The organism is Acinetobacter seohaensis, from assembly GCF_056431365.1.
The window spans coordinates 55,261-170,603 of record NZ_JBWKMK010000029.1; the positions used below are offsets into that span (position 1 = coordinate 55,261).

At 40.3% G+C, this 115,343-nt stretch carries 114 protein-coding genes and 1 pseudogene (2 of these 115 only partly in view); 52 read left to right on the top strand and 63 right to left on the bottom strand.

What is annotated here, in order from left to right:
• Together AC07E5_RS04725 and AC07E5_RS04730 are read left to right on the top strand one after the other, a co-directional pair.
• Positions 1 to 108, top strand: partial view of a putative periplasmic lipoprotein gene (locus AC07E5_RS04725; protein WP_096901594.1) — the 3' end only. It extends 246 nt beyond the left edge of the window; only the last 108 of its 354 coding nucleotides appear in the window; its start codon lies off the left edge, out of view; the stop codon is at positions 106 to 108.
• A 205-nt stretch (positions 109 to 313) separates the two neighbouring features.
• The gene (locus AC07E5_RS04730; protein WP_498624781.1) at positions 314 to 1,213 is read left to right on the top strand and encodes an IS5 family transposase; all 900 of its coding nucleotides are present in this window, start codon (positions 314 to 316) and stop codon (positions 1,211 to 1,213) included.
• Positions 1,214 to 1,467: 254 nt separating this feature from the next.
• On the opposite strand, the gene AC07E5_RS04735 is transcribed toward AC07E5_RS04730, so the two are convergent.
• Together AC07E5_RS04735 and AC07E5_RS04740 are read right to left on the bottom strand one after the other, a co-directional pair.
• Positions 1,468 to 1,629 carry a hypothetical protein gene (locus AC07E5_RS04735; protein ID WP_004973471.1) on the bottom strand — a complete coding sequence of 54 codons (162 nt, stop codon included), beginning with the start codon at positions 1,627 to 1,629 and terminating at the stop codon, positions 1,468 to 1,470.
• Positions 1,630 to 2,161: 532 nt separating this feature from the next.
• Positions 2,162 to 2,392 carry a hypothetical protein gene (locus tag AC07E5_RS04740; RefSeq protein ID WP_026438431.1) on the bottom strand — a complete coding sequence of 77 codons (231 nt, stop codon included), beginning with the start codon at positions 2,390 to 2,392 and terminating at the stop codon, positions 2,162 to 2,164.
• Between the two features lie 212 nt (positions 2,393 to 2,604).
• Here AC07E5_RS04740 and AC07E5_RS04745 point away from each other — a divergent pair, with 212 nt between their 5' ends.
• Positions 2,605 to 3,099: a CinA family protein gene (locus AC07E5_RS04745; protein WP_179991042.1), complete on the top strand. Its 495-nt coding sequence runs from the start codon at positions 2,605 to 2,607 to the stop codon at positions 3,097 to 3,099.
• Positions 3,100 to 3,106: 7 nt separating this feature from the next.
• Here the strand turns inward: AC07E5_RS04745 and AC07E5_RS04750 are convergent, their stop codons facing one another.
• The 4 genes from AC07E5_RS04750 to prpB form a co-directional block, all read right to left on the bottom strand.
• The gene (locus AC07E5_RS04750) at positions 3,107 to 3,382 is read right to left on the bottom strand and encodes a type II toxin-antitoxin system RelE/ParE family toxin (RefSeq protein ID WP_004973465.1); all 276 of its coding nucleotides are present in this window, start codon (positions 3,380 to 3,382) and stop codon (positions 3,107 to 3,109) included.
• Positions 3,383 to 3,387: 5 nt separating this feature from the next.
• Positions 3,388 to 3,609: a TA system antitoxin ParD family protein gene (locus AC07E5_RS04755; protein WP_004973462.1), complete on the bottom strand. Its 222-nt coding sequence runs from the start codon at positions 3,607 to 3,609 to the stop codon at positions 3,388 to 3,390.
• A 298-nt stretch (positions 3,610 to 3,907) separates the two neighbouring features.
• Positions 3,908 to 5,044: a bifunctional 2-methylcitrate synthase/citrate synthase gene (gene prpC, locus AC07E5_RS04760; RefSeq protein WP_004973461.1), complete on the bottom strand. Its 1,137-nt coding sequence runs from the start codon at positions 5,042 to 5,044 to the stop codon at positions 3,908 to 3,910.
• Positions 5,045 to 5,048: 4 nt separating this feature from the next.
• On the bottom strand, positions 5,049 to 5,933 hold the full coding sequence (gene prpB / locus AC07E5_RS04765; protein WP_004973459.1) for a methylisocitrate lyase: 885 nt from the start codon (positions 5,931 to 5,933) through the stop codon (positions 5,049 to 5,051).
• 337 nt (positions 5,934 to 6,270) lie between these two features.
• Here prpB and AC07E5_RS04770 point away from each other — a divergent pair, with 337 nt between their 5' ends.
• From AC07E5_RS04770 to AC07E5_RS04780, 3 genes are all read left to right on the top strand, one after another.
• The gene (locus AC07E5_RS04770) at positions 6,271 to 6,921 is read left to right on the top strand and encodes a TetR/AcrR family transcriptional regulator (RefSeq protein WP_498624784.1); all 651 of its coding nucleotides are present in this window, start codon (positions 6,271 to 6,273) and stop codon (positions 6,919 to 6,921) included.
• 111 nt (positions 6,922 to 7,032) lie between these two features.
• Complete coding sequence (gene argF / locus AC07E5_RS04775; RefSeq protein WP_168525416.1) at positions 7,033 to 7,953, top strand: ornithine carbamoyltransferase; 921 nt, start codon at positions 7,033 to 7,035, stop codon at positions 7,951 to 7,953.
• A 148-nt stretch (positions 7,954 to 8,101) separates the two neighbouring features.
• Complete coding sequence (locus tag AC07E5_RS04780) at positions 8,102 to 8,590, top strand: hypothetical protein (RefSeq protein WP_004973445.1); 489 nt, start codon at positions 8,102 to 8,104, stop codon at positions 8,588 to 8,590.
• A gap of 75 nt (positions 8,591 to 8,665) precedes the next feature.
• On the opposite strand, the gene AC07E5_RS04785 is transcribed toward AC07E5_RS04780, so the two are convergent.
• The 7 genes from AC07E5_RS04785 to rpiA all read right to left on the bottom strand — a co-directional run bounded on the left by AC07E5_RS04785 (position 8,666) and on the right by rpiA (position 15,395).
• Positions 8,666 to 9,019, bottom strand: a complete 354-nt coding sequence (locus AC07E5_RS04785; RefSeq protein WP_004973443.1) for a YnfA family protein — start codon at positions 9,017 to 9,019, stop codon at positions 8,666 to 8,668.
• A gap of 115 nt (positions 9,020 to 9,134) precedes the next feature.
• Positions 9,135 to 11,411: an ATP-dependent Clp protease ATP-binding subunit ClpA gene (gene clpA / locus AC07E5_RS04790; protein ID WP_498624787.1), complete on the bottom strand. Its 2,277-nt coding sequence runs from the start codon at positions 11,409 to 11,411 to the stop codon at positions 9,135 to 9,137.
• Positions 11,412 to 11,420: 9 nt separating this feature from the next.
• The gene (gene clpS / locus AC07E5_RS04795; RefSeq protein WP_168417363.1) at positions 11,421 to 11,837 is read right to left on the bottom strand and encodes an ATP-dependent Clp protease adapter ClpS; all 417 of its coding nucleotides are present in this window, start codon (positions 11,835 to 11,837) and stop codon (positions 11,421 to 11,423) included.
• Positions 11,838 to 11,856: 19 nt separating this feature from the next.
• Positions 11,857 to 12,630 carry a DUF6776 family protein gene (locus AC07E5_RS04800; RefSeq protein ID WP_498624789.1) on the bottom strand — a complete coding sequence of 258 codons (774 nt, stop codon included), beginning with the start codon at positions 12,628 to 12,630 and terminating at the stop codon, positions 11,857 to 11,859.
• A 78-nt stretch (positions 12,631 to 12,708) separates the two neighbouring features.
• Complete coding sequence (gene argC / locus AC07E5_RS04805; RefSeq protein WP_498624790.1) at positions 12,709 to 13,764, bottom strand: N-acetyl-gamma-glutamyl-phosphate reductase; 1,056 nt, start codon at positions 13,762 to 13,764, stop codon at positions 12,709 to 12,711.
• A gap of 187 nt (positions 13,765 to 13,951) precedes the next feature.
• Complete coding sequence (locus AC07E5_RS04810; protein WP_180079393.1) at positions 13,952 to 14,632, bottom strand: M48 family metallopeptidase; 681 nt, start codon at positions 14,630 to 14,632, stop codon at positions 13,952 to 13,954.
• Between the two features lie 91 nt (positions 14,633 to 14,723).
• Positions 14,724 to 15,395 carry a ribose-5-phosphate isomerase RpiA gene (gene rpiA / locus AC07E5_RS04815; RefSeq protein WP_498624793.1) on the bottom strand — a complete coding sequence of 224 codons (672 nt, stop codon included), beginning with the start codon at positions 15,393 to 15,395 and terminating at the stop codon, positions 14,724 to 14,726.
• A gap of 106 nt (positions 15,396 to 15,501) precedes the next feature.
• On the opposite strand from rpiA, the gene ilvA reads away from it, so the two are divergent.
• From ilvA to AC07E5_RS04830, 3 genes are all read left to right on the top strand, one after another.
• A complete protein-coding gene (gene ilvA, locus AC07E5_RS04820; protein WP_019837302.1) occupies positions 15,502 to 17,040 on the top strand; it encodes a threonine ammonia-lyase, biosynthetic in 1,539 nt (512 codons plus the stop codon).
• 129 nt (positions 17,041 to 17,169) lie between these two features.
• On the top strand, positions 17,170 to 17,826 hold the full coding sequence (locus tag AC07E5_RS04825; RefSeq protein ID WP_004973425.1) for a potassium channel family protein: 657 nt from the start codon (positions 17,170 to 17,172) through the stop codon (positions 17,824 to 17,826).
• A complete protein-coding gene (locus AC07E5_RS04830; RefSeq protein ID WP_498624795.1) occupies positions 17,823 to 19,163 on the top strand; it encodes a TrkH family potassium uptake protein in 1,341 nt (446 codons plus the stop codon). Before AC07E5_RS04825 ends, AC07E5_RS04830 begins: the two co-directional genes overlap by 4 nt.
• 92 nt (positions 19,164 to 19,255) lie before the next feature.
• Here the strand turns inward: AC07E5_RS04830 and AC07E5_RS04835 are convergent, their stop codons facing one another.
• From AC07E5_RS04835 to AC07E5_RS04845, 3 genes are all read right to left on the bottom strand, one after another.
• Positions 19,256 to 20,404, bottom strand: a complete 1,149-nt coding sequence (locus AC07E5_RS04835) for a phospholipase A (protein WP_096900844.1) — start codon at positions 20,402 to 20,404, stop codon at positions 19,256 to 19,258.
• A gap of 34 nt (positions 20,405 to 20,438) precedes the next feature.
• Positions 20,439 to 23,378, bottom strand: coding sequence for an insulinase family protein (locus AC07E5_RS04840; RefSeq protein ID WP_498624797.1), 2,940 nt, complete (start codon positions 23,376 to 23,378; stop codon positions 20,439 to 20,441).
• Positions 23,379 to 23,527: 149 nt separating this feature from the next.
• Entirely contained in the window at positions 23,528 to 23,977 is a 450-nt protein-coding gene (locus AC07E5_RS04845; RefSeq protein ID WP_498624799.1) for a GNAT family N-acetyltransferase, read from the bottom strand.
• A gap of 139 nt (positions 23,978 to 24,116) precedes the next feature.
• Here AC07E5_RS04845 and AC07E5_RS04850 point away from each other — a divergent pair, with 139 nt between their 5' ends.
• The 8 genes from AC07E5_RS04850 to AC07E5_RS04885 all read left to right on the top strand — a co-directional run bounded on the left by AC07E5_RS04850 (position 24,117) and on the right by AC07E5_RS04885 (position 30,112).
• On the top strand, positions 24,117 to 25,121 hold the full coding sequence (locus AC07E5_RS04850; RefSeq protein WP_004973415.1) for an adenosine kinase: 1,005 nt from the start codon (positions 24,117 to 24,119) through the stop codon (positions 25,119 to 25,121).
• Positions 25,122 to 25,135: 14 nt separating this feature from the next.
• A complete protein-coding gene (locus AC07E5_RS04855; RefSeq protein ID WP_180005707.1) occupies positions 25,136 to 25,447 on the top strand; it encodes a Rieske (2Fe-2S) protein in 312 nt (103 codons plus the stop codon).
• A 152-nt stretch (positions 25,448 to 25,599) separates the two neighbouring features.
• Positions 25,600 to 26,208: an OB-fold-containig protein gene (locus AC07E5_RS04860; protein ID WP_096900848.1), complete on the top strand. Its 609-nt coding sequence runs from the start codon at positions 25,600 to 25,602 to the stop codon at positions 26,206 to 26,208.
• A 554-nt stretch (positions 26,209 to 26,762) separates the two neighbouring features.
• The gene (cydP, locus tag AC07E5_RS04865) at positions 26,763 to 26,954 is read left to right on the top strand and encodes a cytochrome oxidase putative small subunit CydP (RefSeq protein ID WP_070155611.1); all 192 of its coding nucleotides are present in this window, start codon (positions 26,763 to 26,765) and stop codon (positions 26,952 to 26,954) included.
• On the top strand, positions 26,954 to 28,534 hold the full coding sequence (locus AC07E5_RS04870) for a cytochrome ubiquinol oxidase subunit I (RefSeq protein WP_178867410.1): 1,581 nt from the start codon (positions 26,954 to 26,956) through the stop codon (positions 28,532 to 28,534). Before cydP ends, AC07E5_RS04870 begins: the two co-directional genes overlap by 1 nt.
• A 2-nt stretch (positions 28,535 to 28,536) precedes the next feature.
• Positions 28,537 to 29,682, top strand: a complete 1,146-nt coding sequence (gene cydB / locus AC07E5_RS04875) for a cytochrome d ubiquinol oxidase subunit II (protein ID WP_004973405.1) — start codon at positions 28,537 to 28,539, stop codon at positions 29,680 to 29,682.
• Positions 29,683 to 29,706: 24 nt separating this feature from the next.
• Positions 29,707 to 29,808, top strand: a complete 102-nt coding sequence (gene cydX / locus AC07E5_RS04880; RefSeq protein WP_004860610.1) for a cytochrome bd-I oxidase subunit CydX — start codon at positions 29,707 to 29,709, stop codon at positions 29,806 to 29,808.
• A gap of 4 nt (positions 29,809 to 29,812) precedes the next feature.
• Positions 29,813 to 30,112 carry a cyd operon YbgE family protein gene (locus tag AC07E5_RS04885; RefSeq protein WP_004973403.1) on the top strand — a complete coding sequence of 100 codons (300 nt, stop codon included), beginning with the start codon at positions 29,813 to 29,815 and terminating at the stop codon, positions 30,110 to 30,112.
• A gap of 251 nt (positions 30,113 to 30,363) precedes the next feature.
• Here the strand turns inward: AC07E5_RS04885 and aroC are convergent, their stop codons facing one another.
• The 3 genes from aroC to AC07E5_RS04900 form a co-directional block, all read right to left on the bottom strand.
• On the bottom strand, positions 30,364 to 31,458 hold the full coding sequence (gene aroC / locus AC07E5_RS04890) for a chorismate synthase (protein WP_004973401.1): 1,095 nt from the start codon (positions 31,456 to 31,458) through the stop codon (positions 30,364 to 30,366).
• Between the two features lie 13 nt (positions 31,459 to 31,471).
• A complete protein-coding gene (prmB, locus tag AC07E5_RS04895) occupies positions 31,472 to 32,482 on the bottom strand; it encodes a 50S ribosomal protein L3 N(5)-glutamine methyltransferase (RefSeq protein WP_178318690.1) in 1,011 nt (336 codons plus the stop codon).
• 106 nt (positions 32,483 to 32,588) lie between these two features.
• Complete coding sequence (locus tag AC07E5_RS04900; protein WP_004973395.1) at positions 32,589 to 32,969, bottom strand: lysozyme inhibitor LprI family protein; 381 nt, start codon at positions 32,967 to 32,969, stop codon at positions 32,589 to 32,591.
• 230 nt (positions 32,970 to 33,199) lie between these two features.
• On the opposite strand from AC07E5_RS04900, the gene AC07E5_RS04905 reads away from it, so the two are divergent.
• From AC07E5_RS04905 to AC07E5_RS04920, 4 genes are all read left to right on the top strand, one after another.
• Positions 33,200 to 33,505 carry a hypothetical protein gene (locus AC07E5_RS04905; RefSeq protein ID WP_154320717.1) on the top strand — a complete coding sequence of 102 codons (306 nt, stop codon included), beginning with the start codon at positions 33,200 to 33,202 and terminating at the stop codon, positions 33,503 to 33,505.
• Between the two features lie 143 nt (positions 33,506 to 33,648).
• Positions 33,649 to 35,022, top strand: a complete 1,374-nt coding sequence (locus AC07E5_RS04910; RefSeq protein ID WP_004973390.1) for an ABC1 kinase family protein — start codon at positions 33,649 to 33,651, stop codon at positions 35,020 to 35,022.
• A 269-nt stretch (positions 35,023 to 35,291) separates the two neighbouring features.
• Positions 35,292 to 36,602: an acyl-CoA dehydrogenase family protein gene (locus tag AC07E5_RS04915; RefSeq protein WP_498624801.1), complete on the top strand. Its 1,311-nt coding sequence runs from the start codon at positions 35,292 to 35,294 to the stop codon at positions 36,600 to 36,602.
• A gap of 51 nt (positions 36,603 to 36,653) precedes the next feature.
• A complete protein-coding gene (locus AC07E5_RS04920; RefSeq protein ID WP_498624802.1) occupies positions 36,654 to 37,853 on the top strand; it encodes an acyl-CoA dehydrogenase family protein in 1,200 nt (399 codons plus the stop codon).
• An 89-nt stretch (positions 37,854 to 37,942) separates the two neighbouring features.
• On the opposite strand, the gene AC07E5_RS04925 is transcribed toward AC07E5_RS04920, so the two are convergent.
• From AC07E5_RS04925 to AC07E5_RS04935, 3 genes are all read right to left on the bottom strand, one after another.
• Positions 37,943 to 38,278: a type II toxin-antitoxin system PemK/MazF family toxin gene (locus AC07E5_RS04925; RefSeq protein WP_004973384.1), complete on the bottom strand. Its 336-nt coding sequence runs from the start codon at positions 38,276 to 38,278 to the stop codon at positions 37,943 to 37,945.
• Positions 38,278 to 38,526: an AbrB/MazE/SpoVT family DNA-binding domain-containing protein gene (locus AC07E5_RS04930; RefSeq protein ID WP_498624804.1), complete on the bottom strand. Its 249-nt coding sequence runs from the start codon at positions 38,524 to 38,526 to the stop codon at positions 38,278 to 38,280. Before AC07E5_RS04930 ends, AC07E5_RS04925 begins: the two co-directional genes overlap by 1 nt.
• 176 nt (positions 38,527 to 38,702) lie before the next feature.
• Entirely contained in the window at positions 38,703 to 39,908 is a 1,206-nt protein-coding gene (locus AC07E5_RS04935) for an alkane 1-monooxygenase (protein WP_096900854.1), read from the bottom strand.
• A 166-nt stretch (positions 39,909 to 40,074) separates the two neighbouring features.
• On the opposite strand from AC07E5_RS04935, the pseudogene AC07E5_RS04940 reads away from it, so the two are divergent.
• Positions 40,075 to 40,947: pseudogene (locus AC07E5_RS04940) on the top strand (AraC family transcriptional regulator); the annotation flags it as partial.
• Positions 40,948 to 41,033: 86 nt separating this feature from the next.
• Here the strand turns inward: AC07E5_RS04940 and lpxB are convergent.
• Positions 41,034 to 42,209: a lipid-A-disaccharide synthase gene (gene lpxB, locus AC07E5_RS04945; RefSeq protein WP_498624806.1), complete on the bottom strand. Its 1,176-nt coding sequence runs from the start codon at positions 42,207 to 42,209 to the stop codon at positions 41,034 to 41,036.
• A gap of 226 nt (positions 42,210 to 42,435) precedes the next feature.
• On the opposite strand from lpxB, the gene AC07E5_RS04950 reads away from it, so the two are divergent.
• The 3 genes from AC07E5_RS04950 to AC07E5_RS04960 all read left to right on the top strand — a co-directional run bounded on the left by AC07E5_RS04950 (position 42,436) and on the right by AC07E5_RS04960 (position 45,168).
• A complete protein-coding gene (locus AC07E5_RS04950) occupies positions 42,436 to 43,323 on the top strand; it encodes a sulfite exporter TauE/SafE family protein (protein ID WP_104852074.1) in 888 nt (295 codons plus the stop codon).
• 170 nt (positions 43,324 to 43,493) lie between these two features.
• Positions 43,494 to 44,585 (top strand): 3-deoxy-7-phosphoheptulonate synthase, encoded by a 1,092-nt coding sequence (locus tag AC07E5_RS04955; RefSeq protein WP_042068745.1) that lies wholly within the window; start codon positions 43,494 to 43,496, stop codon positions 44,583 to 44,585.
• 61 nt (positions 44,586 to 44,646) lie between these two features.
• Complete coding sequence (locus AC07E5_RS04960; RefSeq protein ID WP_004973370.1) at positions 44,647 to 45,168, top strand: protein tyrosine phosphatase family protein; 522 nt, start codon at positions 44,647 to 44,649, stop codon at positions 45,166 to 45,168.
• A gap of 34 nt (positions 45,169 to 45,202) precedes the next feature.
• Here AC07E5_RS04960 and ispF read toward each other — a convergent pair whose 3' ends face one another.
• On the bottom strand, positions 45,203 to 45,691 hold the full coding sequence (ispF, locus tag AC07E5_RS04965) for a 2-C-methyl-D-erythritol 2,4-cyclodiphosphate synthase (RefSeq protein ID WP_004973369.1): 489 nt from the start codon (positions 45,689 to 45,691) through the stop codon (positions 45,203 to 45,205).
• A 98-nt stretch (positions 45,692 to 45,789) separates the two neighbouring features.
• Between ispF and AC07E5_RS04970 the strand changes: the two genes are divergently transcribed.
• A complete protein-coding gene (locus tag AC07E5_RS04970) occupies positions 45,790 to 46,440 on the top strand; it encodes an A1S_1983 family putative colistin resistance protein (protein ID WP_004973366.1) in 651 nt (216 codons plus the stop codon).
• 28 nt (positions 46,441 to 46,468) lie between these two features.
• On the opposite strand, the gene AC07E5_RS04975 is transcribed toward AC07E5_RS04970, so the two are convergent.
• The 7 genes from AC07E5_RS04975 to pyrG all read right to left on the bottom strand — a co-directional run bounded on the left by AC07E5_RS04975 (position 46,469) and on the right by pyrG (position 53,833).
• Positions 46,469 to 47,377 (bottom strand): AEC family transporter, encoded by a 909-nt coding sequence (locus AC07E5_RS04975; protein ID WP_104852077.1) that lies wholly within the window; start codon positions 47,375 to 47,377, stop codon positions 46,469 to 46,471.
• A 193-nt stretch (positions 47,378 to 47,570) separates the two neighbouring features.
• Positions 47,571 to 48,707: a rod shape-determining protein RodA gene (gene rodA, locus AC07E5_RS04980; RefSeq protein ID WP_096900860.1), complete on the bottom strand. Its 1,137-nt coding sequence runs from the start codon at positions 48,705 to 48,707 to the stop codon at positions 47,571 to 47,573.
• A 127-nt stretch (positions 48,708 to 48,834) separates the two neighbouring features.
• The gene (gene ispD / locus AC07E5_RS04985; RefSeq protein WP_004973351.1) at positions 48,835 to 49,566 is read right to left on the bottom strand and encodes a 2-C-methyl-D-erythritol 4-phosphate cytidylyltransferase; all 732 of its coding nucleotides are present in this window, start codon (positions 49,564 to 49,566) and stop codon (positions 48,835 to 48,837) included.
• Positions 49,523 to 49,927: a septum formation initiator family protein gene (locus AC07E5_RS04990; RefSeq protein ID WP_004973349.1), complete on the bottom strand. Its 405-nt coding sequence runs from the start codon at positions 49,925 to 49,927 to the stop codon at positions 49,523 to 49,525. The genes ispD and AC07E5_RS04990 overlap by 44 nt, the downstream gene beginning before the upstream one ends.
• Positions 49,928 to 49,940: 13 nt before the next feature.
• On the bottom strand, positions 49,941 to 51,230 hold the full coding sequence (gene eno / locus AC07E5_RS04995) for a phosphopyruvate hydratase (RefSeq protein WP_004973347.1): 1,290 nt from the start codon (positions 51,228 to 51,230) through the stop codon (positions 49,941 to 49,943).
• A 73-nt stretch (positions 51,231 to 51,303) separates the two neighbouring features.
• Positions 51,304 to 52,161: a 3-deoxy-8-phosphooctulonate synthase gene (kdsA, locus tag AC07E5_RS05000; RefSeq protein WP_498624810.1), complete on the bottom strand. Its 858-nt coding sequence runs from the start codon at positions 52,159 to 52,161 to the stop codon at positions 51,304 to 51,306.
• 31 nt (positions 52,162 to 52,192) lie between these two features.
• Positions 52,193 to 53,833, bottom strand: coding sequence for a CTP synthase (pyrG, locus tag AC07E5_RS05005; RefSeq protein ID WP_179994180.1), 1,641 nt, complete (start codon positions 53,831 to 53,833; stop codon positions 52,193 to 52,195).
• A 226-nt stretch (positions 53,834 to 54,059) separates the two neighbouring features.
• Here pyrG and AC07E5_RS05010 point away from each other — a divergent pair, with 226 nt between their 5' ends.
• Entirely contained in the window at positions 54,060 to 54,479 is a 420-nt protein-coding gene (locus tag AC07E5_RS05010; protein ID WP_004973341.1) for a hypothetical protein, read from the top strand.
• 197 nt (positions 54,480 to 54,676) lie between these two features.
• On the opposite strand, the gene AC07E5_RS05015 is transcribed toward AC07E5_RS05010, so the two are convergent.
• The 3 genes from AC07E5_RS05015 to AC07E5_RS05025 form a co-directional block, all read right to left on the bottom strand.
• A complete protein-coding gene (locus tag AC07E5_RS05015) occupies positions 54,677 to 55,783 on the bottom strand; it encodes a YheT family hydrolase (RefSeq protein ID WP_026438425.1) in 1,107 nt (368 codons plus the stop codon).
• A gap of 90 nt (positions 55,784 to 55,873) precedes the next feature.
• Positions 55,874 to 56,287 (bottom strand): nuclear transport factor 2 family protein, encoded by a 414-nt coding sequence (locus AC07E5_RS05020; protein WP_004973337.1) that lies wholly within the window; start codon positions 56,285 to 56,287, stop codon positions 55,874 to 55,876.
• Positions 56,288 to 56,427: 140 nt separating this feature from the next.
• A complete protein-coding gene (locus tag AC07E5_RS05025) occupies positions 56,428 to 58,452 on the bottom strand; it encodes an NADPH-dependent 2,4-dienoyl-CoA reductase (RefSeq protein ID WP_004973335.1) in 2,025 nt (674 codons plus the stop codon).
• Between the two features lie 134 nt (positions 58,453 to 58,586).
• On the opposite strand from AC07E5_RS05025, the gene AC07E5_RS05030 reads away from it, so the two are divergent.
• Positions 58,587 to 59,138 carry a PadR family transcriptional regulator gene (locus AC07E5_RS05030; RefSeq protein ID WP_498624813.1) on the top strand — a complete coding sequence of 184 codons (552 nt, stop codon included), beginning with the start codon at positions 58,587 to 58,589 and terminating at the stop codon, positions 59,136 to 59,138.
• Between the two features lie 128 nt (positions 59,139 to 59,266).
• A complete protein-coding gene (locus AC07E5_RS05035) occupies positions 59,267 to 60,175 on the top strand; it encodes an alpha/beta fold hydrolase (protein ID WP_096900864.1) in 909 nt (302 codons plus the stop codon).
• A gap of 78 nt (positions 60,176 to 60,253) precedes the next feature.
• Here the strand turns inward: AC07E5_RS05035 and AC07E5_RS05040 are convergent, their stop codons facing one another.
• The gene (locus AC07E5_RS05040; protein WP_498624815.1) at positions 60,254 to 61,495 is read right to left on the bottom strand and encodes an acyl-CoA dehydrogenase; all 1,242 of its coding nucleotides are present in this window, start codon (positions 61,493 to 61,495) and stop codon (positions 60,254 to 60,256) included.
• Between the two features lie 264 nt (positions 61,496 to 61,759).
• Here AC07E5_RS05040 and AC07E5_RS05045 point away from each other — a divergent pair, with 264 nt between their 5' ends.
• The 4 genes from AC07E5_RS05045 (at position 61,760) to AC07E5_RS05060 (ending at position 64,645) form a co-directional block, all read left to right on the top strand.
• Complete coding sequence (locus tag AC07E5_RS05045; protein WP_498624817.1) at positions 61,760 to 62,461, top strand: SIR2 family NAD-dependent protein deacylase; 702 nt, start codon at positions 61,760 to 61,762, stop codon at positions 62,459 to 62,461.
• Positions 62,462 to 62,623: 162 nt separating this feature from the next.
• On the top strand, positions 62,624 to 63,706 hold the full coding sequence (gene trmA / locus AC07E5_RS05050) for a tRNA (uridine(54)-C5)-methyltransferase TrmA (protein WP_498624819.1): 1,083 nt from the start codon (positions 62,624 to 62,626) through the stop codon (positions 63,704 to 63,706).
• Positions 63,707 to 63,947: 241 nt separating this feature from the next.
• Positions 63,948 to 64,172, top strand: a complete 225-nt coding sequence (locus AC07E5_RS05055) for a hypothetical protein (protein ID WP_004973321.1) — start codon at positions 63,948 to 63,950, stop codon at positions 64,170 to 64,172.
• Positions 64,173 to 64,396: 224 nt separating this feature from the next.
• Positions 64,397 to 64,645 carry a hypothetical protein gene (locus AC07E5_RS05060; RefSeq protein WP_004973320.1) on the top strand — a complete coding sequence of 83 codons (249 nt, stop codon included), beginning with the start codon at positions 64,397 to 64,399 and terminating at the stop codon, positions 64,643 to 64,645.
• A 30-nt stretch (positions 64,646 to 64,675) separates the two neighbouring features.
• On the opposite strand, the gene AC07E5_RS05065 is transcribed toward AC07E5_RS05060, so the two are convergent.
• Positions 64,676 to 65,428 carry a phosphodiester glycosidase family protein gene (locus tag AC07E5_RS05065; RefSeq protein WP_498624821.1) on the bottom strand — a complete coding sequence of 251 codons (753 nt, stop codon included), beginning with the start codon at positions 65,426 to 65,428 and terminating at the stop codon, positions 64,676 to 64,678.
• Between the two features lie 135 nt (positions 65,429 to 65,563).
• On the opposite strand from AC07E5_RS05065, the gene AC07E5_RS05070 reads away from it, so the two are divergent.
• Positions 65,564 to 66,097: a lecithin retinol acyltransferase family protein gene (locus AC07E5_RS05070; RefSeq protein ID WP_096900868.1), complete on the top strand. Its 534-nt coding sequence runs from the start codon at positions 65,564 to 65,566 to the stop codon at positions 66,095 to 66,097.
• A 130-nt stretch (positions 66,098 to 66,227) separates the two neighbouring features.
• On the opposite strand, the gene AC07E5_RS05075 is transcribed toward AC07E5_RS05070, so the two are convergent.
• Positions 66,228 to 67,952, bottom strand: coding sequence for a glutamine--tRNA ligase/YqeY domain fusion protein (locus AC07E5_RS05075; protein WP_498624823.1), 1,725 nt, complete (start codon positions 67,950 to 67,952; stop codon positions 66,228 to 66,230).
• Between the two features lie 206 nt (positions 67,953 to 68,158).
• Here AC07E5_RS05075 and AC07E5_RS05080 point away from each other — a divergent pair, with 206 nt between their 5' ends.
• Both AC07E5_RS05080 and AC07E5_RS05085 read left to right on the top strand, forming a co-directional pair.
• Positions 68,159 to 68,668 carry a peptidylprolyl isomerase gene (locus AC07E5_RS05080; RefSeq protein ID WP_004973310.1) on the top strand — a complete coding sequence of 170 codons (510 nt, stop codon included), beginning with the start codon at positions 68,159 to 68,161 and terminating at the stop codon, positions 68,666 to 68,668.
• A 117-nt stretch (positions 68,669 to 68,785) separates the two neighbouring features.
• Entirely contained in the window at positions 68,786 to 69,505 is a 720-nt protein-coding gene (locus AC07E5_RS05085) for a UDP-2,3-diacylglucosamine diphosphatase (RefSeq protein WP_180158980.1), read from the top strand.
• Between the two features lie 102 nt (positions 69,506 to 69,607).
• Here the strand turns inward: AC07E5_RS05085 and hpaI are convergent, their stop codons facing one another.
• Positions 69,608 to 70,402 (bottom strand): 4-hydroxy-2-oxoheptanedioate aldolase, encoded by a 795-nt coding sequence (gene hpaI / locus AC07E5_RS05090; RefSeq protein WP_096900940.1) that lies wholly within the window; start codon positions 70,400 to 70,402, stop codon positions 69,608 to 69,610.
• A gap of 241 nt (positions 70,403 to 70,643) precedes the next feature.
• Here hpaI and nfsB point away from each other — a divergent pair, with 241 nt between their 5' ends.
• Together nfsB and AC07E5_RS05100 are read left to right on the top strand one after the other, a co-directional pair.
• Entirely contained in the window at positions 70,644 to 71,297 is a 654-nt protein-coding gene (gene nfsB / locus AC07E5_RS05095) for an oxygen-insensitive NAD(P)H nitroreductase (RefSeq protein ID WP_498624826.1), read from the top strand.
• Positions 71,298 to 71,412: 115 nt separating this feature from the next.
• Positions 71,413 to 71,634, top strand: coding sequence for a hypothetical protein (locus AC07E5_RS05100; protein ID WP_498624828.1), 222 nt, complete (start codon positions 71,413 to 71,415; stop codon positions 71,632 to 71,634).
• On the opposite strand, the gene AC07E5_RS05105 is transcribed toward AC07E5_RS05100, so the two are convergent.
• The 4 genes from AC07E5_RS05105 to AC07E5_RS05120 form a co-directional block, all read right to left on the bottom strand.
• Positions 71,597 to 72,457 carry an EamA family transporter gene (locus AC07E5_RS05105; protein WP_004973300.1) on the bottom strand — a complete coding sequence of 287 codons (861 nt, stop codon included), beginning with the start codon at positions 72,455 to 72,457 and terminating at the stop codon, positions 71,597 to 71,599. The genes AC07E5_RS05100 and AC07E5_RS05105 overlap by 38 nt on opposite strands.
• Positions 72,458 to 72,560: 103 nt before the next feature.
• Positions 72,561 to 73,598, bottom strand: coding sequence for a class II fructose-bisphosphate aldolase (gene fba / locus AC07E5_RS05110; protein WP_004973298.1), 1,038 nt, complete (start codon positions 73,596 to 73,598; stop codon positions 72,561 to 72,563).
• Positions 73,599 to 73,736: 138 nt separating this feature from the next.
• Positions 73,737 to 74,009 (bottom strand): hypothetical protein, encoded by a 273-nt coding sequence (locus AC07E5_RS05115; RefSeq protein ID WP_131260911.1) that lies wholly within the window; start codon positions 74,007 to 74,009, stop codon positions 73,737 to 73,739.
• Between the two features lie 140 nt (positions 74,010 to 74,149).
• Positions 74,150 to 75,337: a phosphoglycerate kinase gene (locus tag AC07E5_RS05120; protein ID WP_004973295.1), complete on the bottom strand. Its 1,188-nt coding sequence runs from the start codon at positions 75,335 to 75,337 to the stop codon at positions 74,150 to 74,152.
• Between the two features lie 139 nt (positions 75,338 to 75,476).
• On the opposite strand from AC07E5_RS05120, the gene AC07E5_RS05125 reads away from it, so the two are divergent.
• The 3 genes from AC07E5_RS05125 (at position 75,477) to AC07E5_RS05135 (ending at position 77,748) form a co-directional block, all read left to right on the top strand.
• Positions 75,477 to 75,860 (top strand): DUF2237 family protein, encoded by a 384-nt coding sequence (locus AC07E5_RS05125; protein WP_136144481.1) that lies wholly within the window; start codon positions 75,477 to 75,479, stop codon positions 75,858 to 75,860.
• A 7-nt stretch (positions 75,861 to 75,867) separates the two neighbouring features.
• A complete protein-coding gene (locus tag AC07E5_RS05130; RefSeq protein ID WP_498624966.1) occupies positions 75,868 to 76,461 on the top strand; it encodes a Maf family protein in 594 nt (197 codons plus the stop codon).
• A gap of 120 nt (positions 76,462 to 76,581) precedes the next feature.
• Complete coding sequence (locus AC07E5_RS05135) at positions 76,582 to 77,748, top strand: ribosomal protein uL16 3-hydroxylase (RefSeq protein WP_498624831.1); 1,167 nt, start codon at positions 76,582 to 76,584, stop codon at positions 77,746 to 77,748.
• A gap of 33 nt (positions 77,749 to 77,781) precedes the next feature.
• Here the strand turns inward: AC07E5_RS05135 and AC07E5_RS05140 are convergent, their stop codons facing one another.
• The 6 genes from AC07E5_RS05140 to AC07E5_RS05165 form a co-directional block, all read right to left on the bottom strand.
• Positions 77,782 to 79,692, bottom strand: coding sequence for a sensor histidine kinase (locus AC07E5_RS05140; protein ID WP_178318678.1), 1,911 nt, complete (start codon positions 79,690 to 79,692; stop codon positions 77,782 to 77,784).
• Entirely contained in the window at positions 79,689 to 80,393 is a 705-nt protein-coding gene (locus AC07E5_RS05145; RefSeq protein WP_004973283.1) for a LuxR C-terminal-related transcriptional regulator, read from the bottom strand. Before AC07E5_RS05145 ends, AC07E5_RS05140 begins: the two co-directional genes overlap by 4 nt.
• 276 nt (positions 80,394 to 80,669) lie before the next feature.
• The gene (locus AC07E5_RS05150) at positions 80,670 to 81,713 is read right to left on the bottom strand and encodes an alpha/beta hydrolase (protein ID WP_096900878.1); all 1,044 of its coding nucleotides are present in this window, start codon (positions 81,711 to 81,713) and stop codon (positions 80,670 to 80,672) included.
• A complete protein-coding gene (locus tag AC07E5_RS05155) occupies positions 81,713 to 82,840 on the bottom strand; it encodes a YdcF family protein (RefSeq protein WP_498624834.1) in 1,128 nt (375 codons plus the stop codon). Before AC07E5_RS05155 ends, AC07E5_RS05150 begins: the two co-directional genes overlap by 1 nt.
• Before the next feature lie 6 nt (positions 82,841 to 82,846).
• Positions 82,847 to 83,887, bottom strand: coding sequence for a UDP-N-acetylmuramate dehydrogenase (gene murB / locus AC07E5_RS05160; protein WP_498624835.1), 1,041 nt, complete (start codon positions 83,885 to 83,887; stop codon positions 82,847 to 82,849).
• 3 nt (positions 83,888 to 83,890) lie between these two features.
• Positions 83,891 to 84,400 carry a low molecular weight protein-tyrosine-phosphatase gene (locus AC07E5_RS05165; RefSeq protein ID WP_004973278.1) on the bottom strand — a complete coding sequence of 170 codons (510 nt, stop codon included), beginning with the start codon at positions 84,398 to 84,400 and terminating at the stop codon, positions 83,891 to 83,893.
• Positions 84,401 to 84,519: 119 nt separating this feature from the next.
• On the opposite strand from AC07E5_RS05165, the gene AC07E5_RS05170 reads away from it, so the two are divergent.
• Positions 84,520 to 85,680, top strand: a complete 1,161-nt coding sequence (locus AC07E5_RS05170) for an iron-containing alcohol dehydrogenase (protein ID WP_498624836.1) — start codon at positions 84,520 to 84,522, stop codon at positions 85,678 to 85,680.
• Positions 85,681 to 85,781: 101 nt separating this feature from the next.
• Positions 85,782 to 86,231 (top strand): acyl-CoA thioesterase, encoded by a 450-nt coding sequence (locus AC07E5_RS05175; RefSeq protein WP_498624838.1) that lies wholly within the window; start codon positions 85,782 to 85,784, stop codon positions 86,229 to 86,231.
• 60 nt (positions 86,232 to 86,291) lie between these two features.
• Here the strand turns inward: AC07E5_RS05175 and dnaX are convergent, their stop codons facing one another.
• The 4 genes from dnaX to AC07E5_RS05195 form a co-directional block, all read right to left on the bottom strand.
• Positions 86,292 to 88,547, bottom strand: a complete 2,256-nt coding sequence (dnaX, locus tag AC07E5_RS05180; RefSeq protein ID WP_004973273.1) for a DNA polymerase III subunit gamma/tau — start codon at positions 88,545 to 88,547, stop codon at positions 86,292 to 86,294.
• Positions 88,548 to 88,612: 65 nt separating this feature from the next.
• Positions 88,613 to 89,899 (bottom strand): serine hydrolase domain-containing protein, encoded by a 1,287-nt coding sequence (locus tag AC07E5_RS05185; RefSeq protein ID WP_498624839.1) that lies wholly within the window; start codon positions 89,897 to 89,899, stop codon positions 88,613 to 88,615.
• A gap of 89 nt (positions 89,900 to 89,988) precedes the next feature.
• Entirely contained in the window at positions 89,989 to 90,843 is an 855-nt protein-coding gene (locus AC07E5_RS05190) for a MaoC family dehydratase (protein WP_253115460.1), read from the bottom strand.
• A 133-nt stretch (positions 90,844 to 90,976) separates the two neighbouring features.
• Positions 90,977 to 92,368 carry a 3-oxoacyl-ACP reductase gene (locus tag AC07E5_RS05195; RefSeq protein WP_498624841.1) on the bottom strand — a complete coding sequence of 464 codons (1,392 nt, stop codon included), beginning with the start codon at positions 92,366 to 92,368 and terminating at the stop codon, positions 90,977 to 90,979.
• 239 nt (positions 92,369 to 92,607) lie between these two features.
• Here AC07E5_RS05195 and AC07E5_RS05200 point away from each other — a divergent pair, with 239 nt between their 5' ends.
• Positions 92,608 to 94,119: an acetyl-CoA C-acetyltransferase gene (locus tag AC07E5_RS05200; protein WP_096900885.1), complete on the top strand. Its 1,512-nt coding sequence runs from the start codon at positions 92,608 to 92,610 to the stop codon at positions 94,117 to 94,119.
• Between the two features lie 109 nt (positions 94,120 to 94,228).
• Here AC07E5_RS05200 and aceI read toward each other — a convergent pair whose 3' ends face one another.
• The gene (gene aceI / locus AC07E5_RS05205; protein ID WP_004973261.1) at positions 94,229 to 94,660 is read right to left on the bottom strand and encodes a chlorhexidine efflux PACE transporter AceI; all 432 of its coding nucleotides are present in this window, start codon (positions 94,658 to 94,660) and stop codon (positions 94,229 to 94,231) included.
• Between the two features lie 107 nt (positions 94,661 to 94,767).
• On the opposite strand from aceI, the gene aceR reads away from it, so the two are divergent.
• The 4 genes from aceR (at position 94,768) to AC07E5_RS05225 (ending at position 98,752) form a co-directional block, all read left to right on the top strand.
• A complete protein-coding gene (gene aceR, locus AC07E5_RS05210) occupies positions 94,768 to 95,658 on the top strand; it encodes an HTH-type transcriptional regulator AceR (protein WP_004973259.1) in 891 nt (296 codons plus the stop codon).
• A gap of 89 nt (positions 95,659 to 95,747) precedes the next feature.
• Entirely contained in the window at positions 95,748 to 96,734 is a 987-nt protein-coding gene (tal, locus tag AC07E5_RS05215) for a transaldolase (RefSeq protein ID WP_136144603.1), read from the top strand.
• A 96-nt stretch (positions 96,735 to 96,830) separates the two neighbouring features.
• Positions 96,831 to 97,493, top strand: coding sequence for a leucine efflux protein LeuE (gene leuE / locus AC07E5_RS05220; RefSeq protein ID WP_004973255.1), 663 nt, complete (start codon positions 96,831 to 96,833; stop codon positions 97,491 to 97,493).
• An 83-nt stretch (positions 97,494 to 97,576) separates the two neighbouring features.
• On the top strand, positions 97,577 to 98,752 hold the full coding sequence (locus AC07E5_RS05225; protein ID WP_498624844.1) for a benzoate/H(+) symporter BenE family transporter: 1,176 nt from the start codon (positions 97,577 to 97,579) through the stop codon (positions 98,750 to 98,752).
• A 47-nt stretch (positions 98,753 to 98,799) separates the two neighbouring features.
• Here the strand turns inward: AC07E5_RS05225 and AC07E5_RS05230 are convergent, their stop codons facing one another.
• Entirely contained in the window at positions 98,800 to 99,786 is a 987-nt protein-coding gene (locus tag AC07E5_RS05230) for an alpha/beta hydrolase (protein ID WP_498624968.1), read from the bottom strand.
• Positions 99,787 to 100,079: 293 nt separating this feature from the next.
• Here AC07E5_RS05230 and AC07E5_RS05235 point away from each other — a divergent pair, with 293 nt between their 5' ends.
• Together AC07E5_RS05235 and AC07E5_RS05240 are read left to right on the top strand one after the other, a co-directional pair.
• The gene (locus AC07E5_RS05235; protein ID WP_178318668.1) at positions 100,080 to 100,529 is read left to right on the top strand and encodes a universal stress protein; all 450 of its coding nucleotides are present in this window, start codon (positions 100,080 to 100,082) and stop codon (positions 100,527 to 100,529) included.
• Between the two features lie 50 nt (positions 100,530 to 100,579).
• Positions 100,580 to 101,026 carry a universal stress protein gene (locus AC07E5_RS05240; RefSeq protein ID WP_004973247.1) on the top strand — a complete coding sequence of 149 codons (447 nt, stop codon included), beginning with the start codon at positions 100,580 to 100,582 and terminating at the stop codon, positions 101,024 to 101,026.
• Positions 101,027 to 101,180: 154 nt separating this feature from the next.
• On the opposite strand, the gene AC07E5_RS05245 is transcribed toward AC07E5_RS05240, so the two are convergent.
• Both AC07E5_RS05245 and gorA read right to left on the bottom strand, forming a co-directional pair.
• The gene (locus tag AC07E5_RS05245; protein ID WP_004973244.1) at positions 101,181 to 101,399 is read right to left on the bottom strand and encodes a hypothetical protein; all 219 of its coding nucleotides are present in this window, start codon (positions 101,397 to 101,399) and stop codon (positions 101,181 to 101,183) included.
• Between the two features lie 489 nt (positions 101,400 to 101,888).
• Positions 101,889 to 103,241 (bottom strand): glutathione-disulfide reductase, encoded by a 1,353-nt coding sequence (gorA, locus tag AC07E5_RS05250; protein ID WP_498624846.1) that lies wholly within the window; start codon positions 103,239 to 103,241, stop codon positions 101,889 to 101,891.
• A gap of 245 nt (positions 103,242 to 103,486) precedes the next feature.
• On the opposite strand from gorA, the gene AC07E5_RS05255 reads away from it, so the two are divergent.
• Positions 103,487 to 103,825, top strand: coding sequence for a hypothetical protein (locus AC07E5_RS05255; RefSeq protein WP_498624848.1), 339 nt, complete (start codon positions 103,487 to 103,489; stop codon positions 103,823 to 103,825).
• Between the two features lie 78 nt (positions 103,826 to 103,903).
• Here the strand turns inward: AC07E5_RS05255 and pepN are convergent, their stop codons facing one another.
• Positions 103,904 to 106,513, bottom strand: a complete 2,610-nt coding sequence (gene pepN, locus AC07E5_RS05260) for an aminopeptidase N (RefSeq protein ID WP_498624850.1) — start codon at positions 106,511 to 106,513, stop codon at positions 103,904 to 103,906.
• 371 nt (positions 106,514 to 106,884) lie between these two features.
• Here pepN and AC07E5_RS05265 point away from each other — a divergent pair, with 371 nt between their 5' ends.
• On the top strand, positions 106,885 to 108,042 hold the full coding sequence (locus tag AC07E5_RS05265) for a hypothetical protein (protein ID WP_498624852.1): 1,158 nt from the start codon (positions 106,885 to 106,887) through the stop codon (positions 108,040 to 108,042).
• Between the two features lie 114 nt (positions 108,043 to 108,156).
• Here AC07E5_RS05265 and AC07E5_RS05270 read toward each other — a convergent pair whose 3' ends face one another.
• The 6 genes from AC07E5_RS05270 to AC07E5_RS05295 all read right to left on the bottom strand — a co-directional run.
• Entirely contained in the window at positions 108,157 to 108,888 is a 732-nt protein-coding gene (locus tag AC07E5_RS05270; protein WP_004973230.1) for a hypothetical protein, read from the bottom strand.
• 506 nt (positions 108,889 to 109,394) lie between these two features.
• Complete coding sequence (locus AC07E5_RS05275; RefSeq protein ID WP_096900892.1) at positions 109,395 to 112,034, bottom strand: bifunctional aconitate hydratase 2/2-methylisocitrate dehydratase; 2,640 nt, start codon at positions 112,032 to 112,034, stop codon at positions 109,395 to 109,397.
• Positions 112,035 to 112,348: 314 nt separating this feature from the next.
• Positions 112,349 to 112,600 carry a hypothetical protein gene (locus AC07E5_RS05280; protein ID WP_225543336.1) on the bottom strand — a complete coding sequence of 84 codons (252 nt, stop codon included), beginning with the start codon at positions 112,598 to 112,600 and terminating at the stop codon, positions 112,349 to 112,351.
• Between the two features lie 202 nt (positions 112,601 to 112,802).
• The gene (locus AC07E5_RS05285) at positions 112,803 to 113,162 is read right to left on the bottom strand and encodes a hypothetical protein (protein ID WP_178318665.1); all 360 of its coding nucleotides are present in this window, start codon (positions 113,160 to 113,162) and stop codon (positions 112,803 to 112,805) included.
• 197 nt (positions 113,163 to 113,359) lie between these two features.
• Positions 113,360 to 114,352 carry an IS5 family transposase gene (locus tag AC07E5_RS05290; protein ID WP_180036307.1) on the bottom strand — a complete coding sequence of 331 codons (993 nt, stop codon included), beginning with the start codon at positions 114,350 to 114,352 and terminating at the stop codon, positions 113,360 to 113,362.
• Between the two features lie 423 nt (positions 114,353 to 114,775).
• A protein-coding gene (locus AC07E5_RS05295) for a translocation/assembly module TamB domain-containing protein (RefSeq protein WP_498624854.1) crosses the window boundary here: on the bottom strand, positions 114,776 to 115,343 show its 3' end. Its footprint extends 3,944 nt past the window's final position; the window shows 568 of its 4,512 coding nt (coding positions 3,945–4,512); its start codon lies off the right edge, out of view — the gene reads right to left on this strand; its stop codon occupies positions 114,776 to 114,778.

Below are 115,343 nucleotides of genomic sequence, written 5' to 3' on the forward strand. Positions count from 1 at the left end.
ATTTTACTGAGCAATGATGATGGTGTATCTATTCATTTTAAAGGTGGTGAAGGTGTACTTGAGTTAGTCAAAGATCAGCCTATTAATATTACTGAATTTAAAAAATAGATTTTTTGCTGATTTTAGGCATACATAAGGACGAAAGTAATAATACTATTGGTAATTACATAGTCGAAGGCACCAAGCCATCAACTAAAGATAAAGTTATTAATGTTGAAACACAATATTATGAAAATCCAGGACATCATGACTTGAAAGAGGCTTTGTTGTACAAACCTATCTGTAAAGGCTTTTTCAGCGATATAATTTTCAAATGAAGAAGCCTACACACAAAATCTACCGCACAACCAATTGGCCCGCATATAACCGAGCACTCATGAGTCGCGGAAATATTGTCATTTGGTTTGATCCTGCTACGCAATGGTATGCGCCATCAAAAGGCAAACAAGGGCGAAATCAAACCTACTCCGACGCAGCTATCCAATGCTGCTTAATGATTAAATCCTTATTCCGTCTATCTTTACGTATGGTCACTGGCTTTGTGCAAAGTCTGATTGAACTTTGCGGATTAAATTGGACCGCACCAGATTACAGTACGCTTTGTAGAAGACAAAAGCATATTGATATTGCAATCAGCTACCAAAAAAGTAGCGATGGGCTGCATCTACTCATGGACTCTACAGGCATGAAGTTTCTAGGTGAGGGCGAATGGAAACGCAAGAAACATGGACCTGAATATCGTCGCCAATGGCGTAAACTTCATATTGGTATAGATGCTAAAACCCTACAAATACGAGCAGTTCAGCTTACAACCAATAATGTCAGTGATTCACAGGTGCTTGGTGANAACTCTGTTTATACTGATGGAGCTTATGACACCAAGCAATGCCGTCAGGTCATTGCAGATCGGCAAGCGCATGCGGTGATTCCACCTAGAAAAAATGCGAAACCATGGAAAGATACAAAGAGTAGCTCGCTAGAGCGAAATGAATTACTTCGAACAATTAAACGTTTAGGCAGGACACTATGGAAAAAATGGTCAGGCTATCATCGTCGAAGTTTGGTTGAAACTAAGATGCATTGCATCAAATTATTAGGAGATAAACTCAGTGCAAGGAGTTTTGATAGCCAAGTGAATGAGATCCATGCACGTGTAGCAGTCCTTAACAGATTTACGGAATTAGGTCGACCACTTACCCAAGTTACGCCTTAAATTTGGCTCAATTAGGGGCGCTTTGCATTTCAAATCTTTGTGCAACAAAGCCCTGCGCTAGTCTAAATTTTAGACAAAAAAAATCCCACATGGGAATGTGGGAAAACTAAGAAACTACAGCTATGTTTCGTTCATTTATTTTATCGTCATCTGACCGACAAACAGTGGCATAAAATTACTTTTTTAAGTCTATTTTTCACCTTTAACATATCCCATTGGATCCGCATCGAAGTATACGATTTACACCTAGATTATTATTTCCGATCTAACTCTACTAGACCCTGTCTTGCTTCTGTAATGATCAGCTGAATTTCTTCATTTTGCTTTCTCTTTTGTTCAAAATACACATAAATGCCTAGAGAAAATCCCACAGCTAAAATGATCAGCGTCATCATGATAATTGCATTATGATTCATTATATTTAGCCCCTTTAAACTTCCTCACTATTGTGAGATGCAAGGACTATACACAGCAATAACAAAAATGCTCAATTCCAATAAAGAAAATACACTGTTTTTTTTAATTTTATCTAAGAAAAACACTTTATTATTTAACAATATAATAAAAACCAAAATGTAACACGCATTCAAAAAATACGTTAAAATTCAATTATATTTTGTTCTATCTGTCATGATTATATTTTTAAGATATTTTAATTAATTTTCTCTCTATCTCAATTATCAGTCTGTTAAAATAAAAATTGATCTAAAAAACATAAGCTTATTTAAGCCATTACAGCCCGTTTGAAAAATGCTAATCTACAAAAATACCAACACAAATATGTGACGTAGTTAGCATTTTTAATCAATTCTTCAATTTTTTCTTGTGATGTGAAATACAATTTTTTGCATCCAGTGACTAAAAAAACACCAACTTCGATACGCTTCACTGATGCTCAATCATTCTGCTGTTATATTGAAGCTCTGACTAATCTAGATTGAAATGACTTTAAATCACCAAAACTCTGACAATGATGGTTTGATGTTCTTCATTTTCCTCAATCAACTGTAAACGCTTTTGTTCTTTACTCACCACTTTAAAGCGCAAGTTTTGATATTCAATAATGCTTGGAATTTGGTCAAAATATTGTGCATCAGCATCAATTTCATCCTCAAATAATGATGTACCAAGTTGATAGTCCAAACTTTTTAAAACGATATATTTCACCGTTGTTTTCATCACAGCATCCTTTTTATTACTTTTTGCTTTACTTTTATTTGTATCACCGTTCATGCCACGATTAAACCTATAATTGTAAATTTTGCTGTATTTATAGGCAGTTAAATCGTGAACATTCTTATTTTAGCATTTCACTTTTTGATGTTTTTTCGCACAAGTCGACAAAATTCAGTACACTTGAGCAACTTATTCTATTCACTTGCAGATTTATCATGCTCAAACAATGCTGTGCCATACTTGAACAACGCCAACAGACTGTGGCTTTTATTGAAAGTGCCAGCTCAGGTTACTTATGTAGTCAGTTTTCTATTTATAAAAATAGCGGTGCCAATATTTTACTTGGTGGATTAGTCAGTTACGACCCAAGCATTAAACGTGAGATTTTGCATGTGAATAGTGACTTAATTGCCACCTATACCGCTGAATCCGCAGAAGTCACACAAGCCATGGCAGTTCAAGGCAAAAAACTATTTCAACATGCAGATTTTATTGTGGCATGCACAGGGTTACTGAAACCAGGCGGCAGTGCCACACCAGAAAAACCTGTAGGGACATTTTTTATCGCCATTCATTATCAGCAGCAAACTTTTCAGTACAAATATTTTTTAGATGGCAATCCATTACAACGACTAGAACAGCTCACTCTGTTAGTCGCTCAAGACCTGATTGATCTAATGCAAGATACAAGCACTTGTACTGCACCCTGAAGTAAACCTATCTTTTTAAGTCTCTATAAAAATTCTCATGACTGCCCAATTTTAAAAGATAGAGTGTCATGATTTCGTCATCACTCACAGAGTAAGCCAGTAGCACAAGCTGTTTGTCCATTTTAAATTTATAAACAAATACTCCTGCTAAATCCCCCACTTTAGCTTCTCCGATATCAGGATTATTCCAAACGGTTATTACGGCATTATCAACATCTTTTTTCTGCTGCTTGGTTAGTTTTTTCACTGTCCGTTCAAATAAGGGAGTTTGTTGTATATTCATTGAACTCAACCAAAGCTATATGGTGTTGTATTCCCTGCTTTGACATGCGCCATACTAAGCAACAAATCTGCTATATCTTGAAAAGTTAAATCGGGATTGTCTTGTGCGATTTTTCCAATTTTAGCCCAGTACTCAATTTGTTTAGTTGCACTTCTACTTTCAGCCATCCCGTAAATCTTTGCTGATTCAACAATATCGCTGTCGATTTTAACTGCTACATGTGACATTGCTTTTTCCTCATATTAATTATGGAATAAATTTTAGCCAATCATGCAACCATTTACAACCTTAAGAAACAAAATACAACAACCTTCTTTTATGATCAAATATTTAAAAATGCGCTATCGTACGTCCGATCTTTTTTAATTCTCTAACGCTTCAATAATTACTCATTGTATTTTTGACTACCCTCATCCAAACCTCAAAAAAAATAAGGTTCCATTGCTTAACAATGAAACCTTATCTTCAGCCTAAACTGCTGCATCACATGATGTTCATGCACGGTACAGCTTTTTAGACAACCAATTAAGCAGCCGAACGCTCTGCAATTGGTACAACTTTACGCAATTCTGGGCCTGTATAATCTGCACTTGGGCGGATAATACGGTTATCTGCACGCTGTTCCATCACGTGTGCTGCCCAACCTGTTACACGGCTCATCACAAAGATTGGTGTAAATAGTTTGGTCGCAATACCCATAAAGTGATACGCAGACGCATGGAAGAAGTCAGCATTACAGAATAATTTCTTCTCACGCCACATCACTTCTTCACAACGCACCGATACAGGATAAAGTACTGTATCACCTACATCTTGCGCTAAACGCTCAGACCAGATTTTGATGATGCCGTTACGTGGATCATTGTCTTTATAAATCGCATGACCAAAGCCCATGATCTTTTCTTTACGTTCCAACTTGCCTAGCATTTCACGTTCAGCTTCTTCTGGCGATGTCCAATTTTCAATCATTTCCATCGCTGCTTCATTCGCGCCACCGTGTAATGGGCCACGTAATGAACCAATCGCGCCTGTAATACATGAATGCATGTCAGACAAAGTTGATGCGCAAACACGTGCTGTAAATGTTGATGCGTTGAACTCATGCTCTGCATACAAAATTAATGACACATTCATGACTTGTTCATGCAATTCATTTGGTTTTTCACCACGTAATAAATGCAGGAATTGTGCGCCAATTGAATCATCATCCGTATTTTCTTCAATACGCACGCCATCGTGGCTATAACGATACCAGTAGCAAATAATAGCTGGCAAAGTCGCCAAGATGCGGTCTGCTACATCTTGTTGCTGTTCAAATGACTGTTCGGTTTCTAAGTTACCTAGCATTGAAACACCTGTACGCATCACATCCATTGGGTGTGAATCTGCAGGAATACGCTCAAGCACTTCTTTGAGTGCTTGAGGCAATGCACGTAAAGATTTCAATTTTGCTTTATAGGCAGCCAATTGCTCTGAAGTCGGCAATTCACCAAAGAAAATCAAGTATGCAACTTCTTCAAACTGACAGTTTTCTGCCAAGTCTTGCACATCATAACCACGGTAAGTTAAGCCTGCGCCACTTTTACCAACAGTTGAGAGTGAGGTTTTACCTGCCACTTGTCCACGCAATCCTGCGCCTGTGAGTACTTTTCCTTCAGCCATTTTTTTAATTCTCCTGTTTGAACAGCTTGTCTAATGTATTTTCAAAAGTATGATAATCAAGGAATTCGTATAATTCTTTACGTTGTTGCATTTTGTCTAAGACATTCACTTGCGTGCCATCTTTACGAATGGATTGCATCACTTCAAGTGCTGCTTTTTGCATAGCACGAGTTGGTGAAAGTGGATACAACACCATGCGAATGCCCTGCTCAGCCAATTCTTCAGTGGTGTAATAAGGGGTATCACCAAACTCGGTAATGTTTGCCAATACAGGTACACCTACGGCATCACATACAGTTTTATACATGGTAATATCAGTCATAGCTTCTGCAAAAATTGCATCTGCACCCGCTTCCACACATGCGCAAGCACGGTCAATAACCGCCTGTAAACCTTCTTTTTGCAAGGCATCAGTACGTGCCATGACTACAAAGTTTGAATCGGTTTTCGCATCAACAGCCGCTTTAATACGATCAACCATTTCTTGCTGGGTTACAATTTCTTTGTTTGGACGATGTCCACAACGCTTTTGTGCAACCTGATCTTCAATATGAACTGCAGCAGCACCCGCAGCAATCATTTGTTTAATACTGCGGGCAATATTGAATGCACCGCCCCAACCTGTGTCAATATCCACCAATAATGGTGTATCAACACGCTCAGTAATACGACGTACATCTTCCAAGACGTTGTCTAAACTGGTCATGCCCAAGTCAGGTAAACCGTAAGAATAGTTGGCAACACCTGCACCAGATAAATAAATGGCTTTATAGCCCACTTGTTTTGCCATCATGGCAGCATAAGCATTTACCGTGCCGATAATTTGTAATGGCTTTTCGACTTCCAAGGCTTGTCTGAATCTTAAGCCCGCAGATGTTTGTTCTGTCATCTTCCTTTCCGCTTTTCTTACTATATTTTTCGAGATTCGAGTATATCGAGAATGCGAGATCACGCCATGGCTTTTTAGAATCTATACTCTAAAACTTTAGTCAAATAATTTTCAAATTTATTGCACAATAAATTTTCGTGATGTTGGTTATTCTTTATTTTTGATAAACACAGCTTTTTAGTACACTAAATAAGCAAAATTTAAACTATTTTCTAAAAATATGGCTTTTTCAGCTCAAATCATGCCATGTGCAAGTACACTTCGACACAGCACGCTGTACATATATTTGTTATAATGACAATCTCCCTTCTATTTAATTGATGATTTTTTACTCAATATGCACGAACTCGCCCATTTCGCTCCTTTAGGTAAAGATATACCACCAACCAAGCGTGGTCATGAGCGATGTGTAGCGTTATTAGTCAGTGCAACTGAGCTATTTTTAGAGCGTGGTTACGATGCCGTATCCTTAGATGATATTGTGCAACACGCAGGCGGTTCTAAAGCGTCGATCTATAAATACTTTGGCAATAAAGAAGGGTTATTCAAAGCTATTTGTGATTATCGCCGTGATAAATTTTTTCAGGATATTCACATTCCCTTTGAACAAATTGATTCAAATTTACGTGGTTATTTGATTCAAACCTTATTGAATTTTTATCATCATATTTTGGAACCAGAAAATGCAGCCTTTATGCGTCTGGTATTAGAGCAAAGTCAGCGCAATCCTGATATTGCCTTACACATACATGAGCGCGGCCCTTTGCATGTGCAACTTTGTATTGCCAAAGTATTGGAACATGCCAGTCAGCAAGGTTTAATTTGCTGTGAACAGCCTATTTATTCTGCACAATTGTATTTTGGAATTTTAAGAAATTTAGAATGGCGCATTATTATGGGCATTCCAAAACAAGAAACTGAACAAGAAACAATCAATTATGTAAGTTATTGTGTAGATCGCTTTCTAGACGCCCATCAAAAAGTCTAGTTTTTTTGCAATTTCTTCATCCTATAGTATATTAGCCGATTCCCTTTTTCATTTAACCAACCAACAACTAATTGTTGTTTTTCTCATTCAGCAATTATTGTGGAGTAACGAATGGCTCTACGTCACTTTCTAACATTACGCGATTTATCGACTTTAGAACTGAATCAAATTTTGCAACGCGCCATTGAGCTCAAGCGTAAACAGCATAACAATGAAGTTTTCCAACCCTTTGTGGGCAAAGTCTTGGGAATGATTTTTGAAAAATCTAGTACCCGAACTCGTGTATCGTTTGAAGCAGGTATGAGTCAGTTTGGTGGCAGCGCAATTTTCCTATCATCACGTGACACACAGTTAGGTCGTGGTGAACCGATTGAAGATTCAGCACGAGTCATTTCAAGTATGCTTGACATTGTGATGATTCGTACTTTCGGACATGACATTGTAGAACGTTTTGCATCTTATTCAAAAGTTCCAGTGATCAATGCTTTAACTGACGATCACCACCCTTGCCAGTTACTTGCAGACATGCAAACTTACTTAGAGCATCGCGGTTCAATTGAAGGTAAAACCGTGGCTTGGATTGGTGATGGCAACAACATGTGTAACTCTTATATTGAAGCTGCGCACATGTGGGGCTTTAATTTAAAAATTGCAACGCCTAAAGGCTATGAACCTGAACAACGTTTCCTGTCTGAATTTGCACACTGTGTAGAATTAGTAGATTCTGCTGAAGATGCCGCAGTCAATGCTGACCTGATTGTGACCGATGTTTGGGCAAGTATGGGACAGGAAGAAGAACAAAAAATTCGTGAAAAAGCGTTTGCAGACTATCAAGTGAATGAACGCCTGATGGATTTAGCACATCCTGATTGTTTATTTATGCACTGCTTACCTGCGCACCGTGGTGAAGAAATTTCTGAAAATATGCTCGATCACAAAAATGCTGTAGTGTGGGATGAAGCAGAAAATCGCTTACATGCTCAAAAAGCATTGGTTGAGTTTTTATTGAATGAAAATCTTAAAAAAGACTAAGCTTTAAAACCCGTCTTAAATATTCGCAAAACTTTGATGAGTTTTGTTACAAACAGCACCAAAAGGTGCTGTTTTTTTATTTGGCTCGCTATAATCTTGAGTTATGGTCTATTTTTCTAAAATTTCTAAAAGAGCCTAGATAAACAATATGATTGATAAAACACTTGCCACAATTACGCTGTGCACTACTACACTGATCGCGAGTGCTTCACTCTATGCCAAAGCCAGTGAATTAGATCAATATTTAGTCCAACAAAAGATTCTAAGTGCAGATTATAAAATTCAAAATATCGTCGCTTTAAATGAAATTTTAGATGTCATTAGTGATGAAGATTCTCGTACTATGCCTTATCAGGTCGATCAAAATACAGTGATTGAACAAAGTACGGCGACAGACAAACAAATCAATATTCGTGGCATGATTATTTCACCTGACTTCACGCAGTTTGTAGAAAGTACGGGTTATAACAATGTCAAAAATATGATTAAACAAAACTTAATTCATAATTGTGAATCTATTTTTGAGCATCAGTTCCAACGGGTAAATCCCTATGTATTGAACTTAAAACTCAGTGCAGAAAAAACCCAGTTTAATGTGCAATTGGCAAATAGCGAGTGCCAATTTAAAGCAGACTGAACTGTATTTAAAACTAAAACAACCTCAGCTTTAAGATTTAATGCCTAAGGTTTAATGCGTAAACCCAAATATAACCTAACGTATTAAACCTTGCGGTTGTAAAATAATGATCAATGCGCCTAAAACTACTATCATTCCACCGAACATATCCCAACGTGTTAAATTGACTTGATCTACATACTTTAACCAAATCAAGGCTGTACAAATATAAATACCACCATAAGCCGCATAAATTCGCCCCGATGCCGCAGGATGTAGAGTCAATAACCACACAAAAGCCGCTAAGGCTAAAATTGTTGGCAGCCATAACCACTGTGATTTCCCCTGATTTAAAATCAAATAAGGAAAATAACAGCCTAATATTTCCATAACTGCCGTAACAAAAAACAAGAACGTTGTGCTGGCAATTTTAGTGATCTGAAAATCCATAAATCCTGTGTGGTCTCTCTTTTAGCAGTAACGATTCAAGTTCACGCATCTGCGAATTCATAAAAAATAACCCATGTTCAACATGGGTTATTTTCAAAATTCAAATAAGGATTGATTAGGCTGGTTCAGCCGTTTGATCTTCAAAGACTTCAAGTTTCAAACCGACTGCCTTACCGTTCTCTTTCTTCACAGAAACAGCCACATTACCGCCCTGTTCTGCAAGTTCACCAAACAGAATCATTTCTGCCAATGGCTTTTTCAAGTGTTCCTGAATCAGACGTTGCATTGGACGTGCGCCCATTAAGCGATCATATCCATGCTCAGCCATCCATTCACGCGCATCTTGATCAACCTCAAGAATGACTTTTTTATCATCCAACTGCGCTTGTAATTCAGTCAAGAATTTATCCACTACATTTTCAATTACTGTAGTAGGTAAAGCTTTAAATTGAATGACCCCATCCAAACGGTTACGGAACTCAGGTGAGAAGGCTTTTTTCATCGCTTCTTGGTTGTCATTACTGTTGTCTTGATCCATGAAACCAATGCTCACGCGGGAAATACTTTCCGCACCAATATTAGTGGTCAGAACCAAAATCACATTACGGAAGTCTGATTTACGACCATTATTATCGGTCAATGAACCATGATCCATAATTTGCAGCAATAGGTTAAATACATCAGGATGCGCTTTTTCAATTTCATCCAACAACAACACACAATGCGGATTTTTATGAATCGCATCGGTGAGTAAGCCACCCTGATCAAAACCGACATAGCCTGGAGGTGCACCAATTAAACGTGAAACGGCATGGCGCTCCATGTACTCAGACATATCAAAGCGAACCAATTCCACACCCAACAGTTTTGCCAACTGCTTGGTAACTTCGGTTTTACCAACGCCTGTCGGGCCAGCAAATACAAAACTACCCACTGGTTTGTCTGGTGTTTTTAAACCAGCACGTGACAGTTTAATTGCTGATGCTAACGCTTCAATAGCTTCATCTTGACCAAAGACCACACGTTTTAAATCACGCTCAAGATGTTCAAGTACAGTCTTGTCATCTTTCGATACGGTTTTAGGTGGAATACGTGAAATTTTAGAGACGATATCTTCAATGTTTTCTACTGTGATTAAAGTATCATCTTGCTCAGCTCTTAAACGGCGCTGCGCACCTGCTTCATCAATCACATCAATGGCTTTGTCTGGCAAGAAACGGTCATTAATAAATTTGGCCGATAACTCTACCGCAGACACCAATGCTTTATCATCATATTTAACATGGTGAAATTCTTCAAATTTCGATTTTAAACCACGTAAAATATCAATCGTTTCTGAAATAGAAGGCTCATTCACATCAATTTTTTGGAAACGGCGTGAAAGTGCATGGTCTTTTTCAAATACCTGACGATATTCTTGGAATGTCGTCGAGCCAATGCAACGCAAAGTACCATTTGCCAACGCAGGTTTAATTAAATTTGATGCATCCATAGTGCTACCCATGCTTGAGCCTGCACCAATAATCATGTGGATTTCGTCAATAAATAAAATGGCATCAGGTTTCTTTTTCAAGGCATTTAACAGTTGTTTTAAACGCTTTTCAAAGTCACCACGGTATTTTGTACCCGCTACCAACGCACCGATATCCAAACTATATACTTCGGCATTTTCGAGTGGTTTTGGCGCTTTACCATTCACAATCAGCCACGCCAGACCTTCGGCAATAGAGGTTTTACCCACGCCTGGATCACCCACCAACAATGGGTTGTTCTTACGACGACGGCATAGAATTTGTGCAGCACGCTCAATTTCTTTTTCACGCCCAATTAACGGATCGGTTTTACCCTTTTGCGCTTCAGTATTCAAATTTAGCGTGTAAAGCTCTAACGGGCCAGCATTGGCAGAGCTTGAACTTTCGCTATCTAATTCTTCAACCTCTTCTTCCGCTTGCGTTTCGTCTTTACGTGTACCGTGCGATAAGTATTGCGTTAAGGTCAAACGGTTAATTTGATGACGCTTGAGTAGATACACGGCAAATGAATCACGTTCAGAGTACATTGCCACTAAAATATCTGCGCCTTCAACCGTACGGTCACCACCGCTAGATTGCACATGGAAAATACCACGCTGCAAAATGCGGTCAAAACTTTCGGTCGGGTGCGGCGCCTGATCGTTATTTTCAGCAAGTTTAGGGGTATGTTGTTCTACATATTCTTCGAGTTCTTTACGCAGCACAATAACATCTGCACCACACGCCTTGAGTGCATTGACTGCCGAATCATTGTCTAATAAAGCCAATAATAAATGTTCAACCGTTAGAAACTCGTGTCTCTTTTGACGAGCCATGCTAACAGCCAAACGTAGTGATACTTCTAATTGACGACTGAGCATGTAACCCCCTTAATCTTTAGGCTCAATCTGACAAAGTAATGGATGACCTTGTGATCGAGCGTAATTATTGACTTGGTTCGCTTTCGTTTCCGCAATATCCCGCGGATAGACCCCTGCGACACCTTTTCCTTCATAGTGTACAGTTAGCATTACTTGAGTCGCTTGGTCAAGATTCATTGCAAAGTATTGTTGTAAAATTTCAATTACAAAGTCCATTGGGGTGTAATCATCGTTCATTAAAACGACAGCATACAAAGGTGGACGCTTTAATTGTGGTGGTGCGGTCTGTACTGCAATGTCACCATCATCTTCATGCCCTTCATCATCCACCGCCAAACGTGGGCTTAAATGCCAATCGACATAGCCAGATTGATGAAAATTATTTTTAATTTCGTTTAAACAAATAGATCGTTTCTGGGTTCGCATAAGTTTTACATATCACACATTATTGAGCACTGGCTTCTGCTTGTGGAATTTCAGCAATAAATGCTGAATCGGCTTCCACAGCTTTGCCCTTACTCCAACTGAAACGCTTGATGACAGGCGTTGAGCCATTGACACGGACTTCAATAAAATCTGGATTAAAGCCTTTTGGCATTGTCCAGCGTCCCGTTAAACGCTCATAATTATCAAAATTAAAATTACTGTCTTCCATTGGAATAACCAGTACTTCTGTGCCCTGAATTAAACGCAACTCGACTGTACCGCTTGCACGGCGTTTATTTGGGCTGACTTGTACTAAATCGACCTGATATTCATAGGCATTTTCAGGTAAAGGTTTTACCCCTAAATTCTGTACAGTCAGACTCAAACCTCCACGCTGACGCAACACTTCACGATAGATCGCACTCATTCCCTCAGTACGTTGCTTATCTTCAGTCGCTTGCGTAAATGCTTCGTATAAGTCATTCGAGTTACTCACCGCAACATCACGCTCTTGCACTGCAGCATTTAAACTTTTATTTAGGCTTTCTAAACGGGTTTTCTGTTCCTGAACCACTTCAACCAGTTGTTCAGCATCGGCATCATAACCCACCACTGTTAAGCCTTGACGATGTCCAACTGAATATCCTAAAAAACCACTGCCTAAAATTAAAATTGCAGCACCAATCGCTAAAGGCGCATTTGTTTCAAAAAATGGCTTTTTTTCTGGTGGTGTTGTAGATGGTGTCGTGGTTGAATTCGACTGTGACGTGGTTTCAGTATCAGTGTTATGCATCGTCATCTCTTGTTTTGATTCATTCAAAACACACATTTAAATCGAAATCTAAATGTGTGTGAAGTTGAAAAACGTGTTTTATGGTAATAAACCAATCACCTCAAGTCCTGCGTTTTCAGCAAAACCAAACATCAGGTTCATATTTTGTACGGCTTGCCCTGCTGCACCTTTCACCAAGTTGTCTTGTGCAACCAAAAGTACCATTTTTTTTGGTTGAGGTTTATACAACGCAATACGCAACTGGTTGGCGCCACGTACTGAACGTGTTTCTGGTGAACTGTTGGCTGGCATTACATCTACAAATTGCTCATTGGCATAAAACTGCTCATACAAGCTTTGTAAATCTGCTGCATCGCCAGCATCAGTCAAATCTACATAAATAGTGCTGAGCATACCGCGAATCATCGGCACTAAATGCGGTACAAATAATATGTGATTGAACACATTTTTTTGACCCGAAATATTTTCTAGTGCTTCTACAATTTCAGGATGATGGCGATGCCCCGCAACACCATAGGCTTTAAAGTTATCTGCATTTTCAGAGTAAATCATGCCCAGACTGGCTTTACGGCCTGCACCAGATACACCTGATTTTGCATCAATAATAATGCTTTCAGGTTTCACTAAAGCTTCAGCTTGTTTAAACAATGGTGCTAAACCAAGTTGCACTGTGGTTGGATAACAACCTGGGTTACCAATCACCTGTGCGTGTTTAATTTGCTCACGGTTGAGTTCAGACAAGCCATAAACTGAATCTTTTAAAATGTCTGGGCAAGCATGTTGCATGCCATACCATTTTTCAAACTGTGCTAAATCTTGCAAACGGAAGTCTGCTGCTAAATCGACCACTTTGGTGTTGGCTGCAACAAGCTCCGCAGCATGTTGCATTGCAACGCCGTGCGGTGTAGCAAAGAACACCACATCACACTGTTTTAATTCTTCGATGTTTAAATCGGAGTAGCACAGGTCTGTGTGTCCACGCAGGCTTGGGAACATATCATCTACACGGCGACCCGCTTCTGTACGTGAAGTCAGTACATTTACTTTCACATTTGGGTGTCGTAGCAAAAGACGCAATAATTCAACGCCTGTATAACCTGTACCACCGACAATACCAACTGAAATCACGTGCATTACCTCAATTCAAAAGCATGTTTAAGCTAACGCTATAGTATGACAGGAAGTTTTGGTTTTCTGAACTGTTTTACTAGGGTTTTGGGGCTTTTCTTTATTCTGTTGATTTTATAAAAGATGATTTGGATTGTAGTCAATACGTGCAACACCTTTGCATTGTAGTCTTATCATGTGGGTGTTGGCTTTTTTATTGATACCACCACCAAGGCAAAGGCGTTGTTTTTAACTGTTTGCGATGCTGCAAATAGTGCACATCATGCCGCAGCACTTCAGCCCAAAACGCAGGACTATGATCAAAATGTCGGGTATGTGCCAACTCATGCACAGCCACATATCGCACAATTTGTTCAGGAAACAACACCAAAGCGCTATTGAGCATAATATGCTGTTGTGCACTGCAACTGCCCCAACGGGTTTTCGGTTGACGAATTGCACACTGTTTAAATGGCAAAGCAATTTCACGGCTGACTGTTTGTAAATACATCGGCAACATTTGTTTGGCATAAGCAATAACAAAGGCTTTTAAATATGCTGCAGGTTGACGGTCACTGACCCAAAGACAATGCTGTTTTAAATCTAAAATAAAACTATGTTTTTGTGTTTGATAATGAATATTTAAAGGCTCAGGCAAATTAAAAAGTGATAACTGATTTGGCAATTCACGCTGCACAAGTCCTTGCTGTGCTTGCTGTTTATGCCAAGTTTCAATCATCCACTGTTCAGATTGTTGCAAAAAATCCTGAATTTGTCGCTGAGTGCAATATTTCGGCACAGTTAAGCGAATTTGATTCGGCTCGACACGTAACCGTAAACGTGTTGCTTTTGCATGTGGTGTAATTTGAATTTCAGGTAAGTCGGATAATGTCATTGTTGTTCTTTTATTAAATCCTCCCCGACCCCTCCTTTAATAAAGGAGGAAGAAAAGCCCCCCATTAAAAACAAGGGACTTGGGAGACGAATTAAACCGCAGTACGTTCTTCAATGCCGTTATTGGTCGCTACAATTGCAATATCTGCTTTATTGATGGCAAAAATACCATTGGTCACAACACCCGGAATATCATTCAAGGTTTTTTCTAATTCCAACGCATTTAAAATATTTAAATTATAAATATCTAAAATCACGTTACCGTTATCAGTTACCACACCTTCACGGTAAGCAGGATCGCCACCTAAAGCCACAATTTTACGTGCTACCGCAGAACGAGCCATTGGAATGACCTCGATTGGCAATGGAAACTCACGTCCTAACTGCTCTACACATTTTGAATCATCGACAATACAGATAAACTTACGTGCAATAGAAGCCACAATTTTTTCACGGGTCAACGCTGCGCCGCCGCCTTTAATCATGTGCATGTGACGGTCAATTTCATCTGCACCATCAACATAAGCATCTAAACTGCCCACAGAGTTCATATCGACCACTTCAATACCAAGTTTCTTTAAGCGCTCCGCAGTCGCTTCAGAACTTGCCACAGCTGCTTCTAATTGTAATTCAGGCAATAAATCAATCAGGAAATTCACTGTACTGCCTGTACCTACCCCCAAAATCCCGCCTTTAGGCAAATGTTTTAATGCTGCTTTGGCAGCCGCTTGCTTCTTTTCATCTTGGGTAGCATACAGACTCATGACTTCACTCAACTATTTTTGACATTTATTGCCGATTTTACAGCGCAAATGTGCAGGGGTTTGTTACAATAACCCCCTATTTTAAACTGTTAGATGGAAGATTAACATGCTGTCTCGTTTGGTTCGACAAATTTTACAAGCAACGGTCTACGATGTTGCAATCGAAACCCCACTCGACGCAGCGCCACGAATTAGTGAAAAACTGAACAATAACATTCGCTTTAAACGTGAAGACTTACAACCTGTATTCTCTTTTAAATTGCGTGGTGCGTATAACCGTATTAGCCAATTACCCAAAGACCAACTTGAACGTGGTGTAATTACTGCCTCTGCAGGCAACCATGCGCAAGGTGTAGCATTGTCTGGGCAAAAACTGGGCATTCGCGCCATTATCGTTATGCCTAAAACCACGCCAGATATTAAAGTACAAGCGGTAAAACGCTTGGGTGGCGAAGTGGTATTACATGGTGACTCATTTGATGTTGCCAACAAATATGCAATTCAACGTGCCCAAGATGAAGGCATGACTTTTATTCCACCGTATGACGATGAATTGGTCATGGCAGGTCAAGGTACGATTGCCAACGAAATTTTGCGTCAATGGCGCGATGTCGAATATGTTTTCGTTGCTGTTGGTGGTGGCGGTTTAATTGCAGGTGTTGCAGCCTACTTGGGCGATGTCGCACCGCATGTCAAAGTCATTCCTGTAGAATATGATGAATCGGCTTGCTTAAAAGCGGCTTTTGAAGCCAATGAACGGGTTATTTTGCCGCAAGTGGGTTTATTTGCCGATGGTACTGCTGTCGCACAAATTGGTGAGAAACCGTTTGAAGTTTTACAACTACAAAAATCAGATCAATCAGGCCCAATTGTTGAGCGCGATGTAGTTTTGGTGAATACCGATGAAATCTGTGCGGCAATTAAAGACACCTTTGATGAAAACCGCAGCATTGTAGAACCTTCAGGTGCAATGGCTTTGGCAGGCATCAAAAAATATGTCGAGCAACACCAATTGCAAAATAAAAATATTGTGTCAATTGTCTGTGGCGCAAACATGAACTTTGACCGTTTACGCTATATTGCGGAACGTACTGAACTCGGTGAACATAAAGAAGCAATTTTTGCCGTGACCATTCCAGAAGAAAAAGGTGCGTTCCTTAACTTCTGCCGTGCGCTGCAAGGTCGTAATATCACCGAGTTTAACTACCGCGCCAGCGATGCTACTGCTGCACAAGTCTTTGTCGGCATCAGCTTAAAATCTGGTGAAAAAGAACGCCACGACATTTATGAGTTACTCAAAACCCAGTACGATGTTGATGATTTGTCGGATGATGAAGTAGCAAAACTACACATTCGTTATTTGGTCGGTGGTCATGCCGATATTGAAAATGAACGTCTATTCCGTGTGGAATTTCCAGAGCGTCCGGGTGCATTACTGACTTTCTTGGAGCGCTTAGGCCCAACCCATAACATCACCCTGTTCCATTACCGTAACCACGGTGCAGCGGAAGGCCGTGTATTGGTCGGTTTAGAAGCTTCGGATGCCAAACAGAACCCAGATGGTTTAATTGAAACTTTGGAAAAGATCACTTATCCATACCAAGAGATTACTAATAACTTGGGTTATCAGCGTTTCTTAAAATAACCGATCACACATCTCAATAAGTGCAAAAAACCGCTGATTTCAGCGGTTTTTTAGTCATATTGCTACAGTATAGAGCCCTAAAATATTTTAGAATATTGGAAGAATAATATAATTTTTCAGGATGATGTTATGGCACAATTTGCTGTCATTGGTTTAGGTAGCTTTGGTGCAACTGTGGCGACACAATTGGTCAAACTCAACCATGATGTCATTGGGATTGATAGCAATAAAAAGTTTGTAGAAAACATTGCCGATCAAATTACCCATGCGGTGATTGCCGATGCAACCGATGAACACGTTTTGGAAGAACTGAATATTCAAAATTGTGATGCAGTGGTGGTCGCCATTGGTGAAGATATTGAAGCCAGTATTTTGTGTGTCTTAAATTTAAAGAATTTGGGTATTTCTAAAATTTACGTTAAAGCCAAAAGTAAAGCGCACACCATGATTTTGACCCATTTGGGCGTAAGTAAAATTATTCACCCTGAAGAAGATATGGGCGTTCGCATCGCGCAATCACTGAGTTATCCGATGGTGAGTCGTTATATGAGCCTAAACGACAACCACTATATTGTAAAAGTAAAAATTAAAGACAACTTGCATGGCACGCGCATTCATAGTCTGATGTCACATGCACCCGAGGTTAAACTTTTACTGTTTAAACGTGCCGAAACGATTTTCTATACGCTTGAATCCAATTTAATGCTACAAACAGATGATATTTTGGTGGTTGAAGGACAACTTGAACCATTAAAACGCTTATCTAAACAATTTAAGTCAGAATGAAAAAAACAGCGAAACAACCAATCAAAACTGTCAATTTAAGCCCACCCAGTCTTTTGGCACTGGGCTTTTTAAGCTTTATTAGCATTGGCACAATCTTGCTGAAACTGCCCATTTCCCATCATGGCGAGATGAGTTGGATTAATGCCTTATTTACTGCTACATCTGCAGTGACGATCACTGGATTGTCTGTAGTGAATATTGGCGATGCTTATACCGTATTTGGGCAAATGGTCATTATGTTGTTGTTACAATGTGGTGGCTTAGGTTTTATGACTTTTGCGATTTTAGCGGTTTTAAGTTTGTCATCCAAAATTGGTTTAAAACAACAAATCATGGCGCAAGACACCATTGGGCAAACCAACCTGTCTAAAGTGTCGATGACCATTAAAAGCGTGTTGCTCTACTCATTGTTTTTTGAAGGCATTGGCACACTAATTCTAACGATCGCTTGGATGCAGGATTACCCTTTTCAAGATGCCTTTTTCTATGCTGCTTTTTATAGTGTGTCTGCATTTAATAATGGCGGCTTTTCATTATTTCCCAATAGCTTAATGAGCTTTGCAGATCAGTATTTGATTACACTTACCATTAGTATGCTCTATATTATTGGCGGTGTAGGCTTTGTGGTACTCATGGATATTAAACGAGCCAAACGCTGGAAAACACTTTCACCCAATAGCAAACTCATTCTTTCTACTATTGCAGGATTAAACCTCGTTGCATTTTTGCTGATTTGGGCCATTGAAGCCAGCAATCCGCATACCCTTGCTGCGATGAGTATTGGCGACCAAGCACTCAATGCATGGTTTCACGCTACCGTTCCTCGCTCATCAGGCTTTAATAGTCTAGATGTCGCAAGTATGCAAAATAGCTCGACCTTGCTCACCATGCTTCTGATGTTTATTGGTGGTGGTTCGCTCAGTACCGCAGGTGGCATTAAAGTGGGTACATTTATTATTGTCGTTTTAAGTGTGATCAGCTTTTTAAGACGCTCAGATGAAGTTCGTGTATTTAATCATGCCATACCTGAACGGACGACTTTTAAAGCATTGGCTGTGGTCAGCATTACAGGAATGTTGATTACAATCGGTATCTTCAGCCTACTTCTATTTGAACCTAAGCAAAATTTTTTGGATTTACTTTTTGAAGTGGTTTCTGCTGCCTGCACGGTAGGTTTATCTCGTGGTGTCACAGGCGAATTACAACCTGCTAGTTTAATTGTATTAATGCTGCTGATGTTTGCAGGACGTCTAGGGCCTCTGACCTTGGCCTATTTAATTGCCACACCACAAAAAAGCCGTCTTAAACACCCTAATGCAGATATTCAGGTTGGATAAAACAAATTACATGCGATAGAAAAATAAACGCCAATCTTCAAGATTGGCGTTTTAAATTCAGTTAAAAACGTTTTTAAATCAATGCTAGGTCATTAAAACCAATTCATTAAAGACACACCCAAACCAACATAGGTGGCGCGGTGGTTATAATCAATCAGGCTTTCACCATAACCATCAAACAATTGGAAATGACCGCGTAATTTTCCACTGATTGGGAAAACCCAGTCAAACTGTGCTGCACCGTGCGCGTCATCACCGCCTTTTAAGCTATGACGAAGCATCAAAGAAAAGTCATGCTCTTTCCAGCGATAAAATGCCAACATATCGCCACGCCCGATATAATTTTTAATTTCAGGGTTATTGTCATCGCTGCGGTCTTCTTCAATGCGATACCACGGACGTAACATCAAGGCAAAATTGTCTTTTTCAAAACCAAGATTGAAAATTACTCGATTCCAACTGCGTGATAATGGATCAGAACGACCATTGGATTGATGGTTCAACGTCACACCCAATAAACGACCATGCAGCCCCATAAGTGTATAGTTGGTGCGGAACATCAAACTGGCTTCAGGCTCATAATTGGTTTCACGAAATGGACGTGACTCATCACCATTATAAACCTGCCAACGTGATGACTGGGTATAACCTAGCCACACATCACCGTTATCACCCAACAGATTTTCTACCGCTTTGGTTTTTAAAGACAGCTGAAATTTGGTTTCCATTGAGGTCAGGTTTTGCTCCTTACCCACGGGAACGGTATTTTGCTCATTCAAGCTTTGTGGACGTTCATTTTTATCGGACGTCCAAAAAGTAGGCATCAAATACACAGGTTGATAAGCACGTAAATTCCATGTGCCTAATTTGCTATCGGGTGAAAGCTCCCAGCGCTTATCCAGTAAAGATACATTCGGATCAAGCTTTGGTACATCAAATGAAAATAAATTACTCACACCCACTGCAATTTTTTCTTTCACAGTTTCAGGTGCAGGAGCAAGTGCCTGAGCGGCTTGACGTTCGCTAATCAGCGCTGTTTTTTCTGCTTCAGGAATTTTAAACAGAGCATCGTAACACACCAAACGATCAGCATTTGACTCTAAAGCCACACAGGCTTCAGGTGTTGCAGGTGCAACTAAGCTAGCTGGGTCTTGTGCATAGGTTTTCGCCACAAACACAGTGCTGAGTGCGGCAACACTCAGCGACAGTCCTGTGCGTTCAAACAGTTTGAACGCGCTCATAAATCCCCCTAAGTTTTCGTTGTTATTTCACGTATCAGTTCACTTGTTTAATTTCAAAACCAAGTTCGAGCAATGCTTCACGTTTTGACACAGGTGCGACTACGGCTTTAGATGCTTGCTGCTGACGCAAATATTGCTCCGCAACACGTTTTAAATCGTCTAAAGTCACCGCCAATAAACGCTCACGTAATACTGTGCGGAATGCGGGTGTACGCGCGTGCAATAATGCATAACATGCAGTAATCGCTTCACCTGCAGGCGAACCTGGTTTATCCATACTAGCAATTAAACCTAAAATCGCTTCTTCTAGTTGATGCGGCAATTGCTCTGCATTAAATAACCAATCAATACTCGCTTCAAAGTCTGCGAAAGTTTCTGCCAAGCGTGGATCACGATAACTGTAAAAACGGAATGAACATGCATTGCCATCGTAGCTTGCACCGCCACCGTAAGCACCGCCTTTTTCACGGATTGCGCTGTGTAAGAAACCATTGCGCAAATATGCAGCCAATACCATCAAAGGTGCAGCATCAGGATGCGACACTTCCACCGCAGGATACGCAGCCGCACAGAATTGCACATTGGCTTGAATCAACCATGCCTGATCTTGCGTTGAATGATCTACAGGAACTTGAGTTAAAGCAGCAGGATTTTCTGCAACAATAAGTTTATCCCAAACTTCTTGAACTTCTTCGACCAAACGGTCAGATTGATGTTCTTCACATACTAACAAAAATTGCTTAGGTGCTTGCAGTAATTTATGGTGAATCAATTGCAATTCAGCAATCAATTTCTCGTACTCCGCTGCATCTTTTTCAATTTTAGCAACCAAGTCTGCCAACCAATTTAATGCGCCCAAACCTGTGTTGTTGTAATCACGCTGCGCCAAAGCACTGTGATGACGCCCTGCAATTTGCATGGCATAACTGTGCCCCGAACCCGACAAACGTGACTGCCAACGGGTTTTTCGTTGTTGTAACAGCTCGATAATGCGGTCTTTTTCATCAAAACGTAATTGCTCAAATGCTAATTTCAGCAAGCGGATGGCTTCAAGATTATTCACCAAAGACTTAGTGGTTAATGTGAGCCATGCACTGATCTGATTTTTGTCATCGACTTTAGAACGTAAAGATGCACCCATGCCCAAACCACCGCTAACTGCGGTTTGTAGCTGTTGCAATTCTAAATAGCCGTATTCACCTGCACCCACTTCGCCCATCAAAATAGACAGCAAATTAAAATATGGCGATTGTACAATTTCATCAGGAATTTGAATCAATACTTGCTGATAGTAAATTCCATTGGTTCCTGCATGATATAAATTTAAAGGATAATCAATGCGGTTACTGATAATTTCACGCAACTCACCCTGCACAATATGCAAAGCTGCAGGCACATCTTCCAAACCAACTTTTGGCAATAAATTCAAATCATCTGGCGTATCTTGACGGACTTTTAAAGCTTCCGTTTGCGCGACGATTTCTGCTTTTTGCTCATCTGTGAGTTGTGCGCCTATCTCAGCCAGACGTGCTTTTTCAAGTGCAGCATCTTTGGCCGATTTTTCTGCATCTGGAACCAAAGTCATTTGAACACGGTGCGGGTTATCAATTAAATGCGTCTGAATTAGCCGTGATAACCACATTGGATCTTTAAGTTCTTCTTTGACTTGCTCAATCGCAGTATCTACATCCCACACCTGAATTGGGTCATTGTGGTGAATTGCACTGCTTAAACCATTTAAAATCAAGCTCAACCCGTATGGCATACCATCGCCATTAATTTCACGCTGATGCAATTCAATTTGATGCAAAATTGCATCGACCAATGCCGTATCCACAGGCTGTGCAGCCACGTCTTGTAAAACTTTTAAAACGCCCGCCTGAAATTCTGCTGCATGTTCAGGGTTAGAACCTTGCACACCACAGAAGAAGGTCATTTCAAAGTTGGAATCATCCACGCCCATCAATGGCCCTGTAGATTGTGCATGCGCCCAAGTTTCCAAATAATGACGCAGTGGTGATGCAGAATTTTCAAGTAAAACACCTTCAACCAAACGCATACCTAAGCGTAATTTAATATCGCTTGCTTCAGGCAATAACCACGCCAAAACATGATAAGTTTTATCTTTCAGTTCTTCTGCATCGACTGCATAACTTTCAGTCACTGACACTGGTGCTGCTAAACGACGTTCAGGTTTCGAATATAGCGTTTCGCCCTGCTCAAATTTCGCCAAAGCCAACTGTTCAAACTGTTCTTGTAAATCGTATGCAGGCGTATTGCCAAAAGTCATAAATACCGCATTACTTGGGTGATAATGTGACTTATAAAAATCTACCAATTCTTGATAGGTTAAATCTGGAATATCTTTCGGGTCACCGCCTGAATTGTAGTGGTAAGTCGTTTCAGGGAATAAATGATAAGCCAATTGATGATAAAGCTGATCGGATGGCGAACTCATCGCACCTTTCATTTCATTAAATACCACGCCTTTATAAACAGGCTCGCCATTTTCCAGCTCAATACGAATACCTTCCTGAGCAAAATCGAGAGGATTTAAATTGGCTGCAAAAGCCGCATCCATATACACCGCAAGCAGGTTTTGGAAATCTTTTTTGTTTTGTGTTGCAAATGGATAAGCCGTCCAATCTGCCGCGGTAAATGCGTTCATAAAAGTATTCAATGAACGACGAATCATTAAAAAAAACGGGTCACGGACAGGGAATTTTTCAGAACCACACAACGCAGTATGTTCTAAAATATGTGCCTCACCTTTGGAGTCCATCGGCTGAGTGCGAAATGCGACTAAAAAAACATTTTCATCATGTTCTGTCGCTAAGTGATAATACACCGCACCTGTAACTTTATGTTTAAATTCAGACACTAAAATGTCTAAGGCTTCAACATGGTGTTGACGTACCAACTGAAACGCAGGATGTACAGTCTGGGAAATGGTTTCAGTGACATCTACAGTCATGTGATCTCCTAAAAATAAGCAAATAAAAAACTAAAGCCATTATAGCTTTAGTTCTTTAGATAATTCACGTTGAAAACCCGACTAAATTGATTGAAATTTGCAAAGTATCACCAAAATGCTGCGCTGCACTGGCTGTAGCATGAGCAAAACTAGATCAGGTATTTAAAATAACTATAGTTTGGATGATTTTCGACATACACATAATTCTGTTTTTGATAAAAATGCGCTGCCGATTTGGTATCAGTGTTTAAACACAACGCCGAAAAATTAGCACGTGCTTTTTTCTCTAAATGTTGCAAGAGCTGTTTACCTACGCCATGTTTACGATAATTTGGCAAAACATAAAAACGACGTACACGTCCAATACGACTTTCAATATCTTGCTCATTCCATTGCTGGTTTAAGCCACCACATGCAACCAATTGATCACCATCGTAAACATACAATAAAAACTCACCAGGCTGATCAAAGCGGTTTTTGCCACTTTCCCATTCTTCAATTAAACGATGGACAAAATCAAAGCCTTCCTGAGCAGCATGTTTTGCCAAAGTCTGTATTTGCGCTGGTAATTCCTGTGCTTCTTTAATTTCGATGTTCATCTAACCTTCCTGATAACTCTGCTAAACCCCTATTTTCCATCAATATCATTCATTCAACTGAATTTTATTCATGAAACTACAGCAATCCTGAGCATTGGTGTAAACTTAGCGTTTTTAATTTTGACTGTGATTTAAAGACATGGCAACTGTTGACCTTTTTGCAATTGGTAATGCATTAATTGACCAAGAATTTCAAGTCTCGGATGACTTCCTCATTCAACATAGCTTGCAAAAAGGTACTATGCAATTAACCGATGGTGAAACACAAGCAAATTTATACAACAACTTAATTAAAACACAAAGACATAAAGGCCAAGCTTCGGGTGGTTCTGCCGCAAATACCACCGTTGCATTTAGTGCTTTAGGTGGTCAAGCCTTCTATGCCTGCCGTGTTGGTAACGATGAATTGGGTGATATTTACCTCAAAGGCTTAAATGAAGCAGGTATTCACACCACAACCAAATCGGTCAGTGAAGGCGTTACAGGGACTTGTATGGTACTTGTGAGTGATGACTCTGAACGTACCATGCACACTTACTTGGGCATTACCGCAGAACTTTCTGCTACACAAATTGATTTTGAGCCACTTAAAACAGCAAAATGGCTTTATATCGAAGGTTATTTATCTACTAGTGATACTGCACGTGCTGCGGTAAAACAAGCGCGTGAAATTGCCAAAGCCAATCAGGTTAAAATTGCACTGACTTTATCTGATCCTGCCATGGTGCAATATGCGCGTGAAGGTTTGGATGAGTTACTAGATGATGGTGTGGATTTGATCTTCTGTAACCAGCAAGAAGCCATGATGTACACAGGAACGGAAACGGCTGAAGCGGCATTAGAACAACTAAAACAAAAAAGCAAATACATTGTCATTACATTGAGCGCACAAGGTGCCCTAATTTATGATGGCAACAACGCTTTTTCTGTACCAGGTCGTCAAGTCACTGCTGTTGATGCCAACGGTGCGGGTGATGCCTTTGCAGGTTCATTCCTGTATGCACTCAATGCAGGCTTAGGTTTCCAAACTGCAGCTCAACTTGCCATTCTGATTTCAAGTGAAGTGGTTTCTCAATTCGGCCCTCGTCTTGCGGTAGAAGATTACGCTAAACTTTTGCATAGCATTCAAAAGGAATCTGCATAATGAATAAAATTTGTATGATGGAAGACATTCCTGAGCGTGAAGCACGTGCCTACGAAACGCAAAATGGTGACACAATTTTTATCACCCAACGTGATGGCATGTATTACGCTTACCAAAACGTCTGCCCACACCTACAAGTGGAATTAGAATTTTTAGAAAACCAGTTCTTAGACCGTGACCAAGAATATATCGAATGCTCAACGCATGGTGCTTTATTTTTAGTTGAAACAGGTGAATGTATTTCTGGCCCATGTTTAGGTCAATCACTTGAGAAAGTTGAGATCAGCGTTCATTCAGATGGTGGGATTTACTTGATCAACGACTAACTTTTTTGCAACTTTCAGAAAGAAGCGAAAAGTTCCAAATCTTAGCTCTATACAAAACCAGATCATTTATCTATGCTCTCTAAGCAGAGTTAGATCAATGATCTGCATCTAATAACATCACCTATAAATATTTCAACACGTGAGTTTAGCGCATGCATGAGTTTTTATCTGATTTGAACTTAATGCCCTTTCATCTCAGCCTAGTTGTTTTATTGCTACTCAGCACTGTCGAAACGATTGGTTATTACTTTAATTTTCGCCCAAGTCAGTTGCTCAAACGTGCATTTTCACAACGAATTACAGAATCGCCACTTTTAGATGTTAAATTTTCTAAAGTACTGATTTTTGTTTTTTTACTGATGAATTTCAGTGTTGCAGGATATTTTTTACAGTTTTTGATTTACTCACAACAACAACATTTCGTTCCTGCTTATTACATTATTATTCCAGCGTTTATTATTGCCATCTTTTTTACAGTCTTCATGATTCACTGTTTAGACCAAGTGATTAAGCCCAAATATAGCGTGCGCCAAGTCGATTTACTCGGACGTTTAGCCACAATTTCCAGTGGTAATGCCCGTCCTGGTTTTTCTGCACAAGCACGTGTACGTGATGAGTTTGGGCAACTGCATTATGTGCAGGTTGAACCTGAATTTGGTGAACTTGAATTTCAAGCTCAAATTATTATTGTGCGCAAAAAAAGATCACACTATCTAGCTAAAAAAATTTCAGCATCAAATAACTTGTTTAGCAATCAATAAGTCATTTTTTAAGATTTAAAACCAATCACACTGACCTAAGAACGTTAAAATTTTTCACTCTATCTCAACGCAATCTGTTTATTTATAAATGATACACTTCATGTGATCTGAACAATATTTAAACAAACTTATTATGAAAAAATGCTATTTACGTTAGACTAAGCCAAAGACAAAGTACCACTACATTGTAGGGAAATAAAAAAAATGTGCGGAATCGTCATTAAACTTTAACAAATGAATGAGAATAATTATTAGCTGATAATATCTCTAATTTATTGTGGTTTTTAGATTGATTTTTATTCATAGCAATTTAGTCAGATTTGCTTTTTTAAAATATAAGTATTTTAGTCAGATTTGGAATTATTAATTACAAGTGTTCCTGTCAAGTTTAAAAAATACTAATTTCTCCCGTTTATTATCAGCAAAACACAAAAACAAACCACTGATTTATAATAAGTTAACAATATATTTTCATTTTAACTGTGCCAGCTATTTTTTTTTGTATGTTTTTGTTTAATAATATAAAACACAGTTTAAAAAATAGGCTTATAAAAGTGAGCTTAGTTCCTAAAGATTTAAATAGAAAAGTAGTTCGTGAACTCACGATCATTTTAATAATTAAGGTCGTGCTGTTAATGGTCATCAAAAATATTTGGTTTGATGCCCCAACTATTCCTCAAAATTTTGATTCACAAGTTGCTGAGCGTATTGCTGGCAGTCCTTCCTCAATCAAGGAGACACGTTGATGATTTCTGAAAGCGTGGTCGATCTCTCGCGGTTCCAATTCGCAATGACCGCGATGTATCACTTTATTTTTGTTCCACTGACTTTAGGTCTGGCTTTTATTCTTGCCATTATGGAAACCACGTATGTGATTTCTGGTAAAGAAATTTATAAAGACATGACCAAATTCTGGGGAAAACTCTTCGGTATTAACTTTGCCTTAGGGGTAACCACTGGTTTAACCATGGAGTTCCAGTTTGGTACAAACTGGGCGTATTACTCACACTACGTGGGTGATATCTTTGGTGCACCACTCGCAATTGAAGGTTTAATGGCCTTCTTCTTAGAATCGACCTTCATTGGTTTATTCTTCTTTGGATGGGATCGCCTCTCCAAAGTGCAGCACTTATGTGTAACGTGGCTGGTTGCGCTTGGTTCTAATATGTCCGCTCTCTGGATTTTAGTTGCCAACGGCTGGATGCAAAACCCAGTGGGTTCTACCTTTAACTACGAAACCATGCGTATGGAATTGGTTGACTTCGGGGCGTTAATTTTTAACCCTGTTGCGCAAGTTAAATTCGTACACACTGTTTCTGCAGGTTATGTAACGGGTGCTATTTTCGTTTTAGCGATTTCAAGTTATTACTTATTGAAAAAGCAAGACTTGCCATTTGCGCGTCGTTCATTCGCTATTGCAGCAATTTTCGGTTTAGCTTCTACTTTATCTGTAATTCTACTTGGTGATGAATCAGGTTATGAATTAGGTGATGTTCAAAAAACCAAACTCGCAGCAATTGAAGCAGAATGGGATACTCACCCTGCTCCTGCAGCGTTCACTTTATTTGGTATTCCAAACAAAGAAACGCAAACGACAGATTACGCAGTTAAAATTCCTTATGTCATGGGGATTATTGCAACGCGTTCTATCACCGAAGAAGTGACTGGTATTAAAGACCTGATCGCAAACCACGAAGTTCGTATTCGTAACGGTATGGTTGCTTATCAACAACTTGAGCAATTACGTGCGGGCGACCAATCTCCTGAACTTAAAGCTGCATTTGAGCAAACTCAAACCGATTTGGGTTATGGTTTATTGTTGAAAAAATACACGCCAAACGTAGTAGATGCGACTGACGAACAAATTAAAATGGCTGCTGCGGATACTATTCCACACGTACCAAGTTTGTTCTGGGCATTCCGTGCCATGGTAGCTTCTGGTTTCTTAATGCTGTTGTTATTCGCACTTGCAACTTTTGCAGTGGCTAAACGCAACGCAGAAAGTAAACCTTGGTTATTAAAATTTGCGTTATTCTCATTACCATTACCTTGGATTGCAGCGCAAACAGGTTGGTATGTCGCAGAAGTTGGTCGTCAACCATGGACAATTGGTGAAGTACTTCCAACACACTTGTCTGCATCTTCACTCAGCACTGGCGACGTATGGGGCTCAATCATTGCATTGGCAGCGTTCTATACCGTTTTGCTGATTATTGAAATGTACTTGATGATCAAATTCTCACGTCTAGGCCCAAGCTCGCTTCATACTGGTAAATACCACTTCGAGAAAATTGAAGCTGCGAAAAAAGCCAATGAGGAGGCTTAAGCATGATCGAATATGAATTACTCAAAATCATTTGGTGGGTGTTAGTGGGTGTATTACTCATTGGCTTTGCCCTCACCGATGGCTTCGACATGGGCTCAATGGCGATCATGCCATTTGTAGGTAAAAATGACGAAGAACGCCGTGCTGCAATCAACACGATTGCACCGCACTGGGATGGTAACCAGGTTTGGTTCATTACAGCGGGTGGCGCGTTATTTGCTGCTTGGCCAATGGTATATGCAACAGCATTCTCAGGCATGTATTGGGCACTGCTCTTAGTTCTGTTTGCCCTATTCCTGCGCCCAGTTGGTTTTGACTACCGTTCAAAACTTGAAAACACCAAATGGCGTACATCTTGGGACTGGGGTTTGGCTGTAGGTGGTGCAGTTCCTGCATTAGTATTCGGTGTTGCGTTTGGTAATATGTTCCTTGGCGTACCATTTACCCTAGACGAAACTGTACGTTCAACATATACAGGCAGCTTCTTTGCATTATTAAACCCATTTGCTTTAGTTTGTGGTTTAGTCAGCTTGTCTATGCTTTGTGCGCATGGTGGTGCATGGTTAATGCTGCGTACCGATGGTGACTTACGTGCACGCTCTGCAAAAGCAACGCAAATCATGGGTATTGTGTTCCTTGTGTGTTTCTTAGGTGCAGGCGCATGGTTATACTTCGGTGGTATCGAAGGTTATACCCTAGTCACTCCATACGACACGAATGGCGTAGCAAACCCATTGGCTAAAGAAGTTTTAACCAATGCAAACCCAGGCTGGATGAATAACTACTCAGCGTACCCTATTACCATGATTGCACCAATTATGGGCATCTTGGGCGGTATTTTGATTATTCTTGCAGCAGGTAAAAACAAAGCTGGTTTAAGTTTCACAGGTTCATCTTTAGCGGTGATCGGTGCGATTTTAACTGCAGGTTTTGCATTGTTCCCATTCTTAATGCCATCAAGCCTCAACCCAGTTGCAAGCTTGACCATGTGGGATGCGGTATCAAGTAAAAACACATTAACTGTAATGACTGTTGCAGCATGTATCTTCGTACCAATTATTTTGCTATACACCACTTGGTGTTACTACAAAATGTGGGGCGTTATCACCAACAAGCACATTAAAGAGAATTCACACAGCCTTTACTAAGGCTGTGTCTAAGGAGAATAAATTATGTGGTACTTTGCATGGATTCTCGGTATTCTGATGGCATGCTTTGCAGGTGTCTTGAGTGCCCTGTATATTGAATCTCATCAAGACCTTGACGAGGAATAATTAGATGACAGACACTGCAGTGAACGCTGAAACAACAGTTCAAAAACCGAACAAGATTGCGATGGTTATTTCATGTTTATTGGCATTCCCACTCGCAGCCGTTCTGCTTCTTCATCCAGCAGCAATGCTGGATGCCAACGGTGAATATAGCCACCGTGCCATGATGTTTATTATGATTGGTATTTCAGGTGGCTTTGTACACGGTGTTGGTTTTATTCCACGCTTCTGGTTTTGGAAATGGTTATTTAGCCCATTTGTGGCTTGGCCATTGATGATTTGGGGTTATTACACTTGGTTCCTTTAATGAAGTGTAAATAAGTTCCTTAAAAAGAGCGCGATATGCGCTCTTTTTTATTGGCCTAATTTTAGGAGCCGCAGATCATTCCTTGCATCTTCATTATAAAAAACAGCGTACAAAATTTTAAAACGCACAATCTAAAAGATGAACTAATCTCAAAATTCAGGTATTAAAAAGCCAAACGCTGTGGTTTGGCTTCTTTCTCAACAATATTTTTATAACTATCGATGACAATACGTCTTGCTTAAAGCATATTGTTATTTTGGCTCAATGGGTGCAAACGGTGCAACCACATCGGCATTTTGCGCACGATGACGCATGAAATGATCCATCAATACAATCGCAAGCATAGCTTCTGCAATTGGCGTTGCACGCACACCTACGCAAGGATCATGGCGTCCTTTGGTCAGTACGTCTGTATCTTCACGGTTTAAATTAATGGTTTTGCCTGGCGTGGTAATACTGGCTGTTGGTTTTAAAGCAATCGCAACACGAATATCTTGACCACTAGAAATACCGCCTAAAATACCGCCTGCATGGTTCGCCAAAAAGCCGTCAGTGGTCAGTTCGTCACGGGTTTCATGCCCAAACTGCGCTGCCACTGCAAAACCATCTCCAATTTCAACGCCTTTCACAGCATTGATAGACATCATGGCATGGGCAATATCGGCATCTAAACGATCAAAAACAGGTTCGCCCCAACCCACAGGAACTTTTTCAGCCACAATTTCCAGTTTTGCACCACAGCTTGTACCCTGTTCACGCAAAGACGTTACCAAAGCTTCAAAACGTGGTACAGCATCGGCATCGCCACAGAAAAATGGATTGTTTGGTACTTCGTTCCAATCTAGCTTTTCAGCTTTTTCTGTACCAATTTGAGTGACGTGACCACGAATCACAATTCCAAATTTTTCGAACAGGTATTTTTTTGCAATTGCACCTGCTGCAACGCGCATTGCTGTTTCACGTGCGCTTGAACGTCCACCACCACGATAATCGCGGAAACCATACTTTTGCGTATAGGTATAATCTGCATGCCCAGGGCGGAAAGTCTGTGCAATATTACCGTAGTCTTTCGATTTTTGGTCAGTATTACGAATCAGTAAACCAATTGAAGTTCCAGTGGTTTTACCTTCAAAAACACCTGAAATAATTTCAACTTCATCGGGTTCTTTGCGCTGTGTCGCGAACTTAGACGTACCCGGTTTACGGCGATCTAAATCTTTTTGTAAATCTTCTGCGGACAGTTCAATCCCCGGTGGCACGCCATCGACAATCGCCATCAGACCTACCCCATGAGATTCACCACAAGTCGTTACACGGAAAAGTTGCCCTATACTATTACCTGCCACGTCCAACGACTCCTTATGCTTGAACAGATTGAATAAATAAATCGCGATATTCACGGCATTGTGCTGCAGTCAATGCAAAAATACCTGAACCACCTTTTTGGAATTTTAACCAGTGCAAATCAACCGTGTTGAAATTCTGTTTCATCGCCCATTCAGAATTACCTACTTCAATCACAATCAGACCATCTTCAGTTAAGTAATCTGCCGCCTGCGCCAACATTTTACGGACTAAATCTAAGCCGTCTTGCCCTGCTGCCAATGCCAATTCTGGCTCATGATGGAATTCTTCAGGTAAATCTGCCATATCTTCCGCATCAACATACGGCGGGTTAGATACGATTAAATCATACTGATTTTCGGCTGGGATTTTGGCGAATAAATCAGACTCAAGCAACGCCACTTGGTATTGTTTGTTGTGATGTTCACAGTTAATTTGTGCGACTTCCAAAGCATCTTTTGAAATGTCAGTTGCATCGACTTCAGCATCTGGAAAAGCATAAGCCAAAGCAATCGCAATACAACCTGAACCCGTGCACATATCCAAAATACGTTGTGGGGTTTTAGGCGCAGCATTGGCTGGTAAATTGTTATCTGCTTCGCGCATTTGACCTTCTTCATCTAGGCAATATGGCGCAAAACGATTTTCAATTAGCTCGGCAATAGGTGAACGTGGAATTAGAACACGCTCATCTACATAAAATGGTTTTCCGAAGAAATACGCCAAGTTTAATAAGTAAGAAGTTGGTACTTTTTCATTGATACGGCGTTCGAGCAAGCTTAAAAATTCAGCTGCTTCGCTCGGCAATAATTTTGCATCTAAAATTTCAGCGTCTGCATTCCAGTCTAAAGACAAAGTTTGTAACACCAATGCAGAACTTTCTGCAAAATAATCTTCTGTACCTTGACCTAAATGTGCATCGTATTGACGTAGTGCTGTAACCCCAAAGCGAATAAAATCACGAATTGTTGATAGGTTTTCAGCAGCTTCCTGCAAATGTTCAGGGCTAATTGTCGGTCGATCCACTTAAGGCGCTCCAAGGTCAAATTTTAAAACGCCTTATGATACCTTGTTTTGCTCGGTTTTATAATGTTTAAGCAGTTTCCAAGTAATTTATTTACTATGGTTTTACTTATTTGATTCCCACAAACTGACCTTGATAATAATCAGCGCGCTCTGCTGTTTGCAGCAAAACACATTGTGCACGTTGTAATGCGGCAAAATCGCTTTGAGTCGATAAATAACAGCGTTGTTTTACACGGTTTTCCCAAAGTTGATGCTGTTGTTGAATATTACTGGCATTGCCTGCGCTGCGTTTTACATAGGCTTTATAGTGTTTTTTGAGTCGTTTGGTTTGTGCTTTTTGCTCAGTTTTAATACATTTTTGCGATTGGGAAATTTTGCCATAACTATTGTTCATACATTGCGTATAGCCTTGTGAAACGCCATTCGCCCAAACTTGAGCTGTACCCAAAGTCAGCATCCCCAATAGTGTAAATATCCAAACTTTCATATTTTCCCCTGAGCGCAGTCTGTTTTTAAAGCGCGGTAAATTTTCAATATTTTATAATTTTACAAAACCCAAATTGCTGCATTGATGCTACAAGATTCAGGTTAAAAAGCATATAGTCAATCCCCTGCTTTTTATGATTCAGTCTATGATAAATGCACAACAATCATTGAAAAATGTGACAATATCCCAATAATTGAATTACTCATTTTATAGATGAAACTTTCAGCCTTATGAGCTACAAACACAATAATTTGATGGCCATGCGCCAAAGCTATTGGAACGACAACCACTCCGAAGCAGTCTTGATTGAAAAACAATTTTTTCAGCAAATTTTGATTGAAAACGGCATTTTTGAAAATTCGTCATTAGATGATGCCAAATATCTATTTTTTAGTTTGCCCAGCGTGATTATTGTTAAGGGATATGCGCATGGTTTTTTACACGATTCTGTAAAATTGATGATTCTCAAATTTATCCAAGACAACAAAGCGCAATTGATGAAAAAAGCCGAAACCAAAGTGCAATATCGGATGTAAAAGTACTTTTAAGCCGTTTTTCATACTTTTTTCACGAGGAAACTCGTCGTTCAGCAAGTTGAACTTTTTTAATACGTTAAGACGCGCTAATATCCGTTACAATCTAATTTTCCTGCGTATTGCTGATTTAAGGATTGATTTTAATGTCAGATCAGAACGATAAGCTTAAACAACTCAAGACTTCCTCTATGGATCGACGCTTATCCATCGCAAAGGCATCTTTACTTGCAGGAACACGATGGGCAGCCTCGAATGCCACCTCTATGTTTTCAAGCGAAGAAGAAAAAGAACGTAAACGAAAAAAAGCCATGAAAGAACAAGCCGATTACTTGGTGGCTGAAATTGGCAAACTCAAAGGCTCTATCGTGAAGATTGGGCAAATGATGGCGCTGTACGGCGAACATTTTTTACCTGAAGAAATTACGCAAGCACTCAACACGCTGAATAACCAGACTGTCGCATTGGCATGGCCTGCAATTAAACAGCAATTACAGGCACAGTTAGGTGCCAAACTTGATGATCTCACCATTGATCATGAGCCATTAGGTACAGCCTCTTTGGCTCAAGTTCACCGCGCGACCCGCAAGTCGGATGGTTTGGAGTTGGTATTAAAAATCCAATATCCAGGCGTAGCAGATGCGATTGACTCAGACATGAGCCTATTTAGAAATATGCTCAAATTGACACGCATGGTGCCGCAAACCCGTGAATTTGATCAGTGGTTTGATGAAGTGCGTGAAATGATGCATCGTGAAGTCAACTATCAAATTGAAGCGGAAACGACACGTCGTTTTGCTGCCCGTTTAAAAGATGATCCGCGCTACATTGTGCCGCAAATTGTGGATGAATACTGTAGCGACCAAGTGCTGTGTATGACCTTTGAACGTGGCGTACCGATTAACAGCCCTGTCATGCTCTCATTACCTCAAGAACGCCGTAACCAATTAGGCGAAGCCTCTTTAGAAATTGCTGTGCGTGAAGTATTTGAATGGGGCGAAATGCAGACTGACCCGAACTTTGGCAACTACTTAGTTCGCTTAGGTAATGGTGAAGATATTCACGATAAAATTGTACTGCTCGACTTTGGTGCTATTCGTCAATTTGATCAACACTTGCTGACTGTGGCGCGTAATTTGATCAAGGCGGGTTATTACCACGACCCACAAATGATGGTGAATGCCATGACGGGTTATGAGTTTTTTGACAGCATCCCTGAAAGCATTAAACCTGACATGGCAAAAGTGTTTCTATTGGCAACCGAAGCCTTTAGTCACTTAGACAATAACCGCGATTTACCTGCAGGCGTGATGGATGAACAATCGCGCTATGACTGGAAAAAAAGTCAGCTGCATAGCCGTGTCATGCAACAAGCATCTAAATCGATGGCTTCGCGTTACTTTAGTGTGCCGCCTAAAGAATTTATGTTTATTAGCCGTAAATTTATTGGTGCCTACACCTTTATGACCGTGATTGATGCGAAAACCAATGTCCGCAAAATGATTCAAAAGTTTATTTAAGTCCCAACTTTTATTTCTTTGATCAAAGCTGTTATATAGACCTAAATGATTGTTGCCCACTCGATGCAATTGTCATTTAGGTCAATTTATTTTAAAAGCGTAGATTTCTATAAAATTAATAATCTATAAAAATCCACAGATTAGTCCAGTTATAAGAAAATTTTTACCGTTTATCTTTGACAATTCTGCATGTCAGCAATGACATAGTTTTTTTATAGTCTGCATGTCAGCATAAAAAACAAGCATTCTCTGTGTAGGACAACACAATCATGAGTCAAATGATAAACAAAGCCCAAGGATTCGGCTTAGCGCTACTCACTAAAATGGCATCGAGTGATCTGCTCGATCAATTCAAATTACGCAAATGGGTTGAACAATCTCTATATCACTCAGCCAAAGCAGGTTTTAAAACCTTTGAAACCACTCAAAAAAATTTTAAAAGCACACAAAAATTACCGCAACAACGACTGACACGTCAATCCAAAGATTTATTTGATTTGTCATTGAGTGAAGAACAGCAAATGCTGGTCGATGCCATGCAGCAATTTGCTACAGAAGTGATCTATCCATTGGCACATCAGGCAGATCATGATGCGAAATTCCCACAAGTATTATGGCAATACAGCACAGATTTAGGTTTGAACACCTATGCTCTGCCCGAAGCTTTAGGCGGTGTTGCCACTGAACAAAATATTGTCAGCCATATTTTAATTGCCGAACAATTGGCACGTGGTGACTTTGGCTTAACCGCAGGATTACTTTCCACATTTGGCGTAATGAATGCCATAACTCGCTGGGATTCAGAACAGGTTCAAAATCAGTATTTATCTGCGTTTTCCGAAACAGACGCGAACCATCCAACGCCACTTCAAGCCACTTTTGCGATTCAGGAAAATACTGCTGCGTTTAATCCGTATCAGCTAAAAACCAAAGCGACTTTGCAAAATGGACAGTACCTAATTACAGGTGAAAAAACGCTGGTGATTTTGGCCGAAACAGCAGATTTATTTTTGGTTAGTGCAGAGCTAAATGGTCAAGCCGATGTGTTCATTGTGCAACGTGATGCTTCTATTCAATTTAAAGCAGCGCCTGCAATGGGCTTAAAAGCCTGCGAAACGGCGACTTTAAAGTTTAATCAAACCCCTGCGGAGCGTTTAGGCACAGATGATTTCGATTACAGCGCATTTTTAGATTTAGGCAATCTCATGTGGTGCGCCATGGCAGTTGGTTGCTGTGAAGCAGTGAAAAGTTATTGTATTCGCTATGCCAATGAGCGCACTGCATTTGGCGAACCAATTTCACATCGTCAAAGTGTGGCTTTTATGATTGCAGATATGGCCATTGAAATTGAAGCCATGCGCATGCTGTTGCTGAATGCAGCGAGTCTTGCCGAATCGGGTAAAAACTTTCATCGAGAAGCATATTTAGCACGTCTGCTCTGTGCAGAAAAATCTATGCAAATTGCCACCAATGGCGTGCAAATTTTAGGTGGTCATGGCTTTACCAAAGAACATCCTGTAGAGCGTTGGTATCGTGATTTACGTGCGACTGCAATTATGCATTCAGGCTTGCATGCTTAATCTCACACCATCAATAAACGATAGCCAGCTAGAAAAATAAGGAATACATCCATGAATTTACAAAATCCAAAAAAATTCAAAATGTTGGTCGATCAGGCACATGAAGTTGCTTTAAATGTATTACGTCCCATTTCAAGGAAATATGATAAAGCCGAACACGCCTACCCGAAAGAATTAGACATGCTTGCCGCCTTAGTTGATGGTATGAACCAAGCGGGCGATGGCATGAATGCAGGTGCAGCAGTCAACAAACATGGTGACACATCTACAGGTAACAAAAATGGCGTAAATATGTCTACCGCACTGAGTATTGTCGAAATGTGTTATGGCGATACAGGTTTATTACTCAGTATGCCACGCCAAGGTTTAGGTAATTCTGCGATTGCTGCGGTGGCCAATGAAGAACAATTACAACGCTTTAATGGTGTTTGGGCAGCCATGGCAATTACCGAACCCAACTGTGGTTCTGACTCTGCGGCTATTCGTACCACTGCCACCAAAGTAGACAATGAATATATTTTAAATGGTGAAAAGATTTTTGTGACCTCTGGTGACCGCGCCGATGCCGTTGTTGTGTGGGCAACCTTAGACAAAAAACTGGGACGTGCTGCGATCAAATCCTTTGTTGTGACTAAGGGCACACCTGGCATGACCGTGGAACGCTTAGAACATAAACTAGGGATTAAAGCCTCGGACACAGCAACAATTCGATTTGAAAATTGCCGTGTTCCTGCGAGCAACCTTTTAGGCAATGCAGAAATTGATGTTGCCAAAGGGTTTGCAGGTGTGATGGAAACCTTTGATAACACTCGCCCTTTGGTGGCAGCTATGGCCGTTGGTTGTGCCAAAGCCGCTTTAGAGCGGATTAAGGAAATTTTTAAAGACCAATTAGATGCAAATTATGCCACGCCCTATTTACAGTGTTCACATATCGCAGCACAGACTTATCGGATGGAAGCAGAATGGGAAGCCGCACGTTTATTGATGCTCAAAGCAGCATGGATGGCAGACAATAAACAGCCTAACTCACGCGAAGCTTCTATTTCCAAAGCCAAAGCTGGTCGCGTGTGTAATGAAATCACGCTCAGGTGTGTCGAGTTAGCTGCATCGGTGGGTTATAACGAAGATGAGTTATTGGAAAAATGGGCACGTGATTCGAAAATTTTAGATATTTTTGAAGGTACGCAACAGATTCAGCTATTGATTATTGCCCGTCGTGAATTAGGTAAAAGTTCGAGTGAGCTCAAGTGATTTTATGATTTAAGGCATATAGTAAAGTAAGATAAAAGACAGATTTTCATAGAAATATTGCTATAAATTTCTGTCTTTTTCTATATAAATTAATCTTCAGGTGAAAAAATTGCGATATATCTTGCTAAAACCTCATCCAAAACATCTGCGTGCGAGGATTCTAAAAACCGCGCGTGTCTAGCTTCAAAATCTAAAGCTCTAGGTTGATCACAACGCACAATACCTGTAGTTTTCCCACCAATAAGCTCTACAGCGAAACCCATATTTCGTGCAAAGTTTCCACCAGAAGTAATAGGCAAAACAATCGGCATTTTAGTAATAAGATTAAATGACTTAGGTGAAATAACAAATACAGGTCGCTTACCTTGTTGTTCATGTCCAAGTGTTGGATCTAATGAAATCAAATAAATATCGCCTTGATTCATTAGATTTCTTCTCGCCCAACTGCTTTTACATCATGCCACGCATCTTGCTCTAATGCTAAAGCTTGATGCTCTTGCAGCAAGTCAGCCAATTTATAAGATAGCTTCGCTTTAGGTTCGACCACTAACTTACCATTCACAATGCTCAGAGAAACTTCCTTTCCCGCATCTAAACCTAAACTTTTTAATAATGTAGGCGGTACGGCAAGCATGACCGAACCACCTACTTTTCTCAAGTTTGTATGAATCATACCCACCTCAATATTATATAAATATATAACTTTATTATGCGCCAAAATGAGATGAAGTCAATTCATAGTAAGATGAGTGAAAATAGACATCTGGTATACATCTCAATCTTTCCTTTGAAAGATATATACAAAAGAAATATCAAAATGAATATTAAAAAATAATTTTAATAATTCAATCAATTATCCACCACACCAAATTTCTTAAAAATTCGTGCACGGCGTTTAGGCTGAATATTGGCTTTGTTTAAATTGCCTTGATAATGTTCAAATACACGTTTATCCATAATTTTAAACCACAAAGGTGGAATCATGGCAGGCAGCAACATGCTGGCATAACCGCTTGGTAATTCAGGCGCTTCATCAAAATGTCGCAAAGCCTGAAATGGTCGGGTTGGATAAGCATGATGATCGGAATGACGTTGTAATTGATACAAAAACAAATTGGTCACAATATTGTTATTATTCCAGCTGTGTTCAGGCATAGTGCGCTCATATTTGCCATGCGCATCTTTTTGTCTAAGCAAGCCATAATGTTCTATATAATTAATTATTTCAAACAGGCTAATGCCATAAAAAGCCTGTGTCGCCAAATACGGAATGATCCCAGTACCAAAACGCGCCAACAATGCAGCATGAAATGCCGCACTCATGCCCCAGCCTTGTAATAATTCATTGTCTTTCGACCAAAAACTTTTGCCTTTACGTTTTAAACGCTGAGTTTCAATTTGCAGTGCAGACTTAAACGAACCTTTTACCGTGCGGGGCCAAAACTCATAAAATGTTTCTCCCATACGTGAAGATGCAGGGTCTTCAGGTGTCGCAGCACGTTTATGATGCCCATACGGATGCTCAACCCGAAAATGGTTATATCCTGTTGGTGCTAAAGCCAAATGTGACAGTAAGTGATCTATTTTTGAAGATTTATGGCTGAGTTCATGCGCAGTATTGACAGCAATACCATTCACCATCCCCATGGAAATACCCAGAAAAATTTTATCGACTAACGAGGTTTGTGGCCGTCCAACCAAATAAGCTGCATAAATATTGGCGGCATATTGCAAAGGAATAAAACTTTTCACCAAACGCGAATAATACCGATCTTCCTCAAGTCGTTTCACATCTTCATTGCTTGGGTTATTGGCATCTTGACCAATTAAAGTATCAATTGTTGGAATAATCACATGCAATAATAAAGGGCCACCTAGAGCAAAAACTTTTTTCACAGGCTTCGGAGCGAATTGATAACCCGCCAAAATCCCCATCCCCAATACAGGTAAAAATGGGCTGATCAACCATAAATAACGCTTTTTATCGAGTTGAGCCGCGCTTTTATAAGGAACATCCTGTTCCATCTCTTTAAGCAAATGAAGTGGTGCGTTCATCTTATTTTCTTCCTTCTACGCTGTTCTACCTATATATTTGAGGAAAGACACGAGAATGAACAGTTGCAGACGTCCAAAAAAGCTATGCAAAAGTCTTTGGCGCAAAAATGCGCTATATTGTCCTGAAATCACAGGTTTATTTTTTATAATGATTTATGCTTAAAATATGGATGCTTTAAGTAAAATTTTTGATGATATACATCTGCACCAATCAGAATATATCTATTTAAATCCTCAAGGAGATTGGTCATTTCAATATCGTGACCAAGGGGCAATGCTGGCTTATGTAGTACTACAAGGCTCGCTGCATATCCATTTATCTGCACAGACACACCTTCACATTGATGCAGGTGATATTGTCCTGATTCCATCGGGTTGCAGTCATTACGCAAGTGCAACTGCAGACACTCACTGGACAGAACACTTTGATATTTCGGATTTATTTCAAATTCAGTCACAGCAGTCAATAAATTTTGGCACGATAAATCACACACAAGCTGAAGACGCATTTATTTTGGTGATTCAATGCCACATGGACACCACCATGGCAAAACCGCTTTTAAGTGCCCTACCCGAATATCTGCATATTCCGCATATCATGTGCAGCACAGCGCCCGAGTGGTTACAAATTGGCTTGCAATTTTTAGCGGTGGAAAGTCATCAAATCCGACCGGGACGGGATAAAATATTAGATCACTTGGTCAGTATTTTACTGATTGAATGTGTGCGTGATTATATTTTTCAGCTTGATGACTCAAATAACTGGCTCGGCGCTTTGGCACATCCTGAACTTTCCAATGCGCTCGCAGCTATTCATGGTCAACCCGAAAAAGCATGGACGGTAGAAAGTTTGGCAGAACAATGTTGCATGTCACGTTCTAAATTTGCCAATTTGTTTAATCAGGTGATTGGTGAGCCGCCTTTGGCATACTTACAACAACATCGGCTACGCTTGGCATCGCATTATTTACAGCAAGGACAATTGTCGATTCAACAAATTGCCCATCGTGTCGGTTATTCTTCCGAAACCGCCTTTAGCTAAACTTTTAAAAAGCAATTCGAGCTAACACCTAGCCAGTATCGGCAGCAGTTTCAAAACAACAATGCAATCACGAAATGAACAGTTTAACGATCTAAAATCGCCAAAATTGCTTGTGCAGGGTCTTCGCTGTTATCGGACAATAATTGCTTATGCATAGTGATATGTTGCATCACTTGAATTTGTGCAGTTTCGATATAAATTAACTTTTCAATTTCTGCTGCCAAACGCTCTGGTGTTGCATCATCCTGAATTAATTCCTGAATCACCTTTTTACCTGCAATAATATTTGGCAATGAATAATAAGGAATTTTCACCAACAGTTTCGCAATCCAGTACGTAATGCGATTGAGCTTATAAAACGTAACCATTGGACGATGTAATAGCATCGCTTCTAACGTCGCCGTGCCTGAAGCCAGTGCAATCATATCGGACGCATTCATTACCTGACGACCAATTTTGGATTCTGTGCCACGATTTTCCATCAATTGCACTTTGTCTTGTAATGCACTCGGATAAGACTGCAGTAACGCTTCAATTTGTTGTTTACGTGCATCATTAATTGCAGGAATTAGAAACTTAAACTGCGGATATTTTTGCGTCAAAATATAAGCCGCATCTAAAACTAACGGCCCTAAACGCTCAATTTCACCACGTCGACTACCGGGTAATAACGCAATATATTGTTGCTGTTGGTCTAAACCCAATTCTTGTTTTGCTGCAGCAATTGGATTTTCCAACGGCAACTGACTCGCCAAAGGATGTCCGACAAAGGCTGCAGGCACATCCCATTTTTTAAAAAAGGCTTTTTCAAACGGAAATAAACACAGTACCAAATCTATACTGGCTTTAATGCCATGTACCCGACCTTGTCGCCATGCCCATACCGAAGGACTGACATATTGCACGGTTTTAATCGGCAAGTTTTTCTGTTTTAAACTTTTGGCAAGACGTAAATTAAAATCGGGTGCATCAACCCCAACAAAGACATCAACAGGATGTTGGCTCCACTTTTCGACCAAACCATCCCGTACTGCAAAGAGTTTTTTCAAATCTTTCAGCACTTCAACAATGCCCATTACCGATAAAATATCCATCGGATAATAACTTTTAAACCCTTCCGCAATCATTTGCGGACCACCAATGCCTTCAAACTCAGCATCAATGCCTTGCTCACGAAAACGTCGCATGAGTTGTGCCCCCAAAGTATCACCCGATACTTCTCCCACAACGATACCTATTTTAAGTTTCCGATTTTGCAAGCGTTTTGTCCTCTAAATTTTAATGGATATGAATTTTCGCATTTTAGCATAGCCACTGTATTTTGTAAGAAACAGAAAGTAAGCCGTGGCTTGAATCTGCGATCTTTTGCACTGATTTTCCACATTGACTATATCTGTTTTAAGAATAAGTAAATCATTAATCAAGACAACAGCTTATTGCTAAAAGTCATAATATATTCACGATTTTCGACTTCGGCATATCTTCATGGTTGGTCCTTTAGAGTTTATTTTGGCAGGTGTATTGGTCGGCTTCTGCGTGGGTGTGACTGGCGTAGGTGGCGGTTCACTGATGACTCCCATTCTGATCAGCTTGTTTAAAATTGAACCGCATATCGCAATTGGAACAGACCTACTTTATGCCGCCATTTCAAAATTCTGCGGCTCATTGGTTCATGCCAAAAAAATGAATATTGTATGGCCCATTGTCATTTGGCTTGCGGTGGGCAGTATCCCTGCTTCATTTGCGACCCACTGGGTTTTAGAGAATTATTTAAGCCAATCTACCCATTACAAAATGGTACTGACCGTGGTACTGGGCTTTATGTTGACCTTAACTGGCATCTCAATTGTGTTTCGCAGTCAAATTGAAACGTTTTTTAATAAATACCGTAAACAAGAATTGCCCGATATGACCCAAGACCTTGAAAAGGTCAAACTACAGGCTGCAGATAAGCGTGCCCTCATTGTAATTATGGGAGTTGTACTGGGTGTATTTGTCACACTTTCTTCAGTGGGTGCAGGTGCTTTTGGCATCATGGCATTGGTGCTGATGTTCCCGAATCTACCGATGATTCGTATTATCGGTTCAGATGTCGTGCATGCCGTCTTACTTACCCTAGTTGCAGGCTTAGGTCACATGAGTTCAGGCAATGTCGACTTTCACCTATTGGTTTGGTTGTTGGTTGGCTCGATTCCTGCAATTGTGGTGGGAACTTTAGTCAGTTCACGTTTACCTGAAAAAGTGATTCGTAAAGTTTTAGGTATTACCTTATTTATTATCGGGATTAACTTTATGGTCAATCCTGTGAAATCAAAACCTATCAGCACACCAGAAACTGCAACAGCAGTTTCTGAGGCACAAGCCAGCCAATAATGAATGCTTTATCTGACAGGATTTTGCTAAAACAGACCGTTTAATTTATCTACCCGATTCATCACTTATTTTTTAAAGAAGTATTCATCTTTTTATAACAAAATACAGTGAAATTCATGTTATATTCAGACTATTAAACAATCTTTTGTATGATCAAACCAGTGACGGCAATGAATACTTTACAGTCTAATCCTCTTACACAATCAGACATCGATGACGTGAATATTGAAAGTATTCAGCCACTCGTGACTCCTGCAGAATTAAAAACTGAGTTACCTTTGACTGAAAATGCTTATCAAACCGTTCTTCGTGGTCGTGAAACAATCCGCAATATTTTAGATGGTAAAGACAAGCGTCTATTTGTGGTGATTGGTCCATGTTCTATTCATGACCCTGCTGCTGCACATGAATATGCAGATCGTTTAAAAGTATTAAGCGAAAAAGTAAAAGATTCTCTTTATATTGTGATGCGTGTTTATTTTGAAAAACCACGTACTACAGTGGGCTGGAAAGGCTTAATTAACGATCCAGACATGAATGACTCTTTTAACATTGAAAAAGGCTTGCGTCTTGGTCGTAAACTTTTACTTGAGTTAAATGAAAAAGGTTTGCCATGTGCGACTGAAGCACTTGATCCAAACTCTCCGCAGTATTATCAAGATTTAATTTCTTGGTCTGCAATTGGTGCACGCACTACAGAAAGCCAAACGCACCGCGAAATGTCATCTGGTCTTTCTTCTCCAGTCGGCTTTAAAAATGGTACAGATGGCGGCTTAACAGTTGCTACCAATGCCATGCAATCGGTAAAACACGGTCACAGCTTCTTAGGTCTTAATGATCAAGGTCAGGTTTCAGTAATTCGTACTAGCGGTAACCCGTATGCACACGTGGTTTTACGTGGTGGTAATGGCAAGCCTAACTACGATGCAGGCTCTGTTGCAGATGCTGAAAATGCATTAAACAAAGCCAAAGTCAGCACCAAAATCATGATTGACACCAGCCATGCTAACTCAAACAAAGACCCATTCTTACAGCCATTGGTATTAAAAAATATCACTGAGCAAATTTTAGATGGCAATAAGTCTATTGTTGGGATTATGGTCGAAAGTCACTTGAAAGGTGGTCGTCAAGATATTCCTGAAAACTTATGCGATTTAGAGTATGGTAAGTCTGTGACTGACGGTTGTATCGACTGGGATACCACTGAAAAAGCATTGCTTGAAATGCATGAAGCATTAAAAGACGTTTTAGTGAATCGTTAAGATTTAAAAACGCCATCTTCATGATGGCGTTTCTATTTGTAGCATAGGAAATTCTGCGCGCATGAATGACATTGAAACCCAACTTAGCCAAATTAAAAATTTCCAGTTCATTCATGAGCGTTTGTTTTCTTCAGGTCAGCCTACGGCTGAAGAATTAAAACAAATTAAAGAATATGGTATTGGCACTGTCATTAATTTGGCTGAAAGTGATGCGGAACACGCCCTTCCCCATGAAGACAAAATTTGTCTGGATGTTGGACTAAACTATATTCAACTGCCAATTTCATGGGAAACACCATCCTCTGATCAATGTTTATTATTGCTCGATTTGGTCAATCATTTATTAGAAAGCCAAATGGTGTGGGTACATTGCAGCAATAACAACCACGTCAGTAGTTTAATGTATTTGTATCGTCAATATTTTATGGATGTGGATATTGCAACGGCTCAAGACTTTTTACATGATATCTGGAAACCCAATGAAACTTGGACAGGCTTAATTCACGCCGTTTCTTTGCAATTACAAGGTCGTAAAGCCACGCAAGATTTACAACAAGCTTTAGAATCTGCTGAACTTTCTTAATTCAGCAGATTGTATAGATAAAATTCTAACGCGATTATTTTGTATGAGAAATCAATACAATCGCTGTTGCTAAAATACCTTCCTGACGCCCAGTAAAACCTAATTTTTCAGTGGTTGTCGCTTTGATACTGATTTGTGTGACCTCTACATCCAATACATCAGCGACACTTTGGCGCATTTCTAGCGTATGCGGTGCAAGTTTAGGACGTTCGCACGCCACAGTAATATCGGCGTTATTCAGTTTATAGCCACGGTCTAAAATGAGTTGATAAACCTGTTTAAGCAATACCCGACTATCTGCACCTTTATAATTTGGATCGGTATCTGGAAAATGCTGCCCAATATCCCCCAGCGCCAAAGCACCTAATAATGCATCGCATAGTGCATGCAGCACTACATCACCATCTGAGTGTGCTTTTAAACCTTGTGTATGAGGAATTTGAACACCTGCAAGCGTCACAAAATCTCCCGCTTCAAAGGCATGAACATCTAATCCTTGTCCAATACGAATCTGTGCAACCATGTTCAACTCCTGTAGAAATAAATCATTGAAATCTTGTATTCATACTTTCGATTTCGCTATATTAGACCTAGCGCAACATAGTGAAAGTATAAGCGATCATGCTGTTGAAATCTGAGATTCATCTTATCAAAAACTTAAGTACACTGCTGTTATTTGGCTGTTTATATTCATCTTTCTCTTATGCACAAGGGATTGATTGTAGATCTACACCCAATAAAAAGTTGGCGCAGGTGTGCACAGAAAATTTCTCAGAATTGCGTGAAAAATTAAGTGATCAACATTTAACAGCTTATTTGATGAGTGATGCGCCTATTCGCTTGTTAGAAGATACTCAGCAATTGTGGATCCAACGCTTACAGCAATGCAAAAGCTTAAATTGTTATACTCAGCAATTTGATTTTAGAATTGATCAACTGAATTTTTTCACTTCAATGAATCAAAGCATGACTCAACATTATTTAAAATATGAAAATGGTCAATTTGCTGCACAACCCGTACATTTACAAATTCATCAACTCAATAAAAACAGCATTAAAATTGAAGGTATTGCTTATCGCAATCCAAATAACCGCCTTGAAAGCCAAAGTATTGCCTTTTTAGCTTATACAACACCTGATCAAAAAAACAAAATCATCGACAATGAGCACGATTGCAGTTATGAGTTTAATTATTCTAAAGCAATCTTAAAAATTCAAACCAAACAAAAAGGTTGTGAACGCTTTGCGGGCATCTATCGTTTATACGATTAATGCTGAACAATAGATTGTATTAGACAGATTAAATGAGCAACCACAACACAATTGGCAAAGTTAATGCGGCGAATACGGTTTGCAAGCTAATAATTGAAGCCATTAAACGACTATCTCCCCCTAAAACTTGTGTAAGTACATAAGCTGCCGATGCAGTAGGTAAAGCAAAAAACAAGACTAAAATTTGCGACTCCAACACTGGAACATTTAAGCTCTGACAAATTAGCCAAGCCAAAGCAGGCATAAATAACAAACGCCCGAACACATTCAATGCCAATGCGAATACATCTCGTTGCAAGCCATTAAATTGTAATGCTGCGCCCACACACATTAATCCCAAAGGCAAACTGCATAACGCTATTTGACGAATAAAATGCGCTGCACCTTCCCACAAGCTCAAACCTGATAAATTAAATAGACCGCCAACAATACACCCTAAAATTAATGGATTTTTCATTAATGACCATAGGATTTGCTTTGCCTGTAAAGTCTTAGTATCGCTTAAAGCCAGCACAGATAAAACATTCACCAATGGAATGCAGAACACCAAAATAATCGCAAACAGCGCCATGCCCTGCACCTGAAACAATGCTGCGACCAAAGCCAAACCGATATACGTATTGAAACGTACCATGCTTTGCATATACACCCCAAAACGGACTGCGGGTGTTTTGAAATAGCCGCGAAAGGCATATAACAGACAACCAACCAAAGCCACAACAATCCCTACGACCGACAAAATCTGTGCAATTGATTTCGCTTCAATATTTGCTGTGGCGAGGTTTAAAAACAACATGCTGGGGAACAAAATATAGTAATTTAACTTTTCTGCACCCTTCCAAAATGGCTCATCCAGCATACGTGATTGCTTAAGCAGATAACCCATTGCAATTAAGGCAATCAAAGGAAAAAGTGCAATAAAAATTAAATGGGTCATAGGGTGCTCTGTATGTGTTACTGCTACGCTGTTCTTTTTGAATTATTGCTTAATAAACAAAGTAAATTTATTGGATATTATAGAGATTTTTTTGTGCTTATCCTGTTTTGCTTAGGCTATTTTAGAGCCACAAAATGTGAAAAAGATGATGATAGCAACTTGCACCCACATCACCTTTCACATGGATTCTGAATTAACGATGGGTATGAATAGACATCACAATCCCCATGCTCGCCAACATGGAAATGACTGCCGTTCCACCATAACTCATAAGTGGCAATGGATCACCCGTTACAGGTAAAATACCACTCACCATCCCTGAGTTTAGAAATACAAAGAAAAAGAAAGTAAGACCAACCGTGCCTGCATACAAACGCCCGAAATTATGGAAACAATTCATCCCAATCATCAAACAACGTAAAATAATCGCGGCAAACAAACTGAACAGTAAAAACACGCCAATAAAACCAAACTCTTCGGCATAGGTCGACATAATAAAGTCAGTATGATGTTCAGGCAGATAACCCAAATGCGATTGTGTTCCCTCTAAATAACCTTTACCTGTAAAACCGCCTGACCCAATGGCAATTTTGGATTGAATAATATTCCAGCCTGCCCCCAAGGCGTCCGACTCTGGGTCAAATAAGGTGAGTACCCTTTTCTTTTGGTATTCCTGCAAAAAGAACATCCAAAGCAACGGTGCTGCAACAGCCAATGCGGTGATTGCCCCCAATATTAATCGCCATGACATGCCACTTAAAAATAGCGCAAAGACACCGGGAATAATCAAACCAATGTTTAAATCGGGTTGCAATGCCACCAAGACAAAAGGAATCATCATAATCACTAAAGCGACAATGATATGGATCAATTTAGGCGGGAAAGCACGACGCGAAAAATACCACGCCATCATCAATGGCATGGCAAATTTCATAAATTCACTGGGTTGCATACTGCCAATACCCGGCAAGCTGATCCAGCGTTTTGCCCCCATACGGGTTTCACCAATGACCAAAACCAAAGCCAGCATGATGACTGCAAAGATATAAAAATATGGACTGGCAGCTTGATATACCTTAGGCGGAATTTGCGCCAAAATAATCATGGCGATAAAACCAATGCCAAAACTGGTTGCTTGACGCAGCACCATCCCCATATCTTGCGCGGTGGCACTATATACCACCATTAAACCCAGAATCGCATTTAAAATCAGAAAACACAGCAACCATGGATCTAAATGTAATTTAGTCCAGCGTGAGGAATCATTTTTAATGCTTCTACCATCACGTAATGAGTGACGTAAAAAACGATACTGCTGCGATGGATTCATGCGACTCAAAGGTATTTAAAATAGACAGGATGGACAATTATAGAAGCAAAGCGGCACAGAGTGAATCATTAAAGCTTAATCGTTGAAGATTCAAGTTTAACGCGGTGTTAATTACACTAGATTTTTATCATCCATGTTGTTGTGAGGCTAAAATTAAACGTGCCAGCTCTAAATCATCGGGATAGGTGATTTTAATATTATCCGAACGACCGTGCACAACATTTACAATTTGCCCTGCTGCTTCTAAAGCACTGGCCTCATCGGTAATCGTCAATTGCTGTTTTAATGCAGATTCAATGGCTGTTTTAAGCACATCAAGTTTAGCAATTTGCGGAGTTTGCGCTTGCCAAAGTTGGTCACGGCTTACCGTGGTTTCAATTTTTGTGCCTTGGCTTACCTTTTTTAAAGTATCACGCACTGGAATAGCCAAAATTGCACTTTGATCTGTTGCCAGTGCAGTCTGATACAACTGTTCAAGGCAAGCAGCTGTCACACAAGGACGCGCTGCATCATGCACCAAAACCCAGTCATCTGCATGGGCGATTTCAGATAAATAATGCAGTGCATTTAAGACTGAATCCACTCGCTCTGCACCACCTACGCAAAAATGTGCTTTTTCTTTTTGTGCCAAGTTTAGGTTTTGCGCTACATCATCTGCTTGACCAATCGCCAAAACATAACCCGCTAAAGGCAAGTGATTTAAACGTGCGATGCTGTGCGCTAAGACTGTTTGATCTTGAATATACTGATATTGTTTAAGTTCAGTTCTAGAAAAACGACTACCAGAACCCGCTGCGGGAATAACCGCCCAAAGTTTAGGGTGTCGGGGCGGTTGCTGCTGCAAGTTGTTGTGATTCATTGGTGCGTAAATCTACTGTGGAATTCGGTTGAATATAAATTGGTTTATATTGTGTGCTGATGGTGCTCATTTGCACAAAGGTTTCATGTGGCTTAATTAAGCCTAAATCTAAACGGGCATGCTCTTCAATGGCTTCTACCCCATTTTTTAAATCATAAACTTCTGCTGCAAGTACACGATTGCGCTCCTTCAGCTCTGTATTTAATTCTATTTGTTGTTGGATTTTTTCTGTCAGTGCAGCATGGTCACGATAACCACCTTCACCAAACCAGTGTAAATATTGAAACCCTGCGATCAAAAAGATCGCAAGGCCCAACAATGCTTTACTCGCTTTGGAGTCAAATACATTTAATAATGACATCTACTGATTTCGCTTAGTTCAAACCTTTGAACTCAGCTTTACCGCGATATGCAGCATTCGTCAATTCTTCAATACGAAGTAATTGGTTATATTTTGCTACACGGTCAGAACGGCACAGTGAACCAGTCTTGATTTGACCTGCTGCTGTACCTACTGCAAGATCCGCAATTGTAGAATCTTCAGTTTCACCTGAACGGTGTGAAATAACAGTTGTGTAACCATTGGCTTTCGCAAGGTAAATTGCATCAAGCGTTTCAGTCAAAGTACCAATTTGGTTGTACTTGATCAGGATTGAGTTACCTACTTTTTCATCGATACCGCGTTGTAAGATTTTCGGGTTAGTAACGAACAAGTCATCACCGACCAATTGAATCTTGTCACCTAAGATCGAAGTGAGGTAAGACCAACCTTCCCAATCAGACTCATCTAAACCATCTTCAATTGAGATAATTGGATATTGATTTACAAGACCAGCTAAATAGTCAGAGAATTGGTTGCTTGTGAATGCTTTGTTGCCTTCACCTGCAAGAATGTACTGACCATTTTTGTAGAATTCTGAAGATGCACAGTCAAGCGCCAACATGATGTCAGAACCCGCTTTGTAGCCAGTCTTCTCAATAGCTTCAAGAATAACTGTGATTGCTTCTTCGTTAGAACGTAAGTTTGGCGCAAAACCACCTTCATCACCCACTGCTGTGTTTAAACCTTTTTGATTCAATACAGATTTTAATGAGTGGAAAATTTCTGCACCAGCACGTAATGCTTCAGAGAATGAAGTAAAGCCCACTGGCTCAATCATGAACTCTTGAATATCAACGTTGTTGTCTGCGTGTGAACCACCATTTAAGATGTTCATCATTGGTACAGGCATGGTTAAAATGCTGTTGTTACGAAGGTCTGCGATGTATTGGAAAAGAGGAATTTTCTTTTCATCAGCAGCAGCGCGCGCAGCAGCCAAAGACACGGCTAAAGTTGCGTTAGCACCTAATTTTTCTTTGTTTTCAGTACCATCAAGCGCAATCATAGTGTTGTCGATGTCTTTTTGTTCAAACACAGACTTACCAAGTAAAGCATCACGAATTAAAGTATTGACGTTATTTACCGCAGTTTTAACGCCTTTACCCAAGTAACGTGCTTTATCGCCATCACGAAGTTCTAGAGCTTCACGAGAACCAGTTGAAGCACCTGATGGTGCACATGCACGGCCAACTACGCCAGATGCTAAGATTACGTCTGCTTCGATGGTTGGGTTACCACGAGAGTCCAAAATTTCACGTGCACGAATGTCAACGATTTGGCTCATGAACAATTCCTCAGTTGATTAATAACGTGATGCTTTAGGCATCAATGAGTCTATAATTTAATATGGATCTAATTTAGTGTGTATCTAGCTTTTGGAAACCTTTTACCAAGGTATCCAATTCTTTAAGCTGTGCCAAGAACGGCTCAAGTTGTGATAGACGCAATGCACATGGGCCATCACACTTTGCCTGCTCTGGTTCAGGATGTGCTTCTAGGAATAAACCTGCCAAGCCAGTTGCCATACCTGCACGTGCCAAGGTGGTAATTTGTGCACGACGACCACCTGCCGAATCTGCACGACCACCAGGGGTTTGTAAAGCATGGGTTACATCAAAAAACACAGGAACATTCATTTCTTTCATGATGTCAAAGCCAAGCATATCCACAACCAAGTTGTTGTAACCAAATGCTGAACCACGCTCACAAAGAATGAGTTTGTCATTCCCTGCTTCCAAACACTTATGCAAAATATGACGCATTTCGTGTGGCGCAAGGAATTGTGCTTTTTTAATGTTGATAATGGCTTGGGTTTTCGCCATTGCTTCAACCAAATCGGTCTGGCGACTTAAAAACGCAGGAAGTTGAATAATGTCAGCTACTTCTGCCACAGGTGCAGCCTGATATGGCTCATGCACATCGGTGATAATTGGCACATTAAAATGCTTTTTAATGTCAGCCAGCCACTCAATGCCTTTTTCCAAGCCTGGGCCACGAAACGAGTTCAGGCTTGAACGGTTGGCTTTATCAAAACTGGCTTTGAACACATACGGGATATCTAAGCGTTTGCAAATATCCACATAGGTTTCAGCAATTTCAAAAGCAAGGTCTTTGGACTCAAGGACATTCATGCCGCCAAACAATACAAATGGCAACTGGTTCGCCATTTGTATATCACCCAAACGTACAATTTCTTGTGGTTTTAATTGTGACATTTCAACTTCCTAGTTTATCCCTAAAGCCATCTTATTTGGTTTTTTGATGCTGTTGTTTTGCTGCACCAATAAAGCCAGCAAACAATGGATGTCCATCACGTGGCGAGCTGGTAAATTCTGGGTGGAATTGTACCGCAATAAACCAAGGATGTTGCGGAATTTCAACAGTTTCAACCAAGTGCTGAATTGGTGAATAACCCGAAATTTTAAGACCTGCTTCTTCAAGCACAGGGATATAACGGTTATTCATTTCATAGCGATGGCGATGGCGCTCTACAATTTCTGCAGAACCATACACTTCACGAGTTTTCGTACCTTCAACTAATTCAGATTTTTGTGCACCTAAACGCATAGTGCCACCCAAGTCAGAATCGACAGAACGCTGTTGAACTTCGCCGCGCTCATCTAACCATTCAGTAATCAAACCAATAAGTGGCGACTTAGTCGAACGGTTAAACTCTGTTGAACTTGCATCGGCAATACCTGCCACATTACGTGCATATTCAATCACAGCCAATTGCATACCCAAACAGATTCCCAAGAATGGGACACCGTTTTCACGTGCATATTTGATGGCTTGCATTTTACCTTCGGTACCGCGCTCACCAAAGCCGCCCGGAACTAAAATTGCATCGGCATCTTTAAGCACACTATTAACGTCTTGGCTTTCAAGGTCTTCTGCATTGACATAGTCAATTTCAACTTTGACGCGGTTTTGAATACCCGCATGCAATAATGCTTCGTTTACAGATTTATAGGCATCTGGCAGTTCAACATATTTACCCACCATCGCCACACGAACGCTGTATTCAGGGTTCAATAATGCATCAACTACGTTATCCCAATCAGATAAATCTGCTTCTGGAAGATCATTGAAGCCAAAACGCTCACAAATTAAATCATCAACGTCTTGTTCATAGAATGTACGCGGAATTTGGTAGATGGTTTTGGCATCTTTACATACCACAACCGCACGTGCTTCTACGTTGGTAAATAACGCAATTTTACGGGTAGTGTCAGCATCAACATCATGTTCAGTACGGCAGATGAGAATATCTGGCTGAATACCGATAGATAACAATTCTTTAACTGAGTGTTGAGTTGGCTTGGTTTTTAACTCTGCCGCAGATTTGATATATGGCAATAAAGTTAAGTGCATGAGCATAGTACGCTTATGCCCTAATTCCACCATCAATTGACGTACAGATTCCATGAATGGGAGAGATTCAATGTCGCCTACTGTACCGCCAATTTCTACGATTGCGACATCGTAGCCTTCGCCAGCGCGAAGTACACGTTCTTTAATATTATCGGTAATGTGTGGAATCACCTGAACAGTACCGCCCAAGTAATCACCACGGCGCTCTTTGTTTAGAACGTCTTGATACACGCGACCAGATGTAAAGTTATTTAACTTGGTCATTTTCGCACGACGCAAGAAACGTTCGTAATAACCCAAATCTAAGTCAGTTTCGGCACCATCCTCTGTGACAAAAACTTCACCATGTTGGAAAGGACTCATTGTCCCTGGATCGACATTAATGTATGGATCCATTTTGACCATGGTTACTTTTAAACCACGGGCTTCTAAAAGTGCAGCAACTGAAGCAGCTGAAATACCTTTACCTAGTGATGAAACTACACCACCAGTCACGAAAATAAAATGGGTCATTGGGTTTCTCGTACAATCGAGCCTAAATCGGCCTACAATGTTGCGCAATTTTACTTTACTCTGCACCAATAAAGCAAAGTCATTCCGCATCAATTCATAGAACAATAAACAATTGGTTATTCTATCAGCATTTCCTATAAAAAATTAGAACTTCTTGAGAGGATTTTCATCTGTCATTTTATTGCTATAATACGTCCGTCTATCCGATCTTTTATTTTGTGCAATTATGAATAAGAAACTTTTAATTTGTGGTGCAATTGCAACGGCGTTGTTATTAACTGCATGTGTAAAAAAAGAACAGCCAAAGCAAGATGAGCAAGAACAAGTAGAGGTTCAAACTGAACAAACTACTGAAACTGCTCAATTTGAACCACTAGAACCTGTTGAAAACATTCAAGATGCTGAACCAGAAGCGCCTGCACAGGTAGAAGTGGAGCGCACTGAAACAGCGAACACCACAACTGAAATCCGTCGTGAAACACCTGCACAACCAGCTGCTGCACCTGCGCCTGCGCCGAAAGCGGCAGCTCCTGTAGCAGAAGATAAACCAACTCAAGCACGTCCAAGCAATAACACAGGTGCTCAATCTGAAGATGATGCTGTTGCCGCTGCGATTGCTGCTGCAACCCCAGCACTTGAGAACTAAGTGCTCACTTAAAACTAAGCTTTAAGTTAAAGTCAGTTTTAAGGTGTAAGTTCTTATCTTAGATTTGAATTGACGTTAAAAAACCCAGTCATTGTGTACTGGGTTTTTTATTCATTTGGATGAGTCTTCGCTGAGATAACTCGTGAATACATTTGCAATACAGCTACCTATTTCTATATAGGTTTGTGCGCTTCACTTTAACTTGCCTGCAGCAACTGCGATTGCACTTTAAAATAATTAGAAATTAAACGCGATGCCCAAGATTTAGTAAAACCGACACCTTCATAAAAACCACAATGACTGCCTTTACGGGTCGTCACTACCATAATATTTGGCATTTTCCGTATGGTTTCTTTATAAGGATCAAAGTTTTTGATGTGGCACACTGGGTCATCTTCTGCATTTAAAACCATAAGCGGAATTTTGACATTCTCAAACACATAAATTGGGTTAATGGCTTGTGTGTAGCTGTCATAATCTTCAAAACCCGCCAATTCAAAATACGCCTTTTCAAACTCTGCCAATGTAGTCGCACTTAACACTTGCGATAAAGATTTTACGTTTTGCCAAATGTCCTGATGGGGCTGAATAAAAAACTGGAATAATTTTTTGGTCATCACTTTACTGTAAAAAGGATGCACATGCTGAAAGCCTAGTTCAGTGTTATATCCTGGGCACAGTGCAAACGCGGCTTTAATTGGGGTTTGCTCGCCTTCTTCGCCCAAATAGCGCACCAATAATCCTGTCCCTGCGGAAGAACCAACAGCATATAATTCAGATTGTGGAAATTGTTGCTGAATAAACACTATTTGTTCACGCAAATCATGCGTCGAACCAAACAGATTCATTTGTGGTACAGGCATAGGTAAATTGCCATGCCCACGACGTAAACATAAGGCAATACGCCACTGTGTCTGCTGATGTAAATCGCGCACCAACTCACGCATACTTTCCAAAGAACCTGTAATGGTATGCATTAAAACAATTGTGGGAGTATCTGCAGGTAAGTCATAACCCACCCAAGCAACTGCGGTGATACCGCCATCTTGCATAGTGAGTTGATCAACCCGATCATACTGCTGACGAATGGTTTTCTTTTTAATTAAATCAAAATATAAAAGATGCGCATGTGTATTGGACAGCCACGGTGTTGGACGGTATTTTTCTTTGAGCTGTGGTAAATAATCCAATACCCGACGGATTTCTCCATGTGGATGATAATACAACGTCGGTAAATCTGCGCCTGTGACCTGATCTAAAACCGCTTGTGTAATTTTCGCTATTTTTTGTAATGTAGACATCATTTTACTCCCAAGCAATACATGCACTTTCAAGCATGCCAACCCGAAACCGATTTCTATAAAACAACTTCATTGCCATACACACGCGGTATTTTATTTTTCGGTTGGCATAAAGGCAGCCATACGTTGTCCCATTTGCACAGCCAATGCCTCTAAACCACTTTTCGGGCGAATCATCACTTCAAAGTCCACAATTTGTCCTTGTGTATTGAATTGAATCATATCAATTCCTTTAAGTTTTTTATCTCCCACATTGGCGGAAAATTCAAGTACAACATTGCAACCATCTTCAGTATAAAACTCACGGTGATAAGTAAAGTTTTCAAAGACCTGAATTACATTGGTCAAAATAAAAAATACCACTTGTTTACCCGCATAAGGTTGGTACGCTACAGGTGAACGAAACACCACATCATCTGCCAGCAATTCACTCAAAATAGACATATCATGGTTTTGCAGCATTGTATGCCAACGCTGTACCGCTAATTTTGTTGTTTCCAAAGTCATGTTAAGTTCCTTTTTTTTGTTTTGATATTTCATTTCTATGCAGAGTCCCTGAGTGAGACTGAAGCACTGCTGCACTGGGCAGAAGCGATTATTAACTCTCTCCCCAGCCCCCTCCCAAAGGAGAGGGAGAAGGAATTACATTAAATTTTCGCTGCCAATTCAGCACCCTGACGAATTGCACGTTTGGCATCTAACTCGCCTGCTTCTTTCGCCCCACCAATTAAATGCACATTTTTGCCTGCTGCCTGTAATTGCTCATACATGGCGGTGTAAGACTCTTGCCCTGCACAAATCACCACATGATCAACTTCGAGCACTGTACTTTGACCATTGACGGTGATGTGCAAGCCTTGATCATCAATCAGGTCATAACTTGCCCCTGCAATCATTTTAACGTCACGGTTTTTTAAACCTGTACGATGAATCCAGCCTGTTGTTTTACCCAAGCCAGCACCCACGGATGATGCTTTACGTTGCAATAAATAAATTTCACGTGGCGATTCTTCAACTTTTGCTGCTTTTAAACCACCGACATGCGCATAATTGGTATCAATTCCCCATTCATCGTAGAATTTTTCAGGATTTAGACTACCACTTTCACCTTCATGGCTTAAATATTCTGCAGTATCAAAACCAATACCACCAGCGCCAATAATCGCAACACGTTGACCTACAGGCTTACGCTCTTTTAATACCTCAATATAGCTCAGCACTTTAGGGTGATTAATACCTGCGATATCCAATTGACGCGGGGTTACACCTGTTGCCACAACCACATCATCGAAGTCAGCATTGAGCAATTGTTCAAAACTAGCCGTATGATTCAATACCAATTTAATATTCGGTTGCAGCTCAATTTGGCGTTTGAAATAGCGCAAAGTTTCGTAAAACTCTTCTTTACCAGGAATGGTTTTAGCAATATTAAACTGCCCACCAATTTGATTCGATGCTTCAAAAATCGTCACCTGATGCCCACGTTCTGCAGCATAGGTTGCAAAGCTCAAACCTGCAGGCCCTGCACCAATCACCGCAATTTTTTTAGTCTGTGTTGCTTCTTTAAAAATGAGTTCTGTTTCATGGCAAGCACGTGGATTGACCAAACATGAAGCAATCTTCATTGAGAAAATATGGTCTAAACAAGCTTGGTTACAACCAATACATGTGTTGATTTCATCACTGCGACCTTGCTCTGCTTTTTGCACAAAGAAAGCATCTGCCAACATTGGACGTGCCATCGATACCATATCGGCATGTCCTGCAGCCAAAACATGCTCAGCCATTTCAGGGGTGTTAATACGGTTTGAAGTGATCAGTGGCACTTTAACCAAACCTTTTAATTTCTCTGTCACCCATGTAAAAGCTGCGCGAGGGACTTTGGTAGCAATGGTTGGGATACGTGCTTCATGCCAGCCAATCCCTGTATTGATAATGGTTGCACCTGCTTTTTCAATCGCTTGTGCCAATTGCACCACTTCTTCAAAACTCGAACCGCCTTCGACTAAATCCAACATCGACAAGCGGTAAATAATAATAAAGTTTTCACCCACTTCTGCACGGGTACGTTTAACAATTTCAATTGGGAAACGAATACGGTTTTCATAACTGCCGCCCCATTCATCATCACGATGGTTGGTACGCGCAACAATAAACTCATTAATTAAATAGCCTTCCGAACCCATGATTTCGACACCATCATAGCCTGCGTATTGTGCCAATTTGGCACAATTCACAAAGTCGGCAATGGTTTGCTGTACTTCTGCCGATGTTAGTGCATGTGGTTTACTTGGGTTAATCGGTGCCTGAATTGCTGACGGTGCGACAATATCGGGCTGATAGGAATAACGTCCCGTATGTAAAATCTGTAAAGCAATTTTGCCGCCTGCATCATGCACAGCCTGAGTCACCACTTTATGTTTTTCTGCTTCTTGACGAGTATCAAGTTTATTGCCGCCCGCAAAGGTTAAGCCTGCATCATTCGGTGAAATACCACCTGTTACAATCAGCCCAACGCCACCTTTGGCACGCTCTGCATAAAAAGCCGCCATACGTTCGTATCCACCCGGTGCTTCTTCTAGTCCAACGTGCATTGAACCCATTAAGACCCGATTTTTTAAAGTGGTAAAGCCTAAATCTAAAGGCGCAAGTAAATGTGGATAGTCAGACATAGAATCTCCCTGCTGGCAAAAATGCTGGCTGTTTTATGCTTAATGCAACTTGTTGCATACTTTTATATTCTAGATTTAATTTTTATGCAACATGTTGCATAATTAAAGCTGAAAAAAATAAAGTTGCTCTGTTTATGTCGCTCGCTCACGTTTTATTGACCAGTTTAATTGAAAAACCCAGTAACGGTATTGAATTGGCACGCCGTTTTGACCGCTCTATGGGGTTTTTCTGGAATGCGACCCATCAACAAATTTATCGCGAACTAAATACCATGCTGAAAAAAGGTTGGATTTCAACCTTAGAAGATGAAGATTCTAGCAGTCGTAGCAAAACCTATCAGGTAGAAGCTTTGGGGCGGCATGAACTGGCAAACTGGATGGTCGAGCAAAGCCCGCCTGCACAATTACGCGAAGAACTTATGGTACGTTTACGTGCCGAAGCCCAACTTGGCGGCAACAGCGTCTTACCCGAACTAGAACGACATTTGCTGCTTCACAAAGCCAAGTTGCACACCTATCAACAGATTTTTGCCAAAGACTTTAGCCAAGCACCTGCGAACAACCGTACCCTGTATATTCATAAAATGATTTTGCAGCTAGGGATAGATCAGGAAATTGGCTGGATTGAATGGCTAGAAAATGTGATTCCTGAACTGAAAAAGTTTGATGCTGATAACTCACATTAAATGCAGATTTTTGGAATGATGAGTAATCCTTTGAATTATTAAATTAAAGCCAATCACCATACAGAAATGATCAGGCTATGCTATAAAGAATAACGCATCTTTAACCACAACCATGCAAGGAAATGCTGATGCCTTTTTACCGCATGCCCGATGGCGAAGCCCTATTTGTACGTGAATTTGGTCAAGGTGAGCCTGTGGTTGTACTTTCAGGTTTGGGCATGCACAGTTGGCAATGGTTGCCGTTTCTATATCAACATAAAAAGCAGTATCGCTTCATTATTCCAGACTGGCGTGGTTTTGGGGGTTCAAACCTGTGTGCCGTTCCAGAACTGGATGCTATTTCGAGCCATTGGCAAGATTTAAACAGTCTGCTTCAACAACAGAACCTGCAACAATTTAAACTGATTGGCTATTCCATGGGGGCAACCACTGCCATGCATGGCATGCAATATGGACAATTGGCTGCGCATTTAAGCAGTTATTTACAAATTGACCAAGCACCAAAAATTGGGGTAGATGAAAACTGGCCTTATGGCTTATTTGGCAATCAACATCAACAATTTAAACAGTTATTGATTCATCTGTCCGAGTTTTTACATGATCACGCGCAATATACTGATATTCAACAAATGGATGTGTTGCAGCGTAAAAACTTAGTCGAACTTTGGCTAGAATTTATAGAATTACAAGCCAGCAATAAAATCAGTCCGTTTTTATTTAAACTGGCCGTCAAACGTCCTGTTTTACAACGCTATATTTTACCTACACAGCGTTTAGATTATTTACGCTGGTATATCGACAATTATTTACACCATCAGGAAGATTATCGTGAGGCTTTAACTCAACTGGGTTGTCCGACAGTCTTTTTTACAGGCGCACAATCGACCTTGTATGCGGCAGAAGGACAACGTCAAGTGGTAGAAGCTATGCCGAATGCGAAACAAGTCATATTTCACCAATCTGGGCATACTCCTTTACTGACCGAACCGTTGAAATTTAATCAGGAAATTAGCCAATTTTTAAAACTAAACAGCTAAAGTAAAACGGTGGAAAATGTGGTTTGCAATATTTTCCACCGTAGCATCATTAGACCTAGATTTAGTTTAGATCTAGATTTAATTGGCAAAAGCCGCGATACCCGTTTGCGCACGACCTAAAATTAGCGCATGCACATCGTGCGTCCCTTCATAGGTATTCACGACTTCCAAATTGACCAAATGCCGCGCCACGCCATATTCATCACTGATACCATTCCCACCAAGCATATCGCGCGCCATACGAGCAATCTCTAAGGCCTTGCCACAGTTGTTGCGTTTAATCAGCGAAGTACCTTCGAGTGAAGCAATACCCTCATCTTTCATACGACCAAAACGTAAAGCAATTTGTAAACCCAGCGCGATTTCGGTTTGCATATCGGCAAGTTTCTTTTGAATGAGCTGATTGGCCGCCAAAGGACGTCCGAACTGAATCCGATCCATCGTATATTGATGCGCAGTATGCCAACAAAACTCAGCCGCACCCATAGCACCCCAAGCAATGCCATAACGTGCACTATTTAAACAAGTGAACGGCCCTTTTAAACCACGCACTTCAGGTAACATATTTTCTTCATGCACAAAAACATTGTCCATGACAATTTCACCTGTGATTGATGCGCGTAGACCAACCTTGCCCTGAATGATTGGCGCAGAAAGTCCATCCCAACCTTTTTCTAAAATAAAACCGCGAATATCACCCAGCTGCCCATCTGCCGAAACTTCTTTTGCCCACACCACAAATACATCGGCAATTGGACTATTGGTAATCCACATTTTCGCACCGTGTAAACGATAACCGCCTGCAACTTTATGTGCTCTGCTGTTCATACTGCCAGGGTCGGAGCCAAAATCAGGTTCAGTCAGACCAAAACATCCGATCCATTCACCCGAAGCGAGTTTGGGTAAATATTTTTGTTTTTGTGCTTCACTGCCAAACTCATAAATTGGCACCATCACCAATGAACTTTGCACACTTGCCATTGAACGATAACCTGAATCGACCCGTTCAATTTCACGTGAAATTAGCCCATAACTCACATAATTTAAACCTGCACCGCCATATTGTTCAGGTATGGTTGAGCCTAACAAACCAAGCTCACCCATTTCACGGAAGATGCTGCGATCTACCGTTTCATGTCTAAACTGATCACGTACCCGCGGCAGTAATTTTTCCTGACAATAAGCATAGGCACTATCACGAATCATACGTTCGGTTTCAGTCAATTGCTGTTCAAGCAAAAAAGGATCTTTCCAATCAAATTTCACTTTTTTACTGTGAGTTGCAGGCGTGTGATTTGGCGATGGATTGTGTTGTGACATGGCATCCTCTGCACATTATTATAGGTTCTGGTTCATCAATATTTGATTTTGCAGCGTCATACTACTTTACTTTATGTTCTATCATTAAAATGAAATAACAAGCAATAAAAAGTGAACTTTGATTCAATTATTCAGCAAAGTTATAGACAGCACTAAACTTTCACATATTTAGATACTTAAAATTCTGAAAAAATGAGCTGTAGATTTGTGTTTCTATTTTCGGCACTTATACTCAAATCTAACCATCCATCAAGAGAATAAAACATGCGTAAATTAGTGGTTTTTTCGGGTGCAGGTATGAGCGCAGAAAGTGGAATCAACACCTTTAGAGATGGTGATGGCTTATGGGAAAAACATCGCGTGGAGGATGTCGCAAGTCCTGAAGCATGGGCAAGGAATCCTGAATTAGTCCAACGCTTTTATAATGAACGTCGTAAAAACATTCTTAATGCGCAGCCTAACTTGGCGCATCGCTTAATTGCTGAACTTGAAGATGATTTTGATGTACAAGTGATCACCCAAAATATTGATGATTTGCATGAACGTGCAGGCAGTTCAGAAGTTTTGCATTTACACGGCAATATTCGTTTAGCCAAAAGCTCAGGGCCTCATGCACAATACACGACAGAATTTTTTCCAATTGAAGGTGACTCGCTGAACTTGCAACAGGATCTTTGCCCACAAGGCTATCCTTTACGTCCGCATGTGGTCTGGTTTGGCGAAGCAGTTCCTGCCTATGAAGAAGCACTGGATTTGATTCAAGATGCCGATATTTTTATTGTGATTGGTACAAGTTTGGTGGTGTACCCTGTTGCTGGATTAGTACACGAAATTCCTGCAAATTGTCAGGCTTATTATATTGACCAAAAAGCCATGCAAGCCCAACTTCCTGCTCAATTTCAACGGATTTCCAAAACTGCCACTGAGGGCATGCAGCAATTGTTCGATCAATTACATCAAGTTTAAAGTAATTACAGTATCTAAATTTTTCCACTTGTAAGATGTCATCAACATGCTTAGGCTATTTTGACATCTTGCAGGATTGCATCATTTTCATAATAGTTTTAGGTATCTCTTTAAAACTTTGTTACCATCGCTCTTTCTCTGTGTTTGTGATGTTTACTGCATATGACCTCATCTTATCAGCAACAACTTGATGCAAAAGTTGCCCGTATTTCTGCCCAATTTGCCGAATATAACCCGCCTGCCTTGCAAGTATTTGCCTCACCAGAACACAACTACCGTATGCGGGCAGAGTTCCGAATTTGGCATATTGAAGATGATCTGTTTTATGCCATGTTTGAACGCAGTGAAGATAAGCAGAAAAAAGTTATTCGTGTAGATGAGTTTCCGATTGCAGACCGCAGCATTAACTTATTAATGCCAAAGCTGTTAGCCGCCCTGAAAGCCGATCCCGTATTATCGGCTCGTTTATTTGAAGTGCATTTTTTAGCGACTTTAAGTGGCGAAATGTTGGTTTCACTGCTTTATCACCGCAAACTTGAATCTGATTGGGAGCCTGCAGCCCAAGCTTTGAGCAAAGCATTAAACATTAAACTGATTGGACGCAGCCGTGGGCAAAAATTCGTGCTATCCGATGAGTATGTAGTTGAACAATTACAGGTTTTTGAGCGCACTTATACCTATAAGCAAATTGAAAGCAGCTTTACCCAGCCAAACGCGCAAGTTTGCCAAAAAATGCTGGAATGGGCATGTACGGTTGCCGAACATTCTGAGCAAGATTTATTAGAACTTTATTGTGGTAATGGTAACTTTACCCTGCCGCTATCGACTCGTTTCCGTCGTGTACTTGCCACAGAACTGGCTAAATCTTCGGTATATGCAGCGCAGTGGAATATTGAACAAAACCAGATTGAGAATATTCAAGTGGCACGCTTATCGGCTGAAGAGTTCACTCAAGCCTATAACGGTGAGCGTGAATTCCGCCGTTTGCAAGAAGCGAACATTGATCTTTCAAGTTATGATTTTGATACGGTCTTTGTCGATCCGCCACGCGCAGGAATTGACGATGACACCTTAAAACTCCTACAGCGTTTTAAACGTATTATTTATATTTCGTGCAACCCTGACACTTTGCATGACAATTTAAAAACCTTGTGTCAAAGCCATAAAGTGACGAAATTTGCACTGTTTGATCAATTCCCATACACCCATCATGTTGAATCGGCTGTTTTACTGGAAAAGATTTAAACAATTTGTTGCATTTTTCTTCAATATTTACAAGTTCTGCTTTTGAGCACTTGTAAATATTATGATGTAAATGAATCAGTTAAAGCATTACAAGCCCTTTAACTTTCATAATTTCGTTAAAAAAATGCAATATCATCGAAAATTCTGCAACTCGATTGCTGCTTTTATCACTTAGGTCGACTTGATTTATTTTTTATATTGGCTATATTTCGATCTATGTTAGGTTGTGAATGAAGGCTCTATGAGTTTTTGGCAAAAGTTGTTCTCTACAGAACAGCAAAACGAGCATAAAAATCAAATTGCTTGTGTTGAAAATGATTGCTCTTGCAAGACAAATGAACAACTTCTCGAAGCTTTAACCAAAGCCACAGATGAAGATGTCATTATCGGGATTAAGAAGGTTCTCGCTTCGCGAGGTTATAGCCGCAAAGAGTTGAATGAACTCCAGCATCTACCATTCCAGTAATGGAATATGATAAAAAAGGCATTTAGTTGAACTAAGTGCCTTTTTTAATGGCTGCATATATATTAGAACGATAAATTTTATAAATCGCGACACGTGCTTGAACTTGCACAAAAACGCTAATCTTTTCAAACGCAGTCAATCATATCTTCATAATCATGCGCTAATATTTCTACACATAATCATCACACCAATAAATTCGAATTATTCAAACAGAGAAAATGACAATGAAAAAAACTAGCCTTAGCTGTCTTGCCCTACTCAGCCTAAGTTTAACAGCCTGTAGCCCAATGCCGAAAGAATGTGCCGAAACTTGGGAGAAAATGGAAAGTTTTGCTAAAAACATGGGTATTTCAGATGAGCAACTTAAACAACAAAAAAAGCAATTTGAAAATGAAGTCAAACAAATGAAAAGCGAAGAAGCAGTCAAAATCTGCAGGATGCAAGGCACAGCCTTAGGTTTTATTGGACAATAAATTCAGCCAAGCCAAAACCAAATTCCAATGTTAGGGTTTACAGCCTTGATGATCTATATAAGCTAAAATTGGACCTAAATTGCGATATGGATGAGTATGACGTTGTAATTGCGGAATATACGCTGTAGAAATCGAACCATCTAAATACAAGGCATTTGGCGTTTGCAGCTCATCTTTAAAAAAGGTGGCAAATTGATGAAAAGTTACGGGCGTCTTGCTAATCACAAAGTACAGGCTTTGGTCTTTTAACCCAACCCCATTTCTAATTTTATAAGAAGTACTGTCTGCCAAAAAACGTGAATTTAACTGGCGATTAATAACTAACATTGGGCCAGACTGTGTCGCATACTGCGCTTTGAACGCTTGATTGGCATATTGTTGGGTTGTTCCTAAAAACACCCGTTGATGATTCCACGCCAGTACACCATTGGGCTGAATTAAAAAATTCCCCCATCCCTGTTGCTGTCGGTTCAGCTTTTTAAGTTGTCGTCCTTGTTCCACATACAAACCCACAGGCGAATAATCTGGATGAAACATGCCTGCATTCATGGCAAATTGCATGTTTTCACAAGACTGTAGATTTTTTTGTAGTTGTGAAATTTGCAGATATGGTTTCCCTTGCCGATCTTTCAGATATAAGCCTAACTGTGACAACTGTGTCACTTCCACCACATCTGCATTGATTTTACTGTTGTTAACCGTCCATGCGCGAATTTCCGCTTGTGCAGTAGGCGTGCAGAATAAATAACAGAGCAATAAGCACTTCCACCGAGAACAAAACATTATCATCTCCATACCTGCTATGTTACAAATTGTGCATATAACTGAATGGGTTATCGCATATTTGCTTCAGACGCAGTACACTATAAAACCTGATTTCTTTTCTCTACTCATGTTACTTTATTGGTCAAGCGTACGATGCTCAAGCAGAAAACACGATTTCCTTTAGGGGCACATTTAATTGTGAAACACTTCGGCTATAGCCATCATGGTATCTATGCCGGGCGTGGTCGCGTGATTCACTATTCGGGTTTTGCACATCTTTTTAAAAAACACCCGATTGAAATGACCAGTATTGAAAAGTTTAGTCACGGCAAAAATATTATTGTGCAGTCGTATCATGCGCCCAAGTATAAAGGCCGCAAAGTGGTACGCCGTATGCGCTCCAGAATGCATGAAAACAATTATCATCTGATTATGAATAACTGTGAACATTTATGCACTTGGGCAATTACAGGTGTGGAAAGCAGCCCGCAAGTATTTAAGATGATGGATCGTTTAACCACCATTGGTTATGTCAGTTCATTGATGAGTTATATGAACAGTATGATGCTGACCCTGACCACCACTTGCTTTGCTTTAGTGCTCTATATTAAGAAGAAACTACGCGATAAAGCCAAAATGCAGTTACCGCAAATCCTGATGAAGCAGGAACAGCATAAAAACCGCTGATTGCTGCCATTTTAGCGACACTGTATATCTCACAAAATATTCTATAAATCTTAAATAGACAAAATCAAAAGCCCAACCTGAATTGATCAAGTTGGGCTTTTAAGTTGCAAGCTAAAAGCTAAATAAGGTGTTACTTGCCTGGCTTAAAGCTGTCTTTTAAGTCTAAAATACGGTTAAACACTGGTTTTTCCTCACTGTGATCATACTGATCTGCAACAAAATAACCTTCTCGTTCAAATTGGAAACGATCTTCAGGTTGTGCTTTTGCCAATGCAGGTTCAACAATGGCTTGTACCACCGTCAATGATTCAGGGTTTAGATTCGCCAAGAAATCATCGCCCACTTCTGGGTCAGATTCGGTAAATAAGCGATCATATAAGCGAACTTCTGCCGCAACGCCTTTACTTGCAGAGACCCAGTGAATCACGCCTTTTACTTTACGACCTTCTGGGTTTTTGCCCAAAGTTTCAGGGTCAATTGAACATTTCAGCTCAATGACTTCGCCGTTAGCATCTTTAATCACTTCTTCACACTTGATTACATAAGCATGGCGTAGACGCACCTCACCTTCTGGCACTAAACGCTTGAAACCTTTAGGCGGCACTTCTTCAAAGTCTTTACGGTCAATATAAATTTCAGAAGTCAGTGGAATACTACGCTCGCCCATATCTACATTTGGATGACGTGCATGGACTAAATCCAGTGCTTCAGGCAAATTGGTCAAAGTCACTTTAAGTGGATTCAACACCGCCATGCCACGCGCTGCAGTATTTTCCAAAGATTGACGGATGCAATATTCAAGCATTGCCACATCCACAATACCATCCGACTTTGACACACCTACACGCTTACAGAAATCACGCAAACCTTCTGGTGTAAAGCCACGACGACGCATACCTACCACTGTTGGCATACGTGGGTCATCCCAACCATTCACAAAACCGCCTTCAACCAATTTACGCAATTTACGCTTAGATGTGATGGTGTAATCAATATTCAAACGGCTAGATTCATACTGACGCGGCACAGCCTCGGATTTCACCTTTTCCACCACCCAATCATAGAATGGACGATGGTCTTGGAATTCTAAAGTACATAGTGAATGAGTAATGCCTTCAATGGCATCTGATAATGGATGCGCATAATCATACATTGGGTACATTTTCCATTTATCGCCCGTTTGGTGATGCGATGAATGTAAAACACGATACAAAATCGGATCACGCATGTGTACGTTTGGTGAAGCCATATCAATTTTGGCACGGAGTACTGCCTGACCTTCGCCTAATTCACCATTGCGCATTTTTTCAAATAAAGCCAAGTTTTCTGCTACTGGCGTATCACGATATGGCGAATTTTTACCCGGCTCTACAAAAGAACCACGATTGAGCTTAATCTCATCAGGGGTTTGCAAATCGACATAAGCATCGCCTTGTTCGATCAGCTGAATTGCCCATGTATATAATTGATCGAAATAGCTTGATGCATAGCGTGGTTCGCCATTCCACTCAAAACCCAGCCATTTCACGTCATTGGCAATACCATCAACATATTCTTGTTCTTCTGCATCTGGGTTGGTGTCATCAAAACGTAAGTTACACACCCCTTGATATTCTTGTGCGATGCCAAAGTTCAAGCAAATTGCTTTCACGTGACCAATATGCAAATAACCATTCGGCTCAGGTGGAAAACGTGTCACCACCTGCTGAGTGCGACCCGCCGCAATATCATCGGTAATGACTTGACGTATAAAGTCTAAGCCCGGCTGTTGTTCTTGCTGCACAGCATCGACAGAGGCATTTGAACTTGGTGTCGGGGTGTTTGGCAGAGATGCAACAACATCATTTGGCTTCATAGCAATAAAATCACTTCTAAAATAAAATTGGATAAACTAGGTTACAGAAACTTCAGTAGTGAAGCATACATCACCCATTAGAACGCTTTTCCTTGTTTTTAACAAAGAAAATAACGTTTTTACTTGCCTTGTAGTTTACAGTTTGCTTATGCTTCTCTCAACCAAAAAACCCATGGCATTCGTGTCCATGTTTAGGAGATTACACAATGAGTTTTCCTCAAGTCGAATTAAACACCAATAAAGGTCGTATTGTTTTAGAATTGAACGCTGAAAAAGCACCAATTACAGTTGCTAACTTCTTAGAATACGTTCGTGATGGTTTTTATGACGGCGTAATTTTCCACCGTGTTATTGATGGTTTCATGATCCAAGGCGGTGGCATGGATGAAAACTTCAAAGAAAAAGCAACACGTGATGCGATTGAAAACGAAGCTGACAACGGCTTAAGCAACGATGTTGGTACAATTGCAATGGCTCGTACCCAAGCACCTCACTCTGCTTCTGCACAGTTCTTCATTAACGTAAAAAATAACTCTTTCTTAAACCACACAGGCAAAACTGCACAAGGTTGGGGTTATGCCGTGTTTGGTAAAGTTGTTGAAGGTATGGACGTTGTAGATGCTATTAAAGGCGTGCGTACTGGCAACCGTGGTTATCACGCAGATGTTCCACTAGAAAATGTGGTGATTGAATCTGCAAAAATCATTGCTGAATAAGAATCTTACCCGACCTCGCTTACGCACATCATTTTAAAGTACTGCTTTAAAATTCGTTTAGGGAGGAGAAATCCCTCTTTTAAAAGAGGGATTTCGGGAGATTCCAAGGAATAATTCGTGACCTATCTGTTTATCGCAGATTTACACTTGTCACCAAATCACCCTCGACTTGTTCGGGGGTTTTTAGATTTGCTAGACGCTTATCAAAATAAAAACACCCAACTGTATATTTTAGGCGACTGGTTTAATGCATGGATTGGCGATGATTACACCGCAGCGTGGCTCGATGAAGTTGTTGCACGTTTAAAGCAATTTAGCCAAGCAGGTAATCAAATTTACTTTATTGTCGGCAATCGTGATTTCGCTTTGGGTCAGAAATTTTTAGATCAGTTTTCAGGACAACTCCTGCCCGATGTGTACACGCTGCATATTGGTTCTCAACAGGTACGTTTAGAACATGGCGATGCACTGTGTACCGATGATGTGTCCTATCAAAAATTCCGAAAAATTATTCGCAATCCCATCATTTTAGGGATTTTAAAGAAAACACCTTTGGCTTTTCGGCAAAAACTTGCACAAGGTTTCCGCAAAAAAAGTCAGCAAGCCAATCAAATCAAAAGTTATGATGTCATGGACGTAAATGCAGATGCTGTGTCACAAGCCTTGCAGCATGCAGATGTGTTAATTCATGGGCATACGCATCGTCCAAATATTCACAATGAACACGGCAAACCTAGAATTGTATTAGGCGATTGGCGCGCAGATGCTGCGCAAATTTTAGTAGTTGAACCAAATCAAGCCTTAGCAACTTGGCAACTGAGTCATTGGAACTATTAAGCGCAACATCTTTACATAAAAATAATAGATACAACACTAAAGGTACTTAGCTAAACATAGCTAACTAAAACCTCTTTAGCCAAAATCTCTTCAGCTAGCAGATTAATACCCACCTTCCGTTTTAATCACTTCGGCATCAGCTTTATATTTAGCCAACAACTCACGCAGCGAAGTCATCAACACACTGGTATCTACCCCAACTGCCACAAATTCTGTGCCTAAATCCAAATACTTTTGTGTCACTTCATGTTGGGTCGATAAAATCCCTGCTGCTTTGCCTGCTGCACGAATCCGTTGAATCGCATCGACCACAGCGGCTTGTACTTCTGGATGGTTCGGATTGCCTTCATAACCCATCGTGGCAGATAAATCCACCGCACCAATAAACACCCCATCAATCCCATCGACTTGTAAAATAGCATCCAGATTTTCTAAACCTGTGACCGATTCAATTTGAATGAGCAAACAAATATTTTCATGCGCTGTCGCGTAATAATTTGGAATACTGTTCCAGCGAGTTGCACGTGCTAAAGCTGCGCCTACGCCGCGAATACCTTCAGGTGGATAACGTACCGCTTTGACCATCAACTCAGCGTGTTCAACGCTTTCAACCATAGGAATCAGCAAAGTTTGTACGCCAATATCCAACAGTTGTTTAATGAGTTGCACACTGCCAATCGGCGGGCGCACCACCGCTTGAGAGGGATAAGCCGCAATACTTTGTAATTGTGACAAAGTGGTTCTTAAATCACTCGGTGCATGTTCCCCATCAATTAAAAGCCAGTCATAGCCTGCATTGGCGGCAATTTCAGTGCCATACGCATCTGCTAAACCTACCCATAAGCCAATTTGCTGCTGAGTTTTTAATTTACGCTTAAAATAATTGATATATTCCATCCATACACCTTTGGGATGCACCATGCTCAAGTTTATATTTAACGCCTATTTGCTATAAACAACCAATAGTGAAAACGTCTTGCATGATTGAATTTAACACTAAGTTTAAAGATGTTTATGTCGTGCTCATCTCATCTTAACCGCATAAATAGCACATGGATTCATTCCGTTAGCATAGCGAGGCATGTTAAGCTTTTGGCGCACACCTGCCCCAAATATAGTCTTTAAATGGAGATGATTCATGGATTTGCTCAACGTTGCACAAACTCGTTATACGACCAAAGCCTATGATGCGAGTCGCAGTATTCCTGCAGCACAATTTGAGCGTTTATTAGAAATTCTGCGTTTAGCGCCATCTTCAATTAATATTCAACCATGGCATTTTTTTATTGCAGATCATGCTGATGCCAAACAACGCATTGCCAAAGCCTTAGTCGGTAAATACGCTTATAACGCCCCTAAAGTTTTAGATGCTTCGCATACCATTTTATTTTGCACCAAAGCTGACATTAGCGAATTACATTTAGAAAACCTGCTTAATCAGGATGCTGCTAGTGGACGCTTTAAAGATGAAGCCGCTAAACAAGGTCAGAAAGACAGCCGCACAGGTTATGTCGATTACTACCGCAATGAAAAAGGCGATATTCAGCGTTGGGCAGAAAATCAAACCTTTATTGCACTCGGACAAATGCTTTTGGCTGCAGGCATTGAAGGAATTGACGCAACGCCAATTGGTGGTTTTGATGAAGCAATTTTAACTCAAGAACTGCAACTAACTGAGCAAGGACTGATTCCTTCGGTTTTATTGTGTTTAGGCTATCGTAGTGAACAAGATTTTAATGCCAAACTGCCAAAATCACGCCTTGATAAACGCGAGATTTTCACGCAACTGTAAAACAAACATGCGATAACACTAGGGACAAAATTTGTCCCTATTTTTTGGTCTGAATTTTGCTTTATCTATATTTGCAATCTGTACTCAATCTCTATCAAAAATAAAAATGAGGTGTATGATGCTCAATTTAATGCCGCTAAAACTAGAATGCCGACGTTGTAAAAAACTGTATTTATATCAAACCAAACCAAGCTATCCAACCCTGCGCTGCCCGATCTGCGATAGAACCACAATGCTGCATGGTCTTGCAGAAACTGCAGATTTATTGCGACATCCTTTTCGCTTTATGTTGAGTTATCTTAAACCGTCATGGCATAAGCGAGGCAAAGCACACTAAGCAATGCCAAGCCTAGCCCAATAGTGGTCGTGCTTTTCAGCTTTTCTTTAAAGAACAATACTCCACTGATCACGCCAAATAGCACCACTAAAATATTCATCCCTGCAAATACCACTGCAGGGCTGTCTTTGAGCAGCATGTGAGCTTTGACATACAAGGCAATATTGGCAAAATTCAGTGCACCCAAAATTAAACCTGCACTGATATTTTGCATACTGCCCATGCTTTTATCGCGGATTAAGATATAAGCCATCGCCAAAACAAAAGCACATACAAACATCAAATTCAGCGCAACTGCAAATTGCAGTCCTAAACCTGTGCTGTATTTAAGCAAAACATCAATCAGTGCATAACCCAGCCAAACACAGCTCAAATATAAGATGCCTTGTTGCGCTTTAGCAGACTGCCCTGCAGCACGATGCGAATACAAAATACATAAGACTGCGATAATCCCAAGCGCGATTCCCACAATTTTCAGTTGGCTAAAATTTTCCTGAAAAATAAAATAAGCGGCTGCCAAAGACAAAACCACTGACAAACGCTGTGCAATTTCAGTTTTTAAAATACCTGCGCTGTCCAACGATTTTGCTAATGCTAAAAAGACACTGGGCAACAACACACCCAAACTAATAATGAGCCACCACGGCGTATGTTGGATTGAGATCGTGCCCAAGTTGGGTTTAAACCAGTAAAAACACAACACACTGGCACTGACATAATTCCATGTGATCATCTGCATAGGGTTAAAACCCTGCATTTTGCAGACTTTTAATAAAATAGAGACCAGTACACTACAAAAGGCTGCGGCTACAATCAGTTCCATGACATGCTCGAGGATTGTTTTTGTTCTTGATTGGAAGTTGTGGATTCATCAGTAAAAAGCCCACAAGGACTGTGGGCTTTCGAGTTCTTAATTAAATTAAGAATTACTTATAGCGTTCAACCATTTTCTCTAAAGAAATTGGGCGAATTTTGTCTGCATTACCTGCAGTACCAAATGCTTCATAACGGTCTATACAAATTTGTTTCATTGCATCTACAGTTTTTGCGAAGAATTTACGTGGGTCAAATTCACTTGGTTGTTCTGCCATCATACGGCGCATTGCACCAGTAGAAGCTAAACGTAAATCTGTATCGATGTTGATTTTACGCACACCATGCTTAATTGCTTCAACCAATTGCTCAACAGGTACACCATAAGTTTCTTTGATGTCACCGCCGTATTGGTTAATCACCGCCAACCATTCTTGTGGTACAGAGCTAGAGCCGTGCATTACAAGGTGTGTATTTGGCAACGCAGCATGAATTTCTTTAATACGGTCAATTGCAAGAATATCGCCTGTAGGTGGACGAGTAAACTTGTATGCACCGTGCGAAGTACCAACAGCAATCGCTAAAGCATCCACATTAGTATCTGCAACGAAGCTACGTGCTTCTTCAACAGATGTTAACAATTGAGAGTGGTCAAGTACGCCTTCTGCGCCCACGCCATCTTCTTCACCTGCCATACCTGTTTCAAGACTACCTAAACAGCCAATCTCACCTTCAACCGATACACCACACGCATGCGCCATTTGCACAGTACGACGCGTCACTTCGACGTTGTATTCATACGACGTTGGTGTTTTACCATCTTCACCCAAAGAACCATCCATCATTACTGATGAAAAGCCTAGTTGGATCGAACGCTGACATACATCAGGACTTGTACCATGGTCTTGGTGCATAACCACTGGAATATGTGGCCACTCTTCAATTGCAGCCAAAATCAGGTGACGCAAGAATGGCGCACCTGCATATTTACGCGCACCTGCCGAAGCTTGAACAATTACAGGTGAATTGGTTGCATCTGCGGCTAACATAATTGCGCGCATTTGTTCTAAGTTGTTGACGTTAAACGCTGGAACGCCGTAAGCATGTTCACCGGCATGATCCAAGAGCTGGCGCAATGAAATAAGAGCCATAATATCCTCCCAAATAATGTTGGTTATTCTACCCTGTGATTTGTTTCAATTCAGCAACAAATCGCCTTTTTCAAAAAAAAGTCCCTGCAAAAGCAGGGACTTTTAAACAAATTACTACAATTTGTCGTTTTTCAGCACTTATTGCGCTTCAGAAGCAGCAACTTCTGTGTCTGCAGTCGCAACGTCAGCAGGTGCATTTGCAACGTCTTCAGGAATATCGGTGTTGCCTTCATCCAAGATTGGTTGGTCAATTGCGTCGATTGCAGCTTGTTGTTCTGGTGTAACTTGAGCGTTATCTACAACTGCAGAAGATGCATCAGTTTCAGTCGCAGGTGCGCTTTCTTTTTTTGCACAAGCAGTCAAGGCTAAAGATGCAGCAATTAAAGCAGCAAGTGTTAGTTTTTGAATCATCGTCATTTCCTACAGTTAGGTCATTCATTTACTACAGTTTATTGCATATTTATGACATTTTGATGACTACGGCATGACATAAATATAAAAAAGTTGACCGAAGTCAACCTTTTTAAAAATTATTGATAAATTTTCTAGATTTAAGCGCGTTCTAATAATACCGCAACTGCAGGTAAGGTTTTACCTTCTACAAATTCAAGGAATGCACCTCCACCTGTAGAGATATAGCCGATTTTGTCTGCAACTTCATACTTGTCAATTGCAGCTAAAGTGTCACCACCGCCTGCAATAGAGAAACCTGCAGATTCTGCAATCGCCAATGAAAGTGCTTTCGTACCTTCACCAAATTGATCAACTTCAAATACACCCACTGGGCCATTCCAAAGAATTGTTTTTGAAGTTTTTAAAATTTCAGCAAATGCTTTTGCAGTTTCTGGGCCTACGTCTAAAATCATATCGTTGTCTGCAACATCTTCAACTTTTTTCACAGTTGCTTTCGCTGCTGCCAATGAACCCAAGAAATCTTCAAAATTAATTTCAGCGGCATCTGCAACTACAACATCGGTTGGCAGTGGTACAGAAACTTTTGCGGCAATTGCTTTGGCAGTGTCAATCAAATCATTTTCGCATAATGATTTGCCCACGTTATAGCCTGCTGCAGCAAGGAAAGTATTGGCAATACCACCGCCTACAATTAATTGATCGCAAATATCAGACAATGAAGTCAATACATCTAACTTAGTCGATACTTTAGAACCTGCAACAATCGCCACCATTGGTTTTTCAGGTGTTTTTAAGGCACGACCCAAAGCATCTAATTCCGCAGCCAATAATGGGCCTGCTGCTGCCACTGGTGCTAAACGTGCAACGCCTTCAGTAGAGGCTTCTGCACGGTGCGCGGTACCAAATGCATCCATCACAAATACATCACACAATGCTGCATATTTAGCGGCAAGTTCTGGGTTGTTTTTCTTTTCACCGTGGTTAAAACGGCAGTTTTCCAATAAAACGACTTGACCAGGAGCAACGTCTACACCATCTAAATAGTCAGTGATCAGTTGAACATCTTGACCTAATGCTTGGGTTAAATACGCAGCTACAGGTGCTAAAGATTGTTCAGCTTTTGGCTCACCTTCAACAGGACGACCTAAGTGAGAATACACCATCACTGCTGCACCTTTGGCAACAGCAGCTTGAATCGTTGGCAATGCCGCACGTAAACGTGCATCGCTGGTTATCACACCATTTTTAACAGGTACGTTTAAATCTTCACGAATAAGGACACGCTTACCTGCTAAATCGAGGTCAGTCATACGCTGAAAGTTCATGTATAGCTCACTTTATTGATATCAAAACGCCACGATTTTAAATGATTATGCAGAAAAAGGTTAGCAACTTTTGTAGAATTGCTGTTTAAAGCAAAAGTTTTGATTATGATAGAGAAAAGCCACCATCTTTCTCGCACTTATGTCTATTCATCCCGATCCAAATATCAATCGTTTAAATGTTTTGGGCGAACCTCTCGCCAGTTGTTGCTTTGATCCTATTACTGGATATTTTCGTAACGGTTTTTGTCATACCGCCCCAACCGATTTAGGTCAGCACACCGTTTGTGCACAAATGACCTCTGATTTTTTAAATTTCTCGCAAAAAATTGGCAATGATTTAATCACGCCAGTACCAGAAGTTGGTTTTAACGGCTTACAACCGGGTGATTTCTGGTGTATTTGCGTCACCCGTTGGGTTGAAGCCTATCAGGCAGGTCAAGCACCACCAATTAAAATTCAAGCCTGTCATCAGTCAGTATTGTCTTATGTGCCTTTAGATATTTTGATGGATTATGCGGTGTGATGATCTGATGCAACATCCTGAAATTATTTTAGCGTCTGGCAGTCAAACTCGTCAGCAATTGATGAATCGTCTGCATTTGGCGTATAAGTCAATTTCTCCTGATATTGATGAATCTGCGCAGGGTGAATTGCACGCAGATGATTTAGCGCAACGCTTGGCTTTTGAAAAGGCACACTATATTGCGCAGCAATATCCTGATGCAATTGTGATTGGTTCAGATCAAGTGGCATGGCGTGAACAGCAGCCAGATATTTTTATAGGTAAACCGCTCACTTCAGAAAAAGCTATACAACAATTACAAGCCAATTCAGGTCAAACGGTTTATTTCAGCACTGCGCTGAGTGTGCAGCAGCAATCTACAGGCTTTGAACAAACGGTTGTAGAACACTACACAGTTCAATTCCGCAGCTTAACTGACAATGAAATTGCACGATATGTTGCAAAGGAACAACCGCTACACTGTGCAGGTAGTTTTATGTGCGAAGGTTTAGGTATTAGTCTGTTTGAAGCCATGCAAGGCAATGACCAAACTACCTTGATGGGTCTGCCGATGATTCAGTTATGCCGCATGTTAAGAATGCTGAATATTCAGGTTCCTTAAGTTTAAAACTGTGTAATTTAACAGCCGTGAATATTTATAAAGACTATAAATCACCTTGCCCTTTGCAGCGACAAATCAGACAATATTGAGATTATTGATAAAACTTGCTTAGGCTATTTTATGTCGCAACCTTTAGATGTTTTGGGCGGAATTACCGCAGAACAATTCCTAAGTGAATATTGGCAAAAAAAACCACTTTTGGTACGCAATGCACTCCCAGAAATTGCCAACCTACTTGAACCTAGTGACGTGATGGAACTGGCTCTCGAAGAAGATGTGACTGCCCGTTTAATCAAACAAAAAGATCGTGATCCAAATCAATGGACTGTGAAATCATCACCGCTCATTAAGGCTGATTTTCAAAAAATGCCAAAGTTGTGGACGCTATTGGTACAAGCCGTTGATCATTACTCTTTTGATCTCGCTGAACTTTGGAAAAAATTTCCTTTTATTCCGCAATGGCGACGTGATGACATAATGGTGTCTTATGCCCCTAAAGGCGGCTCTGTAGGTCAGCATTTTGATTTCTACGATGTGTTTTTGCTACAAGGCTATGGACATCGTCGTTGGCAACTTGGGCAAATGTGTGATGCTGAAACTGAATTTGTCGCAGGACAACCGTTAAAATTATTGCCTGAAATGCAGGTCAATTTTGATGAAGTTCTTGCACCTGGCGATTTACTCTATGTGCCACCGGGTTTGGCACATTATGGCGTGGCGGAAGATGATTGTCTGACGTTCTCGTTCGGTTTCCGCATGCCGAATATTAGTGAAATGATGGATCGAGTGAGCGATAAATTCTCTGCCGATGAAATATTACGCACGCCACTACAAGACCTTGTTCGTAAAAAAAATACCCAAATTGGCGAAATGACTGCGACAGAATTGGATTATCTGAAAGCAGAATTGTGGGCGCGTTTACAAAACTCATCGGTGTTGGATGATGCGATTTTAAGCTTAATGTCTGAACCGAAATATCCTGAAAATATTCCTGAAGTAGATGAAATAGGTGTAGGCGATTTAGAAGATGCGCTAGATCAGGGTTATCAAATCATGTTGGAACCCGCCTCTCGCCTACTTTATGCAAATCAGCTAGATGAAGTTTTATTTTGGGCGAATGGTGAAGCGATTTGTGTCGCAGAAGCATCTATCCCTACGCTGCAAAAAATTGCCAATGGTGAACGCGTGCTGCTCGATGAAAACCTTTACGACGCAAATATTTTGGAAGATTTGGTACAACTGCTCAATGAATCCATTTTAATGTTGTTACCTGCTGAAGACGCTTAAAATATTCGTTTCAGCCCCCTCAAGATGATCAATTCATCTTGGGGAATTTAGATAAGCGGGATCTAAAGTTAAAACTGCCTGAATTAACGTATAGCCAGGTGTCGAATTTAATTTTAATTGCCCTCCAACCCGTTCTAAACGCATTTTCATACTGCGCATCCCAATACTCATGCCATGTTCAAGCACGCTATTGGCTTCAAAACCTACACCATCATCCTGAATTTTAAGTACCAATTGCTTAGGCGGTACAAATTGCATACTGACGGATACATGCTTGGCTTGGCTGTGTTTAATCACATTGGTTAAACTTTCTTCTAATACCCGCATCAAAGTTAAGCACTGTAACGAATTCGGCTCAATCACCCATTCATTTGGAAAATCCCACTTGGAATGAATATCCATTTCATCCATCAATTGACTAAAACGATGACGTACTGGCGCAACCCAAATTTTAGGATTTTCAGGCACTTTAGAACCAATGGAAGAACCACTATCAATAATTTGACGTAAATCATCACGCAGTAATTTCAGCATAGATAAGAACTGCTGATTACTCATGTTCTGTTCGCTTTGGTCGACCATAATCATGGAACGTACCAAAGATGCACCCAAACCATCATGCAAATCATGCGATAGATGAATCCGCTCTTGCAAACGCACATTTTCCAATTCTAAATAATGCTTTTCTGACATACTGCGTTTTAAATCATCACTGACTTCAAAAACTTTAAGCTCTAAATCTTGATTAAATTTCTCAATTTTTTGAATATTTCTTTTTAGGCGCATGCCTAAAATAATCGCAATAAATAAAGTAATTACTGGCGAGGTATACGGTGATAATGGCTGATATAAACTTGCCGTTGCCGCATTACTTAAACGAAATACATCTACACCCGCAAAAAAGCCAATCAAGGTTAAACAAAATAGCAGCAGATATACTTCTGTTTTTGGGGATTTATACGCTAAATACGCCAAATAAAAATAAACCACGACTAGTAAGCTGGCATAACTTAAAAAGACAATCCCAAATACCAGTTTGACATAATCTAAGGGTGTTAAAAACACACAAACGATTACCGCTAAACTCAGAATAAAAATACTTTCTTCCAATATTGGCAAGCGTTGATTGACAAACCTAATTAAATACAGACTAAAAGCTAAAACATAGAGGATAAAAAAGCTTAAATTGGCTTGAGATGCCACCAATACACTTGGGTATGGAAAGGTTTCTGTGGTTAAAAAATGAGAAATAAATAATAACCAGAACATGCAACTCAACGCGAACCAACCAAAACTCTGATCACGGCGTAAAAACAGCCAAATAACCAAACATAAAATGCCTAAAGTGGCAGATAAAATCGCATTAATTTCAAATAAAGTACGTTTATTCCATATACTTTGCTGGTGCTGTTCAATATTGTTATGCACATTATTAAAACTTATTTTTCCTATACCCGCATTTTGAAATGCATATCCATTTACATAGACCAATATTTGATTTTTACCTTGTTTTAAGCCTGAAATAGGTAAAATCCAGTAACGTGGCATATTCCAGTTTTTTGACAAAGGCTCTTCTAAATGTTGACTTGCCCAAAGTAAATCTTGATTCAGATAAACTGCCCCTGCACTATTTAAAAAATTCAGTGCAAAAACGATGGGTTGATTTAAACGATGATCACGCTCACAAAACCACTCCCACTCTATTTTGTACCACGCCCCACCATTATAATTTTTCCAGCGATCATCCCAAACGTCGGGCAGTTGAACATTTTCCCAACCCGTTTCAGGTTTTTTATTATGTGATGCTGTTTTGGCAGAGCTGATTGAAAGTACATGCACATTGCAGTACTGATTAATTGGGTACACCACTTGCTGCGCATAGCTTTGCCACGCACAGAACAATAACAACACGCCCAAACCACACTGCCAAAGCCTTTGAATCATAAAAGACCTAAAGTTCTAGCGGTACTGACAGCCTTAGTGCGTTTAGTGACCGACAACTTCCGATAGATATGTTTAATATGACTTTCAACGGTATAACGCGACACAAATAATTGCTCAGCAATTTCACGGTTACTTAAGCCCTGCGCCACCAGATTTAAAATTTCTAATTCACGATTGGTGAGCTGTTCATAATGTGAGTTGAATGCTTGAGCATCGGCGCGATCTGATAAATCTTCGGTCAGCACGGGTACTTTTTGATGTGAAATTTGCGATAAAATTTCACGGGCGATAAATGGGTCTATCGGTGCACCACCTCTTAAAATGCTGCGTATTGCGATAATAATTTCAGCATCATCACGTTCTTTAAGCACATAGCCTGTTGCACCTGCTTGAATTGCAGAAAATAAGCTGTCTTGGGTGCTCCATGCAGAAATCACCAAAATTAATGCGCTTGGATCTCTAAAATGTAATTGTTCGATTAGTTCTTTACCATTGCCATCGGGCAAGCCTAAATCGACTAAAGCTAAAGCAATCGGATGATCTTCTATACACGTCATTGCAGCTTTAAGATGACTCACGAAAAATAGCATGTCATCTTGATAGCCAATATCATGCAAAATTTTTCTAAGACGTGACTGAATAATAGGCTCATCTTCAACAATTAAAACCGGTACGGGTAATATCGCTTCCATTTCTGCCATCATTCATCCCCTTGATTATGTTTGTAAATATATCAATCGTTTTGATGTAAACACTATCCCTAGAATTAAGGAGTTTTTCAAATTTAGCTTATTTTATAAACATGAGCATAGCACTGAAACATGAAACTCGAGCATGAAATAAAAAATAAATGTGAAGTACTATTTTATTTTAGAAATCGCTTCACATTTTAATGAGCAGCGCAGCATAAATATGCTTTGATGCCGAGAACAGCATCAAAGCAAATGTAGAGCCGTATTTAAAAGATGGTTGATAAATTAATAATAAGTCTTAGAGCTATGTGCATGTAAAAATGCAGGAATCAGCCCTGTTAAAGCCGCACGAATATCCGCACGTTCATTGATTAATTGATGCGAGCCTTCTTCTAACATGAGTAAGGTTTGCAGGCGGAATTTACGCCGAATAAACTCAATGTTGTAGCGCCAATCTACGGTTTGATCTTGCGCCCCTTGTGCCAACCAAACAGGAATACGGCAAGCTGGACGTTCTTCCATCTCCAACATCCATTTAGACATGGCTAAAATCCAATCCATGCCCATCATTCTAGGTTGCAGCGGGTCTTTTAAACGCACAAAGCGTAAAAATTCAGGATTATGATTATTGCGTCGGAAATGTCGCGGCACTTCACGCTTAATCCGACGGATAATGCCCAAACCAACAGAGTTATGCCACCATGCCGATTTTGCAGGACGAATCAAAGGCGATAACAACAACACACGCTCTACAAATGGATTTTCACGGCGCTGAGCAAATTCCAACAAGTGATGCATCCAAATTGCACCACCTGTACTTTGCCCAATGCCCAACCACGGTTTTGGCAATTGATCGGCATTTTTTACATATTGATAAACCGCATGTAATACTTGCTGATAATGATCAAAATTTTTGATGTTGGCAGGATAACCATCACTCAATCCATGTCCGGGCAAATCATAAGTCAAAACACTAAAGCCCTGCTCTAATAATTCTTTGACGATAGGTTGATAAATCCCGCTATGTTCCAAATAGCCATGCAGTAGAAATACCGTGCCCTGCACCTGATCAAATTTGGTTTTGCTTAAATCGGGTTGAAAAATTTGCACATGCAATTTAAACAACGGCATTTGCACATAGCCTTGCCAATGTTCACAGTCCAACAAATGAAAACCATAAAGCTGTCGATAGGCTTGTAACTCAACACTCGGTTCAAAACCACGATTCAAATTTAAAGGTTGTAGAATTTGTGGTGTGGTTTCCCGACTCGGCACTGGCAAATCTAATTGCTTCAACACGCTTGGGTTTAAAAATGGAATATCAGGCATTATGGCACCTCGCGACATGCGCTAGAACCAATCAAGACATCCCGAATGGTGGCAAGCATTTCATAATTGGCACGGCGGCTATGATCATAGTTTTGTTCACTTGGACGCCATGCAGTCAGTTGAGTCGGCATGGGAGCCTCGACTGGAATCGTTTCAATTCCATTCAAAGCAAATAAACGGCGGGTGCGTGGCATGTGATAACGGTCTGTAATCAAAATCACTGTCGGCGCCCCCCCTTTTTTTTGTAATAATAAAGAACTAAAACGTGAATTTTCACAAGTATTCATGCTGCGATCTTCTAATAATTTTGCTTCGACATCATATTTTTTTAACCAACGCTGCATATAAGGTGCTTCGACACCACTTAATACAATTGGCAATTGATATTGTTTGACAACAGCCAAAGTGGTTTCCAGACGCAAACGTGTGTAATGATTCACCACAATATCTTTGCCATTTTCATCTAAAGTTAAGCCACCACCTAAAACCACAATCGCATAAGGTTTCGAGTTTGCAGGTATTTTTGGAATATTTTGTTGATGAATCAAGGCAATATCTTTAAAGATTTCTTCATCTACAGGCTCACTTTCGGTTTCGGCAATTTTATGAGTGCTTAAAAATGCCAAGTATTGTTCCATCAGTGCCTGATTTTCATGACTATCCAAATTGAGTAAGGCTTTTACATTTTCGGATGGGTCTTCTACAATTGCTTCCGAAGCTGCATTAGACACCAACAATGGGACTTGCGGCAACTCTTGCTCAGATGCTAATTTTTTTTGCGTTTGTTCTTCTAAAATAAGCGCTTGTAAGGCTTTATAACGTGTCTGAATTAAAGTTAAATTTTGCGAATTTTTAGATTGGATTTCTTGCTCCATGAGCTTCAGATAAGCTTGTCGGGCAATCCATAAATCTGAACCGGGCTCCAAACTGTCTTGATCACTAAAAGCCGCCATTTGCTGACTTTTTGCTGCCACTTGATTCACTTCTACAGGCACCAAAGTGTTCAGCGTTTTGACCACCAAAGTAGAATAAAAAGGTGAATAAATAAAAATCATGAATGCTGCAAACAATACAAAGAGCACGGCAGCAATTTGTACCAATCTGAGCATCCAATGATTCTGTTTCATCTTCACTTAACCTACCGGTTGATGTGCACGAATCAAACCTGTTTCATCAAATAACACAGGTTCAGGTTCTAGTGAAATACCAAAACGACTCAAAACATCTTGCTGCACAGCACGATAGGTGTGTTGCACATCTGCCAAAGTGGCATCGGCATAATTGACTAAAACCAACGCTTGTTTATGAAACATACCCACCACACCCAGTTGTTTTCCCTTCCAGCCAGCTTGATCAATCAACCAGCCTGCTGCAATTTTAACTTGCGCATTAGGCTGTGGGTAATGGGGTAAATTTGGAAATTGTGCTGCAATTTGGTCAAATTGCTGAGTCGAAATCACAGGATTTTTAAAGAAACTACCTACATTTGGATATTCTGCAGGATTAGGCAGCTTACTTTGGCGAATTTGAATGACTTGTTGCTGCAGATTTTCAGCAGTTTGCTCATCGCCTACAGCAGCTTTTAAGTCGCCATAATTTAATTTTAACGCAGCCTGTTTTAACAGTTTAAAAGTCACATGGGTAATGATGTAACGGTTGGGATGATCTTTAAAAATACTGTGTCGATAGGCAAACTGACAATCTGCAGCAACAATTGAGCTGAATTGTTGGCATTCACGATCATAGACCTGCACAGATTCAATAAACTCACCAACTTCAACGCCATAAGCACCAATATTTTGCACAGGTGAAGCGCCGACAAAACCTGGAATTAAAGCCAGATTTTGCAGACCATATAATTTTTGTTCCGTGCTCCATAACACAAAATCATGCCAGACTTGTCCTGCACCAACTTTTAGGGTAATACTTGCATCATCTTCAGCGCATTTTTCGATGCCCTGAATATCCATGTGCATGACCAAAGCATGAATATGTTCAGGCAATAACATATTGCTACCACCCGACAAAATCAGCACATTTAACTGTTCTGTCTGAGCAAATGCCAAAGCATCCTGCACATCTTGGATATTTTCAACTTTGACATAATGCGATGCAGTTGCATCTAAATTTAACGTATTGAACGGTTTGAGTTGCATGTTGTGTTGAATGTGCATGACTTAAACCTTCAATTCAAATTGTTGTTGTAAAACTTTCACCCATGCGCGACTACTCGACTCGCATTGATCGAGCACCCGCTCAAAACCATCGGCTTCGCCATAATATGGATCGGGTAATTCTTGCTGCGTATAATGCGGATCGTGTTCGCTCATTAAGGCTATTTCAGCGCGCAAACTGCCCAGTTCAGCTTCAGCACGGCGCATTAAAGATTGAATATTGCTTAAGTTTTCAAAATCCATCGCCAAAATCAAATCAAACTCGACAAAGTCTTGTATACGTAACTGACGCGCGCGCAATGTAGATAAGTCATAACCACGTTTGAACGCATGTTTTTGGCTGCGTAAATCTGGGGCTTTGCCTGGATGATAATTACTGGTTCCAGCAGAATCTACCAACACATTGAGTTGTTGTTCATCACAAAAATGTCGAAGTACAATTTCTGCCGTTGGAGAGCGGCAAATATTTCCCAAACAAACACATAACACCTTATATGGCGTTTTGGATGACATAAACAACCTCAAAGCTACTTTATTTTTAAGAGTCTTATGTTAAGTTATTTATGATATGAATCCTATATCGTGACCCTACAATAATGTTGAATTAAGTATAAAAATTAGGAATAAAGACGATGCAGCATTTTCAATTTCAAACAGTTGGCAACATTATTTCTGGATTGGGTTCAATTTCTGAACTAAAAACGGTTTTAACCGAAAAGAGTTATAAGCGTTTGTTATTGGTCACCGATGCTGGCATTTTACAACAACAATTACATCAACCTATTTTAGAAATTTTAAAGCAACTGCAACTGGACTATGCCATTTACTCGAATGTGCAAGCCGACCCCGCAGAACAGATTGTGTTAGAAGCAGTTGATTTTGCCAAACAGCAAAATATTGATGTTGTATTAGGTTTTGGTGGGGGTAGTGCGATGGATGTCGCCAAAATTATTGCCGTGCTGAGTCATTCCGAACAAACTCAACAACTGTCGGACTTGTACGGTGTTGGCAATGCGAAAGCACCACGTTTACCACTCATTTTAGTTCCCACAACGGCAGGTACAGGTTCAGAAGTCACACCTATTTCCATTGTCACCACAGGTGCAACCAGTAAAACAGGCATTGTTTCTCCTATTTTATATGCCGATGTTGCCATTTTAGATGCCAATTTTACCCGTCATCTACCTGCACAGATTACCGCAGCCACAGGTATAGATGCGATGGTACATGCCATTGAAGCCTATACTTCTAAAATCAAAAAAAATGCGTATTCAGATTTTCTGGCAAAACATGCGCTGCGTTTACTTGATCAAAACTTAAAATTAGTGCTTGAAGATGGCAGCAATATGCAAGCACGGCAAAACATGCTGTTTGGTTCAATGCTGGCAGGACAAGCCTTTGCCAATGCTCCTGTGGCTGCGGTACATGCGCTTGCCTATCCTTTAGGCGGACATTTCCATATTTCACATGGGCATAGCAATGCATTGGTACTAACCGAAGTTTTAAAATTTAATGCGCCTGCAGCCAAACAGTATTATGCAGAACTGATGTGTTGGTTAGACCCACGCAGTAAAGGCTGCACAGATGGATTATGTGATTTGTTTATTGATCATTTACAAAATCATTTAGATCAAAGTGGCTTGGTGTTAAAACTCAATGCCCTAGGCATAGCAGAAAACATGCTGCCACAACTGGCAGAAGATGCGATGCAGCAAAGTCGTTTATTACAAAACAACCCGAGAGCAATGCAAATGCAGGATGCGTTACAGATTTACCAAGCCATTTATGCCTAACATTTACGCTTAACGTTCTGTATTTAACTTTCTACATTTATTTGGGATGATTTCCACCCATTAAAGCATGACACCACGTCGATAAAAATATAGGTAAACTTGTGAAACCTGACACCAAAACCCGTGAGCAATACGCTTTTTTCTTTCCCTTCCAAACTCGCTGGGCAGACAACGATATGTATGGACATGTCAATAATGTCACTTATTACAGCTATTTTGACAGCGCAGCCAATGCCCTACTGATGCAAAAAGCAGGCTTTGAACCCAAACGATCACCCTGTATTGGTTTAGTGGTCAATTCCACCTGTCATTTTTTGCAGGAATTGTCCTATCCTGAAATGATTGAAGTAGGTGTTGCTATTCAAAAAATTGGAAACTCATCCTTAATTTATGATTTGGCAATTTTTAAAAACAATCAAAATCTTGCCGCTGCACAAGGACAAGTGGTGCATGTATTTGTAGATCGAATTACACGCCAAAACTGCCCGATTCCTGACTCCATCCGCGAAGCATTACAGCCATATAAAAGCACAGATTCAGCTTGCGCTTAGCAAAAAATAAGGCTGGTTTGACCCAGCCTTAAAATTCTGCAAACAAAAGCTAACAACAGGTTATTTCAACTGAATGTTATGTAATTCGCCATCAAAGTTTTGCAAAATATCTTTCACAATCGGTTCTTGATGCAATAAATTTTCAGCCCGTTGATAAGCGCGTTGTTTGCGCTGTTGCTGCAAAATGTACGGTGTCGTGTCATCCACATTTTCATATTGCACTTTAAACAGAGTTTTACTCCACTGTTCTTTTAAAGCACTTTCTAAAGCATGTTGCAGTTGAGTCAATAACTGCTGATATTGCTCAGGAATATGAAAAACCGATTCAGCATTAATCTGCCCCGTCATTACGCCATGCTGCGCCAATTCTTGCACGGCAGGTGACAACTCGCTGTGTCTAAACCAATATTCCCATTTGTCTAAAGTCCACTCACCTTCTAAAACTTGCGGCTGTAAACGCAGAATATCCTGCGGCATTAATTGATCATCGGCATTAGATGCTATGGTTTGCTGCGGTTGTGCTGTCGCACTGGCAACATTCGGTTCGACTTCAGTCGCTGCTAAATCAAATAAAGCGGTTTCTGCATTACTTACATTTTGTGTAATTGACGGTGAAGCATTATTCGATTGTAGTGTAGATGAAACTAGCGATGTTTCGGCTGATGCAGCAAGATCACCTAACGGTGCAACGGCATCAAAACTTTCCAGTAAAAAATCATCATGACTTTGCACATCAGATGTAGTGCTTACCGATGAGGCATCTTCATCTAAACCAAACAATTGTGCATCTGCATTTGGATCAAACACGATAGATTCAGATTGCTTATCCTCAGCCTGTATTGCAGTTTCTTCATTCACTGCAGGTTCTGACATAGATTCTGGTGAAATCGCAGCTGTTGAGTGTAGCGCTTGCGGAGTCGGTTGTTGCGCTTGAATCGACTGTTGATCTTGATGTGTTAAAGCTTCAGGCTCATCCTCATCTAAAAAATCATCTGAAGAAGGTTCTGCAACACTGGTTTGTGTCGTGGTGTGATCTGAATAATCGTCATCCTCATAGTCAAATCCATCAAGATCAGGTGTTGCAACCGCATCTAATTCAGTTACATGCTGTTCCGCTTGTGCTGTATTTTGGGTTGCCACAGCTTGTGGAGTTTGCTCCATTTGAGCAACTGGCTGGGAAGCCGCTGTTTGTGCAGTATTTTGTGGCGCAGCAACCAACACTTCATTGGCTTGCAAAGGTCGAAATGCCAGTAAACGCAGTACACACATTTCAAAGCCTTGTTCTTGGGTTACGGCAATTTGTAAATCGGCGCGTCCTTTACAAGCAATTTGATAATACAACTGTAAATCTTGTGCAGAGATCAGACCCGCAAGCTGCTGAATTTTTTGATTAATTTCAGCACTGTATTTTAGGTTTAAATCTGGCAGATATTGCATGATTGCCAATTCATGCAGTGTCGAAATTAACTGATCCAACACCAAAGATACATCTAAAGCTTGCTGTCTAAATTGTAATAACAACTGACTCACACGCTGCTGTTGGTTTTGATGAATCGCTAAAATCAAATCATAGATAATGGTGCGATCAATCAAGCCCAGCATGTCTTTGACATCTTGATGATGAATTTCACCCTGACCATAAGCAATGGCTTGGTCTGTCAAAGACATCGCATCACGCAAAGAACCTTGCGCAGATTCAGCAATCTGCCAAATTGCATCTTGCTCTGCAACAATCTGTTCTTTGGCTAAAATATCCGTTAAATGACTGGTAATTTCATCGACCTGCAATGGACGCAAAGTAAATTGCAAACAGCGCGAAATCACAGTAATAGGGAGTTTTTGTGGGTCTGTGGTCGCAAACAGAAACTTCACATGCTCAGGCGGTTCTTCCAAAGTTTTTAGCAAAGCATTGAAGGAATGCGTAGACAGCATGTGCACTTCGTCAATCAGATAAACCTTAAAACGTCCCTGAGTCGGTGCATAAGGTACGTTATCGAGCAACTCACGTGTGTCTTCAACCTTAGTACGTGACGCCGCATCAATTTCGATTAAATCAATAAAACGACCTTCATTGACCGCAGTACAGGTCGGACACACTTCACATGGGGTAGATGTCACGCCTGTTTCACAGTTCAGGCATTTGGCCAAAATACGCGCAATGGTAGTTTTACCTACACCACGTGTTCCCGTAAAAAGATAAGCATGGTGCAAACGCCCACGTTCCAAAGCACTGGTCAATGCCCGTGATACATGGTTTTGTCCCACCAATTCATTAAAATTACGAGGACGATATTTACGCGCAAGTACCTGATACATGAATGCTCCTTTTTACAGGTCTAAGCATACTGTTTTTTTGGCAAAGAGTGAACGTACAATCACGCCTAAAACCAGCCTTTACGCCCTTGCAATTGCCGATCTGCACAGCGAATGGCTTCCTGACTCAGTCCCCAAAGTCGATAATCACCAATTAAAGAACCTGCAGCAAAATTATGGGTATAGGCAAAACTGAGTTGACGGTCAGGATCACACCACGCGCCTGAACCATTAAAACCCATGTGTCCAAAACCGTGAGAGCGCTTACCCAAACTTAATACACGGTGATAGCCTAATCGCCAATGCATCGGGATAGGCATGACCCGATCACGCTGTACATATTGTACTTGGCTCAATTGCTGAAAAACTTCAGGCTGAATCAATTGCTGACCTTGCCATGATCCACCCTGCGCCAACATGGCATAAATACGTGCCAAACTTTGGGCAGTAAATACACCATTGGCAGCAGGAATCACGGCTTGTAAACCTGCATCGCTAAAAAAACTAAAATTTTTCATGCCGTTGGGAATCATGCCATCCTGAAAGTCTTGTGGGTTTTGACCACTCCATGCAATGACTTTATCGAATATTGATACAGGACGTTTGCGCGATTTAGTTTGGCTTTGAATTTTAGCTGTCTGTTTATTTGTGGGTGATGTATCTGTTTGCGCTGATGTCACAGCAGTTTTAAATGGTCGCGCCACACGGGAAAGCTCAGATGCAGGCACACCAAAATACGCTCCATCCAAAGCCAAAGATTCAACCAAGTATTGCTGCATCAATTCAGCCAATGTTTGACCTGTAGCTTTTTCTAAAATCCCACCGACCAGCCAGCCAAAAGTTAAAGGTTGATACGCTGCCTCACTTGCTACATCAAAACGTGGCTTGGCTTGAGCCAACACATCCAGCATGTGCGACCAATCTGCCATTTCAGTCGCATCGGCTATGATATTACGTATGTCATATAAACCACTTTGATGGCTTAGTATGTGCTTTAAAGTCATCGTTGCTTTGCCATTTTGGGCGAATTCAGGCCAGTATATATAAATGGGAGTATCGTAATCGACCAGTCCTTGACTGACCAAAATATGTGCCAGTGTCGCTAATACACCTTTGCCTGTGGAATAACATACCGATAACGTATCGGCTTGCCAGTCTTCATCTGGCGACTTTTTACCTGTGTAAATATCGACGACTTTCTGACCTTGAAAGTACACCGCTAAAGCAGCTCCGCCCTGTTGGCTACGTGCATTTTGCAAACGGCTAAATTGCATCGCTAAATCATGAAACTCAGGTGCAACCCATCCACGATAATTTTCAGTTTCAGCAAAAATATAATCCTTTAAATGTTGCATCGTCCTGTCTATCTCGTTTTTATTATTAATAAAAAGCTAGCGCAAATAAAAAGCCTAAATCCAAAGGATTTAGGCTTTCGATCACTGAATTAAAGCGCGGTGACAACACCTGTCACGTGCGGTTTTTGGTTTTTACTGTTTCGAATTAAAAAGTCTGTATTTTTAGCTTCAGTTGCAGTTAAAAACTCAACTTTAGATGGCAAATACATAGGTAACTTAAACCAGACATCGGCTTCATAGGCATCTGGCAAAGTCAAACTCGATAAGGCTTTGGCTTTGCTCCACATGCCGTGCGCAATCGCTTGTTTAAAGCCAAATGCTTTTGCAGTAATCGCGTGGATATGAATTAAGTTAAAATCGCCAGACGTTAAGGCATAACGGCGACCCGTATTTTCAGAAATATCCCATTCAGCTTGAACGGCATAGTTTGGCGCTTTGCTTTCTGCAGATTTTGCAGCTGCTTTAGTGGTGGTTTTTTGACGTGCTAAATACGTGGTTAAACCTTCAATCACCACCTCATTGCCTACTTTAACAGTGGTAATAAAATCAAATTGTACGCCTTTATCATGTGGTTGCAATTCACCAAATTTACATGACAAGGTCAGTTGTTCATTCAATCCAACTTTACGGCTTTGTTTAACTTGATTACGAATATGTACCAAGCCCAAAATTGCAAATGGAAATGCTTCTTGGGTCATCATGTGCATTTGCAGACTTTGTGACAATACAGCCAAATAAATTGCAGGAATATAGCCGTTATTTTTAAACCCTGTCACTGCGTTATAGGCTTTTAAATGCTTTTGATCGACCTTGAATGAATCCACCACATATTCAACTTGCGGCAGAACTTTTTCACCTTTTGGCTTTTTAAAAATTAAGCCCTGAATCACTTTTGGATAGGCTAAATAGGGTTTTGGAAGTTGACTAAAATGGCGAGTATTCATACTAAACCTTTGAGAAGTTTTTCTAATTTATTTAATGGAGTGCTCTCTCCCTCAGGGAGAGAGCTAGAGAGAGGGTTAATAATATACCCTTTCCCCCCTCCTAAATCCTCTCTAATAGGTAGAGGATTTAGTGTTAAGCCCCTAACAAGCTTTGACCACAAACACGTACCACGTTGCCGTTAATACCTGTCGATGCTGATGAAGCAAAGTAAGCAATGGTTTCCGCAACATCTACAGGTAAACCACCTTGGCTCATAGAGTTCATACGACGACCAGCTTCACGAATAGCAAAAGGAATTGCCGCGGTCATTTGCGTTTCAATAAAGCCAGGTGCAACGGCATTAATCGTGATCCCGTTGTTTAACACAGGGGCAGTAAATTTCACTACGCCAATCACACCTGCTTTGGATGCTGCATAGTTGGTTTGACCTAAGTTGCCTGCAATACCTGAAATAGAAGATACACAAATAATACGCCCATTAGCATTTAAACCATCATTTGCCAATAAGTAATCGTTGACACGCTCAATTGCAGACAAGTTGATGTTAATGACTAAATCCCAAAGCTCTGGTTTCATATTTGCCAAAGTTTTGTCACGTGTAATCCCTGCGTTATGCACAATAATGTCTAAACCGCCTTGTGCAGCGGCAGCTGTTTTAATTTGCTCGCCTGCATCTGCAGCAGTAATGTCAATTGCTAAGGTTGAACCACCAATTTCAGCAGCAACACGGTCTAAATCAGCTTGTTGTTGCGGTACGTCTAGGCAAATAACGTGCGCACCATCACGTGCCAATACATGCGCAATAGCTTCACCAATACCACGGCTTGCACCTGTCACTACAGCAGTTTTACCTGCCAATGGTTTTGCCCAATCTACCTCTACAGTTGCAGCATTCGAGACACGGATCACCTGACCTGACACATAAGCTGAACGTGGTGAAATGGCAAAACGTAACGTAGATTCTAAGTTTGCTGCAGCACCTTGATCGACATAAATTAAGTTAGCCGCAATGCCTTTTTTAAATTCTTTGCCTACCGATTTTACAAAACCTTCCAAAGCGCGTTGTGCAATGGCTTTTTTCACACTGCCTGCAGTTTCTGGTGTAGTACCAATCACCACCACGCGACCAGAAGCCTGAATTTGGCGTGAGATTGGGTTAAAGAACTCATAAAGCGCTTTTAATTGTTCAGAGTTTTCAATACCTGAAGCATCAAACACCACCACTTTAAATTTAGATTCTTTATCGCCTGGATTGAATGCACCTAAATTTAAGCCCACTTTTGCCGCAGCTTGTTGCAATTCTGCATTGTTACCTGCATAACTGTTGGCATGTACATTAGCTAAAACTTGTGCAATTGATGCAGACAAATCACTTGCAGGCGCTGCACCTAAAAGTACTGCACCTTTTACCACTGGTGTTGCAGACTCAAAACGATCTAAAAAAGTTGGGGATGGTAAACCCAAATTTTTAATGACAAATTTACCAATAGGAGATTTTGCAAATGTTTGATATTGATCAGTCATGATTATTATCTCTCATAAATTCATTTTTTGATGGATTACACGATATCTTTTAACATCAATATGATGCCAAATGCCCACATTTCAATAGCGTTACCCGTTTGTGCTAAATCATACTTGAGTTAATTATGAGATGTCTTGACCTGAATGCATTCTGCAATGTCATTGTAGTCAATTCAGCTGTCATACTATTGTGCTAATGTACGCATCAAGTAGACCCTTAACATGCTTGGAAAAGCCTTATGAGCAAAACAACTCAAGAAAATCCAGCAGTGGAAAATTCTGCAACGGATTCTGTGTCAAATACATCAACTGCTAAACGTACAAGCAAAAGTAGCAACACTGCAACCCGTTCCAACACGAGTACGACAAAAACTACACGTACCCGCACGACTAGCCGTGCTAAAACAACTGCTTCAACGCAAACAAAAGCACCATCTAATACCAATACCTCTGTTCAACAGGATAAAATTATGAGCCAAAACACTGTTCGCCGCGTTGCTATTATCGGTGGTAACCGTATTCCATTCGCACGTTCTAATGGCGCTTACTTTACTGCATCTAATACAGATATGTTTACAGCAGCATTAAATGGTCTTGTTGAACGCTTCAACTTACAAGGTCAGCGTTTGGGTGAAGTAGTGGCAGGTGCAGTGCTCAAACACAGCCGTGACTTTAACATGACCCGTGAGTGCGTACTTAATACTGCCCTTGCTCCTGAAACACCTGCTTACGATATACAACAAGCATGTGGTACTGGCTTGCAGGCTGCTTTTTTAGTTGCGAATAAAATTGCACTTGGTCAAATCGAGGTTGGTGTTGCAGGCGGTGTAGATACGACTTCTGACGCGCCAATCGCATTTGGCGATGGTTTGCGTAAAGCATTGCTCGAATTGAATATTGCAAAGACAGGTAAAGACCGCTTAAAAGCATTAACCAAAATCAATATTAAAGATTTAATGGATGCGCCACGTAACGGTGAACCACGCACAGGTTTATCAATGGGCGACCACCAAGCCATTACTACGTTGGAATGGGGCATCTCTCGTGAAGCGCAGGATGAGTTAGCAGCTTCATCTCACCAAAAAATGGCAGCTGCCTATGACGAAGGTTTCTTTGATGATCTCATCACGCCATTTTTAGGTTTAGAACGTGACAATAACTTACGTGCAGATTCTACTGTAGAAAAACTAGCGAAGTTAAAACCTGCTTTTGGTAAAGGCGACGCGCGCACTATGACTGCAGGTAACTCTACCCCACTGACTGATGGTGCATCTTGCGTATTACTTGCCTCTGAAGAATGGGCAAAAGCCAATGGTCATGAAGTCTTGGCATATTTGACTTTCCAAGAAACTGCCGCAGTTGATTTTGTAGGTAAAAAAGAAGGTTTGTTGATGGCGCCTGCATACGCTGTCCCACGTATGCTTGAACGTGCTGGTTTAACATTACAAGACTTCGACTATTACGAAATTCACGAAGCATTTGCTTCACAAGTCTTGTCGACCTTAAAAGCATGGGAAGATCCGAACTTCTGTAAAGAGCGTTTAGGTTTAGATGCACCTTTAGGATCAATTGATCGTAGCAAGCTGAACGTCAAAGGTTCATCTTTGGCAGCAGGTCACCCATTTGCAGCAACAGGCGGACGTATTCTTGCCACTGCGGCGAAACTTCTGAATCAAAAAGGTTCAGGTCGCGTATTGGTGTCAATCTGTGCAGCAGGCGGTCAAGGTGTAACAGCCATTATTGAAAAATAATTCTGCCTAGTTCTAATTTAGATAGAGATAAAAGCCACTTGATTCATTCAGGTGGCTTTTTTATAACCCTAAATTTATAGCAGCCAACTTTTAATTAGCCACTAGCGCTTTATCTGACTGAATGTTGCGGGGCATAACCCAGTTTCGCTTCAATATGGTCATAACAATATTGAAAAATAAAGGTATAGAGCAAAATGCTGAGCGTCATCAGCAAATCAATCAAAATTGCCTGCAGCAGGGATATTTCTAAGGCATACGCCACCATGGGAATAGTGGCGAGCATTAAGCCACCTTCAAAACCGATTGCATGTAAAACGCGGATTTTAAAAGTTCTGCGTAATTGGTGTTGCGCTTCAAACTTTTCAAAATAATGATTAAACAGCATATTCCACAGCACCGAAGTCACCGCCATTGCAATGCCTAGACCACCTGTCACTTGCATTGGCATTTCAAACACATAACTTAATGCCAAAGCAATGATGACCAATAAAATCACTTCATAACTCAGGGCATGTACCCATCTTCTTTTGGAAATCAACATCTGCTTACTCAAATACTTATCCTTCCCCGCTTATTTTATTTTCATTTAATTGACCAATCGAGTTAGAATCCATCAATAATATTGAAAAGTAAAACGAATGCTCAGCCATGAATATCAATCAAGATCAGCTAATTATTTTTATCACCGTCATGGAAACGGGTTCTTTTTCTGCAGCTGCACGCCAATTGGGCAAGGTGCCTTCGGCAATTAGTATGTCCATTGCTAATTTAGAAATTGATTTAGACCTAAAACTGTTTGAACGGATTGGGCGTGAACCTTTGCCTACCCCACAAGCGCAGAGTCTTTACGAAAAAAGCAAACAACTGCTCATAGAAATGAAGCAATGGAAACAACATGCTTTTGCGCTCAGTTCTGGGCTGGAAGCACACTTAAATATTGTGGTGGTGTCTGAATTACTACACACTCGCTGGACAGATTATATTGTGTTACTAGAACAGCAATTTCCTGAATTGCAGATCAATATTTTCTCTGCGCCACAAGAAGATGCACTGCATTTACTCATGACTCAAGCAGCGGACTTGGCCTTTATGTTTGAACGCGAACAATTACAAAGCAGTGAACAATTTGTGGAATTAAAACGTGAAATTTTAGTGCCTGTCGCTGCCCGACATTCACCGCTGGCTGAATCTGATCAAGTCAGTTTTGAACAGATTTTACAAAATCGGCAAATTGTAGTGGCGAGCCGTGATCGGCAGATTAAACCCGAGTTGTTATTTTCTAAGCACTATTGGCGTACCGATAATCATCATTCTGCCTGCAGTATGATTAAGCAGGGTTTAGGCTGGGGTGTCTTGCCCTTGGAAATGCTGAATGAACATCCTGAACTACAACACGAATTAAAAATTTTACAGCTGCTAGATTTCACCCCAAAATTTGAATATTTTGTCGATTTGGTCTGGAGCCGAGAACATCAATTGGGCGCTGCTGCTCATTTTTTGATTAATCACGTCCGAAATCTGAGAAAAACTGGTAAATAATCCACAAACCCTCTTACTTGGTACTTGGGTTAAAAGCTGTTTGTGATATAACTGAATGTATAAGCAATAACCTAAGAACTAGATCTCGAATGACACAGACAGCCTTAAATCAACTAAAAAACTTAACCACCATTGTTGCAGATAGTAGTGACTTGGCTGCGATTGAAAAGTTTCGTCCTTTGGATGCGACCACCAACCCATCACTCATTACGGCGGCTGCAAATCAACCTGAAAATAAAGCGTTGATTGAAGCTGCATTTGAGCAAGCCAAAGCTGAAGGTTATACAAATGATCTATTGGTTGAGCGCAGCATTGATATTTTAACGGTCAAATTTGGTGTAGAAATTTTAAAGCTGATTGAAGGTCGTGTTTCGACTGAGGTGGATGCTTCTTTGTCTTATGACACTGATGCGACCATTGCCAAAGCCAAAGAACTTTTAGCACTGTACCAAGCTTATGGTGTTCATTCAGACCGCATTTTGATTAAGATTGCATCGACATGGGAAGGCATTCAAGCGGCGAAAGTGTTGGAAGCCGAAGGCATTCACACCAATTTAACCTTATTGTTTGGTTTACATCAGGCACATGCTTGTGCAGATGCCAAAGTGACGTTGATTTCGCCATTTGTGGGTCGAATTTTAGATTGGTATAAAAAAGCTGAAAATGTCATGTACTACCCTATTGAAAAAGATCCGGGTGTACTTTCGGTGAAGAAAATTTATCAATTCTATAAACAGCACCAAGTACAAACTGAAATTATGGGCGCGAGTTTCCGTAGTATTGATCAGGTTTTGGCTTTAGCTGGTTGTGATTTATTGACCGTTGCACCAAATTTATTGGCAGAACTTGAAGCTGATGAACGAGAAGTCGCTGCAGCGTTATCGACCAATGGCATTCAAGTTCAAGCTGAACCACTGGCAGCAATTGAAAAGGAACAATTCAAAGCGCAACTTGAGGCAGATTTGATGGCGTTCCAATTGTTACAAGGCGGCATTGATGGCTTTATTAAAGCGCGTGAGCAACTTGCCACCCTATTACGCCAGTCTTTCGGCTTAGATGCAGAGATTAAAGCTTAAGCTTTAACCTATCCCAGTAAAATTCCAAAATTTTTACTAAGCCACAAAACCGATGTTGTTATACTGCAACATCGGTTTTTATTTAGGTGAGTTTGCGTGTTTGGTATTAGTGACCTCAGCACTTTTATAATTGGCACAACCTTAATTGTGCTCTTGCCTGGCCCAAACTCACTCTATGTCATGTCAGTGGCTTCACGCTTTGGGATACGCACAGGCTATGCAGCTGCTTTCGGTGTATTTACGGGTGATCTGATTTTAATTGTGTGCACCATTTTAGGGGCAGCCTCATTACTGCATGCTTTTCCATGGCTATTCACCTTATTAAAAGTAGTTGGTGCGCTCTACTTAGGCTATTTAGGTATTAAACTACTGATTGCAGCCTATAAAACATGGTTTCCACAAACCAGAACTTCGCACGCCAATCTTTCTACAACAGCAACGAGCAATACAACTGAACGGGTTCATCCCTACCGAACTGCTTTAATGATTAGCGTTATTAACCCAAAAGCAATTTTGTTTTATTTGTCTTTTTTTGTGCAATTCGTCAATCCTGATTACACCTACCCGATGCTGAGCTTTGCTGTTTTAGCCATCGTCCTACAAATCATTAGCATGGGTTATTTATCTATTTTGATTTTTTCAGGAGTCAAATTAGCCAGTTATTTCAATCAACGCTATAAAATTGCAGCCATTTGCGTTGCAAGCATTGGTATTTTGTTCTGCGGTTTTGGCTTTAGACTGGCAAGCTCAACGCTATAAAAAAAGTATAAAAAACACTTTTGACTATTTGTTCAAATGTGTATGATCTGTTCATAAATTATAGAAAATATGTCTAAGAAAGCATGCAAAAACTTTTAAATGACTTCTCTGTGCCTGCAGTATTTGCAGGTTTTATTACCTTCTTGGTCGGTATTAGTGTTTCCGCGGTTTTAGTCATTCAGGCAGCACAAATTTTAGGCGCAAGTGCTGAGCAAATCAGCTCTTGGTTTTGCGCGTTGGGTTTAGGTATTGGTCTAAGCGGGCTGATTTTATCTTGGAAATTTAAATATCCTGTGGCGACCTCATGGTCTACCGCAGGCTTGGCACTGATTATCGCCACGGGCAGCGGTTATAGCTTACACGAAGCAATTGGCGCATTTTTATTTTGTGGCGTACTCACAGCAGTGCTTGGCTTTTTAGGTATTTTTGAAAAGGTACTGACTTATATTCCACAGAGTTTAACCAGCGCCATGTTGGCAGGTGTGCTGCTTAAATTTGGAATTGCCCTATTTACCAGTCTGCAAGAAGCATGGGCATTTATTTTGTCTTTATTGGCGGCTTATGTATTGGCAAAACGATTTAGCCCACGTTATAGCATTGTTTTAACTGTATTGATTGGTGTCGCGTTATGCCCAATCTTCTTACAATTTCAAATGCCGAGTGTGCAATCGAGTATTGCACAACCAGTTTGGATGCAACCTGAATTAAGTTGGTCTGCTATTTTAGGTTTAGCCCTGCCTTTGTTTGTCATTAATATGGCGTCGCAATATTTGCCTGGTCTTGCCATGATCAAAAGCTATGGCTTTAACCCGAATGTACGTCACTTAATTGGTTGGACAGGCACAGCACAAGCGATTTTCGCGCCATTTGGATGTTTTAGTGTCAATATCGCATCCATCAGTGCTGCGATTAGCTTAGATGATCAATCGCATCCCGATGCCAGTAAACGCTATATTGCGGGAATTAGCTGCGGTTTGTTTTATATCTTGATGGGGATCTTTGCTGCAACGCTCACCAGTTTGTTGATGTCATTCCCAGCTGTTTTTATTACTGCTTTGGCAGGAATTGCACTGCTTGGCACTATTGGACACAACATCGCCCTCGCCTTTCAGCACGTTGCAGAGCGTGAAGCCGCTTTATTGACCTTTTTATTTAGTGCTTCTGGGGTGCAGTTTTTTGGTATTGGTTCTGCATTTTGGGGACTGATTTTTGGTTGTGTGGTTTTGGCAGTTTTAAAGTTTAAACAAAGCAAAAGCTAAATAACTTAAGCAGTTAAAAAACACTTTTTCTGAAGCATCGTATTGATTTATTGTATGCGCGATACATTAGGGTCTGCTGTGCTTCGGATAAATTCTACTGTTTTAGCAAAAGTTTGCTGGCTTTCTTTTTGGTGCATAAAAAATTGATATTCGTGAATTAACCATGCTTTTGTATCTGGATAAAATGCTGTCGTCACAGGAATCTGATGTTGCTGTAAAGCATGCAGCATCGGCATAGATTGAGTTTCTGTTAAAAAGTCTTTGTTACCACCACTGATAAATACCGCAGGATAGTTTGCCGTTAAATGTTGAATAGGCGAAATATTCTTCAGAAATTCACTGTCCTGTTTCCGATCTCCCGTGTAAGCCTGCACCAAATTATAAACACCCCACTCTACGATATTCATTTCATCTGGCGCAGTTTCAACAAACGCTTTTAGATCATAAATCCCGCAGTGCAAAATCAGCCCTTTAAGTTGTTTGTGCTGAATAGTCGGCTGTAAATTAGACTGCTGTGCAAATGCAGGATTACTCAATAATGCGGCATAATGGCTAGCTAAATTCGCCCCTGCAGAATCGCCTGCTAAATATAATTGTTGTGGATTAAGCTGATATTTTTCTGCATGTTGCGTGATGTAATTTAAAGCCTGATCAATTTGTTGCAACTGAGTAGGATAAGTTGCATGCGGGGCAAATTGATATTGTACGGCAATTACATTAAAGCCCTGCGCGGCTAATAATTTAAAATAGCCACGTGCGTGGGCTTTTGAACCTGCAATCCAGCCACCACCATGAATCCAGACAATTGTCGGGCGTGCAGCTAAATCTTGCAATTGACTGTCTTGATACAAGTCAAAACTCAAATTGGGCTGCGTGGCATACACAATATCATGTTGCACTTGTATGTTTTTGGGTGCATAGCGATCCATGATTTTTTGCTGCAAGCCTGTGGTGAGATTAAATGCACCAGCAATGATTCGACTGTTCTGCTGCGTGGTTTGACAAGCACTTAACAATATAAAACACAGCAACATCCAAAATAATTTCAAACCACAATTCCCTCAAGATTCATAGGCACAATTCAAACCCAAGTTATTCAAAACATTTGGGGCTGTTTATTTTGCAAATTTAGCAGCTTATTTTATCGTATAGCCTTGCCGTTGAGTTGAGCAATTTCATCATCTTTAGCTTATCTTTTATTTCAGCAAATTTGGCGGGTAATTAAATGAATTATCAATCTTTTTTCAGATTTTAAATTGAACCTGTATAGACTATATGCTATCAATAAAGTGTAAGGCACATAATCATAATTTCTGGAGTTACCCGCATGTCGTACCAAAATATTTTAGTCCCTGTAGATGGTTCACAAATTTCTTTTTCAGCGGTCAAACATGCAGCTGAAATTGCCAAAGTATTTAACAGCAAACTCACCTTAATTAGCCTTGTTGCGGAAGACCCATTTACCGATTCGGACTTTTACTATAACTATTCATCTGCCATTATGAAAGAATACTTTGTGCAAGCGACAGCCAATGCACAAAAAGCATTAAAAGAAGCAGATGAAATTGCGCAAGCGGTGGGTGTAAATGCAGAAACTCGTGTTGTTGAGGGTTTGGTATCTGCTGAAGGTGTAATTAAAACAGCGAAAGACTTAAATGCTGATGTGATTGTGATGGGTTCACATGGTCGTAAAGGTTTCCAAAAATTATTATTGGGTAGTTTTGCCACAGACGTATTACGCCATACAGAATTACCTGTACTTGTAGTGAAAGCTTAATCACAAATTTAAACCATATTTTCATCATAAATTTTAAATAAGGATTTGCCATGACCACTTATAAACACTTACTTGTTCCAGTAGATGAGTCACCTATGTCTTATGCTGCAGCCGAACAAGCACTTTCATTGGCAAAAGATCTAAATTGCCCTGTTACTATTATGAGTGTAATTGCAGTTGATCCTTTTGTAGGCGTGGACTTCTACAAAGTTGCACCAGCAATTACCGATTATTTCATGCAGGCTGAACAAAATGCACAAAATCGTTTGGCTGAAATTCAGCAATCCTTTAGCCGTGAAGGTATTTCGGTAGATACCAAAATTATCCGCGGTGTTGCAGCTTCAGAAGGGATTGTGCAAATTGCCAATGAAATTGGTGCTGACCTGATTATTATGGGTTCGCATGGCCGTACTGGCGTGAAAAAGATGATGCTTGGTAGCGTTGCCCAAAACGTACTGACTCAGTCCCCTGTTCCTGTTTTGATTGTTAAGGTTTAATTCAATACTGGCTGTGCTTTGCCACAGTAAAAATACAAAATAAAAAAATCCCGTTCGCCAATGAACGGGATTTTTCTGGATAAAACTTTTAAAATTTTTCTAAATTACATATTTTATGCAATCCAGTTGAGTTGAATATTCATCAGACTAAAACTTAATTAACTCGATGTGGTAAACGGAACATTTCATGCGTATCGGTATAAAAACTGCGACCATCTAAATTCAGTTCAATTTCCTGACCACATTCCAACAACACATGTTTTCCGACTTCGACCCATTTAAAACCATCACGGGTATTTTGCTTTTTCTTTGATGCCACCAAAGACACCATAATTTCACGACCATTCACTGCTTTCGCAAGCATTGTTTGCATTTTTTTCAATATTTACACCAATTCATTTATAACTTACACATCAAGCTCAAATTAAAATTTTGAGCATAGTTTTTTAATACAACAACATTCATCACACTTAATTTGCAGTGCATAAAATAAATGCAGCACAGCATGATGATGAATAACTACGAGAGAATAGAGATATTTTTATTGTATAAGTTACACTATAACATAGATTTAAAGTCTTTGCAGCATCGGCTACAAATTTGTAAAGATAAACTTAATAAAACAAAAATTTCTTAATCAAACCTTAATCATTTTCGTGAGATAATCTACCCCAGACACAATGGATGGTGTTTGATCGCACAAGCCCACTTCGGTGGGTTTCTTATTAGGCTAACTAAATAACGATAACAAACTTTATCTTTCTGACGTTTATCTTCTGATTTTTTATCTACAAATTTCAAAAATAAAAAAGAGTATGGATTTTTTTAACCCATACTCTTTGTGTGCGACTACGCTACTCCATTAGCGCATAGTCACAAATTCTTCTGCAGCAGTTGGATGAATTGCGACAGTATTGTCAAAATCTTGCTTGGTCGCGCCCATTTTGACCGCGACTGCAAAACCTTGCAAAATTTCATCCATGCCATAGCCAATACCATGCACGCCCACGACTTTCTGTTCATCACCAACGCAGACCAATTTCATTTTATACACTTGACGATGCTGAGTTACAGCCGTGTACATTGAGGTAAAAGAAGATTGATAGACTTTGACCTGATCTTGCCCAAACTGTTCAATGGCTTGCGCTTCACTTAAACCCACCGTACCAATAGGCGGATGACTAAAGACCACCGTGGCAACATTTTGATAATCTAAATATTCATTTGGTTTGTGATTGAATAAACGTTCAGACAATTTACGTCCTGCGGCAACAGCAACGGGTGTCAGCTCAATTTTTCCAATAATATCGCCCACCGCATAAATACCTGCTTGGCTGGTATTTTGGAATTGATCTACTGCGATATATCCTTTTTCATCAATCTGCACATTTGCAGCAGCCAAGTTCAATGCTTGTGTATTTGGTTTACGTCCAACTGCCCAAATCAGACAATCGACCTCATGCTGTGAACCATCTTCAAGATGTAATAACAAAGACTGATCCGCTTGGCGAGTGACTTTCTTTGGAATGGCTTGCGTATGCACTTGGATATGTTCATCACGCATACATTCAAGTAATGTTTCACCTAAAAATTGATCTAAACTACGCAGCGGCAATTGTTTACGAATAAACAATCCAACTTCTGAACCCAACCCATTTAAAACACCTGCTAACTCTACGGCAATATAACCCGAACCGACAATTGCCGTGCGTTTTGGTAATTGTTGCAATTCAAAGAAACCGTTTGAATCAATTCCTAGCTCTGCCCCTTCAATATCTGGACGTGTTGGCTCAGTTCCTGTGGCTATTAAAATGTGATCTGCAGTGTATTGCTGCTGATTTACTTCAACTGTTTTTTCATTTACAAAACGAGCAAAGCCCTGAATCACATCAACATTGTTTTTAGCTAAACCTGATTGATACGATGCATGGATACGCTGAATATAAGCTTGACGATTTTGAATTAACGTATTCCAATCATGCGATTTTAATTCAGTATTAAAACCATAATCTGGGCCGTATTTTTGAATAGCATCGGCGATTTGCGCAGAATACCACATCACTTTTTTAGGCACACACCCCACATTGACACAAGTCCCGCCCAAATCTGCAACTTCAATTAATGCACATTTTTTACCATATTGCGCCGCGCGATTGGCCGAAGCAATACCACCACTTCCTGCCCCAATTACCAAATAGTCATAATGTTTAGCCATTTCATGCCTCAATTTTTCGTGATTTTTTAGATACTCATCTGCAGAAATTCAGCGCAGAAAAACATTCATTTTCATCAAAACTAACACATAAAACTGCATTTCCCAAGTCAGCCATATTGTCTAAATACACAAAATCGACACACTGTCATTCAATTGATTTCACTGCCAATAAAACTGACTATTCACTTAAATTTTACGCTTTTAAGGCTATAATATAAATTTGATTTTTTATCATTGGGGTCAATGTGAAGCAGTGGGTTTACGTTCTGATATGTAGCTTTATCACTTTCGGCTGTTCCCCATCCCAACCGTCAGATCAAACCCCAAACATGTTTGATGAACTCGATCTCATCAATACCAAAATGAATGAAATCTTGCTTCGCGATTTAGATAACTATTCTGCAGATGAGCGCAAACATATTATTTGTGAAGAATATACGCAGATTTACAAACATGAATATATGCCAATTGTACTTAAAAATTCTAAACCTGAAGATCGGCAATATAACGAGAAAAAATTACTTGCTGAATTAAATGAAACTTACACCAAATATAAAAATGAATATCAAATTCGCTGTGACTAAGCTAGATTATTTTTAATGTATTCCAGCCACAAAAAAGCCATTTCAACGAATTGATGAAATGGCTTTTAGTTTTTTAACTTAAACCTCTAACATACTATTTAGGGTTTCAACCACGTTTTTAGATTTCACCACAGACTGCAAATTTAGCAACGCTGCTTGCACTTGGTTACGTTGTGGCTCTGCCAAAGTGTACCAACGCGACAACACCTGCAATAAACGCGAACCTACAATTGGGTTTTTCTCATCTAAATACTTGGCTAAGTCAATAAAATGCTGAACACCAAAACTCCATGTATTCACAGGGTTGCTATTTAAACCACCACTGACTGAACGAATACGGTTAGGTGTACCCAAATCATAATCAGGATGTGCAGTTAAAGCCTGAATGGTTTCAGCTGTCGCTTTTGGATGTGAAGCTTGAACCATAAACCATTGATCAAGTGCTAAAGCTTCATCTTTAAAACGTGTATAAAAATCTTCCAAAGCAGCTTTGGCTTGCGGTGCATCATTCCACACCAAGACACGCAATGCCCCTAAACGCTCAGACATATTTCGAGTGGTATGGTATTGCTGCTGTGCCAGCTCAAACGCTTTGGCATCGCCCTGACGTACCATTAACGCCAACATGATATTCTTTAAAGCACGTACACCCATTGCCTGAGAGAAATCTTGCTGCATGTCTGGATCAAGGCTTAAATAGGTTTCTTTGCAGAATGCACCAAGTTCGCGCGCCAATGTATCTAACAGCGCATTGCGTTGTTGCTGAATTTTTTCAGGTTGATAATTTTGATCAATACGGCTGCCCAAATAGCCTTCAGAAGGTACATCAAAAATACGTGATGCCAACAAAGGATCTTTTTCAATTAAAGCAGGTACTGTATTTTTCATGGCTTGCAAATAAGTATCTGCTGCATGTTCTTCCAATAAAATACGTTCCAATAGAGTCTGAGTCGCCTGCCACTGGTTAAAGCCATTGGTTTCGTGCTGCATTAAAAATGCCAATTCATCATTAGAATAGTTAAATTCTAAATTCACAGGTGCAGAAAAATTACGCAATAAAGAAACAACGGGATGCGCAGTTATACCGCTAAATTCAATACTTGCTTGTGCCTGATCAAACAAATACACACCATCTTTTACTGAGTTTTCAACCAAAGCTTCAGACTGCAAAATATATTGCTCGCCTGTTTCTGCATTGAACAATGCCAATGCAACAGGAATAGGCAATGCTTTTAAGTTTGGATATTTGGCATTGCTTTTCAGACTTTGTTTTAAATTTAAACGATAAACCTGCGCAGCCGCATCGTATTCGCCCTGCACTTCAAGCTTTGGTGTGCCTGGTTGATTGTACCAAGTCAGGAAATTAGATAAATCGACACCTGAACCTGCACTTAAAGCATTGACCCAATCTTCAACCGTGACTGCTTGTCCATCATGACAACGGAAATATTCATCACTACCTTTACGGAATTTTTCTTTACCGAGTAAAGTCGACATCATGCGGTTAATTTCCGCACCTTTTTCATAGACTGTTGCGGTATAGAAGTTATTAATTTCTACAAAATGATCTGGACGTGGCGGGTGCGATAACGGGCCAGAATCTTCGGGGAATTGATGTGCTTTGAGCACCGCCACATCATCAATACGCTGTACTGCGGCAGACTGTAAATCTTCAGAGAAAGATTGGTCACGGAACACCGTTAAACCTTCTTTTAAACACAACTGGAACCAATCGCGGCAAGTAATACGGTTACCTGTCCAGTTATGAAAATATTCATGCGCAATCACGGACTGTACGCGCATAATTGCGGCATCTGTGGTGTATTCTTCATCGGCCAATACACATGACGTATTGAAAATATTCAGACCTTTATTTTCCATTGCGCCCATATTGAAGGCACTGGTCGCCACAATCATATAATTATCTAAATCATACGGCAGACCATAGTGTTCTTCATCCCAACGCATCGAATGTTTTAACGCTTGCATAGCAATTTTGCATTTTGGAATGTCTTTTTCTTCTGCATAAATTTCCAGTGCAACATTACGCCCTTCAGATGTCACATAATGGTCTTTCATGACTGCCAAATCGCCAATCACACAAGCAAATAAATAGCTTGGCTTTTTGGTCGGGTCTTGCCAAATCGCATAATGACGACCTTCGCCTGCTTCACCTGTTTCTAACAAGTTGCCGTTTGCCAATAACACAGGATATTTTTTATCGGCTTCAACACGTGTGGTAAATACCGACAATACGTCTGGGCGGTCAGGATAGAAGGTAATTTTACGGAAACCTTCAGGCTCGTTTTGGGTAACAAATAAATCAGAACTTGCCTGATATAAGCCTTCAAGTTGCGTATTGCTTTCAGGATGAATGATCACGATGGTTTCTAACGTGACTTGATCAGGTGCATTTGCAATGCGAAGCTGCTCACTATCTAATTGATAGTCACTTTCCGATAATTCCGTGCCATTCAAAATAATAGATTTCAATTCTAAATCACGGCCCAATAACACCAAATCGCCTGCAGTCTGACGCTGCATTTTCAATGTTGCACCCACTTGGGTGTAATCTGCATAGACTTGAATATCTAGCTCTACAGCATCTACCAAGAATGAAGGTTTTTGATAGTCTTTTAAATAGATAGTTTGGCTGGCTTCAACCATAGGATTTGCTGCAATATTCATCTTGTCCTCATTCTTTGTGGCGATGCGCTTGTTTTTGTAAAGTTGCAATGATCATACGACAACTTTCAACATCTGTCTGCGCACAATCTATTTCAGTCTTGTTCAACAATGCTGATTTATATGGGCGCTCAACCCAAGCTTTTCAATCCTATCTGGATTAATCCTGTACAAGTAACATAAAAGCAGACTGTTTAAATCAATACCTGTATTGCTATTACGCGTAAATTTAATATTTTGATATGCAACTTCACTTCAAATACGACCAACACAGGCTAATTTTGATGATGATCAAAAGCACAGAAGCTTCCACCTTTCAGTACACAAGCCATGTATAATGACATATCACGATTTACTTGAGCTTCTATTTCACAATGCTACAAATTCTGCAAAAACAATTAGATGAAAGCACATTATGCCCTTTGTGTCAGGCATCTATGTATTGGGTAGAAGCAGAACAATATGAGCAGGAATTAAATTTTCACCAATGTAGTCATTGTGAACATCGCATCTTTCAAAATAGCCAACAACAAAACTGTCATTGCGCAAGCTGTACCCAACAACGCAAAAAAATCATGGCGGAAACCCGCTTGCAAGAACAACAAAAATTCAAAAAACAGGATGCACCTGAACGCGAATTAAATCAGCTGCGTTTTATAGATAAATTATTTTTATTGAGTATTTTAGATCAGCATGCACAGGAACATATTCCACATGAAGAATTTATAGATTGGGAAAAAATCAAGTATTTAAATATTACCCCTAACTATTTTTTCCAGCACGGCATGATCAAACATTTGCTAAAAGAGCAAATATTAATTGCCAAAGATTTTGCCGAAAATGCGCAGCAATATTATATCAATGTCCGTTTAGATGGTTATTCTGAACCAAGCTTATTCAGCATTGCACAACAATTACGTTATTGGTTTTATGAAAATCTGAGTATGGGCACACCGTTCAAAACAGCAGATGAAGTCAAAGATGCGCTGTATTTATTGCTGTATCAAGAGATTGTGCAGTTTATGCAATTTTATTGTCGGACTTGGGGAATACAAATTGCGGGCAACCATAGTTTTCAGAGCTTTTGCTACCGACTTTTAGATGTCTTGGCGGTTGGGCAAATTTATTACTTGGTGCAAACTGCTTTGGAATTTTTATACCAACAAAAAGCACTCAAACCGCGTAATGAAAACTTTATTAATACCAATTTACTGAAAAAGACTGTGCAGCAATACCGAGAACGGTCAGTGGCTGAAAAATGGGAGACCTCTACCCTGCCACGCCCGCCTAATTTGCCTTTCAGCTATATGAGCGAAATTTTATTCTTCCGCTTTTTGGGTTATGACGAAAGGATTTTCTTTCAACCTGTGTGGCGTTCTTGGCTAAAAATTGAAGCACGACTTAAATTTTATTCACTTAAACGCTGTATGCACTGCGGATCGGATGAACTGACTGTCGATTATGACGCAGAAAATTATGTGTCCTTATTTTGTCGCAACTGCAAACATCAAGATCATTATTTCACTCAATAAAACTTTGGTGAAGATGATGGTTACACCCCATCACTGCCCAAATTCATCATCTACTGCAGTATAGAGTCAACAGCATACGTACAGAAGATCACAGTTTTTCGATGTGATAAGCACCTAATCCACTTTTCTGTTTAGTGCTAAATTGAGTGCCGTTTCAGATAAAGTTTTACCGTCTAATTTACAAATACACATAATGCCCCAACCATCAAAATAATCAGGCGCGTGCTGCAAAAAGAAATTGGAATGTACATCTTGCGGAATTCTCAAATGCATCAGTTGCTCAAAACTTCGTGCTGGAGAATGAGTTTCATGCACATATACGCCTTCACCGCGCTTTTGAATTTCAGGATACCGTGCCGCCATAAGCTGCAAAACTTCATGATATTCCTTAGGCATAGTTTTCCCGACTCTTGGGAAAAAACTTTTAGAACGCGAAGCAAACAAAGAATAAATCTTCGGTTGATTAATGCTAATCACAAACCACAATGGAATAAATGGATTTTTTAAGCGTCGATTCAACATGGCTTTGACTGCACTTGGAATCGTCAAATTTTGTTTTTGATATTCAGACAAAAAACCCGCTCGTGAATTGACCACATGCATAGGCTGTTCATTATAATGAATCAAAATAAAAGGAATAACATTTTGCCCAACCACTTGATCTCGATCATGATATTGAATAACCGTGACTGCGATTGCATCGGGGTCATAAACAAAGGCTTTAAATTCTTCTAAACTCGAATTTGGAAAGATTTTTTGATCGAATTGATAAATTTTTTCAAAAAAATACGATTGCTGCTGCATTGAAAGCGCTTTAAAGTCAAAAACTGTTTCTATTAAATTCATAAAAACAACCCAGTTTCATATTTAAAGAGAGACGCAAAATTTTTTTAATTGGTCAATGCATTAATAATATGACACATTTTAATTACATAATTTTACAATCATTATAGTAAGTTATTAAAAAATATACAATTTCATTAAAATTAAAACTAAGTAGTTCATTTCAATAAAGTTTTTACCAAAAATTATAATTAAAATTGAATACCAGCATTAATCCACCATATTTTGTGACGCAGTTTACATTATTTTATGACAAACGGTATTGATAGGCAAATTTATATTGTTTTAATAAGTTAAATTCTAATTTATTTCATAGCTTGCGCCCCTATTTTTAAATCAGTTAGGCAAGCTGAAATATCACAATCTATGCTGTTTTAAATGTCATTCATTATTAGATCGAAATTTTACGCATAAAAATAAGGGCTGAATAATCAGCCCTTATTTGATCTTGCTTATCGCTCAACACTCGAACAAATCATAGATTTGCTCTTGCGTTTGCTTTTCCTAACTTAGGTCAACTGAGCAGCAGCAATTTTCTTGGTGTCTACATTCGCAGCAGCGTCTGTGTAGCTTTCCATCTGGTCAAAGTTCAAGTACTTGTAGATGTCAGCAGACATGCTGTCGATTTGAGAAGCGTACTGTTGGTATTCTTCTGGTGTTGGTAACTTACCAAGTACCGCTGCAACAGATGCAAGCTCAGCAGAAGCTAAGTAAACGTTTGCACCTTGACCTAAACGGTTCGGGAAGTTACGTGTAGAAGTAGATACTACAGTTGTGTTCGGTGCTACACGTGCTTGGTTACCCATACATAATGAACAACCTGGCATTTCTGTACGCGCACCCGCTTTACCGTAAGTGTTATAGAAGCCTTCTTCCATAAGTTGACGCTCGTCCATACGAGTTGGAGGCGCTAACCATAGACGAGTAGATAAAGAACCACCAGGAACTTTGTCTAATAACTTACCAGCAGCACGGAAGTGACCGATGTTTGTCATACAAGAACCGATGAACACTTCATCAATTTTGTCGCCTTGAACGTCAGAAAGAAGTTTTGCATCATCTGGGTCGTTCGGGCAGCAAAGGATTGGTTCTTTGATGTCTGCAAGGTCAATTTCATACACTTTAGTGTATTCTGCGTCAGCATCAGCTTTAAGAAGTGATGGGTTCGCTAACCATTTTTCCATGTTCTCAACACGACGAGCCATAGTACGCGCATCGCCATAACCTTCAGAAATCATCCACTTAAGCATGGTGATGTTTGAACGAAGGTATTCAGCAACTTTCTCTTCAGAAAGTGTGATAGAACAACCTGCAGCTGAACGCTCAGCAGAAGCATCAGACAATTCAAATGCTTGTTCAACTGTTAAGTCAGTTTCCATTTCTGTTAAGTCGATTTCTAAGATACGACCAGAGAAGATGTTTTTCTTACCTTTCTTCTCTACAGTTAAGTCACCTTCTTTAATTGCGTAGTAAGGAATCGCATGTACAAGGTCACGTAAAGTGATACCAGGCTGCATTTTACCTTTGAACTTCACAAGTACAGACTCAGGCATGTCAAGTGGCATAACACCAGTTGCTGCAGCGAACGCTACAAGACCAGAACCCGCTGGGAAAGAAATACCAATTGGGAAACGAGTATGCGAGTCACCACCAGTACCTACTGTATCTGGAAGAAGCATACGGTTTAACCAAGAGTGGATAATACCGTCACCTGGACGTAAAGAAACACCACCACGGTTCATGATGAAGTCAGGAAGCGTGTGTTGCATTTGAACGTCAACTGGTTTTGGATACGCAGCTGTGTGACAGAAAGATTGCATTACTAAGTCTGCAGAGAAACCTAAACAAGCTAAATCTTTTAATTCGTCACGTGTCATTGGACCTGTTGTATCTTGAGAACCAACAGTAGTCATCTTAGGTTCGCAGTAAGTACCTGGACGAACACCTTGACCTTCTGGAAGACCACAAGCGCGACCTACCATTTTTTGAGCTTGAGTGAAGCCTTTGCCTGTGTTTTCAGGTTGTACTGGAGTACGGAACAAAGTAGATGGTGCAAGACCTAAAGCTTCACGCGCTTTAGCTGTCAAACCACGACCAACGATCAAGTTAATACGACCGCCTGCACGTACTTCGTCTAGAAGCACTGGAGTTTTAAGTTCAGATTCAGCGATTTGTGCGCCGTCTTTGAACGCTGTTACTTTAGCAGCAGCATGGTCGATTTTAAGAGTGATTTCATCACCCATGTTCATATTAGAAACGTCGATTTCTACTGGTAAAGCACCCGCATCTTCCATTGTGTTAAAGAAGATTGGCGCAATTTTACCACCTAAGCAGTAGCCGCCATCTTTTTTGTTTGGAATGTGCGCGATTTCATCACCGAAGAACCAAAGTACAGAGTTAGTTGCAGACTTACGAGAAGAACCTGTACCAACAACGTCACCCACGTAAGCAACTTGGTTGCCTTTCGCGATAAGGTCTTTGATTTGGTTTAATGGACCAACTTCACCAGGAACTTCTGGGTTGATGCCATCACGTACGTTTTTCAACATTGCATTTGCGTGCAATGGAATGTCTGGACGACTCCATGCGTCTTGTGCAGGTGACAAGTCGTCAGTGTTGGTTTCGCCAGTAACTTTAAACACTGTAAGTTTGATTTCTTCAGGTACATCTTTACGGCTAGTGAACCATTCAGCATCAGCCCAAGATTGTAAAACTGCTTTCGCGTTTTCGTTACCTGCTTTTGCTTTGTCTGCTACGTCATGGAACGCATCAAATACAAGCAAAGTGTTTTTCAATGCTTCAGCTGCTAAGCCAGCCAATTCAGCATTGTCTAAAAGCTCTACTAAAGGTGCTACGTTATAACCACCAAGCATTGTACCTAGTAAGTAAACTGCGCGCTCTTTAGAAACGAGTGGAGAGGTTGCTTCACCTTTTGCTACAGCAGCTAAGAAAGCAGCTTTAACGTATGCCGCTTGGTCAACACCTGCAGGTACACGGTTTTCAATCAAATCAACCAAATAAGCTTCTTCGCCTGCTGGTGGATTTTTTAATAATTCAACTAATGCAGCTGTTTGCACATCATCAAGTGGCTTCGGTGGGACTCCGAGTGCGGCACGTTCTTCAACGTGTTGGCGGTAAGCTTCTAGCACGGTGTTATTCCTCTTTTTTAAAAAATTATTTGTGAATTCCTGCTTTTAAAGCATCACAAACAATATGGACTGCAAAATTTTACTAAACTTCAGGTTAAAAGTTAATGCAACTAGAGTGTTTCTTTGTGATGCCCATTATTTTATAACTAAATGATGCGCATATTGTTCAATTTACAGGCAAAACACGACTTAATTTTAACTTTGTCTGTATGTACACTAACTTTTCGCCTAAAGTTTAACTCGTAAAAAAGGCAACACTCATGTTGCCTGTTCTAATGAATGAATGATATTCCACCTTAGTGTACTGTTGTGGCTTAAAGATAGTGCTGTAATTGTTCGCGACTACCTTCAAACTTGAGTTGAATTTCATCTTCATGCAGCATACAGTGTTCTGCACTGGTAAATGAAATTTGAACTTGATATATCTTTGCAGGTGCATCAATTTGCTGACGTAAATACACCCGATCACCTAAACTTAAAACATAATGACTGCCGCCAATTACCGCGACACCTTGTTCATCTTCTAAGAGCAAATCTGCATTATGCAGGTAAGCAACCACTTCCATTATGCGCTCCTACTGTTTTTGTTATCTTTTTAATTATTCATGAAAAAGATAAGCTTTGCCAGTTTTAAGATTTAGAACTTGTCACAATTTATTTGTTATTTATTTTAGTTTTAGACGTTTGATTCACTTAGGCTATTTTTTGATAAAAGATAGTAGAAGTACAAAACATATTTCAATTTTAATTCATAAAAAAACCGTTCTTTTAGAACGGTTTGTAATCAGGCATTTTATCATGCGGGGTCGCGATACATTTTTCAGTAAATTGCGTACGGACTTTTTCACGTGCCGCATCAACATCACCATTAATTTCTTCAAGTGGCAATGCATATACTTGCTCAATAATCTCTGAGATAAAATTACGGGTAATGTCATCTTCAATTTTATTGGCATGCTCAATGGCACGTTCTTTTTCAATCGCATTTTGACGATCTAGCATGATGGTACGCGCAGCATTGCCAACACTTCGGCAATAGCCTTGCCATTGTTCTTCAGGGGTTAAGGGTTTCTTTTCTGCACAACCCATTAATACAAGCACTGCAGTCACCACCAAAATCTTTTTCATTGAAGCTCTCCTGTTGTGCTTATGAGAGACCTTTGCACAAACCAGCGACCTACTCTCGACACCAATCTCAAACTCAACTAAAAACTGGAATTGGTGTTAAAAGATAGAAAAAGTCACCGAATTGGCATAACACTCTCCTAAATTGCAGTTAATTCAGATCTATTGGCTAGTTTTGCCAACCAACAGACACAATAACCCTAAGCCAATCCATATTTTTGTTTCAGACTTAGGGCCGTTTTTAAATTATGCACAATGCTAGCAAGCACTGTACTGGTATGAAATTGCATTAACCCTAAATGACGAGCCTTGCTCATCCCATAATGCAATTTAAAATGACCAAATACCCGTTCCACCGTATTTCTGGTTTGGCTCTTTTGGGTATTGGAACGTTTTTGTTGTTCGGTCAAAGGGGTATTACGCCATGCTCTATCATGAATATAATTGTTTATCGGTGGTTCATGCTTGGCAAGATAGTCGTCATGGGCTTGGCTTTTATACGCACTGTCAGCGTAAACAGCAGATTCATTCCCTGTTAAAAGCGTGGTAAAACATTGTGAATCATGCACATTGGCTGGGGTGGTTTCAACTTTTTTGACAAAGCTGTCTTCATCACAGTTTAGATGGATTTTAAAGCCGTAGGTGGTTTTCACTTTGCCTGTGCTGTCTTTTTTACTGACGTAGGCAGCTTCTTTGTCTTGGGTATTGTCGGTATGTTTGCCTTTTTTAGCTCGTTTGTTCTTGGCTTCGACGATACTGGCATCGATGATGCTGACACTGCCTGCTTTGATGATAATATTTTGCTCGGCTAGTTGCTCATTGATTTGGTTGAATAAGGGTTGGGTAAGTCCAAGTTCGCCTAGGTGTTTGTGGTATCGCCAGATGGTGCTGTGGTCAGGTACGTTATCGGTAAGCGATAGCCCGACAAAGCGGCGAAAGAGTAAGTCTCGTGCCAGTTGTTTTTCCATGGCTGGGTCTGATAAGCCATACAGTTTTTGTAGTAATAAGACTTTAAACATGATGACTGGGTGAAAGGCACTTTCGCCACGGTCGCTGTTATGAACATGACGTAAGGTGTGTTCGATAGTCTGCCAGTTGATGAGGTTGTGTAGTTCATCGAGTTCTTCAATGGCTTTGTGGTGATTAACTAGACTGTCTGCTAGGGACAGCTGCCCTGTTTGTTTCCATGCCATGTCGGTGTCTTTTGTTATGTGGTTGATTATAAAGCATTATATCATTTTAACGAACTTTTGTGTATCTGTTCGTGCAAAGGTTTCTTATATATTAAAAATGCAAAAATAGTACAATTAATGTACTACACATAACCCTAAAAGATACTTCTAATTGTTTTAAAAACTATTGTTCGCAATTTTAAAAACTGGAATTTTCCACCAATCTAACCTCCATTTAACATAATGGTGGTTATACGCAATACACTTGTATATTAATATAAATATCAGATACTTAACAAAACCTTAAAAAGCCCAAAATGCCCAAAAAGTCGATTTTGAAACAAGTCGGCNATGATAATCAAAAGTTGACATAAATACGAAACTATCCATGCACAAGCTTAAAAAATGCGCTCTGATAGAACGCATTTTTAAGTGAGGTTGCCGTTAGAAGCGCCAGTTATAGAAAATATCCACTGCGCGTTCTAAAGCTTGACTAGCTTCCAAATACAGTCGTTTATTCATTTGATAACGCAAAGTCAACTTATTGACAGGTGTGAAAACCCCCACGCCATAACGAATAAACAAGTCTGGGGTGATATAACCCGTCAAACTGACTTGGGTATCATCGCCTGTACCTTGGGCATCAAGTGCCAAACCACTTAAACCGAAGGTACGTCCAATTTGATTGGTCAAGGCACGTGTACCACCCAATCCCATACTAATACCTGCCGCTGCAATAGTATTGTTGACGTCTGACTTAAAGCTTTCGGTCTGACTCAAACCACTGGTACCTTCATTGATACGACCTGTAATCAAGGCATTTAATGCTTCTTGTTCAGATAAGCCTGCATCGTTATACACTTGAATGTTCGGACTGCTGGCTGTGCCTGTAACTCTAAAGCCGACCATGCTGCCCTGTACATTTTTATTGGCATCCATATCTAAAGTTGGGTTAGAAATTGGGCCATTAAAACGCGCAATGGCACGGTTCAAATCCAGACTTTGTCCATAG

Bases quoted from the DNA above. Each gene is read 5' to 3' on its own strand.
- AC07E5_RS05280 (WP_225543336.1), bottom strand. From the start codon at position 112,600: ATGGAAGTGGTTGCTTACCTGCATAATGCAGATTTGCTCTTAGAAGAT.
- AC07E5_RS04975 (WP_104852077.1), bottom strand. From the start codon at position 47,377: ATGACCCATTTAATTTTTATTGCACTTTTTCCTTTGATTGCCTTAATT.
- AC07E5_RS04740 (WP_026438431.1), bottom strand. From the start codon at position 2,392: ATGAAAACAACGGTGAAATATATCGTTTTAAAAAGTTTGGACTATCAA.
- AC07E5_RS05150 (WP_096900878.1), bottom strand. From the start codon at position 81,713: ATGCCTGATATTCCATTTTTAAACCCAAGCGTGTTGAAGCAATTAGAT.
- AC07E5_RS04850 (WP_004973415.1), top strand. From the start codon at position 24,117: ATGGCAACTGTTGACCTTTTTGCAATTGGTAATGCATTAATTGACCAA.
- AC07E5_RS04905 (WP_154320717.1), top strand. From the start codon at position 33,200: ATGAGCTACAAACACAATAATTTGATGGCCATGCGCCAAAGCTATTGG.
- pyrG (WP_179994180.1), bottom strand. From the start codon at position 53,833: ATGACCCATTTTATTTTCGTGACTGGTGGTGTAGTTTCATCACTAGGT.
- AC07E5_RS04950 (WP_104852074.1), top strand. From the start codon at position 42,436: ATGGTTGGTCCTTTAGAGTTTATTTTGGCAGGTGTATTGGTCGGCTTC.
- cydB (WP_004973405.1), top strand. From the start codon at position 28,537: ATGATCGAATATGAATTACTCAAAATCATTTGGTGGGTGTTAGTGGGT.
- AC07E5_RS04855 (WP_180005707.1), top strand. From the start codon at position 25,136: ATGATGGAAGACATTCCTGAGCGTGAAGCACGTGCCTACGAAACGCAA.
- AC07E5_RS05030 (WP_498624813.1), top strand. From the start codon at position 58,587: ATGTCGCTCGCTCACGTTTTATTGACCAGTTTAATTGAAAAACCCAGT.
- clpS (WP_168417363.1), bottom strand. From the start codon at position 11,837: ATGCGAACCCAGAAACGATCTATTTGTTTAAACGAAATTAAAAATAAT.
- AC07E5_RS05185 (WP_498624839.1), bottom strand. From the start codon at position 89,899: ATGCAACATTTAAAGGATTATATTTTTGCTGAAACTGAAAATTATCGT.
- AC07E5_RS05230 (WP_498624968.1), bottom strand. From the start codon at position 99,786: ATGTTGCTGTGTTTTATATTGTTAAGTGCTTGTCAAACCACGCAGCAG.
- AC07E5_RS05135 (WP_498624831.1), top strand. From the start codon at position 76,582: ATGTCGCAACCTTTAGATGTTTTGGGCGGAATTACCGCAGAACAATTC.
- ispD (WP_004973351.1), bottom strand. From the start codon at position 49,566: ATGAATCACAACAACTTGCAGCAGCAACCGCCCCGACACCCTAAACTT.
- AC07E5_RS05015 (WP_026438425.1), bottom strand. From the start codon at position 55,783: ATGATGTCTACATTACAAAAAATAGCGAAAATTACACAAGCGGTTTTA.
- AC07E5_RS04830 (WP_498624795.1), top strand. From the start codon at position 17,823: ATGAAAAAAACAGCGAAACAACCAATCAAAACTGTCAATTTAAGCCCA.
- AC07E5_RS04825 (WP_004973425.1), top strand. From the start codon at position 17,170: ATGGCACAATTTGCTGTCATTGGTTTAGGTAGCTTTGGTGCAACTGTG.
- nfsB (WP_498624826.1), top strand. From the start codon at position 70,644: ATGGATTTGCTCAACGTTGCACAAACTCGTTATACGACCAAAGCCTAT.
- prpC (WP_004973461.1), bottom strand. From the start codon at position 5,044: ATGGCTGAAGGAAAAGTACTCACAGGCGCAGGATTGCGTGGACAAGTG.
- AC07E5_RS04870 (WP_178867410.1), top strand. From the start codon at position 26,954: ATGATTTCTGAAAGCGTGGTCGATCTCTCGCGGTTCCAATTCGCAATG.
- eno (WP_004973347.1), bottom strand. From the start codon at position 51,230: ATGAGCCAAATCGTTGACATTCGTGCACGTGAAATTTTGGACTCTCGT.
- AC07E5_RS04915 (WP_498624801.1), top strand. From the start codon at position 35,292: ATGAGTCAAATGATAAACAAAGCCCAAGGATTCGGCTTAGCGCTACTC.
- tal (WP_136144603.1), top strand. From the start codon at position 95,748: ATGACACAGACAGCCTTAAATCAACTAAAAAACTTAACCACCATTGTT.
- AC07E5_RS04955 (WP_042068745.1), top strand. From the start codon at position 43,494: ATGAATACTTTACAGTCTAATCCTCTTACACAATCAGACATCGATGAC.
- clpA (WP_498624787.1), bottom strand. From the start codon at position 11,411: ATGCTCAGTCGTCAATTAGAAGTATCACTACGTTTGGCTGTTAGCATG.
- AC07E5_RS04750 (WP_004973465.1), bottom strand. From the start codon at position 3,382: ATGAATATACAACAAACTCCCTTATTTGAACGGACAGTGAAAAAACTA.
- gorA (WP_498624846.1), bottom strand. From the start codon at position 103,241: ATGGCTAAACATTATGACTATTTGGTAATTGGGGCAGGAAGTGGTGGT.
- AC07E5_RS04900 (WP_004973395.1), bottom strand. From the start codon at position 32,969: ATGAAAGTTTGGATATTTACACTATTGGGGATGCTGACTTTGGGTACA.
- AC07E5_RS05045 (WP_498624817.1), top strand. From the start codon at position 61,760: ATGCGTAAATTAGTGGTTTTTTCGGGTGCAGGTATGAGCGCAGAAAGT.
- AC07E5_RS05020 (WP_004973337.1), bottom strand. From the start codon at position 56,287: ATGACTTTGGAAACAACAAAATTAGCGGTACAGCGTTGGCATACAATG.
- AC07E5_RS04910 (WP_004973390.1), top strand. From the start codon at position 33,649: ATGTCAGATCAGAACGATAAGCTTAAACAACTCAAGACTTCCTCTATG.
- AC07E5_RS05265 (WP_498624852.1), top strand. From the start codon at position 106,885: ATGCTACAAATTCTGCAAAAACAATTAGATGAAAGCACATTATGCCCT.
- AC07E5_RS05115 (WP_131260911.1), bottom strand. From the start codon at position 74,009: ATGATTCAAAAACTAACACTTGCTGCTTTAATTGCTGCATCTTTAGCC.
- argC (WP_498624790.1), bottom strand. From the start codon at position 13,764: ATGCACGTGATTTCAGTTGGTATTGTCGGTGGTACAGGTTATACAGGC.
- AC07E5_RS05040 (WP_498624815.1), bottom strand. From the start codon at position 61,495: ATGTCACAACACAATCCATCGCCAAATCACACGCCTGCAACTCACAGT.
- hpaI (WP_096900940.1), bottom strand. From the start codon at position 70,402: ATGGAATATATCAATTATTTTAAGCGTAAATTAAAAACTCAGCAGCAA.
- AC07E5_RS04925 (WP_004973384.1), bottom strand. From the start codon at position 38,278: ATGAATCAAGGCGATATTTATTTGATTTCATTAGATCCAACACTTGGA.
- AC07E5_RS05225 (WP_498624844.1), top strand. From the start codon at position 97,577: ATGCAAAAACTTTTAAATGACTTCTCTGTGCCTGCAGTATTTGCAGGT.
- murB (WP_498624835.1), bottom strand. From the start codon at position 83,887: ATGCACATTCAACACAACATGCAACTCAAACCGTTCAATACGTTAAAT.
- AC07E5_RS05170 (WP_498624836.1), top strand. From the start codon at position 84,520: ATGCAGCATTTTCAATTTCAAACAGTTGGCAACATTATTTCTGGATTG.
- AC07E5_RS05105 (WP_004973300.1), bottom strand. From the start codon at position 72,457: ATGGAACTGATTGTAGCCGCAGCCTTTTGTAGTGTACTGGTCTCTATT.
- AC07E5_RS05200 (WP_096900885.1), top strand. From the start codon at position 92,608: ATGAGCAAAACAACTCAAGAAAATCCAGCAGTGGAAAATTCTGCAACG.
- AC07E5_RS04810 (WP_180079393.1), bottom strand. From the start codon at position 14,632: ATGACATTATCCGACTTACCTGAAATTCAAATTACACCACATGCAAAA.
- trmA (WP_498624819.1), top strand. From the start codon at position 62,624: ATGACCTCATCTTATCAGCAACAACTTGATGCAAAAGTTGCCCGTATT.
- AC07E5_RS05145 (WP_004973283.1), bottom strand. From the start codon at position 80,393: ATGGCAGAAATGGAAGCGATATTACCCGTACCGGTTTTAATTGTTGAA.
- AC07E5_RS04755 (WP_004973462.1), bottom strand. From the start codon at position 3,609: ATGTCACATGTAGCAGTTAAAATCGACAGCGATATTGTTGAATCAGCA.
- AC07E5_RS05055 (WP_004973321.1), top strand. From the start codon at position 63,948: ATGAGTTTTTGGCAAAAGTTGTTCTCTACAGAACAGCAAAACGAGCAT.
- AC07E5_RS04780 (WP_004973445.1), top strand. From the start codon at position 8,102: ATGATTGATAAAACACTTGCCACAATTACGCTGTGCACTACTACACTG.
- AC07E5_RS05245 (WP_004973244.1), bottom strand. From the start codon at position 101,399: ATGCAAACAATGCTTGCGAAAGCAGTGAATGGTCGTGAAATTATGGTG.
- AC07E5_RS04860 (WP_096900848.1), top strand. From the start codon at position 25,600: ATGCATGAGTTTTTATCTGATTTGAACTTAATGCCCTTTCATCTCAGC.
- rodA (WP_096900860.1), bottom strand. From the start codon at position 48,707: ATGAATCCATCGCAGCAGTATCGTTTTTTACGTCACTCATTACGTGAT.
- AC07E5_RS04930 (WP_498624804.1), bottom strand. From the start codon at position 38,526: ATGATTCATACAAACTTGAGAAAAGTAGGTGGTTCGGTCATGCTTGCC.
- AC07E5_RS05010 (WP_004973341.1), top strand. From the start codon at position 54,060: ATGAATAAGAAACTTTTAATTTGTGGTGCAATTGCAACGGCGTTGTTA.
- AC07E5_RS05125 (WP_136144481.1), top strand. From the start codon at position 75,477: ATGTCTATTCATCCCGATCCAAATATCAATCGTTTAAATGTTTTGGGC.
- AC07E5_RS05140 (WP_178318678.1), bottom strand. From the start codon at position 79,692: ATGATTCAAAGGCTTTGGCAGTGTGGTTTGGGCGTGTTGTTATTGTTC.
- AC07E5_RS05270 (WP_004973230.1), bottom strand. From the start codon at position 108,888: ATGAATTTAATAGAAACAGTTTTTGACTTTAAAGCGCTTTCAATGCAG.
- AC07E5_RS05285 (WP_178318665.1), bottom strand. From the start codon at position 113,162: ATGAAAAAGATTTTGGTGGTGACTGCAGTGCTTGTATTAATGGGTTGT.
- argF (WP_168525416.1), top strand. From the start codon at position 7,033: ATGGCTCTACGTCACTTTCTAACATTACGCGATTTATCGACTTTAGAA.
- ilvA (WP_019837302.1), top strand. From the start codon at position 15,502: ATGCTGTCTCGTTTGGTTCGACAAATTTTACAAGCAACGGTCTACGAT.
- aceR (WP_004973259.1), top strand. From the start codon at position 94,768: ATGAATATCAATCAAGATCAGCTAATTATTTTTATCACCGTCATGGAA.
- AC07E5_RS05025 (WP_004973335.1), bottom strand. From the start codon at position 58,452: ATGTCTGACTATCCACATTTACTTGCGCCTTTAGATTTAGGCTTTACC.
- AC07E5_RS05075 (WP_498624823.1), bottom strand. From the start codon at position 67,952: ATGAAGCCAAATGATGTTGTTGCATCTCTGCCAAACACCCCGACACCA.
- AC07E5_RS05070 (WP_096900868.1), top strand. From the start codon at position 65,564: ATGCTCAAGCAGAAAACACGATTTCCTTTAGGGGCACATTTAATTGTG.
- AC07E5_RS05060 (WP_004973320.1), top strand. From the start codon at position 64,397: ATGAAAAAAACTAGCCTTAGCTGTCTTGCCCTACTCAGCCTAAGTTTA.
- kdsA (WP_498624810.1), bottom strand. From the start codon at position 52,161: ATGTCACAATTAAAACCACAAGAAATTGTACGTTTGGGTGATATACAA.
- pepN (WP_498624850.1), bottom strand. From the start codon at position 106,513: ATGAATATTGCAGCAAATCCTATGGTTGAAGCCAGCCAAACTATCTAT.
- AC07E5_RS04770 (WP_498624784.1), top strand. From the start codon at position 6,271: ATGCACGAACTCGCCCATTTCGCTCCTTTAGGTAAAGATATACCACCA.
- AC07E5_RS05290 (WP_180036307.1), bottom strand. From the start codon at position 114,352: ATGGCATGGAAACAAACAGGGCAGCTGTCCCTAGCAGACAGTCTAGTT.
- AC07E5_RS05155 (WP_498624834.1), bottom strand. From the start codon at position 82,840: ATGAAACAGAATCATTGGATGCTCAGATTGGTACAAATTGCTGCCGTG.
- dnaX (WP_004973273.1), bottom strand. From the start codon at position 88,547: ATGTATCAGGTACTTGCGCGTAAATATCGTCCTCGTAATTTTAATGAA.
- ispF (WP_004973369.1), bottom strand. From the start codon at position 45,691: ATGGTTGCACAGATTCGTATTGGACAAGGATTAGATGTTCATGCCTTT.
- cydX (WP_004860610.1), top strand. From the start codon at position 29,707: ATGTGGTACTTTGCATGGATTCTCGGTATTCTGATGGCATGCTTTGCA.
- AC07E5_RS05190 (WP_253115460.1), bottom strand. From the start codon at position 90,843: ATGAATACTCGCCATTTTAGTCAACTTCCAAAACCCTATTTAGCCTAT.
- AC07E5_RS05195 (WP_498624841.1), bottom strand. From the start codon at position 92,368: ATGACTGATCAATATCAAACATTTGCAAAATCTCCTATTGGTAAATTT.
- AC07E5_RS05100 (WP_498624828.1), top strand. From the start codon at position 71,413: ATGATGCTCAATTTAATGCCGCTAAAACTAGAATGCCGACGTTGTAAA.
- AC07E5_RS04960 (WP_004973370.1), top strand. From the start codon at position 44,647: ATGAATGACATTGAAACCCAACTTAGCCAAATTAAAAATTTCCAGTTC.
- AC07E5_RS05080 (WP_004973310.1), top strand. From the start codon at position 68,159: ATGAGTTTTCCTCAAGTCGAATTAAACACCAATAAAGGTCGTATTGTT.
- AC07E5_RS04845 (WP_498624799.1), bottom strand. From the start codon at position 23,977: ATGAACATCGAAATTAAAGAAGCACAGGAATTACCAGCGCAAATACAG.
- AC07E5_RS04800 (WP_498624789.1), bottom strand. From the start codon at position 12,630: ATGCATAACACTGATACTGAAACCACGTCACAGTCGAATTCAACCACG.
- AC07E5_RS04935 (WP_096900854.1), bottom strand. From the start codon at position 39,908: ATGAACGCACCACTTCATTTGCTTAAAGAGATGGAACAGGATGTTCCT.
- AC07E5_RS04840 (WP_498624797.1), bottom strand. From the start codon at position 23,378: ATGACTGTAGATGTCACTGAAACCATTTCCCAGACTGTACATCCTGCG.
- AC07E5_RS04835 (WP_096900844.1), bottom strand. From the start codon at position 20,404: ATGAGCGCGTTCAAACTGTTTGAACGCACAGGACTGTCGCTGAGTGTT.
- AC07E5_RS05120 (WP_004973295.1), bottom strand. From the start codon at position 75,337: ATGAACTTTCAGCGTATGACTGACCTCGATTTAGCAGGTAAGCGTGTC.
- AC07E5_RS04885 (WP_004973403.1), top strand. From the start codon at position 29,813: ATGACAGACACTGCAGTGAACGCTGAAACAACAGTTCAAAAACCGAAC.
- AC07E5_RS04990 (WP_004973349.1), bottom strand. From the start codon at position 49,927: ATGTCATTATTAAATGTATTTGACTCCAAAGCGAGTAAAGCATTGTTG.
- AC07E5_RS05165 (WP_004973278.1), bottom strand. From the start codon at position 84,400: ATGTCATCCAAAACGCCATATAAGGTGTTATGTGTTTGTTTGGGAAAT.
- fba (WP_004973298.1), bottom strand. From the start codon at position 73,598: ATGGCTCTTATTTCATTGCGCCAGCTCTTGGATCATGCCGGTGAACAT.
- AC07E5_RS05240 (WP_004973247.1), top strand. From the start codon at position 100,580: ATGACCACTTATAAACACTTACTTGTTCCAGTAGATGAGTCACCTATG.
- prpB (WP_004973459.1), bottom strand. From the start codon at position 5,933: ATGACAGAACAAACATCTGCGGGCTTAAGATTCAGACAAGCCTTGGAA.
- aceI (WP_004973261.1), bottom strand. From the start codon at position 94,660: ATGTTGATTTCCAAAAGAAGATGGGTACATGCCCTGAGTTATGAAGTG.
- AC07E5_RS04735 (WP_004973471.1), bottom strand. From the start codon at position 1,629: ATGAATCATAATGCAATTATCATGATGACGCTGATCATTTTAGCTGTG.
- AC07E5_RS05130 (WP_498624966.1), top strand. From the start codon at position 75,868: ATGCAACATCCTGAAATTATTTTAGCGTCTGGCAGTCAAACTCGTCAG.
- AC07E5_RS04920 (WP_498624802.1), top strand. From the start codon at position 36,654: ATGAATTTACAAAATCCAAAAAAATTCAAAATGTTGGTCGATCAGGCA.
- rpiA (WP_498624793.1), bottom strand. From the start codon at position 15,395: ATGAGTCTGTATGCTACCCAAGATGAAAAGAAGCAAGCGGCTGCCAAA.
- AC07E5_RS05235 (WP_178318668.1), top strand. From the start codon at position 100,080: ATGTCGTACCAAAATATTTTAGTCCCTGTAGATGGTTCACAAATTTCT.
- AC07E5_RS04970 (WP_004973366.1), top strand. From the start codon at position 45,790: ATGCTGTTGAAATCTGAGATTCATCTTATCAAAAACTTAAGTACACTG.
- AC07E5_RS05065 (WP_498624821.1), bottom strand. From the start codon at position 65,428: ATGTTTTGTTCTCGGTGGAAGTGCTTATTGCTCTGTTATTTATTCTGC.
- AC07E5_RS04745 (WP_179991042.1), top strand. From the start codon at position 2,605: ATGCTCAAACAATGCTGTGCCATACTTGAACAACGCCAACAGACTGTG.
- AC07E5_RS04785 (WP_004973443.1), bottom strand. From the start codon at position 9,019: ATGGATTTTCAGATCACTAAAATTGCCAGCACAACGTTCTTGTTTTTT.
- AC07E5_RS05035 (WP_096900864.1), top strand. From the start codon at position 59,267: ATGCCTTTTTACCGCATGCCCGATGGCGAAGCCCTATTTGTACGTGAA.